The sequence below is a fragment of the Paenibacillus sp. 2TAB23 genome (assembly GCF_052115165.1).
Lineage (GTDB): Bacteria > Bacillota > Bacilli > Paenibacillales > Paenibacillaceae > Pristimantibacillus.
Genome location: NZ_JBFRGD010000009.1, coordinates 173,015 through 267,402 on the forward strand (window position 1 = coordinate 173,015; position 94,388 = coordinate 267,402).

Below are 94,388 nucleotides of genomic sequence, written 5' to 3' on the forward strand. Positions count from 1 at the left end.
GCTGGCGGCGTTCCATTCGAATTTAATACGATTGGCGTAGATGACGGGATCGCAATGGGCCATATCGGCATGCGCTACTCGCTCGCGAGCCGCGAGATCATTGCCGATTCCATCGAAACCGTAGTTAACGCGCACTGGTTCGACGGTATGGTCTGTATCCCGAACTGTGACAAAATCACACCGGGCATGATCATGGGCGCGCTGCGCGTCAACATCCCGACCATGCTCGTTAGTGGCGGTCCGATGAAAGCCGGCAAAACATCAGACGGTCGCTCCATCTCGCTTTCCAGCGTATTTGAAGGCGTAGGCGCTCACCAAGCCGGCAAAATCAACGATGACCAGCTCATGGAGCTGGAACAATTCGGCTGTCCGACTTGCGGCTCTTGCTCAGGTATGTTCACGGCTAACTCCATGAACTGCTTGGCGGAAGGCATGGGACTTGCTATGCCTGGTAACGGTACAATACTTGCCGTGGCTCCGGAACGCAAAGAATTCGTTAAAGAAGCGGCTCGTCAGCTGATGAAAATTATCGAGCTCGGCATTAAACCGCGTGATATTGTAACGAAAGATACCATTGACAACGCGTTTGCACTTGATATGGCAATGGGCGGTTCAACAAACACCGTTCTTCACACGCTAGCAATCGCGCATGAAGCTGGCATCGAATACCCGATTGAGCGTATTAACGAAGTAGCTGAACGCGTACCGCATCTTGCAAAAATCGCACCAGCATCGGATTACCACATCGAGGACGTTCATAATGCAGGCGGCGTAAGCGCAGTTCTAAATGAGCTGTTCAAAAAGGAAGGCGCTTTGCACGGTGATGTTATGACAGTAACAGGCAAAACGCTGCGCGAGAACGTTATTGGCTGTGAAATTCAGGATACCGATGTTATCCATACGATTGATAACCCGCACACCGCGCGTGGCGGACTAGCTGTATTGTTCGGTAACCTTGCTCCTAACGGCGCGATCATCAAAACCGGCGCAGTAGACAAATCGGTAGGCGGCTACCATAAAGGGCCTGCTATCTGCTTTGATTCCCAGGACGAGGCGCTGCACGGCATTGCGAACGGCAAGATCAAAGAAGGCCATGTTGTCATAATTCGTTACGAAGGACCGCGCGGCGGCCCTGGTATGCCGGAAATGCTAGCTCCTACCTCACAAATCGTTGGTATGGGTCTAGGCGCTAAAGTTGCTCTCGTAACAGACGGTCGTTTCTCAGGCGCATCACGCGGTATCAGCATCGGGCACGCTTCACCTGAAGCAGCCGAAGGCGGTCCAATCGCTTTCGTACAAGATGGTGATATCGTTGAGATCGACATGAACAACCGGACGATGGATCTTCTCATCAGCGACGAGGAATTCGAAAAACGCCGTTCCGAATGGAAAGGCTTCGAGCTCAAAATCAAACGCGGCTACTTGGCCCGTTACGCGCATCTTGTTACTTCCGCCAGCACTGGCGGCGTAATGAAAATGTAATAAGCCTATATGCAAAAAGGAATGCAAGCTGGAAACAGCCTGCATTCCTTTTTTATGTTCGCGGCGTGCCGATTCTAGCCGGTGACAAGCTTTCCTGCCAGCACGATATCACCGCGAGGCTGCAAGCCTTTTGCATCGGGCTCATGCGTAATTGCAATCTGATCGTATTCATCAGGCTTGAACGTATAATAGAGTGCTCCCGTGCCGTCATAAGTAAGGAACGTGCCTGCATTAACTGGCTTTCCTTCCTTAAGCAGCCAAACCTGAAACGCTTCGTCGTTCGCAAGCTTAGGAAGATTCTCCGCTTGTACGATCAGATGCATCCCATTGGAATCCATAACGATCGTAGCTAGTCCTTGCGCAACGATATCCGGTATGGTTGGTGTAAGCGACACGACATGATTGACTTGTATGCCTGAAGACGGCTGCTCTGCCACAGCCAGCTGCTGCTGCAGCTGCTGAACCTGAGCGGCAAGCTTATCAGAATCGCCGTGTAAGCGACCTACCTGTTGATAAAGTACTGCCGATACCACTAACAGAGCGGCAGCCGCCCCAGCAAACAAAGGTGTCGTCCAGCTTTTTGTTCTCTGCTTAGGCAACGATTGCGCTGGAGGCATATCTATGACTGGTTTTACTTCCGAGCGCATGATCTCTTTTTCTTTTTCTTTTTCTTTTTCTTTTTCCAATAAAGAGGACGATGCTTCCTGCGAGCTTGCACGATCCGCTTCTGCGACTGCGGCAAGAATGCGCGCCTTCATCCCAGAAGGAGGGGCTACAGGCTCCACCGTTAACGGCATGATGCCAAATAATGCGGTCAGTTCCTCCATTTTACTCCTGCAAGCTGCGCAGCTTGCCAAATGGGCTTCGAATGCCAGCTTGTCCTCGTCATCCATTCCGCCCAGCACATACATTTCAACGTCATCACAGCTAACATTATGCTTATTGCTCATGGACTTGCCCCCTCCTTCCACGTCGAATCAAATTTCTTTCTCAACTGAGTCAGTGCCAGCCTGACCCTGCTCTTCACCGTCCCAAGCGGGATATCATGCCTTTGACTAACCTCTTGCTGCGTATAACCCATAAAATAAATAAGTTCGACAACTTGTTTCTGATCCTCATTCAACTCACCGAGCGCTTCTTTCATCTGTTCGCCAAGCATTTTATGCTCAACCTCCTGCTCCGTCGAATAAGGAGCGGCCTCTCGTTCAAGCGCCCCTTCCTCCTTCGTCTCAAGCGGTTTTCTTCCATGCTTTCTAAGCCAGTCAATAGATAAGTTCCGTGCGATCGTAAAGATCCAGCTGCTGATTTTCCCAGCTGCTTCATCCGTTCGCAGTCTGCCTGCAGAATTCCATACCCGGATGAACAATTCTTGCACGACCTCTTCGGCTGCCATCGCGTCTCTAACGATTCGAAATACGAAAGCATACACCTGGCGCTCATAACGGTCATATAGCTGCTCCAAAGCGGCTGAATCTCGTTCCGCAATTAATCGGATGAGCCGTTCGTCTGATGCTGACTCCCCCATTAAGGGTTCCCCTCCTCCGATATTTCCTGCTATAATCATAACTTTTTCATACCAAAAGGCAAACCTAACGGATTTCTTCAATTGAAAGGGCTCTTTTCGCTTAAACCAATAAAAAACAGCCACCAAAGGTGAATGACCCTGGCGGCTGTTAGAAATTCGAAAATCAATTCCTCGTTGTCTTATATGGCTGTTGTTTTCGTACCAAGTTGCGCAGCTTCGTCGGCAGCTGCACTTAAAGAACGCTCTACAGCTTCAGTGATATCTTGCATTCGATTAAGCTGTTCTGTTGCGTAACGTCTAACGGTCGTGACGGGCATTAAAAGCATTCGCGGTGAAACTGCATCCTTTTTCTTATTGCTTTTGACTGTTTTCTTCGTATTGGTAAGCACCTTAATCAATATGCGAAGGTAAACGCGCGTGGATTTGGCGAACAATCCCTCCGGCAGTTGAAAGATCTCAAAGCCTAGGCGATCCGCACCGCGATGAATCATCGTCACGCCATATACCGCTTTAATATCCTTGGCATCCGAATCGGCGGCAAGCTGGTTGGCAAGCAATGGAAGCGCTTGTTCAACCTCTCTGAGCATACGAATGCCGGTTGCAACTGGCGATTTGGACGTTGCTGCGATACTCGAGAGCATTTTGTTATCGAAATGCAGCTCCGCTACTCGGTCTCCCTTGACGACATTCCCACCCTCGGCGAACGCGATATCCTCGCCATTGTAAGTAATAACCCGGTAGTGAAAAGCGGCATCCGCTTCATTGCCAACCGTCTTAAGCCGGAATAGGAAGTGGAAGAGTCTCTCCCACGTCAGCCAAAGCGAAACCAGCACCTTTTTCCATACAGACCTATGCATCGATTTGGCTGCTTCTGTCAGCTTGATCATTTCATCAATCGCTATGAATCGGTAGCCTCGCTTCACGCCTTCTTCCAAATAGCCTTCCAGTGCAATAAGCATGTTGAGGGGCGCTTCCTTGTCTGCTCCGAAGGTCATTCCGCAATCATGCAGCAGCAATACCTCACCTGGCTTAAGCTTCTTCATCATCCGTTTCTTAAGCCGCTCAGAGCCGAGCCGCATGCGCCAATCTCCAAACATGGCAGACCATAATATGATTTGGAGATGTCCGAATTTCGCATAGTCGAATACGTTTACGATTCCCCATGGCGGCCGATAATAAGCCGAACGCGATCCTGTCGCATGCTCGATAATGTCTAGCGTGCGTTCAATCTGGCGTTTCACTGTTCGTGGACGCATGAGCCAATTCGATTTGTGCACATAGTTGTGAACACCTAGATTATGCCCTTCATCCTTCATTCGACGCAGCAGATGCTCCTGGCCTTCAGCGTGCGACCCCACAATAAAAAACGTCGCCTTCGCATTGTAACGGGCAAGCAGGTCGAGAAGCTGAGCCGTGTAAACCGGGTCTGGACCGTCATCGAAGGTTAAGGCTATCTCTTTCTCTACAAGACCCTTCTTAAAAACTCGAAAGCCAAATGTACGGCTAATTAGTCCAGGAAGAAACGCATAGAAGGTTGCAACGTATAATCCCCATAACAGCAAATTTTCCATTTTGTTTTCCCCACCGTTATATGATTTAGTCGACGAATGAATAGCGGTACAAAACAACAACAGTAGCTTTAATTGTAGCATAATGCAATAAAAAATAGGCATCTTTTTAAAAACTATAGTACAATCTTTATGGAAATATGAATATGGAAAAAGAAGGAGTTCCCCTTATGTTGCCCTTTTACAAAAAGTATTGGCGAACCGCTTTCGACATCGCCCTCATCGCTCTCACTGTTTACTTAATTATGTACTCTTTCAGTTATTTGTACCGAATCGCCACACCCATTTTCTTCTCCTTCGTTATTTTCTTGTGCATTGAACCGCTGGCAAGGCGGCTGAACAAGCTGGGGATGAAGAAATCCATTGCCTCCGGCATATCTGTACTCGTGTTCACCCTGATCATTCTAGCCGCCTTCTCGGGCGCAGCATACCTGCTAACGAAGCAAGGCACCCAGCTTGTCAATGATTTTCCCAAATATCAAAAAGTTCTCGCTGGCCAAATCGCCAACATTACCGTTGAGCTTCAGCAGCGTTTCGGCACAACGACAGCAGATCTCGATCTGGTACAGCGGTCCAAAGATTTAATTGAAGGAGCGTCCTCTACCTTAGCGAAATTCGGACAAACCGTGCTCCGCAGCGTAGTCGGTTATGTCTCTTCATTCTCCACCTTCATATTCAATTTTGTGGTGGGGATTATATTAGCTTATTTCTTAAGCATCGAAATTACGACATGGAAGCAGACTGCCGAGGAAAAAACACCAAATACGTTTAAATCTGCTTTCTTTTTCCTTCGCAACAATGTATTCAAAGGCATTGCGCTCTACATCAAAGCGCAAGCCAAAATGATCGGCATCACGTTTGTCGTCATCTTGGCCGCACTGCTGCTGCTCCAAGTCGACAATGCATTCGTCATCGCAGTGGTATCCGCGATTTTCGATATTTTGCCGCTGCTTGGCGTTGGTACGATCTTCATTCCTTGGATCATCTATTTGATCATCGTCGGCAAAATTTCGCTGGCTATATGGCTATCGGCGCTATTCCTGGTCGTGGTGCTGACTCGCCAAATTCTTGAACCCAAAATTACGGGCGACTCCTTAGGCGTGTCCGCCTTCACGATGCTGGCTTTCATGATCGTATCCCTTTCGTTATTCGGTATTGCCGGCGTCATTCTTGCACCGATCCTCATGATCCTGATTAAAGCGCTGTATGACCAAGGCTATTTCCATCGCTGGATTCGTGCTCCGCTGGGGGAATTCGATACACCTCCGACAAATCCCGGTATCGACAAACTGGATAAACAAGAGGACCCGACAAAAAAGGTTTAGTCCGCTTTAATAATTGAAGTCATGCCTTAGCAGGATGAAGAGCTTTCTGCTGAAGCATGGCTTCGTTTTCATTTCTAACGAGATTGTTATCGTTATTTATTTATAAGGAGGAATATCAGATGAGCGTCATTGCAAAATTGCCAACGCCGCCTTATTATGCGGTGATCTTTGCTTCCGAGCGTACCGAGGGTGATAAAGGATATGGGCTTATGGCCGACAAAATGGTCGAGCTCGCTTCGCAGCAGACCGGTTACTTGGGTATCGAGTCCGCACGCGATGAAGCACTAGGCATTACCGTATCGTACTGGGCGTCACTTGATTCCATTAAAGCATGGAAGGACAACGCCGCACATCAGGTTGCCCAGCAAAGAGGAAAGAGCGAATGGTACCAAAGCTTTGCTCTGCGCATCAGCAGGGTGGAACGGGATTATTATTTCGATAGGTGAACATAAGGAAGGAGCTGTCCCATAAGACAGTCATTTGATGATGGAATATCCCCTTTGTCAAAATATAAGACTTTAGTTACACATGATAAAGTATTCTTCTATTTCTACGAGAAACGGATACCCTCCTCTTGCAGAGGACGTCGAAGCCGTTTATACTACTCAACCATGCAAGATAAACGATACTACTCAACAGTGGAAGATAAACGGGCGGCGATGTCCATAACGCCGCGAAACAGTCGTGTCGCCTGGTTCGAACTTCCAGGCGGCTGGTTTTCCACAAGCACAGCAATTGCGTAGCGCGGCTTCTTGACCGGGCCGTAGCCCGCAAACCACTGATGGTTGCGGTCGATTCCGGCCCGCGTTGTTTCGGCGGTGCCCGATTTGCCGGCAACCGCCCACAGCCCTTGGCGGATCGATCGACCGGTTCCATGGTCGACGACCGCCGCCATGCCGCGCAGCAGCGCATGCGCCGTGGCCGGTTTAATCCGGCCACGGGCTTGCGCCCGCTGTGCGGGCAGCTTAACCATCCGCTGGCCGTTGGCATAGCGGATTTCCGTGAGCAGGCGCGGCTCCATTACGCGCCCGTCGTTCAGCAGCGTTACAATCAGATTAGCCGCTTGTAGCGGCGACATCCTTACATCACGCTGCCCAAGCCCGCTTTGCGCGAGCGTACCGCCGTCTACGGCAGCAAGCATCGCAGCTTGCTCGGTAGCCGCATCGGAAGCGCTGCTGCTATGCTTCCCCGAATACTTCTCGCCATTCCCAGCTCTCAGCCCTCCACTTCCCTGCCCGACTTTCTTCGTTCTCAGCATCCCTCTTCCCTGCTCGACATTCTCCTTAGTTAGCTTTCCTCTTCTCCGCTCACTATTCTCTTCTCTCAGCTTCCCGCCCCCTTGCTCTCCATTCCCCTCACTTAGCTCCCCGCTTCTCCGCTCTCTATTCTCTTCTCTCAGCTTCCCGCCCCCCTGCTCTCCATTCCCCTCACTTAGCTCCCCGCTTCCCCGCTCTCCATTCTCCTCATTCAACTCTCCGCTCCCCTGCACTTCCCCACCACCTGTGCTTAAGCGCTTTGCAGCCGCAAACAGCTGCCCGCTTTCTTCTTCCTCCAGCAAACGCAGAGGCTCCGAGAATGGACCAAAAGCCTGCTCACGATGCCAGCCCGCCTGCTGCCCAATCCCCAGTGCATCTGCGGTGCGCTTCAACTGAGCCGGCGTCAGACGTTCAGCGATCGTCGCAAACACAATATTGCATGATTGGGCCAATCCCTCCTGCAACGTCACATGACCATGTCCGCCATCCTTCCAGCAGGATAAGCCGTATTTGCCATATTCTCCGCTGCAGTAGAAAGATTCATGCTGGTTGGCAACACCTGCTTCAAGTGCAGCAGCTTCCGTTACAAGCTTAAAAACGGAGCCAGGCGCAAAAGCTTTTACGGCATGATTCTCCCACTCGGTCCCATCCGCCGTTGCGAATCGTCCAGGCTTCAGCTGCGGTCTCGATACCATTGCCACAATATCGGCGTTCCGTGTATCCAGCACGACAACAGCCCCCTCCTTCAGGCCATGCGCATCCACATATTCCTCAATCTCGTTTTGAAGCCGCAAATCGATTGTCGTCATCGCCTTCAGCGGGTAATAACGGTTGTTCGGCTGCGTAATTCTCACATCCAAGCCATGCAAGGGAGCATTTCGTCCATCCATGAAATAAGAAACCGAGGTCGGTCCAAGCCCATGCAGAAGCTTATCCAGCGATTTCTCCAAGCCTGAGCCGCCGACCTGATCAGCCAGCTTGCGTTTGCCTTCTTCCAAATCCGCAGCCTGATGGGCCAACAGCCACTCCGGGTGCTCGCTCGTAAATCCAATGAGATGCTTGGGCTGAAAAGCAGACAAATACCGATTGCGATACGGCAGTACCCGAATGCCGTTCAACGTTAATTGCTCAATCTTGCTTACCTCCGCATGCGACAGCCTCAAGGGCTGCAGCTCCCCCGCCTTTTTCCAGAAAACGGGCTCCCGCACTTCGTCCCACATGTTCATCAGCTGTTCCTTTGAGATGTCCAAAATGCGGCTAAGTGCGATTAAATCTGCTTCTTCTCCCCTTATATCATTTCTTACCGGAAACATTGCGAGAGACGAATAGGTCTCGCCTGTTAACGGTGCCCCGTTTCGATCATAAAAGTCGCCGCGACCGGAATCCAGCACGAGATTGCGCTGCCGCTGCTGGACAGAAAGCCTTTGCCAGCCGCCTCTGCTTGTTTTGTTCGAGAGCGCGGCTGCGGGAGCGCTCCCAGGCATTAATTGCAGCCAAGCCAGTCTTCCGATATATACGAGCATAATCAGGCTGATAGCCAGTGCAGCGAGCGATATGCGTTTTAGTCTTCGGTTCCTCAAGCCGCAACCCCCCTTTAATTCTCGTCCTGATTTTTACTGCGATATGGTTTTTATTAGCTATTGTTTCCTTCAGCCACCCCGCTTCAAACCTTCCTATCCGTCTAAAAAACAAAAAAGAGCAATTCAGCAGTATTTGCCTGAAATGCTCTTTCTCAAAAACTCTTTCTTAAAAGCTTCAATTTTTGTAAGGCTCACATTTAATCAATCTTAAATTGTGACAGTGAATCCTTCAGCTCACGGGATACGGTATCAAGCTTCTCGGACAAGCGTACCATGCCGTCGCTTATGCTAAGCTGCTCGGAGCTCAGTGAGGCTACTTCCTCCGATGTAGCCGAGGACTCCTCCGCTACCGCGCTTACGTTAGTCATAGCATCAGCAAGCACCGCCTGCGACTGATCAAGCTGTCCGATGGAATCCGTCACGAGATCGAGTCTCTCGGCAAGCTGACCCATTTGACCGGACACCGTTAAGAAGATTTGGTTCGCTTCTTTCACAGAGCCGATCTGCTCTTGGAACAATGGATACGCGTCAGACAAAACATTTACCGTCTCGTCGATTTCCCCTCTAATCTTCTCCGTAATTTGACCGACTACATCAATCGATTGACGGCTTTGATCAGCAAGCTTGCGAATCTCATCGGCTACGACCATAAAGCCTTTTCCGGCTGCACCCGCACGGGCTGCCTCAATCGTCGCATTCAAGGAAAGAATATTCGTTTGCTTCGTTAGGTTATTCAGCACGTCCAAAATTTTCACAATGGAGCCCGTGCTTACCTTAAGCGCATCGACCTTCTCCACCATTGAACGCGTCATTTCTTCCGTCATGCCTGTTTTTTGGATGAGCACGCCCATGTAAGTCGTTCCTTGCTCACTCGCTTTTTCCACTTCTTGCGCGGAGCGGACCATTTCCTCGTTGGCAGCAATTACTTTTTTCATTTGAACATCGATATTACCTGTCAAATCTGTGCCCTTCTCAGCTTCAACAGCAAGGCTAGTTGCACCGCCAGCAATCTCTTCGGTTGCCACGGCAATTTCCTTAGCAGAAATCGCTGTTTTTCTCGAAGCCTCACTTAGCTCTGACGCTGTATGAAGTACATCCTCGGCGGAACGCGTTGTTTGTACGGCTAGCGCTTTTATTTGGGTCATCATCAGATTGAAGCTGTCGCTTAGCTCGCCGATTTCATCCCTGCGCTTCTTCATCTCCGAGCGAACCGTTAAATTGCCGCTTGCTCCTTCATTCATAAGGTTGCGGAGCTTAACAAGCGGCTGCGCAATCGTCATAATGACAAGAATGCCGATTGCAATGGCAATGATCGCAGCGATCAATACTGTGATCCAAGTCATATTCTGAATCGCTTTGGCATCCTTCACAAGCTCCTTCACCGGTACAGTACCTACCAGCTTCCAATTCATGGTTGCAAAGGTTTTGTATGCCGCAAGAACCTCTTCGTTGTTTTTAGTCTTCATCTTTACAGAATCCTGAATCGCCTTATCCCCTTCAGATGGTAAAGTGATGCTTGCTTCCTTGCCAATCATTGTTGGATCGCTATTCGTAATGTACGTGTTGTCAGCATTCAGAATCGCAATCTGGCTGCCTTCGCCTAAGTTAACATCTTTGTACCGCTCAGCAATCGAGTCAACCGATACTTCCATAAGCAGTACATAAGATGCCTCGCTTGAGGTCGTATCCTTGATAAGACGGCTTAGTCCGACCGTGCTCACACCTGTTGAGTTTGATAATCCCTCAGGCTGAGGAGGTATCCAATTGGTTTTCCCGGACAGCTCAACCGTCTCCAAGAACCACGCTGTTTTCAATAGGCGCTCTGCACTGCTGCTGCTTGCTGAGCCAGCTGTAACGACATCCAGTTTTGGATTTACGGGTAGAAGCATCAATGAAATAATCGTGTTATTGCCCATTACGTATGATTGCATTTTTTCGCTAAGGTTGCGCGAAGCTTCAAATTTATTGTAATCATCGGTGCTATCCAGCATTTTTCTTACGATTTCATGGAAGCTTTTATCGATTAGAATTTGCAGTGAAAGATCTTCATACGTCTTATAAATAACGTCCATGTTATTCGCGACTTGCTTGATCGTCTCAAAACTGGCATCAGAAACCTTGCTTTCAATAATTTTCTTCGACTGAGCATAAGCCAATAGTCCTACTGTCAATACGCATGCAATAATACCTACAAAAATAATCGTGAACAGCTTTGTTCCTACTGATTTTAACGGATTCGAAAGCTTCGTAGTCATTACAGACTCTCTTGCTGCCTTCGCTGATAGCTTCATAGCCTTTATTCCTGATTGCGCTTTCATGCTAAACTCTGATTTTCCGGCATTTGACTCGTTCACAGCTGATTGTTGCTTCGTTTTCTTCGACTTCTTCACTTTTTGTTCTTCTTCGTTTTTCATTGGGAAAGACACCGCCTTCAATATTGTAAGTCTGAAATAGTTCGTATGCTTCTAGCGAATCTTGCCGAAATATGTATTTATTATATATTATTTTATATCGACACTATCTTGTCAATCCATAATAAGAAAACAAAAAAAAGAGCCTTATTTTTTTTGGTAAAATAAGACTCCAGTCCTGCTATATAGGTTTATTTTCGTCCAAGCCTCTTTCTCATCATGTCCATTGGCTTAACCGGTTTAAGTGTACGGATCCGAATCTGCTGCAAAGGATGCCTTGCCGCTTCCAATACTGCACCATCTATGTCCGTCATCTCCGTAACAGTCTGCTTGAAGAACGTGCCCTCCGGGCCGACAAACTCCACTTCCTGGCCTACCTTGAAATGATTTCGCTGCTGAATGGTAGCAAAGCTTGTTTTCGGGTCATAATCCACAACGATACCCGCAAAGTCATACGGTGCCGCTTTCTCCTCCGGCTCGTAGATGTGATCCTCCGCACCAGGCTCATCCACGAAGAAGCCAGTGTTAAGCGGACGATTCGCAGCTTTGTTGATTTCCTCGATCCATTCCTGCTTCAGCTCGAAATGCTCTGGATCCTCAAAGTACGCATCGATCGCTTGCCTGTATACGTTCACTACCGTTGCCACATAATGAATGCTCTTCATTCTGCCTTCGATTTTGAAGCTGTCAACGCCTACCTCAATCAGCTCTGGCAAATACTCGATCATACAAAGATCCTTCGAGCCCATTGTAAACTTGTCTTCCTCTTCGGCATACATCGGCATATCATCCACAAACAGATCGTATTTCCATCGACAGGATTGACAGCATCCGCCACGATTGGAATCCCGGTCGGTGAAATGATTCGACAATACGCAACGGCCAGAAAACGAGGAGCACATCGCACCATGAATAAACGCTTCAATCTCAATATCAACGTGTTTTTTTATTTCGGCAATATCCTTAAAGCTGGTTTCACGTGCCAGCACCACTCGTGGCAAGCCCTCTTCCTTCCAAAACTGCACCGCTTGCCAGTTCAGCGTTGACTGCTGCGTGCTCAAATGCACCTCCAGCTTTGGAGCGACGCGCTGCGCTGTTTCGATAATGACTGGATCTGCTGCAATGATTGCAGAGATGCCTGCGTGCTCAAGAGCGCGCAAATAATCCTCAAGACCCTCAACATCCTCATTATGCGCATAAATATTAGTCGCAACAAAAACCTTTGCTCCGTATCGCTTGGCGAACTCAACGCCTTCCTTCATCTCCTCGAAGCTGAAGTTGTCGGCATTGGAGCGCAGGCCGTATTTCTGTCCGCCAATATAAACGGCGTCTGCACCGTAATGGACGGCGAACTTGAGCTTCTCCAGATTGCCTGCAGGAGCGAGCAGCTCTGGTTTAGCAAGACGATGCCGCTTGCCTTGATAGCGCGGAGTCGTTTTCTCTATAGTCGTCAATGTTGTGCACCTCCTGTAGTTTCGCCAAGCGTAAACGGCTGAAGCCATCCTCTGGCGGCTAAGCTTACGTTTCGCGTAGAAATATAGAGATAGTTGGCGAAATCATATACTTTCCAATATTTCAAGCGTAAACGGCTGTCGCCGTCCTCTGTGGCAAAAGCAGTCGTTTCGCAGAGATATAATCACATTTAGATGTGAAAACATATAAATGCTTATCTATTAAGCAAAACTTCCTCGCAAGCCTGTTTCCAACGTTCTACCTAGTAAAGGGAGCTCGGCCGAATCCCGCTCAATATACCTGTTCCTTATAAAAGAATCCGTAGCTTAGCTCCCGATTGGGATCCTGAATCTGTTGGATAGCTTCCAGCCATGCCTCGTTGAATACATAAGCCTGAGGATCGGACAAGTATGAATCAATAGCCTGCCGATAGGAGCGCACAACCGTTTCGTTATAGTCCATTGATTTCATTATGCCTTCAATCTTCAAGCTGCTGACGCCTGCTTCGAGCAGCTCATGAATATTCTCGACCATGCAAATGTCATCCGAGCTCATAATATGAGTCCCATTTATGTCTTCATAAATGGGATACCGCTCATCCTGCCGTTCTGCTTCCATCACATATAGACCGCGATCCTTATCCTTTTGCGGCAAACGCTCAGGCTCTGTTTGATGATCCAGATAGCTCCCGACAAGTGAGCGTTTGGAATGATAGATGTTCGTCATCCCGTGTACCTGTACTTGAACCTCGAGATCAGAAGCGGCTGCTGTATCAATGACTTGCTCCATGTTCAGCTCGCGTGCCAGCACATACCGGGTTGCCCCTCTGCGGCCCCAATAATTTGCTGTCACGTAATTCGTAGACGTCATTTCGGCATTCCAATGCAAAGCGATGCCCGGCGCATGTGACCTTGCAGCCATTAATACTGCCGGATCGCCAAAAACAAATGCATCGACACCAACATCAGCAAGCGCTGAAACATACTTATTCAAAGATTCAGCCGCTTCGTTATCCATTAAATTATTTAGCGCTGCATAAATGCGGACGCCTTGAGGCCTCGCAATCTTTACGGCCTCTGCGATCATTTTTATCGTAAATTCCCCTGCTAACCGTGTACCGTAGCGTGCTTCGCCGATAACGAAAGCATCCGCACCTGCTGCAATGAGCCTTTGAAGCTCCTCTAACGATGCGGCGGTAGCTAACAATTCTGGCTTGTACGCCATGCCTGCTCCTCCTTAAAGCTCTAAGCGAACGCACTTGCATATCCCATTATCAAGTGACGTCTTACCCAGCAGTCTGATTACTCTTTTCGATGTTTCTTAAATGCTCTTTATACGTTTTTGCAAACAAATGAGATTGGCTGCCGTCTTTTTTCGTCACATAGAAGAAAAATTCCGTTTCCTCCGGATACAACGCGGCTTGAATCGATGCCAGACTTGGGCTTGCGATAGGGCCGGGAGGCAATCCTTCGACTTTATACGTATTATATGGACTATCTACCAGCAGATCCTTCTCGTACAAGCGCTCCTTGGGCTTATCGAGCGAATACTGAACGGTAGCATCGATTTGCAGCTTCATGCCATCGGCAATTCGATTGTAGATGATGCCGGCGACGAGTGCTCTTTCTTCGTCGACAACGACTTCGCGCTCTACGAGCGAGGCGATCGTTAATAAATCATGGAAAGATATTTTTCTCTCATCGAGCACATCCATCCAGCCTTCTGGCAGCTCTGCCAGCTTCCTGTCAAGCTCAGACACCATCCGATTGATAATGTCCTCCTCGGTGCTGTCCTTCTTCATCTCATACGTTTCGGGAAACAGATAGCCTTCCAGGCGCTCATGAAGCTTATCGCTCTCTGGAATCGAGCGCACAGCCTCAGCGTCTCCCCAGTTTTTCTGCGCAGCAATCAATCCAATGAACTTTTCTCTGTCAATCAGCTTCTCTTCTGCCAGCTTGTCGGCGATTTGCAGAACGGTGAACCCTTCTGGTATCGTAAAACGAATCGTTTCAGCTGCAACAGTGGCGCCAGCGTTCAGCTTCTCGATAATCGTATCGTTGTCCATCCCCGGGTTAAGCTCATAGATACCGGCTTGAAACCGGCCGCCCTCATCCTTCAGCTTCAAGTAGTACTTAAATATAAATGCGTTTTTAATCATACCCTGCTGCTCTAATAAATCGGCTACCTTGTTGGCAGACGTCCCTTTAGGAATTTCTACCCTTTGCACTTCACCTGCCGCGGTAGGCTGCAGGCTGCTCCAGATATATAGGGCGACACTGCCTGTACCGATGATTATAATGCCAAGCAAACTCAAAATAACCCATAGCGTAATGCGGCTGCGCTTCGGACCGCGACGTGAATATTGGTCGCCTTGCTCAGCCTGCTGTGATGTCTTATCCAATCTTAGACCCCCCGGTTTATGATACTTAGAAATTCAATTCTCGAATTGCGCAGGCGAAATGGCTGATACCGCATATATGCAGCTCAGCTTCTGCTTGTATTCAACGACAATTGTACCATAACATGGAACAAAAGAGCGGTTAGAAACCGCTCTTTCGTTAACTGCATATGCGCTTACTGAACGTTAAGGGCGCTCGTCGGTCGAGAACAAAAGATCATCATAGGCTTCCGATGCCGCTTCCCATTCCTCGTCATCCTCAATGTTTTCAAGCTGCGGCTCTCCGCCTACTTGAACAACACGGAAAAGCTCGACATCTTCTTCACCGCGCATCGGATCAGATTGAAGTGCTGCATAAATACGGTCACCTAGCTGAAATTCAGCCTTAATGTCGTATACTTCTACGCTGCCGTCATCCGCTTCCAGCTCAATTTCATTGCCAAAAGCAGTTCTCAGGCTATTCAGCTTCTTAGGCGCTTCATGCTCATTGCCAGACATTAGTTTTCTTCCTCCATCTCGCCTAGAAGCGTGTTGAACGTCTCCTCGACCATGTTCCACTCTTCTTCGTCTTCAATCGTGTAAAGCTTCAGATCGTCGCCTTCTTCTTCGTAACGGAAAGCGTAAACCTCGTCTTCCTCTTCGTTCTCGCCCGTAAGCGGAACAACCATCATATATTTCTGATCGGAACCATCAACCTCAAATTTCATGATGACTTCGAATTCCTCTTCGTTTCCTTCTTCATCCGGGATATAAATAATTTCCGGCTCTTCAAATTCCATTTCTTCTTTTGTCATGTTTACCCTCACCTTTTCGCTTTAGAATCGAGATAATTTTGCAAAATGAGCGTTGCCGCCATTTTGTCTATTACGAGCTTTCGCTTCTTCCGGCTGACGTCCGCTTCAATGAGCGTACGTTCGGCAGCTACCGTTGTCAGCCTTTCATCCCAAAGGTGAACAGGTATGTTTAGTTTCTGCTTAATCAGTTCTGCAAATTCGATACAAATTTCCCCTCGCGGACCGATGGAACCGTTCATGTTCTTCGGCAGGCCTACTACGATTTCGCTAACCTCATGCTCCTTGACTAACGCAGCAATTTGGTCAAACTCACTGCCGTCTCTCCTGCGTTCGATAACTCCGGTCCCTTGCGCGGTCCAGCGAAAGGCGTCGCTGACAGCAACACCGATTTTGCGGTCGCCATAATCCAATCCCATTAATCTCATTTCAAGTCCGGCTCCTGCCTCATTTGTTTATTGTTTCTTATGGTTTAGGTAAAACCGGACAAGCTCTTCAATTAATTCGTCTCGTTCTTTTTTGCGAATTAAACTTCTGGCGTTGTTGTGCCGCGGAATATACGCGGGATCTCCGGACAGCAAATACCCAACGATCTGGTTAATCGGATTATACTCTTTCTCGAGAAGCGCTTCATGCACGGATAGCAGAATGTCTTGAGAAGATTCAACCCCCTCCGCCGTCACGTTAAATTTCATTGTTTTGTCCATGGAACTCATCGCCAGCACCTCGCTTTCCAAACCGCTTTTCAATGAGATATACAACTATATCATATCACATTTGTTTGATTAAGAACTAGTTCTTCCGCAAGTTTCAAAGCCTCATCCAGCTTTGATGTATCTTTTCCGCCCGCTTGCGCCATATCTGGGCGTCCTCCGCCGCTTCCGCCGCAATGAACAGCCGCTTCTTTTACAATTTTACCGGCATGGAAACCTTTCTTAATGAGATCCGCGGAAACCGCTGCCGCTAGGTTTACTTTTCCGTCTGCAATCGCGCCTAGCACGATGACGCTGGATTCCAGCTTCAGCTTCAATTCGTCAACAATTCCCCGAAGCGCATCCATGGAAGGCGCGTTTACTTGCGCACATAATACCGTGATTCCATCAACGGTTTTGGCGTTTTGCTCAAGCGAGCCTGCCTCGATCCGGCTAAGCTTCGCTTGCAGTGATTCATTATCGCGCGTAAGCTCCTTCACTTGGCCGAACAGCGCTTCAATCCGTTTCGGAACGTCATTGGCATTCGCTTTGAGAAGTGTAGCCGATTGCTTGAGCAGCTCGAACTGTCCTTCCAAGTAGTTATAAGCATGCTTGCCTGTTACGGCTTCAATCCTTCTGACCCCTGAACCAATACCGCTCTCGCTTAGCAGCTTGAACAGCCCGATTTGTGAGGTATTGCCTACATGGCATCCGCCACATAGCTCCAAGCTATAGCTGCCCACTTGAACGACCCGGACCTCATCGCCGTATTTCTCGCCAAACAGTGCCATTGCGCCCATTGCCTTCGCTTCATTCAATGATTTAATGTTGATCGAAACGGAGGTGCCAAGCCAGATTTGCTCGTTTACACGCCGTTCGATTTCGACAAGCTCCTCTGCTGTAATGCTGCCAAAGTGTGAGAAGTCAAAGCGCAGCCGCTCCGCTTCTACCAGCGAGCCTGCTTGATTAACATGATCGCCAAGCACCTCTTTTAGCGCCTTATGCAGCAGATGCGTTGCCGTATGGTTTTTAATGATATCGTCCCGAACGACTCTTGTTACGCTCGCTTGCGCAGCTTGGCCGCTTCTAGCGGTTCCCTCTGTAACAATGGCATGATGTACGCTTTGTCCATGAGGCGCCTTCGTGACATCGAGGATGTCGAGTGTAAAGCCATCGCCTTTGATGGTTCCCTTGTCTCCAATCTGTCCGCCGCTCTCCGCATAGAATGGCGTACGGTCCAAGATGACTAGAACCTTGCTGCCTTGCGCTGCGCTCTCGACTAGCAAATCATCTTGAACAATGGCAATGATTTTGGAGTCAGATACCAATTCATTATAGCCAACAAATTCGCTTTTAATCGTGAATTCGCCGAGCGGTCCGCCTTGAACCTTCATGCTGCCGGTATCTTGGCGGGCTGCGCGAGCACGAACGCGCTGCGCCTCCATTGCTGCATCAAATCCTGCGCGGTCAACGGTCATTCCGTTTTCCGAAGCGTAGTCTTCTGTCAGATCGAAAGGAAAACCATAGGTATCATAGAGACGGAACGCATCATCGCCGTTAATCTCTTTATTTCCTGCTTTCGAGGCAGCTGCCACTAGATCAGACAGCATAGCGAGCCCATCGGACAATGTTTCGTGGAATCTTTCTTCTTCCGTACGAATGACACGCTCTATAAACTCGCGTTTCTCGACAACCTCCGGATAGTACACCCCCATAACCTCACCTACTACAGAAGTAAGCTCATGCAGGAACGGACGGTCGATGCCGATCGTTTTACCGTAACGTACGGCACGGCGGAGCAAACGGCGGATAATGTAGCCGCGTCCTTCATTAGAAGGCATAACACCGTCACCAACTGCGAACGCAACCGTACGAATATGGTCAGCGATTACCTTGAGCGCTACGTCATGCTCTTCATTCGTTTTGTAGGTTACCTTTGCAATCGTGCAGGTACGGTCAATGATCGGACGGAACAAGTCCGTATCAAAGTTGGAATCCACATCCTGCAGAATGGAAGCAAAACGCTCAAGCCCTGCTCCCGTATCAATATTTTTAATTGGAAGCGGCGTATAGCTGCCGTCTTTATTGTGGTTAAACTGTGAGAAAACGACATTCCATACCTCTAGGAAACGCTCATTTTCCCCGCCTGGCCAGCATTCCGGATCCGTTAGGTCACCATATTTGTCGCCGCGATCGTAGAAAATTTCAGTACATGGTCCGCATGGGCCTTCACCGATATCCCAAAAGTTTTCTTCTAGCTTATAGATGCGCTCTTCCGGAAGACCGATCTTTTTGTTCCAGAATTCAAATGCTTCCTCATCCTCCGGATATACCGTGACGGATAGGCGGTTCGGATCAAATCCGATCCACTTTGGCTCAGTTAGAAATTCCCATGCCCATGTGATCGCTTCTTCCTTGAAGTAATCGCCGATTGAGAAATTGCCGAGCATTTCAAAAAACGTATGATGTCTGCGTGTTTTGCCGACATTCTCGATATCGTTAGTACGGATGCATTTCTGCGAGTTGGTAATCCGCGGGTTATCAGGTACGATACGTCCGTCAAAATAGGCTTTAAGCGGCGCCATGCCTGCATTAATCCATAGAAGTGAAGGATCGTTATGCGGGACAAGCGACGCGCTTGGTTCAATTTTATGACCCTTGCTTTCGAAAAAAGCAAGCCATTTGGACCGAATTTCACTAGCTTTCATGTTAATAAGCCCCCTTTTCATCATAAAACACAAAAAACGCCCCTGTCATTGACAGGGACGAAAACATTCGCGGTACCACCCTGGTTATTGCTCGCTGCATACAGCCTGCGCAATCGCCTTCATTAGACGTTAACGGGTCCACCCGGTGAAGTTCATTCACACTCCGAAAAGAGCTTTCAGCCACCCTTCGTCATAAAAGCTCTCTCAACCGACGCAATCGACTGGCGGGCAGTCACTGCGAAGAAGCTTTCTCTCTGGTTAACGGGCATTGGCCTACTTCAATTCGTCAACGCTTTATCACCTTATTTTTGACACTTGATTATTTTAAAATTATAGCTACACCCTCTCAGCCTGTCAAATAATCTTTCTCCGCACGTAATAAGCGAACATGTGCTGGATAATGACCTTGCAGGCTGCGAATATCGGGACCGCCAATATCATCCCGACGATGCCGGCTATTTCACCACCAACTAAGAGCGCGAATATGATGGACAAAGGGTGCATGTGCAGCGTTCGGCCAACAACCTGCGGAGAAATCACATTGCCCTCGAGTATTTGGCAAAGCGTATTAATAATGGCGACTAAAATAACCATTTTCAAGGATACCGTCGAGGCCATTAGCAATGCCGGTGCAGCCCCGAAAAAAGGACCCAAGTAAGGAATGACATTCGTGATGGCAACGATGCTCGCCAATAGAAGCGCATATGGCATTCCGATGAGCAAATAGCCAAAGTAAGCCAATACCCCGACGATAACGCAAACCAAAAACTGTCCTCTTATGTAGCTGCCTAATGCCGTATCAATATCCTTCAGAAGCCTCACTGTGTTTTTGCGATGCGACTTGGGCACATAAGTGATGACCGTTCGCTCGAATACGTCAAAGTCCTTCAATATGTAGAAGGCAAGGAACGGTATAATGAAGGTGATGAATATCGCATTTACCATGGATCCGATATTATTCACGAAATTAAATAGGCTTTCGGACAGCTTTTTCTCAATATGGACAAGCGATTTGTTAAGACCGCTGCGAATGCTTTCGGGCAAAAAGGATGTATTGTTAATGTCCGTCACGATATTTTGCGCACGCATGGACAACTCCGGCACGTGACGATTCAATTCTTGAACCTGGTTGATAAACATTGGAATCAGATTAACCAGAAGAACGGTAATGACTGCGCAAAAGACCGCATAAATGAGCAGCACCGCAATCGTCCGAGGCACCTTCCTCTCATGCAGGATCGTCACGATTGGATTAAGCACGTAGGAAATAATCATCGCTATAATAAAAGGTGCAAAAACAGCCTTCAAAAAGATGTATATGCTCACGATAAGCGGCTTGATCAGCAGCAATAAGTAAATGGATATCAAACCTAATATCAAATAAATCAGCCAAACAAACAGACGGTTCTTTGTAAAGCGTTCCACCGTCCTCACCCCCGAACCTTCGTTTTCCAGCTGCCTCCAGCAAGGCGAGCGGAACTAGTTCAGTATATGTACAAGCGGCTCGATTCATCCGTATGCAGCAAAAAAAGACGGCCAAAGACCGTCTCTTCAAAGTCATTGTTATGAAGAAGCACGTCAATTGACGTGAATCTGAGTCATTTCCTCTTCAAAGAATAAGTCGTCAAGCGAGCTTAACGTACCATCCTCTTCTACTTGGTAAACCGACATTTTCTCTCCGTTTACCGTCAGTTCTATAAAGCAGCCCCAACAATAAAACTGGTGGGAACCGATCTTTCCGATATCTTTCGAGTTACAATTCGGACATCTCATCATCTTTCATTTCTCCCTATCCTCTGAAATTGGAAGCTGCGACAGGCTCCAATTCCGCTTCACTGACAGCAGGAACAATAATCGCGTCTTCCCCGAGTAATACGCTATCCGGATCACTCGGCGCTCTCAGCCATTTGCGCCCTTCCATCAGATCCGAAACAAAACCGTCCGTAAGCTCGTAGCCTACTATTTGTGTACCCTCTTTTGGGTAAAAATAAACATCCGACACACGGCCAAGTTGAATACCGCTAACCGTTACGACGGGCAAATCCTTTAATTTCACTAATCCGGTGTAAAAGGAACGCAGCAATTGCTTCGACTTCATCCGAAAGATCGACGCTTCATCTGCTATAATGACGGTGTCCTCGCCGCACGTGAGCACGTGAGACCACTCCACGATTTTAGCAGTAGTAGCAAACCATTTGGGACAATCAAGAATGAGCCCCTTTAGCTGCCAGTGCTCATCAAACCAAGCATCCTTGACGGTGCCAACCAGCTTACCCGAATGAATGACGATTACGGGAAGTCCAATAAGCCGTTGAAGTTTAATCACGCTTAAGCGGAGTCCTCCTAGTAGTTATTACGAATACGCCTCACGATTAATCCGATCTTCTGTGCGGCATCTTCTAATTCCTCCAAAGTATTCCCCAATCCGAAGCTAAATCTTACGGCAGATTGAATTCGCTCCGCAGACAGCTCCATGGCTCTTAGTACATGTGATCGCTCAAGCGCGCCAGAAGTGCAAGCGGAGCCGCTTGCTGCAGCAATGCCTTCCATATCCAAATTCATCAGCATCGTCTCCGTATCGACTCCGATAAAGCTGACATTTACGATATGCGGCAAATAGTCCTCCCCGCTTCCATTAACCAAGACGGGTACGCCAGCATGCTCATGAAGCAGTTCTATCCATCTCTTACGAAGCTTGTCCATAAAAGGTTGCTTATTTTTTCTCTCGTTCACACAAATGTCAACTGCTGCTGCAAATCCAACGATTCCTGCAATGTTTTCGGTGCCAGCCCGGCGTTTTCTTTCTTGTGATCCACCATGCTGGAGAGGTTCAAGCGGAGTGCCTGAAGCGATATATAGTGCGCCAACGCCTTGAGGGCCGTTGATCTTATGGGAAGAGAAGCTCATGAGGTCGATCGGCAGCTCATCGAGCTGGTAATCGAACCAGCATAATGTCTGTACGGCATCCACATGGAAGATCACGCCCGCAGCTTTCGCCATTCGTCCGATTTCTTCTATGGGCTGAATCGTTCCTACTTCGTTGTTGCCATGCATAATGCTAATAAGGGCAGTCTCTGGTGTAATAGCCGCTTGAACGATCTCTGGTGATGTGCACCCTACCGAGTCGACAGGAAGCACCGTTAGAGTGAACCCTTCTTCCTTAGCCAGCCACTCGCACGTATGAAGTACGGCGTGATGCTCGCCTGCAGAAGTAATGAGATGTGTTCTCCCGCGTTTGCGCTGTGCTCTGGCTGCTCCGATAATCGCCGCATTATCGCTCTCCGTCCCGCCTGAGGTGAACAGCAGCTCTCCCGGCTTGCAGCCGATCGCTGCCGAGACTATATCGCGCGACCGGTTGAGATGGTGCTTGGCCGCTCTTCCAAACGCATGCATGCTAGACGAATTGCCGCCAGGACCCAGCATGACCTCAAGCATCGCTTTGGCGACGTCAGGATGCATAGGCGTAGTGGCGGCATGGTCAAAATAATGTTTTGTCATAGGTTCGCTTCCTTTAGATATAGAACATATAGCTGTCAGGTTTACCCGCGTCTTCGAAATTAATGAGATCCGCGAGCGTCGTTGAGTCAAGCACATCAGCGATACTGTCTCGTATTCTGAGCCAAAGCTGGCGTTTCGCAGGGTCATCCTCTTCCGTAAAGTCTACCGGTGAAATAGGGCCCTCAAGTATGCGAATGATATCGCCGGAAGTAATGGTTTCTGGATCCTTCGATAGGATATAGCCGCCGTATGCGCCGCGAATACTTTTCACAAGTCCTGCATTGCGAAGCGGTGCTACTAATTGCTCCAAATAGTGCTCGGAGAGCTGATTGCGCTCCGCTATGCTCTTGAGCGACGTTGGGCCTTCCCCAAATTTAACTGCAAGCTCCATCATAATCGTTAAGCCGTAACGGCCCTTTGTCGATATTTTCAAAGTGGCACCTCTTTAGTTGGTTTTATAGTGGTTCATCCGTGTGTCTGCATGCGCAGCTATTAATTCTCTGTATTCCCATTTCACTTATATGTTAACATATCACACACGCGCCGTGTGCAAAAAGCTTGACTACTTCATGAAAAAGTTTGCTTCCTATGTTACAATAATAATGGTTTGATTTGAGCAAGGTGGTGTTTATGATGGAAAAACCAATCGCATCGACAAGGGTTGTCGTCGGCATGTCTGGCGGCGTCGATTCCTCCGTCACTGCCCTGCTGCTGAAGCAGCAAGGGTACGACGTCGTCGGCATATTCATGAAAAACTGGGACGATACCGATGAATTCGGTCATTGCACGGCGGAAGAGGACTCGGAAGATGTCCGCCGCGTATGCGAGCAAATCGGAATCCCGTATTATACCGTCAATTTTGAACGGCAATATTTCGATAAGGTATTCAGCTATTTCCTAGATGAATACAAGCGCGGGCGCACGCCGAATCCGGACGTCATGTGCAATCGCGAAATCAAATTCGGCGATTTCCTTCAGCGCGCGATGGAACTTGGGGCAGACTATTTGGCTACTGGGCATTACGCTCAGGTCGAGCGCACGGAGGATGGCGTTACCAAGCTTCTGCGAGGCATTGATTCCAACAAGGATCAAACCTACTTCCTCAGCGCATTAAATCAGAAACAGCTTGCGAAAGCGATGTTTCCGATTGGGCATCTTCCGAAACCAGAGGTTCGCCGCATAGCTGAGGAAGCCGGTTTGTATACGGCGAAGAAGAAAGACAGCACAGGTGTATGCTTTATCGGAGAACGAAACTTCAAGACGTTTCTTAGCGGGTATTTGCCCGCTCAAGCAGGCGATATGATTGACGTTCAAAGCGGCGAGAAGAAGGGCCGGCATGACGGCCTTATGTATTACACTCTTGGTCAGCGCCAAGGACTTGGCATCGGAGGCTCGGGCTCGGGCGAGCCGTGGTTCGTCGCTGACAAGGATTTGGAGCGCAATATCTTGTACGTCGTACAAGGCGAGCAGCATCCGAGCCTCTATTCCGAGAGTTTAACCGCGAGCGGCATGAACTGGATTTCGCTGCCTTTGCAAGCAGGAGAAACCATCCGCTGCACAGCCAAATTCCGCTATCGCCAGCCGGATCAAGGCGTCAGCGTTACGGCGCTTCCAAACGGAGATGTCCGAATCGTTTTTGATAAACCTCAAAAAGCGATTACCCCTGGGCAAGCCGTCGTCCTGTACGACGAAGCCGTTTGTCTTGGGGGCGGAACGATCGAAACGGTCCAAAAAATCGATGCTTCTGCCATGCTATCTAAGCAAGCATAATCGATTCAATAGAGAAGGCTGCTTCATACATCCTCAGATGTGCAAAGCAGCCTTTTTTGTTTTTTAATCACACGCTGCACTTCACCCATGCTGTTGACCTACTTGTTTACCCATGTACTCGTTATCGTTGATAGCCCGAATACGCAAACGGGAAATTCGCAAATGATCAGTCTCTTCGATAATAAATTCAACGTCATTCCCGAATTGGATGAGTTGATTGCTTGCAGGCGGGAGATCAATTCTAGAATACATCCAACCACCGATTGTGTCATAATCGTCCGTATCGATGTCTAGCCCAAAGAAGCTGTTCACCTCCTCGATCAGCATGAGCCCGCTGACCGAATACGTACCGTCATCCATTCGCTCGAGCTGCTCGCGCTCTTCATCAAACTCGTCTTGTATTTCGCCGACGATTTCCTCCATAATATCCTCCAGCGTCACGAGGCCTGATGTTCCGCCATACTCATCGATGAGAATCGCGATTTGCGACCTGCGTTTCTGCATCAGCTTTAGCAGCGTGCTAATTTGCATCGATTCGGGAACCGTTGTAATGGGTCTCGTAATCTGTCTAATATCACTTAGACTTTGATGCGTATCCTTTAATAAATCCTTGATATGCACAAAGCCGATAATATTATCCTTATCATTCTCGCATACCGGATAACGTGTGAGCATTTGTTCTAGCGCAAGCTTTTTGTTCTCCGCTATCGTATGACTGGCATTCAAGCAAATCATCTCAGTTCGAGGTATCATGATTTCCCTGGCATTGGTTTCCGTAAAATCAAAAATATTATCAACGAGCGTCAGCTCGGTATTATCAATAAATCCATTTTTATGGCTTTCCTTCATCAGAATGCGTATTTCGTCCTCGGTATGCGCTGAATCCTTCTCGCTTGCTGGCTCGATTCCCATTCTGCGAAGGAGCTGGTTGGCCATTTCATTCAATATCCAAATAAAAGGGTACATGATTTTATACATAAAAACGAGCGGTGCAGCGGTTAGCAGTGTGATTGATTCAGCTTTGCGGATAGCAATCGTTTTGGGTGCAAGCTGGCCAAGCACAAGATGAAGCATCGCAATAAAGGTGAATGCGAGCAGGAAAGAGAAACTATGAAGAACCACTTCGCTACGTATCCCAAGTTGGATAAGGAGAGGCTCGATCACCCTTGCAACCGCAGGCTCCCCAATCCAGCCGAGACCAAGGGAAACAAGCGTAATGCCGAGCTTGCAAGCCGATAAATAGGCATCCAAATTTCCAGTCATGCGCGCAGCAGCCTTCGCGCGGGAATGGCCTTCCGAGGCAAGTAAATCCATTCGACTGCCCCTCGCTTTCACCATTGCGAATTCAGCAGCGACAAAAAAACCGTTCATAAAGACCAACAGAAAAATAAGAATCAGGGACAAACTAATCGGCATCGGGTCATTCAACGAGTTCCTGCCTTCGCGAACAGTCATGCCATTGCGAAAGCAGGTGCACCTCCTTTGGGAACAAAGATACGGCGATCTTTGTGTAATGTGAGAGCATCTCTTGTTGCTGAGCCGCCGTGTCATGCGGTATAACCGGAGGATAATCCAATCTCAAGACCGTAGTTATTTCTATTCGGCAGAGGCTATCCAATATACGCAGTTTTCTAGCTATTCTTCGGATATTTATGCGGTGCTTGGTTGGCCCTTCAACAAATGTTCATAAAGCCGTTACGAATTGATCATGAAGTGCCGGGCTGACGCTTGGCGAAATCTGTTATAATGCAATCAGTCTGTCAGTCAGACGTGTCATTAAATTATGTAGGAGGTTTACAAATGAAACGAATATTACTGATTTGCTTAGCCGCACTATGGCTTCTCCCGAGCGTTGCTTTGGCCCATTCAAAACTTGAGGAGGCTGTGCCTGCGCAGGATGCGACAGTCAACGTCCTTCCAGAGCGTATAGAACTGACCTATAATACAAAAATCGAGAAGCTTAGCAATTTCAAGCTGTTAAACGCAGCTGGCGAGGAAATAGAAAAGGACAAGGTAGAGGTTGACGGAATGAAGATGAGCGGAGGCTTGCCGGATACGCTTCCCAATGGCATTTACACGGTGAAATGGGTCATCATTGGCGCTGACGGACATTCGGTCGAAGGCGACTACGCCTTTACGCTTGATGCTCCTGTTGTGACAGAAGCTCCATCTCCCGAGCCTACGGCGACTGCTGAGACTGCCACGCCGTCACCTTCGCCGTCTAGCGAAACGGATCCAAGCACTAACGCAGGGAGCGATAATAATCCCTCAGGAGCAGCCAGCGATGATACGAACTATACGCCTGCCATCATCATTGGTGCGATTATAGTTGTTGCGGCACTCGTCTTGTTGATGCGGAGGCGGAAATAATGATTTACGTGAGCGAAGGCCTTCTTTATGTTTGCTTCGCCATTCTAACAGGATCATTGCTGCTTAAGCTTGTACCGGAGAATAAAAGGCCATCCATTCAAGTGCCGAATGGCTTGCTGCTTGCATGCGCGATAGCGATACCGATTCTATCGTATGTGCCTATTCACAACCTCGCCCTTGTTTTCGGCAAAGATTTCGACATGTCCTACGGCTCCATTCTCAAAAGCATCCTGCTAGATATCAATACAGGAAAAGCTTGGCTGTGGACGGCCATAGGTTCAGCAGGGCTAGCTTTGCTTCTTGGGCTAAAAGCATTTCGCAACGATAAGCATATGCCCAAGGTTGCTTTGTTTGTCACCTTTTTGCTGATCGTATGGCTAGGCTATGCGGGACATGCTTCGTCGCTATACGGCTTTAGAGGCTTGATTACTCACTCGTCCCATTTCCTAGCTGTAAGCGTGTGGATCGGCATCTTATTCGTTGTCAGCTGGTTTGCAAAGGATAACGCAAATTGGCCTGCTTTTCTGCGTTGGTTCTCTCCCGTAGCAATTGCAGCCGTAATCATGACTTTGCTAGCCGGAATTATTCTCATGACTTTCACGACACCTGAATATGTCAATGCGTGGATGCTGCCGTATGGTCAAATGCTATTGATTAAACATTTATTAATACTGCCGCTGCTTTTATTTGCGTACTCCAATGGCTTTGGCTACAAGAAGGCTGCTAAAAACAATGCAGATTTCAATCCAAAGCGCTGGTTGAGAGCGGAGAGCTTGATTGCCCTGCTCGTGCTTGCCGCTACAGGCGTGCTCGGTCAGCAAACTCCCCCTCATATTGTGAAGGAGACGCTGCAAACCGTCTCGCCATCGCCATTATTCACGACCATTTATAAAGGCAGCTTCAGCCCTGATCTCACGCTTCATTTCAACCTTCAGCTGGAAAGCCTGCTTATGTTTGCGGCTGCCCTGCTTATGGCAGGCGGGCTTCTTTGGATGTATCGTACAAATAAGCTGATTCCTGCTTTTCTAATGGGCATTCTAACCGCCGTTTTTGGTTATTATGGACTGATGTTCGCAATCGCATAAAACATTTGTCCTGCCTATATACGAAAGGCTGCCCGGGATTGAAAATCTCGGACAGCCTTTTTTTATTGTATGAGGCGATAGATGCTGGTTTATTTGCGCTTTTGCTGATTTTGCCGTATTTTGTCCTCCATGCCCTGCTCCGTCGCCTTATAAAAGGTCATGCTTCCAAGCGTATTAGGCAAATATTGCTGCTTCACGTAATGGTTTGGGAAATTATGCGGATATTGATAGCCTTCATGGCCAAGCTGCTGAGCGCCTTTGTAGTGCGTGTCGCGCAAATGCAAAGGCACTTCCGCACCGCCTGCCCTCTCCATCGCCGCCTCCGCATTGCCGATTGCAATGGTCGTTGCGTTCGACTTCGGGCTCTCTACCGCAAAAAGAATAGCCTGCGAGATGTTATACTTCGCTTCCGGCCAGCCGATCTTATGGTAAGCGTCCATTGCCGTAACAGCTTGAATCATCGCTTGGGGGTTAGCTAAGCCAATATCCTCGCTGCAAGCTACGATCAGCCTGCGAAGGAAGGTCATTGGGTCCATGCCAAGCTTCTCGACTGCATACAAAAACCAGAAAAGGGCCGCATCGCTTGAGCCTCTGACACTTTTGTGGAAAGCAGACAACACATCATACTGCGTGGAAAGGTCTGCTCGTATTGAGGGCTTGCGTATGGATTCCTGCGCCACCTCCAGCGTTAATCGCACGGAACCGTCCATCTCCGAAGGCGTCGTAACCGCAGCAAGCTCAAGCGCGTTCAGCGCTCTGCGAATATCGCCGCCTGCCATCGACGCAATGTGACGAAGCGCCTCCTCATCTGCTTGCAGATCCATAAAGCCAAGACCCCGGTCGCGATCACTGAGTGCCCTTCGCATCGCTTCATAGGCATGCTCCTCGCCAAGCGCCTCCAGCTGAAACAACGTGGAACGCGACAACAAGGCGCCATTGACATGATGAAACGGATTCTCCGTCGTTGCTCCAATAAATATAATGATTCCCTGCTCAACCGCAGGCAGCAGCGCATCCTGCCTTGCCGTATTGAAGCGGTGCACCTCATCCAGAAAAAGAATCGTCTTCTTGCCGTACATCGCTTTATTCGTACGAGCCTGATCGATAACCTCCCGCACATCCTTTACCGAAGCATCAACCGCGTTCAGCTTTACGAACTCGCCCGCTGTTCGCAGTGAAATAATGTGCGCTAGCGTCGTTTTGCCGCAGCCAGGCGGTCCGTACAGCAAGATGGAAGATACCTGGTCCCCTTCAATGGCTCTGCGCAGCAGCTTGCCTGTCCCAACTATATGTTCTTGCCCAATATACTCATCTAAGGTTTGCGGCCGCATACGGTCTGCTAGCAGCCTTGCACGCGGCATTTCCGTTTCCTGATAAGAGAATAAATCCATTCTGCTTCCCAACCTTCTGCCCTCTGTTACGTCGATCATAGCATACAAGCACATTTGTTCGCTACATTACCCGGTTTTCATCAAGAGTATGAGTATGCAAAAAAGCCATGCCAGAACTAGCGTTTCCGCTATTTTTGGCATGACTTTTAGTAGAAACTATAAGTATCTCATCGTTTGAGAGGCAGAAGCTTCGATCCTCGTAAGCGCTAATCTTGCTGTCGGCTCGCTATTAGGCCTCAATGCCGCCAGAGTCAAGCAAGTCTTTGACAACCACGCTGACCATGATGAGTCCCGCAACAGGCGGAACAAATGAATTGCTGGCGGGAGGCTGCTTCGCCTTGCGAATTTCCGGCGCATTCTCCGGTACGATTTGTTTCGTTACATCCTCACGCGGCTTAATCGGCGTTTCTGTTGAGAATACAACCTTTACGCCGCGTTTAATACCCTCCTTGCGAAGCTTCGTCCGGATAACCCGAGCAAGCGGGTCCGTATGGGTCTTCGAAATATCAACAACCTGAAATTTCGTCGGGTCCATTTTATTCGCTGCGCCCATGCTTGAAATAATAGGAATCTTCCGCTCCAAGCATTGCTTGATCAGATGAATCTTATACGAAATTGTATCGGAAGCATCTACGACGTAATCGAGTGGATACTCGAAAAACTGTTCAAACGTTTCCTCTGTATAAAACATCCGCAGCGCAATGACATCACACTCGGGGTTGATCAGCTTAATCCGGTCACGCATAAGCTCCGCTTTCGGTTGGCCAACCGTAGTAATAAGCGCATGAACCTGGCGGTTCACGTTCGTAATATCAACGACGTCCTTATCGACGAGAATAATCCGGCCTACGCCTGTACGCGCGAGCGCTTCAGCCGCAATGCCGCCTACTCCGCCAATGCCGAGCACGGCAACCGTGCTCCCCTTCATTAGCGCAAGTCCTTCTGGCCCAATAGCCAGCTCCGTACGTGAAAATTGATGAAGCATCAGGCTGCCGCCTCCTTTGCATGGATTGCTTATTTTTCAGTTGATTCGGCTGCAGGAGCTGCAGCTGCCGCTACGGGCTGTTTTGGCTTTAATACGGTGCGAATGTGCAGCTGCTCAAGCTGTGAAAGCTCTACTTCGGACGGCGCATCGCATAGCAAGTCGGTCGCGCTTGCCGTTTTCGGGAACGCAATCGTTTCACGCAGATTGGTACGGCCAGTTAGAAGCATCACTAGACGGTCGAAACCGAAAGCAATACCGCCGTGTGGAGGCGTGCCATATTCAAAGGCATCGAGCAGGAAGCCGAACTTTTCTTGTGCTTCGTCCATGCTGAAGCCCAGAGCTTTGAACATTTGCTCTTGCACTTCACGTTTGTAAATACGCATCGAACCGCCGCCGACTTCATACCCGTTCAGTACTAGATCGTAGGCTTGTGCCCGGATCTGGCCTGGGTCTGTATCGAAGAAATGAAGATCTTCTTCATTTGGACGAGTGAACGGGTGATGTTCAGCTACATAACGTTTAGCATCCTCATCCCATCCAAGCAATGGGAAATCCACAACCCAAGCGAATTTGAATTTGGATTCGTCGATCAAGCCAAGATCTTTGCCCAGTTTTGAACGAAGGTTGCCAAGAACATCTGATACCACTTTTTTCTTGTCAGCAGAGAAAGTGAGCAAGTCGCCGTCCTCTACTTGCAGACGCTCGGTTAGAGCAGCGATTTCTTCCGGCTTAAGGAATTTCACGATTGGACCACGCCATTCGCCGTCTTTCACTGTAATCCAGGCAAGGCCTTTGCCGCCATAGCGAGCAGCAAACGGCTGCAGGTCGTCAAGCTCCTTGCGGCTCCAGCTCGCACAGCCTTTGGCATTGAGCGCTTTAACAACGCCGCCGCCAGCTGCAACGCTTGCGAATACTTTTACTTCGCTGCCGGATACGATATCCGTAATATCTTCAATCTCAAGGCCAAAACGAAGATCTGGCTTATCCGAGCCGTATTTGTTCATCGCATCGGCATACGTAATGCGTTGGAACGGAAGCTCCAGCTCAACGCCAACGGTTTCCTTAAGAAGCTTAGCTGTCAGCTCTTCCATCATGGCAAGCAATTGATCTTGCGAAAGGAATGAAGTCTCGATGTCGACTTGCGTGAATTCCGGTTGACGGTCCGCACGAAGATCCTCATCGCGGAAGCAGCGGGCAATTTGGTAGTAACGCTCAATCCCACCTACCATGAGAAGCTGTTTGAAAATTTGCGGCGATTGCGGCAGAGCGAAAAATTCGCCTTCATGCACGCGGCTCGGCACCAAGTAATCACGCGCGCCTTCCGGCGTGCTTTTGGTCAGGATTGGCGTTTCTACGTCGATGAAGCCTTCACCGTCAAGGAAATCACGGAAAATCTTAGCTGCTTTCGAACGAAGGAACAGCGTTTTTTGCATTTCTGGACGACGAAGGTCCAGGTAGCGATATTTCAAGCGAAGCGATTCATCCACCTCTACGCCATCCTCGATTGGGAAAGGAGGGGTTTTAGCCGCATTCATAACTTCGATTTTGGTCACTCGCACTTCAATTTCACCTGTAGCAAGGTTCGCGTTATACGTTTCTGCGTCACGCTCAACGACCGTGCCTTGAATCGCAAGCACGAACTCGTTGCGCGCACGGTCAGCGATTGCTAGCGCATCGCCGGAGAAATCCGGGTTAAATACCGTTTGTACAATACCCGAGCGGTCGCGCAAATCGATAAAGAGTACGCCGCCAAGGTCGCGACGGCGCTGTACCCAGCCGTTTAGAATAACCGTTTGTCCAACGTCCGCTTTCGTTAAGCGTCCGCAATGATGTGTTTTTAACAACATAGTTTTCAAGCTCCTCATTTAGTTAGATTATATAGGGGTAGTTCATTAACCAATTATTTCATCGGCGAGCTTATCCAAGGCTACTACGCGCTGCTCGCCTTTTTCCATATCCTTAAGCGAAATCTCGCCTCTCTCCAGCTCGTCATCGCCAAGAATAGCTGTATAACGAGCTTGCAAACGGTCAGCGGACTTCATCTGAGCCTTCATCTTGCGACCCAAATAATCGCGTTCTGCTTTGATCCCTCGCTGTCTCAGCTGATAAACCAGCTTCGTAACCTCACGCTCAGCCGCTTCGCCAAGCGCGACGACGTACACGTCGATTTGGCTGGAGATAGGCAATTCGGTCTCTTGATGCTGAAGAAGCAGAATCGTTCTCTCCAGTCCTAGGCCAAGTCCAACGCCTGGCTGATCCGGACCGCCGATCTCCGAGACTAAACCATTATAGCGACCGCCTCCGCCAACGGTATCGATCGTACCGATCCCCTCAGCCTTGTATTCGAAAGCTGTATGGGTATAGTAGTCCAGACCGCGAACGAGACGATGGTTGATTTCGAAAGGGATGCCCATATCGGTCAAATATATTTTCACTTTATTAAAGTGAATCTCGCATTCCTCGTCCAAGCTGTCCAGTATGGAAGGCGCATCGGTGAAATGCTCTTGATCAACCTTGCAATCGAGTACGCGCAGCGGATTTCGGTCCATGCGTGACTGACAGTCCTTGCAAAGCAGTACGCGCTTCGGCTCAAGGAAAGCAAGCAAGCGTTCACGGAAAACAGCGCGCACGGCCGGCGTCCCAACCGAGTTGATTTCGACGCGTACGCCTTTTAAGCCAACCTCCGTATAGAAGGTGTAACCGAGTGCGATTACTTCAGCATCAATGGCAGGATCGACTGAACCTAGAGCCTCGACGCCGAATTGGTGCAGCTGGCGGTATCGTCCAGCCTGCGGACGCTCATACCTGAACATGGGACCGATATAATAGAGCTTAGACACGTCTGGCTCGCCGTACAGCTTGTTCTCGACATAAGAACGCACAACGCCAGCCGTGCCTTCTGGACGCAGCGTTAGGCTGCGATTACCGCGGTCAGTGAACGTGTACATTTCTTTCTCAACGATATCCGTTGTCTCTCCTACTCCGCGCTGAAATAGCTCCGTGGACTCAAAGATAGGTGTGCGAACTTCGCGAAAGTTGTAGCGCTGGCAAATATCACGTGCCTTTTGCTCTACATACTGCCATCTCTCTACGGCTCCGGGCAAAATATCCTGCGTGCCCGGCATTTTTTGAAATGCCATAACTAAAACCTCCTGACCCCATAATCAATTTCAAAGCCGTCGCAAGACGCAAAAAACTCCCGTTCCTAACAGCTTGCGCCGTAAGGGACGAGAGTGTATCTCCCGTGGTACCACCCACATTCCGAGCCTGCATCCTATGCAGCAGCCCGCTCCAAGACGGTTAACGTCCGTCATCCGCAGTCCAGCTAATGAGTGCCTATCACCAAGCCTGTTGCTTGCTTCATGCACACTGTTCACCGTCTGTTCTCCGGGAAGTCTGTTCATTCTGCCGATATAAGGACCCTTGCAGCCAACTGGCGTCCCTCTCTGGATACAGCGCGTAGAATTACTTTGTCCCATCCATGAATCACTTATCTATACTGAGGATTAATTTTACCTCCAGCAGCAGTTAAAGTCAAGATCGAGATGTATTACCGACAGGCTTTCCGTTAATGGGCAGAAAAAAACCTACAAAATGTGTTTGTAGGTCCAAAAGTAAAATATATTTTTAAAAAGGGGGTCGAGGTCTATTATAGGCCAATGATGTTAAAACAAAGTTAGAGATTGATTACAGAAATATTACAATTTCGAAAGCGTTTTATTGTGATTGCTTCCTTCAAACGTAGCAGCCGCCCGGTCATGTGATCCGGACGGCTATTGACGCTCGTTATAAATGATTGGGGTTATCACGGCGCGGCTGCTGTGGAAAGCCTGCCCATTCCTCCGCTGCTTCTATATCGTCCTCAAGTTCAGCGAAAATCTTAGCCTCTCTGCGGTCAGGATGTAGCAGCTTGCGTGATACCCTCTCAATGCCTTGCTCTTTGCGTGACTGATGCATGCGCGGATACCTCCAATATTACATTCGACTTCTGCCAGACAATCGAGCTGTCTACAGAGCTTATGGTCTATTGTTTCCCGCGAATGCCGTCTTACATACCGCTTTCCAAAATTATCGTGACAGGCCCTGAGTTAACAAGCTCCACGTCCATCATCGCTCCGAACCGCCCCGTTTCCACGGTTAATCCCATGGCACGCAGCGTTTCATTAAAGCTGTCATACAGCTTCTCTGCCTGATCCGGCTTTGCCGCTGCCATAAAATTTGGCCTTCTGCCTTTGCGGCAATCGCCGTAAAGTGTAAATTGAGAGACGGAAAGCAGCTGTCCTCCGATATTCGAAACCGAATGATTCATCTTCCCAGATTCATCCTCGAAGATTCTCAAATGAGCGACCTTATCCGCCATCCACTTCACATCTGCCTCCGTATCGTCATGCGTGATGCCAACTAGGAGCACTAAACCGAAGTCGATGGCCCCAACCATTTCGCCCTGAATGACAACTTTGGCTTTGTTACTGCGCTGAACGACGACTTTCACTGCCCGTTAACCTCCTATATGGCTTGCGCATGCTTACTACTATTTTCTCAAAATCATCATTGCATAATCCGTTGAACGGAATAAATATCCTGCACGCGTTTAATTTTTTCTACGACCGCGTTAAGATGCTCAATATTTCGGATGAGCACGGTAATATGAATAAGCGACATGTTCTTAACAGAACGTCCGGTTACAGCCGATATGTTCGTTTTACTCTCCGAAACAGCTTGAAGCACTTCGTTTAATAAGCCTCTGCGATCATTTCCGGTGATTTCGATATCCACGCTGTAATTGGCGTCAATCGTATCCTCCCATTCGACCTCGATAACGCGGTCGCCTTCCTCGCCCTCTTCGCCAAACGGAATGTTCTGACAGTCCATTCTGTGCACAGAAACTCCGCGGCCGCGAGTAATGTAACCAATAATGGTATCGCCCGGTACCGGATTGCAGCAGCGGGCAAAACGAACAAGCAAATTGTCGATGCCCTTTACCGTTACACCTTGGTTCATCCTAGGCTTCCGGTTTCCAGGCGATTTAATTTCCTTAACCTCGCTCGTTAGCTCCAATTGATTGGCAAGCTCGGCTTCCCTGCGCATTTTCTCCGTCAGCTTCGTGCAAATTTGCGCAGCCGTAATCCCTCCGAAGCCGATGGCAGACATCATGTCTTCAATGTCATGGAAAGCAAATTTCGATGCCGCCTCCAGCAGCTTGTCGTCCTGAAGCCATGCTGACGGTTCTAGACCTAGGCGTTTCAGCTCTCGTTCAAGCAAGTCCTTGCCCTTCGTGACGTTTTCCTCGCGTCGCTCCTTCTTGAACCATTGCCGAATTTTGCTGCGGGCATGCGAGGACTGTGCGATTTTGACCCAGTCCTGGCTTGGTCCGTATGAATGCTTCGACGTCAGAATCTCAACGATATCTCCCGTCTTCAGCTTATGGTCAAGCGGGACGATGCGGCCGTTCAGCTTCGCGCCAATTGTCCGGTTCCCAACCTCGGTATGGATACGATAAGCGAAGTCAAGCGGGACGGAGCCGGCAGGGAGCTCAATGACCTCACCGCTTGGCGTAAATACAAATACCAAATCGGCAAAAAAGTCCATTTTGAGCGATTCCATGAACTCGGATGCGTCGCGAGCCTCATGCTGCAGCTCCAAAATTTCGCGGAACCAGGACATTTTGTCCTCGAAGTTGCCGCCCGGAACGAGCGAGCCTTCCTTGTAGGCCCAATGCGCCGCGATCCCGTATTCCGATGTACGATGCATCTCCCATGTGCGAATCTGCACCTCGGTAGGCTCTCCATTAGGTCCGATAACGGTCGTGTGCAGCGATTGGTACATATTCGCCTTCGGCATGGCGATGTAATCCTTAAAGCGGCCAGGCATCGGCTTCCAAAGCGTATGAATAATGCCAAGCGTCGCATAACAATCTTTAATATTATCTACGATAATCCGAATCGCAAGCAGGTCGTATATTTCAGTAAACTGTTTGTTGCGGTCGGTCATTTTTTTGTAAATGCTATACAGATGCTTGGGCCTTCCAGAGATATCGCCTTCAATGCCCATCTCTTCAAGCTTCTCCGTAATGCGGCCGATAACGTCATCGATGAACTGCTCTCGCTCCGCGCGCTTCTTCTTCATGAGATTGGCAATGCGGTAATATTGCTGCGGATTCAAATAGCGGAGCGCAATGTCCTCCATCTCCCATTTGATCGCCGAAATACCCAAACGGTGGGCAATAGGACAAAAAATTTCAAGCGTCTCATAGGCAATCCGGCGCTGTGCTTCCTCTGACTGGAATTTAAGCGTGCGCATATTATGCAGGCGATCTGCTAGTTTTATAAGAATGACGCGGATGTCCTGCGCCATAGCGACAAACATTTTGCGATAATTTTCGTTCTGCTGTTCTTCCTTTGAACGAAATTGAATTTTTTCAAGCTTAGTCAGGCCGTCTACCAGCATCGCGCAGGTTTCGCCAAATTTCGCGCGAACCGTCTGCAAATCTACAGTCGTGTCCTCCACGACGTCATGAAGCAATGCCGCAATAATAGACAGCACGTCCATTTGCATATCAACAAGAATATCCGCAACCGCTACGGGATGCAGGATATAAGGCTCTCCCGACTTCCGCACTTGTCCGTGATGGGCTTGCTCCGCAAAGTCATAGGCTTCCTGGATGCGTATAAGGTCCTGCTCTTTCATATAGGCGGATGCCTTCTCGAGTAAATGCTCAATGCCCATGAAACGTCCCTTTCTGATTACACTCCTGGCGGATCCCATTCATGCGTTTTCCGAGTTTTTATAATATTATGCCTGTAATAGCAGCACCGCGTCAACTACCGAAGAGCTTCATTAATAAAATAAAACCGCCTGGGCTTACCGCAATAAGCGGTAGAAGCAACAGGCGGTGCAAGTATAGACTAGCTTCGCTATGTCATTTATTCGTAGGTCATGAGTGAGAAAACGTCAATCCCGTCTAGCTTTTCGCGCCCGGTTAGGTAAGCAAGCTCGATCAGGAACGCGGCCCCAATGACTTCCCCGCCAAGCTGCCGAACCAGATTGATCGAAGTCGCGATCGTTCCGCCTGTCGCAAGCAAATCATCCGCGATGAGAACGCGCTGTCCCGGTGAAATCGCGTCCTTGTGCATAGCAAGCTGATCATTGCCATATTCCAAGTCATAGCTTGCTGTAATGGTTTCGCCTGGCAGCTTGCCGCTCTTGCGGATAGGAGCAAAGCCCACGCCGAGCGCAACCGCTAGTGGAGCACCGACAACGAATCCGCGTGCTTCCGGACCGGCAATGACATCGATTTTCATATGTGCAATGGCAGCTCGCATTTCTTCAATCGCTGCGCGATAAGCCCCTCCGTCCTTCAGTAGCGTCGTAATATCTTTGAACCTAATGCCCGGCTGTGGGAAATCAGGAATTACCCGAATGTAATCTTTGAAGTTGTATGTTGTGTTGGACACGAGAGGTCAACCCTTTCCTTTTCAAACTATTCTTTAGTGTTAATGACCGGCTACGGACATTCGTGATGCTTCATACTGTTCTTTGGCCGAGCGATAACGCTCCGAGGTTGCCAGGTCCCGTTTCTGCGGTGAGCTTGCAGCGGTCATCATACCGTTGCTGCGCTCAATAAACGCCAGCTCCTCGAATACGTCAAGCATCAGCTCTATGGTAACCAATGATAATCCGCTTTGCTTAGCGATTCGTTCATTTAGACCCGATAGCTTGGCTTGGCCAAGCTGCTTCAACTGCTGATATACCTTGCCGAAATCCTCACGTTCAGGGAACATTGCCACAGTGGGGTCGAAATGCATATCATGCAATTGCAGCTGCGGCTTTCGCTGCCCGTTCCATTCATTGATCGACAGCTCGCCGATCACATCGACTTTGCTTCCGGGACGCAGTCCCTCTGCCAGCATACCCATGCTGAACCCGATTCCGTCGAGCAAGGGACGCCCGCTCCCAAGCGATAGCTTCAGATGTTTGGAATCCTTGCCAATCGTGCGCCGATCGGCAAGCTCAGCGCCTTGAAAGAGAAGTCTTGGTGAAGGGTTCCCCATCCCGAATGGCTCGAGCTGCGATAGCTCGGCAATCGTTTCGAGAGTTGCCTCGTTCACGGAGCACATCAGATCGACGGCTGTTTTGGGTATCCAATCATCCGCGCTGAGCCACTCCGACGCCAGCTTGCCTAGGCGCTGCTCGAGCTCTTGCAACCGATCGCGATGCAGGCTCATTCCGGCAGCGGCCTGATGGCCTCCGTAATGATCGAGCAGCTCGTCGCATGCTGTAAGGGCCGCATGGAGATCAAAGCCCTCTATTGAGCGTGCAGACCCCTTACACATCCCCGTCTGTTCATCTATCCCCAAAATAATAACGGGTTTATAATTACGTTCCAATAGCTTGGAGGCTACGATGCCGATTACACCAACATTCCAGCCTTCTCCTGCAAGCACGATGACTGGCGGTGAGGCAATGCCGGCAGCTTCAGCCTCCGCTGTTTTCATTTGCCAGAGCTGCTCCGCTTCCTTCACAATGCTCTCTACGACACGCTGCCGCTCTTTGTTCAAGCTATCCAAGCTGATAGCGGCAAGTATCGCATTGTCATACTCTTCTGTCGTAAGCAGCTCTACGGCCCGCTTCGCATGATCCAGCCTACCGGCTGCATTGATCCGCGGTGCCATGCCGAACGCGACACCCGTTGAGGTTATCGCTTCAAGCTCGATACCGCCCGCTTCCGCCAAGGCTCGGAAGCCCACGCTAGGCTGGCTCCTCAAACGCTCCAATCCATATCGGACCAATATTCGGTTCTCATCCTTCAGCGGCATCAAATCTGCTATCGTGCCTAAGCTGGCAATATCCGCCCATTCAAGCGGCGGCCGCTCCAGCAAAGCATGTGCCAGTTTAAACGCTACACCGACGCCGGCCAGCCCTTTGAACGGATACTCACAATTTTCTTGCTTCGGATTCACGACCGCGCAGGCGTTCGGAATTTGCTCCGGTGGCTCATGGTGGTCAGTCACCACGACATCGATGCCGAGCTCCGCCGCATAAGCGATTTCATCGACAGCACTGATGCCGGTATCGACGGTTACGATCAATCGGACGCCTTCATCCGCAGCAAGTTTAATAGCCTTTTTATTCAGACCGTATCCTTCTAATGCACGATGCGGAATGTAATAATCAAATTCATAATTCAAGGCACGGAACAAATGCACAAGCAAGGAAGTGCTCGACACGCCGTCAGCGTCATAATCGCCATAAATTCGTATTTTCTCGTTATGGGCTGCAGCCTGCCTGATTCTCTCGACTGCCTCTTTCATGCCCCTCAATAAATACGGATCATGAAAATGCTCGACACCTCCTCGAAGAAAACGCTCTGCCGTTCCTAATTCATCAAAGCCTCGCTTAACTAGTAGCTTGGCTACTAGCGGGGGCAAACTAAGATGCGAAGCCAGCTTTTTGGCATTTTCTTCGTCGGTTACAGACCATGGAGCAAGTGCCCACCTTGTTTTCCGCTGAATCATGCTGCTTTCCCCTCCTCTGCTGTTTGGTTTTGCTTATTGCAGCAGTGTCGGCATCTGCTCCTGATTCGGATCATGATTGGACTTGTATGGATAACCAGGATCATAAGGCTCAACATAAATCGATACGTCTGTCACATGAATAAAACGTTTCATGACAAGCTGCTTTACTCTTTTCGCAATTTCTTGGCCTTCAAGCACCGATATGCGCGGATTTACGCTAATAACCATATCGGCTATGACATAATGTCCATGTTCCTTAGCCCTCATGGACTGCACCGTAATGACGCCTTCTACCCGCTGCACCAGCTGCATAAGCTCATCCGGATTTTCGTCCAAATCCGCAGCTTCGCTGTCTTTGCGGATGAATACGGTCGCCATCTTATAACCGTTCATGACAACAATAACCGCAATAACAATCGCTGCGGCCGGATCAAAATAATAAAGGGCAGGTATCGAGAGCATTTTCCCAATAATCGCGCCGCTTGCCCCAAGCAAGGCCGCTGAGGAGCAATAAAGCCCCATCATCCGATCCTTTTCCGGTGAGAAAAGCTGCTGTACGATTAATGATATAACAATCGCTGCAGTTGCGCTCCAATGAGGCGCTGACGGCACGCCGTCAGCAATATCGCGAATTGCCGAAATGCCAATCTCGAGCCCTATGATGAGAAGGACGACTGACAACAGAATCGTTGTCGCCGCCTCTCCTCTTAAATCATCTATTTCCGCCGTGGAACTAGATTGAACCAGCTTCTGCTGTCTGCTTATTCGCAATCCGGATATTGCGGCAATGCCCGCTGCTACTTCGGCAGCCGACCGGAATGCATCTGCAAGCAACGCCTTGCTACCTGACAACCAACCTATCACGCCTTTAAATAGAGCCAGCAGCATGTTTCCCCATAAGCCGGCCCAGCTTGCGGACTCTGCTTTTGCATATCGCTGTGTGGTTGACATTTTTACCTCCTAAAAGGTTTTGCGGAGCAAAACCTGCTTCGTGAGCATATGCTTAGGTTTTGCGGAGCAAAACCTGCTTCGTGAGCATATGCTTAGGTTTTGCGGAGCAAAACCTGCTTCGTGAGCATGTGCGAACTTAGAATTAAGCCGTTGTCTTAGCGACTGTCTTCGGTTTTTGTTTACCTTTGAGCAGAAGCCAGAGCGGGCTTGCAATACAGATCGATGAATACGCACCGCTGGTAAGACCGATAATTTTTGCTAGCGCAAACAGCTTGATGGACTCGCTTCCGAAGATAAACAAACAAACGGCAACAACGAGAACGGCCAAAACCGTGTAAACATTTCTTGCCATCGTTTGCCAAATACTTGCGTTTACCATTTCAGAAAGCTGCTCACGGTTTTTGTATTGTCCGAACCGCAGGTTCTCCCGAATACGGTCAAAAATAACGATCTTATCATTAATGGAATACCCAATTGTCGTAAGAACGGCCGCGATGAACGGAAGGTCTACCTCCAGACGGAAGATAGAGAACAGGGCAACCACCACAAACGCGTCATACAGAATTGCGATATTCGCAGCAAGGGCAAAACGCCATTCGAATCGAATCATAACATAAATCATAATGGCGACACTCGCGATCAGAATCGCCCAGATTGTCTTAATGCCAAGTTCCTGCGCCATGTCTGGAGATACGACGTTAACCTCCGAAGAAACCTGATCGCCGTATTTGGCTTTAAAGCCTTCTTGAATTTCAACAATCTTGGCTTGTGTAAGAACTTCATCGAAACGGGCAGAAACGCGATCATTATCCGTACCGCCTACGGTAGGCATAATGCCTTCAATTCCAGCTTTCACTAGAATCTCTTTGGCATCCTGCTGGTTAGCCGCCTTGCCGACCAATATATCCATGTTTGTTCCCGCCTTGAAATCGACACCGAAATTCAGGCTAAAGAAAAGCAACGACAAGATCCCTACTATAGTCAACGTGATTGAGAACAGAAAGAACTTGTTGCGGTTCCCAATAAAATCGTATCGAATCTTTGTATTAAAGTTCACGGATTTCTGCCTCCTTCACACCATAATAGCTTGGTTTGGTAAATAGATTGCTCTTGATAAGCAGCATGATCAAAAACCGGGACAAGAAAATATTCGTCAGCATGCTGACAAGAATACTGAAGATCATCGTTAATGCAAAGCCGCGAATGGCGCCATTTCCGATGAAATAAAGCACTGCGCTTGAGATGATATTTGTGATATTCGCATCCATAATAGTACGGAACGAGTTTTTCGAGCCCGCTTTAAGCGAGGATAGCAAGCTTTTGCCGCTGCGGATTTCTTCCTTAATCCGCTCATACATAATGATATTGGCATCGACAGCCATCCCGATCCCCAGCACAAAGGCTGCGATACCTGGCAGCGTTAAAGTCGCATTCATTAAATTGAAAACAACGAGCAAGAGCCACGTATACGTAATGACCGTGATACCTGCAACAACACCAGGAATACGGAACAGAATAAGCAGGAATACCAATATGATAACCGTACCAATAATGCCTGCCTCAACGGTATCCTTCAAGGAAGCAAGTCCGAGCTTAGCGCCTACGCTTTGAGTATACTTTTCAGTAAGCTTGAGCGGAAGTGCGCCAAGGTTGATCATATCAGCCAATTCATTGGCTTCATCTACTGTGTAATTCCCTGAAATCTGCGCAGATCCGCCAGATATAGGAAAGTTAACGGAAGGTTTAGACAATTCTTTATCATCGAGATAAATAGCCAGATATTGGCCTGTCAAACGAGTGGTAATCTCTTCAAACTTTTTGCCGTCCTTAAGCTCAATGGTAACAAACGGCTTGCTTAGATTATCATAGCCGATACCTGCGCCGTTTGGCTTAAAATCACTGCCGTCTAGTTCAATTTTGCCGTCTGGACCGCGGAATGTCAGATTGATTGGTTTAGCGAGAATCTCGCGTACTTCATTCTCGTCCTCCACGCCTGCCAAACGCAAACGAATCCGGTTCGTGCCTTCAGTCGTAATCTCTGGCTCAACTATTCCGAGCTCATCGATCCTTTTCTCCAAGCTTCTTGCCGTTTCTTTCAAAGATTCCGGCGTTACAGCCTCTCCGCCCTCAAGAGGGGATGCTTCGTACAAAACTTCGAAACCGCCTTTTAAATCAAGGCCTAGCCTTACGTCTTTCACTAGCGATGGGCTTGTCCAAGCGATAACGCCAAACATAATGACTACGATCGCAAGGAAGGCAATAATTCTCTTCCCGAACATACGTCTAAATCCCCCTTATGATCTCAATATTCCTATTATACAGACGAGGCAAAATCGAGTCAAAAAAAAAGAAACCCAGTTGATCATAACGGGTTTCCCTTGTATGCGCTAATCGTCATGAAATTCATAAATTTCATCACTTTCAGAGATAGAATGTCGTTAACTAATTCGTGAAGCTCGGGGTGTCCCGTCTTCTTGTATTTCTCGCTGACACACTCCCACACCTCTTGACCCGTTACATGCTCATACCCTATGAGATGAAATTCTTCCGCTTTGCTTATGCATAGCTCTTCAATCATACGATTTAATTCTTCGTCTGCCATGCTGCGCCTCCTAAAGCCTTGTGACATCAACCATCGTTCATATAGCAAGGTAAGCAGCACACCTTGTCCGCCCCATATCTATACACAGAACGCTTAGTCTGTTTCAGTCACTTTAACTTTTCTAATCCAACTATTCGCTGTTGCACATCCGAATTCCTGCACCGTCTTCTGCAATATGCAAATTGAGTGACATGGAATCGGACATGCCGCGCATAAAGATGATAGTAAAAGCCTGTCTTAAAGCTTCGTCTGATTGCTCAGGCAGGAGCAGATCAGCTATTCCACAATAGAGAAGAGGGTAATCCAGTATGACGAAGCATAAAAACACTACCAAACAAACATTCATCAAAGGCGCTATGATATTGCTTGCCGCTGGCATCATTAACCGGCTGCTCGGTTTCGTGCCAAGAATCGCTCTGCCACGGATCATGGGCGCGGAAGGCGTCGGCTTATACCAGCTAAGCTACCCCTTTCTTACAGTGATGCTCACCATTATTACAGGTGGCATTCCACTGGCCGTTGCCAAATGGATTGCCGAAGCCGAATCGCAAGGAGATTCGGCGCGCGTGAAGTATATTTTCCGAACAGCGATGGGGTTAGTAGCCTTGCTTGGCGTAATCATGACCGGGGTCATGCTGCTAGGCGCCAAATGGATTACGACACATATCCTGCCTGATGCACGCGTTTATCAAACCTTCTTAGTGATGACACCTATGCTGATGATCATTGGATTATCCTCGGTTTATCGCGGTTACTTCCAAGGGAAACAAAATATGATTCCGACAGCGGTCTCGCAAATCGTCGAAACTGTGCTACGCATAATCGCATCGCTAACCTTTGCCTATTTATTCCTGCCCTACGGCCTGGAATGGGCTTCCGCCGGTGCGATGCTGGGCGCAGTAATTGGAGAAATCGGCGGTTTGGCCGTCCTGCTTTGGAAATATTACCGGGACCGTCCTTCGACGAAACAAACCGTTGAAAAACCCGGTCAAGTAAATTCAGAAAAAAACATTCCCGTATTGCGCAGGCTGCTTGGCTTATCCATTCCGGTCACCGGAAGCCGACTAATTGGTTCTTTTTCCTATTTACTCGAATCCATCCTTACCGCACGAAGCCTAGCAGCTGCCGGAATAGCTACCGGGCTCGCTACCGCTCAATACGGAGCGCTGCAGGGTATGATCGTACCTTTGCTGCTGCTGCCGACTGCCTTGACTTACTCGCTCGCGGTATCGCTTGTCCCCTCTTTGTCCGAGGCAGCAGCGCGAGGCGATCACGCCTTAATTCATAAAAGATTGCATCAGTCCATGCGGCTCGCTCTCGTATCCGGTGCCCCCTTTGTAGTCATTATGTTTTTGTTTGCCGAGCCGATCTGCCGCATGCTCTACAATCATGCCGATATCGCTCCTATGCTTCAACTTATTTCTACTGTTGGCATATTCATCTATCTGCAAGCGCCGCTGCAAGCAGCGCTTCAAGCACTGAACAAGCCAGGTACCGCTTTGATCAATACTTTAATCGGCGCCATAGTGAAGCTCGTTCTCATCGTTCAGCTAGCATCTGACCCCGAATACGGCATTAACGGCGCACTTATTGCAATTTGTGTGAATATTGTCCTCGTTACCCTTTTGCACGCGATAAGCGTATTGAAATTCATTGGGTTCCATATGAAGCTGCTCGATTTTGTCAAAGTGGGGGCAGCGATGGTCATCATGGGGGCTGCCGCCCAGTTTACAATGAACCAGCAACCATTGCCGGCTGAATGGATTAATCTGCTGCTTGCCTGTGCCGCAAGTGCAGTTATTTATTTATTATTGATGGTCATCATGAAAATTATTGATCGGCATGATATGGTACGCATTCCGCTGTTCGGAAATTGGTTTAAATAAATAAGGAATAGAAACCAATAGAAACGGCGATAAAAAGAGGGATCGCCCTCTCATTATCGCCGTTTCTTGTCATGCGTATCGACAAACAGCTTTCCTTTGTGGTCAATGGTGCAGAAAAAGACATCCTTAAAATCGGTGACCCCTTTTTCCTGCAGCACATTTTTCAGCCAAAATCTCGTCTTTTCGAGCTTCTCCAAATTCTCGTCCTGTACCTTGCCGTCCATAATGAGCGGTACCGGTAAAATTTCAAAGCGGTATTTGGACGGAATAATTTTGGATTGGTTAAAGATTTTAAGTCTTTCTCCATTCAAACTATTTCCGTCGTCCTGATCGCTACCCTCACCGCCTGTTGAATCGTTCGAATCCTCTTTCGGGATGACAGAAAGCTTTCCGCTCGTTTCCAGTATCGCGAATTCCACGTCCGACACCGCGCTGATTTTGTTTTCCCGCAGTTGAAGCATTAAGTCATCCAAATTGTAACGCTGCTTTCGCATTACATCGCTATTTAATTTTCCCTTGTCGATAATTACGCTAGGCTTTCCATCGAACAAGAGCCTTAGTTTTCGACTTTTCATCGTCATAAACGCACTACCAACTTGAATGAGCAGTAGAACGACCATAGGCATTATGCCGCTCCACATGGAACGATCCATATCCTCAATGACAATTACCGCAATCTCGGCAATCATTACGGAAATGACCAAATCGAATACAGACAACTTTCCGATTTCCCGCTTTCCCATAAAGCGCATAATCAGAAAAACAACGAAATAAATAATCACCGTCCGGATTAACAGGCTCCAGAATTCCAAGCGGAAACCTCCTCCTCGACTTATGTCATTTTGAGCTGTGAGCTGCAGTCAGCTCCTTTGTGCGTAAAGCTATTCTCACCTACGGTGCATAACCTCATACTCTGCCCGCTTATACGAATATATGGCAAGACATGCAAGTAGTTGTACTAATCCGGTTAGCTTGACCATATGGTTAAGTAATACGTTCCAATCGCTGGGGGGAATTTGATGAGCTCGGTAAAACAAGCTGTTAAACCGCCTTTAATTGCATCACCGCTGCTAGCTGGAGTCTTATTTTCGATCATTTGGCTGGCCGCTGGCGCCTTACTGCTATCATTGTTGTTGCATTTCACGGGTATGAAAGAAAGCAGCTTGGCTACGAATGCCCTGCTTGTTCATGGCTTCGCTGCACTTGCCGGAGGCTTTACTTCCGGGAGACGTTCCGAGAGCAAAGGATGGTACAACGGCGGATTGCTTGGTTTAATTTACGGAGCAATCGTCATAATCATCAGTTTCCTAGCCTCGGACGCATCCCTCACCCTGCACAGTGCTCTGCTGCTCGGAGCCTCTCTTCTCGCTGGTGCTTTCGGCGGAATGATCGGCGTCAACATGAAAAAACAATAAAAAAAAGCTGACATGCATGCATGTCAGCTTCTTTTTATTATTTTTCCAAATCAACCGTTGCTGATGGTGCAGAGTTGATGATTGTGTTGATTGCACTGCGCTCGAAAGTCATTTTAGTTGTATCGTTTACACGAAGCACAACTGTGTCATCGCTAAGCTCGACGACCGTTCCGTGCAAACCACCAATTGTTGAAATTTTATCGCCTTTTTTCAATTGGTTGAGCATCGAAGAACGTTGCTTCTGTTTCTTCTGCTGCGGACGAATAAGCAAGAAATAAAACACCGCGAACATAAGTACAAACGGCCAAATCATTCCTAAAATGTTACTTTGACCTGCTTCTGCTGCTAGCCACATCGAAATCCCCCCTTTCAAAATCCTTTCTCATTATCGAAAAGGCCGTAGCTTGTGAAGAAGGAATCCCGGAAATCAAGCAGTCGGTCATCCATTATCGCTTGCCGAACGTCCCTCATGAGTTGAAGCAAGAAATGCAAATTGTGGTAAGTCGTAAGCCTCATGCCAAATATCTCGTCGGCTTTGATGAGATGCCGTATGTACGCTCTCGAATAATTCGTACACGTGTAGCAGGAGCACTCAGGGTCCAAAGGACTGAAATCCTCGGCATACTTCGCGTTGCGAATAACGAGTCTGCCCTGACTTGTCATGGTTGTCCCGTTACGGGCAATCCGAGTCGGCAGTACGCAATCAAACATATCAATACCGCGGATAGCACCCTCAATCAATGCATCCGGCGATCCCACTCCCATTAGATAACGAGGTTTATTCGCAGGTAAAATGGGTACTGTATAATCAAGCACATCGTACATCAAATGCTTAGGCTCGCCTACGCTCAGTCCACCAATAGCATACCCCGGGAAATCCATGGAAGTCAAATCATTTGCACTCTGAATGCGAAGATCCTTGTACATTCCTCCCTGCACAATAGCAAAAAGTCCCTGGTCCTCCGGTCTCGCATGCGCTTTAAGACAGCGTTCTGCCCATCTTGTCGTACGCTCCAACGATTTCTTCACATATTCATGCTCGGCTGGGAATGGCGGACATTCATCGAAGGCCATCATAATATCCGAACCTAGCGCATTTTGGATTTCCATCGCAACCTCAGGTGATAGAAACTTTTTGTCACCGTTGAGATGGGAGCGGAAGTGTACGCCTTCTTCCGTAATTTTACGCATTTCGCTTAGACTGAAAACTTGAAAGCCTCCGCTGTCTGTCAGGATCGGACGATCCCAGTTCATGAACTTATGCAGGCCGCCTGCATTCCTTACCGTTTCATGCCCTGGTCTAAGAAACAGATGGTACGTATTGCTCAGTATAATTTGGGCATCCATCGTTTTCAGTTCTTCCGGGCTCATCGTTTTGACCGTAGCCTGCGTGCCTACCGGCATAAAGGTTGGTGTCTCGATTACGCCGTGAGGGGTATGCACGCGACCAAGGCGCGCTCCCGATTGCTTGCATTGTTTGATTAATTCATATTTTACAGCCACGATTCACGCTTCCTATTCCTAGTTAGTAAATAAACATTGCATCGCCGAAGCTAAAGAACCGATACTCTTGTGCAATCGCTTCTTTATAGGCATGCATAACCTCATCACGTCCAGCCAGCGCACTTACGAGCATGACCAGCGTAGATTTCGGCAAATGAAAATTAGTCAGTAGAGCATTAACGAGCTTAAACTCGTAACCTGGGAATATAAAAATCGATGTCCAGCCACTGCAAGCCTCAACTGGACTCCCTTCGAACCGGGCCGCAACCGTCTCCAGTGTTCTAGACGAAGTTGTCCCCACTGCAATAATACGGGCACCGCTCCGTTTGGCTTCATTTATTATGGCAGCATTCTGTTCATTCAGCTCATAATATTCCGAATGCATCTCGTGATCCTCTACCACATCCACCGACATCGGACGAAAGGTTCCAAGGCCAACATGGAGAGTGACATACGCGAGCTTGACGCCTTTTGCTTGAAGCTTGTCAAGAAATGCATCTGTGAAATGAAGTCCGGCTGTCGGCGCTGCAGCAGAGCCTGCATGCTTGGAGTAAACGGTCTGATAACGCTCTCGTTCCTCAAGCCTCTCCTTGATGTAAGGCGGCAGCGGCATCTCTCCTAATCGATCCAGCAGCTCTTGGAAGATCCCTTCGTATTCGAAGCGGATCGTTCTTCCACCCATCTCGCCCTCCTTCTCAATAACGGCACGCAGCAAAGGATTGCCCTGCCCGTCATCCCCAAAGGAAAGAGCGGTACCAACCTTGAGGCGTTTGGCAGGCTTGCCAAGCGCCTCCCAGCTGTCCCCTTCTAGCTGCTTCAGAAGCAGCAGCTCGATCTTTGCGCCCGTGTCGCTCTTGACGCCAGTCAGCCGCGCAGGAATTACTCTCGTATCATTGAGGACAAGCACATCCCCAGCTCCAACGTACTGTTCCAAATCTGTAAAGCTGTTATGCGTAATTTCGCCCGTCTGCTTATTGAGTGCCAGCAGCCTAGATGCTGTGCGATCAAGCAACGGGGTTTGGGCTATAAGGTTTTCCGGCAATTCAAAGTCAAACCATTCTACGTTCATATCGATTCAATCATTCCTTAGCGATGGTTACATCTTTGTAGTAGTATTTCAAAATATATTGATAGTCATACCCTTGCTGGGCAAGGCTAAGCGCGCCATACTGCGATAAGCCAACGCCATGCCCGTTACCGGTGCCGATGAAACGGAATGACGGTTCTTTGGTCGCAGCGCGCAAATGCTCGCTGCCATCCAGTATAAATAAATTCGATTGGCTGGCTTCTGTTACTTTGCCGCCTGCACTAATCATATAAACGGGAGCCGAGTCGCCCGGCTTCGTTCTTGTCGCAGATCCCGAACCTAGCAAAGCAACCTTTGCCGTTTCCTCGATCTGAAACAATGTACTTGGCAGCGAGCCTTGTACCCCTAGAGTACTTCGGAACATATCCGGGTAGCTCACCGTTAGCTTCTGGCCATTGGCTGTAATCTCGGTTGCACGACCGGAAGCACCCTTCTGACTAACTTCCAGCGTACGGAGAGGACCCGATATCGGCGTTTTCACTTTAGCATTTATAACGGTCAGCATCACTTGAGGCGTATAAGGACCTCTCACCCAAGACATAGAATTGGACTCCACTTTTTTCTCCAACACGATAACCTTCGTTCCGCTGTCTGCCGTTGCAACAACTGGAATCGTATCTTGAATCTGCGGATGCTTGCGAACCTTTGTCCCATTCGTATTCACTTGCATAATTGGACTTCCGGCCGCCGTAGCTTGTCCAGTCTCGTCTAACAAATCATCACGCACATATCCGATTTCCCCGCTAGGAAGAACAACGCGATACCAGCTGTGCAAGCCTGCTTCGCTTGAAGTGTCAGGACTTTTCACCGGCATCAAATAAGGTATGGCATTGCCCCATATCTCCTTGGCATCTGCCGTCATGCCTCCGCCGCTGGCTGCGAACAACGCCTCAATAACCTTTCCATCGTACATGGCCACTTCGCCTGCCGTATCATCGACGGCTGCGATTGTAGACGGCTTCTCAGAGCCAGTTCCGTAGTAGGCTTGACTAAGCGTGGTATCCACAACATGAGCGATTTGGAAACCAAAGCCTTTGTTCAATGCGTAAGAGCGCGCAGCAACGGCCTGTGCCTTTAGTGCCTCTGCAGGCCAAGAAGGATACATCTCTACGCCGACAACGGAATATAGGTATTGCTCAAAAGGCAATTCATTGATAACCGCCATCCGTCCATTCAGCATACTAAGCTCGAACTGCCCGCGATAGCTGCGATTGCTGCGCTCCGTTAGCTTGATCGGATCGGAGCCGACTGGCGAGATTGATATTTTGGTATCGCTCCCTGCAAACATGTAAAGCTCTATACTGTTTTCCGCTTTCGCGCTTACCGTATGGTCATTGCGAAGCATAAGATAAGGCAGCTTGGCATCTGCCGCTTTCAGCGCGCTGCCTCCGGCTGCTTTGGATGCAGCAGCCTGCACAATAAGCAGCTCTGCTTCTGTTACTGCAGCGCCAACCATTACGGAGTAGCTTGCCATTCCTGCTTGTGAGGAACGGACAGCTACATAAGCATCCAATCCGACCGCCCCAAAGCTGCTGGCAGCTGCTATCGCTTCCGTCTTCCCTGCAAGCGGAGCAGTCTCCAAATGCAATGGTCCTTGCTGCACGGCCTTATATCCGCCAACCAGCTTGGAGATCTCGCTGTCAGCCGCCCACTTGGTTTGAGCAGCAGCTGCTTCTGCCGCCGTCTTGTATGTACCTTCTATGACTTGATAGACGATCGAGCCATTTTTGGATATCGAAGTGAGAAAGGCAGCGCCCTTTAACGCTTGCAGCCTCTTCTGAACCGCCAGCGCAGACGCGAATGTTGACGATTCATACACTTTAACTTTAAAGCTGTCTGCGGCAAATCTCACGCTAGTGCCGCCTGACACATTGAACCAGCTGCTTACGCCGTCCGGCTGCCTAGACCCGATGCTCAAGCCTGTAGGCGAAGAAAAGGTAGCCGCAGCTGTTGTATCCTCATATTTCCCAGGCAATTGCATGAAAAGAGCAACGCGAATCTGTTCCAGCTTGGGAACTGCTGCATGTGACGGAGAGCCCGTCCACGATGTTGCAAGCAGCATAATTGCAACAACAATCATCAAATATTGCTTGAATGGCCGTTTGTTTGCCATGTTCGTCTCACTCCTCTCTGCTCTTCGGCAAATCACAGCCGTTAATGGAACAGCTTTGCTCAGTCGAGCCAAACCATTCGTATCTTCGGTTCGCAACAAAACGGTACATGCGATCGGCAATCCGGTTCAATCCCGGAATGCGATAGAAAGCGGACAGCCATCCAAAACCTTTAACCGTTCTTAGTATCCGAACAACGCCGTCTGCGCCCGCATACAGCTTCCCTTGTTCATCAATTACATGCATCTTCTCGTATAACGCTGCAAAATCAAGCTGCGGACTTCGCGGCAATAGCTCGTCCGAACCTCCCGCTGCTTCCAGCTGCTGGATTTGTATGAATTGCAAGTCTGCCTTTGAATGAAGCTCCTTCAGCTTAGCTACGGAAGCAAGGCATAGATTGCAATACCCGTCATAGATAACGTAGAGCTTCTCTGCGGACAAGCCGCGTGTCCTTCCCATTGCCTGTTACCTCCCCGGAATGGGAAGCCCCAAATGCCTATAGGCATTGTCTGTCGCGATTCTCCCGCGAGGCGTCCGCTGTAGGAATCCGATCTGCATCAAATAGGGCTCGTAGACATCCTCAATCGTTTGACTTTCTTCCCCGATGGTTGCCGCAATGGTATCGAGGCCAACCGGTCTTCCGGCAAACGTCGTCATCATGGCTTGGAGCATTTTGAAATCGATCAGATCTAGACCCATAGGGTCTACCTGCAGCAGCTCTAGCGCGGATCTCGCTAAATCATGCGTAATAACGCCGTCACCGCGAACCTGTGCAAAGTCTCGAACGCGCTTCAGCAGCCGATTAGCAATACGAGGTGTCCCTCGCGACCGCATGGCAATCTCCCCGGCAGCTTCCCCTACTATGCTTACATTCAGTATTTCAGCTGTCCTTGCCACAATGAAAGCTAATTCATCAATTGTATAAAATTCAAGTCTGCTGACGACTCCGAAACGGTCGCGAAGCGGTGCCGATAGCAAGCCAGCCCGAGTTGTTGCGCCGATAAGAGTGAATGGCGGCAAATCCAGCCTTACTGAACGGGCGCTAGGCCCTTTCCCAATCATGATATCAAGCGCGAAGTCTTCCATTGCTGGATACAAGACTTCCTCGACCGTCCGGTGCAGGCGATGAATTTCGTCAATAAACAGCACGTCACCCTCCTGCAAATTTGTCAGCAATGCTGCAAGATCGCCAGGGCGCTCGATCGCGGGCCCGGATGTTGTTCGCAGACTGACGCCAAGCTCATTTGCAATAATATTCGATAGCGTCGTTTTGCCAAGTCCCGGCGGCCCATACAATAATACATGATCCAGCGCTTCCTTGCGCAGCTTCGCAGCTTCGATGTACACCTTTAAATTTTCCTTGGCCTTCGATTGCCCGATATACTCGGCCAGATAGCGTGGACGCAGGCTGAGCTCAACCGCCTGGTCTTCCATCATCAGGTTGGCGGAAATGATTCGATCATCCATTTGCCTTCATCTCCTTCCGTTACCCTTTGAACAGCTGCTGAAGCGCCCGCTTCATTAAGGAATCAACCGATTCCTCCGCCGTTGCGCTATGCTGCAGGCCCAACCATGCTTTATCCAGCTCTGCTGCCGTATAGCCGAGAGCCGCAAGCCCCTCTCTAGCTTCCTGCCAAGCCGTGCCTGCTCCTTGACCAGAATGTCTGCTCGAAGTAAGATCGAGCGCTACGCCTGCCGCCGTAAGCAATCCTCCGTCCAGACCAGCGCCGATCAGCTTGTCCTTCAGATCCAGAATCATTCGCTGCGCGGTCTTCTTGCCAATTCCCGGAAGCTTCGTAAGGAAAGCGATGTTTTCCTGCTGAATGGCCGCAATAACGGCGTCCGGCCTTCCTCCTGACAGAATGCCAAGCGCAACGCGGGGACCGATGCCCGATACCTCAAGCAGCTTGCGAAACAGGTTTTGTTCTTCTCTTGTCTCGAATCCGAACAGAAGAATCGCATCTTCGCGAACACTATGGTGAATATATACGGTTACAGGTTCTTCCTTCTTTGCGAACGCATAGGGATTCGGTGTAAACACGCGATAGCCGGTGTCTCGAACATCCAATACGATATATTCGGTTTCCAGATGAACAACATTGCCTCTTAAAAAATCGATCACGAACGCTTCACCTCGTTTATTTTGTGATTCAGAACGAACGAATGCGCATGGCAAATGGCCACGGCAAGAGCATCGGCCACATCATCTGGCTTCGGTACTGCCGATAGCTTCAGAAACATCTTAACCATCTCCTGCACTTGCTTCTTCTCCGCTTTGCCGTATCCGACAACAGCCTGTTTGACCTGAAGCGGCGTATACTCTCCAATCGGCAGTCCTCGCTGGGCAGCGGCTAGAATAATCGCCCCCCTAGCCTGCGCGACGTCAAAGGCAGTGGTTACGTTTCGGTTAAAAAAAAGCTTCTCCACGCCAACAGTATCCGGCTTATATTTATCCATCAACGCGCCCGCGGACTCATACACCTGAAGCAATCGCTGCTCGGCTGGCGTATGAGCTTCCGTCTGGATCGCGCCATATTGAACAGGCGTAAGCTTGTGGCCGATCTTATCTATAAATCCAAATCCAACAATGGCATAACCAGGGTCAATCCCAAGAACGCGCAAACGCCCATCTCCTCAAATAACGTGCTGCTCAGCGCAAGCACTGAAAGTTGCTTCATCTATTATAGCAAAAGATAGGAGGAATGAGAACGCGCGTTTGATATTTCGGCTTTCAGCCCATACAAATAAGGCCGCACATCGCTGTGCAGCCTCTCTTTCCTTGCTGTTCATAGCCTAATAGGCAGGTTGCATAACCTTCTGGTTTTGCTCGATGGCATAATCGCTAAAAGTGGATAATACGCTGTTATACTCTTCGATATCACTGATACGTATGCCATTCGTAATCTGATCAAGCTTGTCCTGCGGAAGGCTGCTCTCCATGTAACGTACATCCAGCTGAAAAAAGGTGCGCACAACCTTTTCTTTTTTGGGGATCCCATCATAGAGATTCAAATTTCCCTGCTTGTCCACACCCATATAGGCGTTCGCCTTGCAATGCTCGGATAAATCCTCTACGCGCTGCTCAACTCGGACTAAGCTCTTCGATGCATCCAGCTCCGCTTTCCATTCTGGGTGACCCAGCAAAAGCTTAGCAACTTGCTTACTCATCATCCGGCCGAGGGGCTTCGTTTCCTCACCGCATACATAAACGCGATGCAGCTCCACCGTAAGCGGACTCTTTTCGTTCTCAAGCCTATGGATCATGCTTTCTTCTGCGGATATATCCGGCGCTGCCAGCACAAGCTCAGCTTCGGCAAGCAAAAGCCCTCCTGCCAGCAGGAAAGGGATGATTGCCCCTAAACTCCATGTCGGCCGGCGTTTTCTTCGGAGCTGCCTTTTTAAGTTTTTCCAAAGGCTGAATTCCATCATTGGGAAGACTCCTTCATTATATTTTTTGATAGTATGCGCCAGTATTACATAAATATACAAAAAACAAGAAAACCCCCAATGGTTGATGGCAACCATTGAAGGTATTCTCAGAATTAACGATTAAGCCAAGGCTGATTTCCACGATTTTTCGTTTTATTTGGCCTTGCTGATACTGTCCGAATAACTGCCTTCTTCGTGTTTTTCCGCTGTACAACAATTTTCGCTGGTTTATCAAGCTCGGGCTCTGCCTGCTTTGCCGCATGTTGATCCGAACGGTTTCCTTTGCATCCACAATCCGCTTGATTGGCATCATTAGCACCTGCCGTTTGCGGCCAGCCTGGATATGGCGGATAGGCCGGATAGCCGTATCCATAGCCATACCCTCCATCATGCTGAGCTTGCGCCGGCATGACCATACCATGGCCGCCATAGCCATAACCATAATCCGGTTGCATACTTGATGGCGATACAAAGCCTTGGTTTGGCTGCATAGCGAGCGGTGACACCATTTCCTGGTTCGGATGCATCGCGAGCGGCGACACCATTCCCTGGTTCGGATGCATCGCGAGCGGCGACACCATTCCTTGGTTCGGCTGCATTGCTAGCGGCGACACCATTCCTTGATTCGGCTGCATTGCTAGCGGTGACACCATTCCTTGATTCGGCTGCATTGCTAGCGGTGACACCATTCCTTGATTCGGCTGCATTGCTAGCGGTGACACCATTCCTTGGTTTGGCTGCATCGCTAGCGGCGACACCATTCCTTGGTTTGGCTGCATCGCTAGCGGCGACACCATTCCTTGGTTTGGCTGCATCGCTAGCGGCGACACCATTCCTTGGTTTGGCATTGCCGAAGCTCCCGCCACCATTTGGCTGTTCTCACTTGCATTCTGCTGGAGCGGATTCACGCCAGGATAACCATACCCCCAGCCAGGTCCTGCTGCCATCGGCATCGTTGAAGGAGACGGATAACTGCCAACAAATACGGTGCCAGGAGGGCAGTCGAACGGCGCTTCATTACTTTCCCCAAGCGGACTCACCGTGCTGCCGAAAGGAACCGGCTGCTGCCAGCCGCCATAGCCGTAACCATGGCCAGTTTGCGCGGGCATTGCCATAGAATGGCCATAACCATATCCGCCATGTGAAGGCTGCTGATGGATCGGGGACACAGCTTCAGGCGCTTTTGGAAGATCGTATAATGACAATGCTTCGGTTGCAGGTATCCCATACTGCTTGAACAAATCGACATTCGGCTTATACTCCGAATGAATAGGCTGCAGCTTCTTTTCAACAGGCTTTTGAATCGGAAGCGCTTTTTTGGCCGGTTCTACCGCAGCTGCTTTTGGTGTTGGCAGCGGAGCAGGTTTCACTGGCTTTACAATAGGCGCCACTGGCTTCTGCTGAACGGGAGCCACGGGGGCGACAGGCGCTGGCGCTTCTGGTGCAACAGGTACTGGCGCGATTGGCGCCGTAGGCGTTTTGCCCGCAATCGGTCCCGTAGGTATTTTGCCAGTGATCGGAGCTGTAGACAGCTTTCCTACCCAGCCCTGCACGTTTTGCATTATCGATGTTGGATGCAGTGAACCTGCACCGCCGGTTCCTTGGCCCATGCCGTGGCCGGCACCATGCCCGTCAGTTCCGCCATGACCCGAATCGCTTACCTTAGGAATGTTAACAATCTCGCCGGTAAGCAGCACATTCGGGTTTTTAAGCTGCGGATTAGCCTTGATCATGTCAGCAAGCGGCACGCCCCAAGCCTTCGACAGCTTCCAAAGGGTATCCCCCTGCTTCACGATATGCTGATGCATGATGTCCATTCCGCCGCCTGAACCGCCCGTATGGCTTGAAGGTATTTTCAGCTTCATTCCTACCTCGATGACGTCCGGGTTCGTAATACCCGGGTTCAGCTTTAAAATCTCTTCGAGCGATACATTATACTTCTGGCCGATGGAGTATAAGCTGTCGCCCTTTTTTACAATATGGATTTTCACTCGCTGTTGCCCTCCTGTCACGTTCTGAATAACATGGCACTGCTTATGCCTATTATCAATCCTTACATCCTATGCAGAATATGGGCGAGTGTCTCCACTTTCACAAAAAAATAGTAAAAAAGCCGAGCCCACTCCTAAGAGTGAACTCGGCTTGCTGCTTTCTATGGCTGTTTCATGCTCTTTCACGCGTTCTTACTATTTTTTGAACTCAATAAAGCTTGGATAGCTTCCCAGCACGCGAACCTGGCAGCCGATTGCTTCAATTTCCTGCAGCGCGGAGGGCAGCAGAACCGTGTCGAGCGCCATGTCGATATCGATAAAGAAATAATAATTGCCTAGCTGTTTCTTTGTCGGACGCGACTCAATACGGGATAAGTTGATTTTTCGCCATGCAAAAGCTGCAAGCACTTGATGAAGCGCGCCTGGAAAATCCTCAGGCAGCGTAACCAATATGCTCGTTTTGAACTTATCAGATTGCCTAGCCGTGTAAGGCTCCGAACCGACAAGCAAAAACCGGGTATAGTTGTTGTCATGATCGGTAATCTCGCTAGCGATAACATCCAGCTTCTCATTCGCTGCCGCTGTCTTGGTACCAATCGCCGCCCAGCCGGCATTCGGATTGTTCTGCACGATTCGAACACCCTCGGCCGTACTGCTGACATGCTCCGTCACCGCGTGAGGAAGATTGGTTCGCAAAAACTGCAAGCACTGCGCGATCGCAACAGGATGGCTGATGACCTTCGTAATTTTCGAATAATCTATAGCACCCTCAGCACCCTGCGCCTCGGCTTGGCGACCGATTAAATTCTGGATGGATGGATAGACCCATTCTGCTTGTATCGGAATATCGACTTCATGCACAAGCCAATCCATATGTAAGCTCACAGAACCCTCTATCGTATTCTCGATCGGAATAATGCTGTACTCGCTAATTCCGTTAACTGTGGATAAAAACACATCCGAGATGAGTCTATGATGCTTCCAATCGATCTGCTCGCCGCCAAAAAAGTGCCTAGCTGCCTCATCCGATACTGAACCGGCAGGTAAAACCGCGATCGTTTTCATACCTACACTTCTCCTTTAATTCGTTCAGGAAGAGGAACCGCAGGCTGCTTCGCTATATCCTCAACCGTAATACGTGGGCCTTGAACGGCAGGCGCTAGCCATAACGTTCTAGCCTCAATGCCTTCCTGATTGAGCGTCTCCAGCAGAAACGGCTCCAAAGCATCCGTACCCTCTGCCTTGTCGTCAACAAAAGCAATCAGCGTCGGCCCCGCTCCGCTTAGCGCAGCGCCCAGCGCGCCATATTCAACCGCGCGCTCCAGAATCGTCGCCATGCCGGGAATCAGTGCTGCACGGTAAGGCTGGTGCAGCCTGTCCTTCATCGCATGGCGGATCATCCCAAGCTCGCCGCTTGCAAGCGCGGCGACAAGCAAAGAGCTGCGGCCGACATTGTACACCGCGTCGGCCATCGATAGCTGCGACGGCAGCGCATGGCGCGCTTTCTCCGTCGACAGCTGGAAGGCCGGGATCGCTACAAGCGTCTTCAGCCGTGGATCCGGCTCCAGACGGATATAGTCCGCTCGCTCCCCGTCCCAAGCAGAGACAACGATACCTCCGAACATAGATGCGCCTACATTGTCAGGATGGCCTTCTAAAGCCGTTGCCATCTGGAACAGCTTGTCGTCCGTCAAAGGGCTTCCGATTAGCGCATTCGCCGCTACGAGAGCTCCTACAATCGCTGATGCGCTGCTGCCTAGTCCGCGAGTCAGCGGAATGTCGCTGTGCATCGAAATCGACAGCTCAGGCACATGGACGCCCGCTTCTTTAAATACAAGCTGCGCCACTTTATAGATCAAATTCGACTTGTCTTTCGGCAAGCCCCGCATTTGATCGCCATAGAATTGGTATTCGGTTTGTTCACTGACACGGAGCTCAATCCATGCATATAGCGAGAGCGCCATTCCCAGCGTATCGAAGCCAGGACCCAAATTAGCCGTGCTTGCCGGTACTCTTACAATAACTCTGCGATTTTCCATGATCTTACCCTTCTACGCGGTATACGCTTTTCACTTTATGAACCACTTCAAGCGATTCGAAGGTAGCCAGTACTTTCTGAATAGCTGCTTTATTCGCGTCATGAGTAATAATGATAATTTCCGCTTCAGGATTAGACGGGGTCGGCTGCTGCAGTACAGACTCCAAGCTTACTTCGAAATCAGCGAATACCTGTGTAATCCGTGCCAGTACGCCAGCGCGGTCTGCTACTTTCAGAAGCAAGAAATATTTGGACGAAATCTGATCATCTGTCTTAAGCTTCTTCTCTTTATAGGCTAGGCTGCCTTGCATCCCGTTAACGCCTAGCTTCAGGTTTTTCACGACAGCAACCAAATCCGACACGATCGAGGTTGCAGTTGGAAGCTCACCGGCGCCTGCGCCGTAGAACATCGTCTCGCCAACCGCTTCGCCATACACATAAACCGCATTGAACACGCCGTTAACCGATGCTATCGGATGAGATTGCTTAACCATTGTCGGCTGTACGCTAATGCTGATTAGATCATCCTGACGCTCTGCGATACCTAGCAGCTTCACTTCGTAGCCTAGGCGCTTTGCATACAAGATATCCTCTTTCGTAACGGAAGATATGCCTTGAACCGACACGTCCTCAAGCGCTACATTGGCGCGGAAGCCGATCGTTGCAAGAATCGTCATTTTCCGGGCTGCGTCAAGACCTTCGACATCCGAAGTCGGATCAGACTCCGCATAGCCGAGCTCCTGAGCTTCCTTCAGCACATCCAGATAGGACGCACCCTCTTGGCTCATTTTTGTCAGAATGAAGTTTGTTGTACCGTTAACGATACCCATGATTTTGTTGATACGATCGGAAGAAAAACCTTCAACGAGCGTACGGATGATCGGAATGCCTCCGGCAACGCTTGCCTCATACATGATATCACAGCGATTCTCCTGTGCTTTTGCAAGAATTTCCGGACCATGCAGCGCCATTAAATCCTTATTCGCCGTTACAACATGCTTGCCAAGCGCTAGCGCTTCTAGAATGAATTCCTTCGTAAGTCCAATTCCGCCCATAACCTCAACGATTACGTCGATGTCGGGATGTCTAATGATATCCCAAGGATCCTCTGTAAGCTTATCCTGATCGATTGCGATATTGCGTGCTTTGTTTTTGTTTTGTACGAGAATCTTTTCAATGACGATCGGCGAGCCTACTTGGCTTGCAAGATCCTCCTGATGGCCTTCCACGATGCGAACGACGCCTGTTCCTACAGTTCCAAGACCTAATAAACCTACTTTAACCGGCTTCATATATACCCTCCATTATTCATTCTGTTATCCTTGTCCGATGACCGAAGCTTTACGTACGCCCGGCAGGCCGCGCAGCATATCGACCAGCGATGACAGTTCCCCGGAAAGCTGCGAAATATCGACTGATATGACAACGTTAGCGAAGCCTTGGAGCGGAATGGTCTGATTCATCGTCAGCACATTGCCCTCCAGAGACGCCACCGTGCTGAGCACGTTCGAGAGCATGCCGGAACGATGTTCCAAATCCATGGATATCGTGGCAATTCGCTCCCTCTCCAGCTCATTGAGCGCATAAACGCCATCTTTATACTTATAAAAGGCGCTTCGGCTAAGACCAGCCCGTTCAACCGCTTCGTGCACGGTTGCCGCTTCTCCCCGCCCCAGCATTTCCTTTACTTGTATTGTTTTCATTATCGCTTCCGGTAAAATATCCTCTCGAACGACATAATAGCGTTTACTCACTATACGTCCTCCTCAAAAAGACAATTGTTCATCTATAGTGGACATTATATCGAAATATTCGGTTTGGAGCAATAGGCAAATAAGAAAAGACGGCTTTCGCCGTCTTCTCTTGTTATTTAGGTTTTCTTTATTAGCCGTTCGGATTGTAGTCGCTGCCCTCGAAGAATTCAAAAGCAAAATCGCCGATTTGCACCATGTCGCCGTCCTTGGCACCCATTTTGCGAAGCTCGGCATCGACGCCCATCTTACGCATGGTACGCGCAAAGCGCATCACTGCGTCATAGGAGGTCAAATTCATCCGCTTCATGTATTTATCGATGCCTTCGCTAACGATAACATACACTTCATCTTCCTTATGAATCGTGAAGGTTGTTTCCTCACGCTTCTCGTACGTGTATACCTTACGCTCTGCAACATCCTTGACGTCCTCGATCTCAACTTCCTCGGAGATCGTATCGAGCACGTCAGCCGCTTTGTACAGCAGCTCCTGAATGCCTTGCTTCGTCAGTGAGGATATAGGCAGAATTTCATAATGACGGTCACCACTTGCCTCCGCAAGCTGCTGCTTGAACAATTCAAGCTGCTCGGCAGAGTCCGGCATGTCCATTTTGTTAGCTGCAATAATCTGCGGGCGATCTGCTAGCTTCTCGTTATACAGCACGAGCTCCTCGTTGATCTTCAGCCAATCATCGAATGGGTCGCGACCTTCGGAAGCAGACATATCGATGACATGAATAATGACCCGAGTCCGCTCTACGTGGCGAAGGAACTCATGGCCAAGGCCTACGCCTTCATGGGCACCTTCAATTAAACCAGGCAAATCCGCCATGACGAAGCTGCGGCTGTCTCCGACATCCACTACGCCGAGATTCGGCGTAATCGTCGTGAAATGATAAGCACCGATTTTAGGCTTGGCGCCAGAAACGACAGACAGCAGCGTTGACTTGCCCACGCTCGGGAAGCCGACTAGACCTACGTCAGCCATAACCTTAAGCTCCAGCACGACCCAGCGCTCTTGCCCTTCCTCTCCGTTCTCCGAAATATAAGGAGCCGGATTGTTCTGGGTTGCGAAGCGGATATTGCCGCGCCCGCCTCTTCCGCCTTTGGCGATTACGATCTTCTGTCCATGACGCGTCATGTCCGCAATAATTTCCTGCGTATCGTCATCGACAATTACGGTTCCCGGCGGGATTCGGACGATTGTATCCTCAGCGCCTGCGCCGTGCATGCTTTTCACTTTGCCGCGCTCGCCGCGGTTTGCTTTGAAATGCTTCTGGTAACGGAAATCCATAAGCGTGCGAAGCCCTTCGTCAACTTGAAAAATCAAGTCGCCGCCGCGGCCTCCGTCGCCACCGGCAGGTCCGCCCTGCTCGACATACTTCTCACGGCGGAAAGAAACGATTCCATCGCCTCCGTCGCCGCCTTTTACAAATATTTTCGCTTTATCGACAAACATGTTGTGCCCCCGTTCATGCGCGCATTTCCGCTCTCAGCAGCACCTTTGCGTACGGCTGCTCGAAGTTGACCGGCTGCATTGGCGCGCCTTCCAACTGCTGTTGTATTTTTTGCTTCCATTGCTGTTCATTCATTAACTCGCCATCGTAGAAAAACGTTGCGCTTAGCGCATCATTCTCAAGCGACAGCTCCAGCGTAAGAACAGCAGCATTACCATAGCCAGGCTTAGCCGCAAACCGATATGCGTTAATCGTATGAATGAGCGTTTCGGCTATTTGATCGGCATCTGCCGTTAATTCGTTTAAATGAATATCGCCTTTAATGACGAGCTGCAGCTCCAGCGTATTCGAAATGGTGCGAAAGGATTGAATGTAGCTGATCAGAGCCGGAACGCCCAACTTGGATATTTGGCTCTCCACAGCCATTCGCTCACTTATTTTCTCCACATACTCCGCAGCTTTATCCAGCTTTTTGAGCCTGATATAGCCAAATACCACTTGAAGGTCATTCATCCAGTCATGACGATGATGATTGAGAGTTCGTATGGCGGATCCTTGCAATGACAAGATTGTCCGTGCGGTCCGCTCCGCATGCTCTTTCCGTTCCGTTCGTATCCAGTAAGTTGCAACAGCTAGTAGCCAAACGAGAAAGACAGCAGTTAACCACACTTTAGTGGGCCAAATAAGTACTGCGGCACAAGGCAATATGACAGTGCCTGCCGCGTAATATTTCGCCGTTGTTAAGCGTCCCATCGATTAAACCTACTTTCATCGTATTTCCCGAAAACATAAGAAAGCATACCTTTTCCATATCCTTATCTTATATTTCTCCGGCAAAGCTAATTCAGCATATAGAGTGCGCCGATGGCGTTTTTACTTACTTATCCAGTATATCATGCGGTCGTCCCACGGTCATCAGCCTTGAAACAAAAAAACCCGGCCTAGCGATGCAGGCCGGGGCTTGGTGCATATATAAGGTTGTATTAAGCTTCTACTGCAGCAGCTACCGGAGCTAGAACAGCTGGATACACGCTCACTTTTTTGCGGTCGCGTCCCCAACGTTCGAACTTCACTACGCCTTCTACTTTTGCATAAAGCGTATCGTCTTTCCCGATGCCTACGTTAGTTCCTGGGTGAATTTTTGTTCCGCGTTGGCGAAACAAAATGCTTCCAGCCGAAACGGTTTGACCGTCAGCACGTTTAGCGCCAAGGCGCTTCGACTGCGAGTCACGTCCGTTCTTCGTGGAACCTACACCTTTCTTCGAAGCGAAAAGCTGAAGATTCAGTTTCAACATAGTTATTCCCTCCTTCTTAAAGGTTTGTGGTGCAAACCTGTTTCGGAAGCATGGACATTAAGGCTTGCGGAGCAAACCTACTTCGAAAGCTTACGCATTAAGAAGTTCATGAATGACGACATGCTTGCCGTATGATTTTGCGATAGTGTCAAGCATAACCGCCATCGATTCCAGCAGCAGCTGCATCCGGCCATCCGAAGCCTCGTCCGCCAGCGTCGGAATATCCGACGACAGCCAGCCGTTCTTCATCTTGGCAGGCAGCTCTTCTCCTGCTAAAGCTTCGATCGCGTTGACGGTACCTACCGAAACGGCCGATACTCCCGCACAAACAATGTCTTTGCCGGGCTTCGCATATTTAGCATGTCCTTCGACTGCGAATGATACGATACGTCTGTCAGCGGCTCTTCGTACAAAAGTAATGGTTATCATGGAAATCCCGCTTACGCTTGGATTTTCTCGATTGTTACTTTTGTGAACGGTTGACGATGACCTTGCTTACGACGGTAGTTCTTTTTGGCTTTGTATTTGTAAACGATGATTTTTTTGGATTTGCCTTGTTTCTCGACTTTACCTGTTACTGTAGCGCCGGATACAACCGGAGTTCCAGTTACAAGACCGTCACCTTTAGAAACCGCCAAAACACGATCAAACGTTACGCTTTCGCCTGCTTCAGAATCCAGTTTCTCGATGTAGATAACATCGCCTTCCTGAACTTTGTATTGCTTTCCGCCTGTTACGATGATTGCGAACATTGTTGGTGCACCTCCTTATTTTCGAAGACTCGCCTAATTCAGGTGGTCTGCAGCTTGCGCCGCATACGCTTGTATACCCAATCGGAGCGGTACTTGTACATCTCATTCCACTGAGGCACGAGACACACACCCAAAGAGTGTACCACACTATGCAAGCTATATCAATTGATCCTGCAAGAAAAACGACGATTTATTTAAAACAATTGAACAATTATACCTTTACTTTACTAGACAAACTCACCGCCCAGCACCGCTTGCCGTTCAAAAAAAGAAAAACCCGCAGCAATCGCGGGCTTAGTCAGTATACTATTCATTGGCCATTCATTGGCCTTACATCTTTTTTATTTATAATCACGCCACAGGAAGAGCATCGTTCAGTCAGCAAGTGTACGGCTGTTTCACGCGCCTTCTTGCGAGTCATCTCCATCAGCCCAAGCTTGGTCCAGCCGAGAATTGTACATTTCGTTTGGTCGCTCCGAGTCTTCTCCATCAGCCTGTGCATCACTTGCTCACGATGGTTGTCCAGTCCCATATCAATAAAATCAACGATAATAATGCCGCCTACATCTCTCACTCTCAGCAATCTCGCGATTTCATCCGCAGCTTCCATATTGGTATGAAATACGGTATCCTCAAGGCCCGAGGACCCAATAAACTTCCCCGTGTTGACATCGATAACCGTCAGCGCTTCCGTCTCTTCCCATATGAGGTGACCACCGCATTCCAGTGATATTTTGCGATCAAAGGCTTTTCTGACTTGATCTGTTACACGGTAAGCATCGAATAAGGACTGACCTTTCTTATGCTCATACCGTTTCAACCGCTTGCGAAGCTGAGGCGTCATCTCCTCAAGCAACGCGGATACCTCAGCAAACCGCTCGCCGTCATCTATCCAAATTTCATCCATATCCATCGTCAGTGTGTCGCGGACCGCTCTTCTTAATAAGCCAGCTTCACGGTGCAGCTCTGAAGGTACGGCTGCTTCTACACCTCGATCAACAATTTCCTGCCACAGCTCTCTGAGCTGTACAATATCGATATGAAGAGACAGCTCGCTCTCGCCGCCTGCAGCCGTGCGCAGTATAATGCCTTCCTCGCCTTGCCTCAGCTTTTCTCCGATGGCACGCAATCGTGCGCGATCGCCTTCTATGCTGATTTTTTTGGATACGCCCACATAATCAGCGGTTGGCATATACACAAGCCATCGGCCAGGCAGTGAGAAATGGGTGGTGACACGCGCGCCCTTGCCTCCGAGAGGCTCCTTCATCACCTGCACGATCAGCTCTTGTCCCGGTTTGACTAAATCCTGGATCATCGGCTTTAAAGCGGGCTGTTTTTCCAAATGCGGGTGAAGCAGCTCATCAATATACAAAAATGCATTTTTGGCTAATCCAATATTTATGAAGGCAGCCTGCATGCCCGGCAGCACATTAACCACTCGTCCTTTATATACATTGCCGACCAAGCTGCTAGCTTTGGTCTTTTCCATAAAAAAATCGATTAGGCGGCCGTTCGCAAGCACTGCGGTTTGCAGCATCTCACCCTGTACATGCATCAACATTTGCTTCATACCCGAGTATCACCTGCCAGTACGCTTTTCATCTATTTTAACTGAAAAGTTCCGACACTGCACGATTGGGATTATTTTCCGACAAACAGCCTTCGACAATTTTTTGTTCCGGCAGCACTTTTACTTCCTTGCTGCCTGCTTCAAGCATATAAATTAAATGATACCTTTCCCGTTGAAACAGTCTAGCAACTGAAATAATAGATTGCCGTCCGTTTACGATAATCGGGCTCGCAATATGGCCCTTCGAGAGCGCATGCAGCGATATGCGTTCGCGGTACATCAGGAAACGATAAAATAAAAAAGGAACGTTCCGGTAATACGTCCAATTGGTCATAACAAGAAAGATGCCAACGATAAGCAGGTTGAGCTGAATACCGCTGGTGCGCAGCAGCCATGGAAGCAGCGACGCTGCAATCATTAGCAGACTGAATAGCAGGCTGATACGAGCAGACCATAGCAGCATTTTGTAATAATTTACGGTATAGCTCAAAGCTGCCTGCAGCAGCTTGCCCCCGTCTAGCGGGTGTATGGGGAGCAGATTAAACAAGCAGATCATCAGATTCGCCTTCCATACGTAAGTCGCCCATTCAAGGTCCCACAGGCCAAGCTGCCCGCATGTCCACGCAGCCAATCCCATCCAAACATTTTGCAGCGGTCCTGCTATCGCCACGATCGCTTCTTCCTTAGCCGGCAGCCCGCCTGCCTCCTCTACCTCAACCACGCCGCCGAACGGAAGCAGCTTTACTTCCCGTACCGTCCATCCGTAGCCGAGCGCTACGAATACATGACCAAGCTCATGCACCAGTACGAGTAAAAATAAGGTTATGAGCTCGGCGAAGTACCCCGTCATGACCGATCCAAGCATAATGATGACAAATAGCGGATGAACCGACCATACGATACCTCTCCATTTAATCAATCGGTATCACGCCCACTGGATCGATATACTGATCATTCTGCTTCACTGCAAAATAGAGTAAGCTCGGCTGCGAGCCCTCTGACTTTAACAGCCTGCCGATCGGATCGCCGGCCTCTACCCAATCATTGACGCTCACCTCTGCTTTGCCAAGCAGCCCATATACGGTAACGCGCTGATTCGCGTGCTGGATGAGCACCGTAGAGCCCTTGCTATCATCCTTATCCGTCAGCAGCAGAACGCGTCCTGTCTCAGCAGCGACAACCTGCTCTTCTGATCCCCCTGCCAGCTCAATGCCGTTCAGCAGCTCTGCAAAGGTTCTAACCAAGGAGCTTCCCTCAAGCGGTGCCACAATCGGCAGCTTGACGGTTCCATCCGCACCAATCGCTGACTCGCTATTATCCTTGAATATCGGAATAAACGATGGAGCTCCAGCAAACGTATCCTTGTACCATGCGGCTGCTGCCGCAAAATCGATTTCATCGGTGAGCGCCTCTTTGACAAGCGCTTGTCCCTTAAGCGTGTACGTCGTATCATAATGGAACATAGTCCAGACTGCTCCAAAAAGCATAATGGCAATGGCCAGCTTCCATTTCAGCTCTTTGCGGAAGGAATGCTTGTTCTTTCCGAAATTCGGGTCTTTTTTATTCGTCAGATCCGGAGGCTTTACAAAGCTTTTGTTATCCATAAACCCTTTGTCGCCGCTCCAGCCCGCCCATGGGTTCGGATTCGTTTTCCAGACAACCTCCGGATCAAGCTCTTCTGTCTCGTCTGCCAAAAAATACATATGCTCTTCGCTAACCTTTTTCCGCATATCGAATTCCTCCCCGCTTCCATCGTCCTTGCGACAGCTTGTTTCTTTATACATGGATATGTGGGGAGAGAGACAAGTATGCGAACCTCCAAACGATAAAAAACTGCCCCGATACGGATCAAATCCGTCTCAGAAGCAGCTTTATCTGTAGCAAAGCCTTAATCGGCCAGCTCGTATTTTTCTTGATGCGCCTTGATGCTGAAAACAAGCCCTATCGATAGCATATTAAGCAAAAGCGATGTCCCGCCATAGCTTACAAAGGGCAGCGTAATTCCCGTTATCGGCATAATCCCAATCATCATTCCTATATTCTGAAACACCTGGAATACATACATGGACACAATGCCGATTACAATAAACGAAGCACGCAAATCATAACATTTGAAAGCGATTATAATCATTCGGTAGATGAGCAGGAAATAGAGCAGCAGGAGAATAGCCGAGCCTTGGAAACCGAATTCCTCGCCGATTACGACAAATATCGAGTCCGAATACGGATACGGAACGAAGCCTCCATTTTTCATATCCCCTTGCAAATAACCATCGCCGCTCAAACCGCCCGATCCGATCGCGATTTGCGCATTCTCTGATTGATGCTTGTCATTTGCAGTCGCAGTCTCTGGATTGATAAACGTGTTGATCCGCTTGTGCCAATGTCCCATGTCGTTGTCATTCAGGTAATCGTAGATTTCCTGATTGAATGTATTAAATAAGGAAACAAACAGCACAAGTCCGGCAACGACGACAGCAAGGCCCGCAATGACATGCGTATACTTTACGTTCCCAATCCATAGCATGCCGAGCACGATAACCAAGTAAATGATCGCATTTCCTAGGTCAGGCTGAATCATAACGAGCAAAAAGGGCAGAAACGAAAAGGCTGCAATCGGTAGCAGGTCTTTCATGAAGGTAAGGCGCTCGCCCTGTCTGCGGCCCATAATGTAGGCAATCCCGATGATGAGCACAATCTTGACGATCTCGGCTGGTTGAAAGGACATAGTGCCGAGCTTGAACCATCCTCTTGCGCCATTGATGACCGCACCGAAGAAATAGACAAGAATGAGCATGGTAACGCCGATACCATAGAGCACATGCCAGCTCTTAAGCACAATGCGGTAATCGAACAATGTTGCTGCGATAGCAATAAAAAAACCCATGCCGTAAAAGATAAGCTGTTTAACGTCCGAACCGGCATATTTGGGGAAGTTGGCAGTAGCGCTATGAATAACAACCGTGCTGATCACCATGAGGAATACTAAAATAATCAAAATTCCCCAATCCAGCTTTTTTAGTTTGTTAAGCAAATCGTAATCATCCTATTCCAAGGAACTTACGGAAGCGCTTGAACGCTCCCGCCTTCTCATCAAGCAGCATGAGCGGAACCATATCGCCTAAGATGCGGCGCGCAATATTCCGGTAGGCGATAGCGGCACGCGAAGCCGGGTTCATAACCGTCGGCTCTCCGCTGTTTGCGGCAGAAATTACTTTTTCGTCATCGGGCACAATGCCCACAAGATCAACAGCCAGCACTTGACAGATTTCATCAATGTCTAGCATTTCGCCCGTTTTCATCATGTTTTGGCGAATGCGGTTAATAATCAGCTTGCTTGGTATTTTCTCTTGTTCGAGGAGTCCGATTACTCGGTCGGCGTCACGTACGGCAGCATTCTCCGGAGTTGTAATCACGATGGCGCGGTCTGCCCCTGCAATTGCGTTCCGAAAGCCATGCTCGATGCCGGCCGGACAATCGATGATAACGTAGTCATGGTCCTTCTTGAGTTCCAATATCATATTTCTAACCTGCTCTGGCGTAACGGAGTCCTTATCCTTCGTCTGTGCAGCAGGCAGCATATATAACTCATCAAAACGCTTGTCTTTGACGAGTGCTTGATTCAATCTGCAACGGCCCTCGGCAACGTCTACCAAGTCGTAAATAATCCGGTTCTCCAGCCCCATGACCACGTCTAGGTTGCGAAGTCCGATATCGGTATCCACCATGCATACTTTCTTGCCAAGCAAAGCTAGCGCGGTACCCAGGTTTGCCGAGGTCGTCGTCTTGCCGACGCCGCCTTTACCTGATGTTACAACAATCGCTTCTCCCATATTCTACACTCCCTTAAACATGATAGGATTATGCCGTATGCGGAATAATTGCGCTAGCTTATCGATTTGCATTCTGCCTTCGCTTAAGAAGGCGAACTCCATTGAAGCATCGCCGGTCATCCATTCCTCTGGCGGTCTGCTGATTATATCCGCAATGCGAAGCTGGGTCGGCTTCATGAGCGAAGTCGCGATAATGACGTCAGTTCTTCCTCCGATACCCGCATGCGCCGTGCCGCGTAAAGCGCCCAGCACATAAATGTCACCTGTGCACATCAAAGTGCCGCCTGGATTCAAATCGCCGATTAAAAGTAAATCCCCGTCATGCTCATAGGTTTGTCCCGAACGAATGATAGACGTAAGCACCTGAAGATTCGGCTGATCCCCTTGCAGTAAATCAACCTTCAGCGCATCTGACTCAACGGATTGGACCATCAAATTTCCTTGTGACCGAATCACGCTTTTGATTCGATCCTTGTCATCATCCGATATTTGCCTTGAGCCGAGCTTTACGTGTACATGTACGAGCGGGCCTGTGAGCAGCTGTTGATGCGTCTTCTCCAGCTTGTATTGCAATTCATCAAGTAGCGTCGCGAATTCACATTTATCGTCGAGAAGGAACACGAGACCTTCTTTTACACCTTTTATAATTATATGCTGCTTATCGGTCACGTTCGTCCCTCCCCAACCTAATGGATTCTTGATGCGACTAACAAAATCCTGCCTGCACCATTATTTTATTCATCATCCTTCTCCGCCTTTACGCCAGTCTGGCCTTCAAACAACTTTCTTGCCGGCACGTAGCAGGCAAGCGCGAACGCAAGCTGAAGAAACAGGCTTGGAAGAATATGATCGATAAGTGCCCATGCATAGCTTTCATTCGTAATTCGAAACACGCTGTATACAAAATAAATAACGCTGTCGTAAAGAAGGCATGCGAAGCCGATAATCGAAATCGCCATCATAATCGTGGAACGGCGGCGCTCAAGTAGAACGCCTGTGAAATATCCCATAAGACCCATAATAAAAGCGTTAATGCCGAGTAAATGACCAAAATAAACGATATCCTGCAGCATGCCGAAGCTGACGCCAAGCAGCAAGGCTAGATGACGGCGACTATAAAGTCCCGAAAAAATGACCATGACGAAAACGAAGTGAGGAATGATCCGATGTCCGAAGCCCGCTGGAACAATCCACGGAATTACCGCTCCCTCTATGACGAAAAGGAGAATCATTAGCAGGATGATTCGGTTCATGCTCATTGATCGGCAGCCTCCAGTTCAGGCACCTGAACGACAAACACCTCGGTCAAGTGGTCAAAGCTGGCTGCCAGTTCGACCGATGCCGTGTATGTAAGTCCGAAATCGCCTAGCTGCTTAGATTCCAACGTACCGACAACCAGCCCTCTTGGATACACACCGCCCAAACCCGAGGTGATTACGGTATCCTGAATGGTCATTTTATCCGTCTCTGCGATTTTGGTCATGAGAAGCCTCGACGTTTCCTTGTTATAGCTGCTCAATATGCCGAAAGATTCATCCTCGCGCCCCATGATCGTTACCGCAATCAGATTGAATGTCGGTGAAGATTCATCAAGCTCCGTAATCGGAGTCACAGCCGCAGTGTATGGCGTAACCGAACTTACCAAGCCGATCAGCCCTTTAATTGTCGTGACAGCCATATTCGGCTTAATGCCGTTTTTGGAGCCCAGATTGATGGTCAACGTCCGATTGTTAGCGTCATTGCTGACAGAGATAACCTGCGCGATTAAATAATTATATTTATTCATTTGCTTCTGGGCTTCTGTGAAATCTAGCTCTTCTTGTAGGCGCTTATTCTCTTTTTCTACGAAATTGTAATTGATCTTCTCGCGAGCGTAGGCAGCTGCCGTAAGACGAAGCCGCTCATTCTCCTCATAGATTGTACGGAGATTGCCGATATCCTCAAAGAAGCCCGCTATAGAACCAGCGGGCTTGTAAAACCATTGCTGCACGTATGCTGCCGTATCCTTCAAAAACTTCTCCGGCCATGATAATTCCTTACGGTCACTTAGCGAAAAACCGATGACCGCTATGCACAATATAAATCCGATCATAAGCATAGACATACGCTTATTTCGCATCAGCTTAAACAGCTCAATCACCTGCCCATTTCATATCCGTATCCCAGCGGACCTCATTTAGCGTCTCGAACGAGATGCTGAGCTTCTTGCTTTGAAGAGATGAATATTATCAAGCGAGCGGCCTGTGCCAATCGCTACGCAGTCCAGCGGATTGTCCGCAACGATAACCGGCATGCCTGTTTCCCGCTGCAGCAACTTGTCCAGGTTGCGCAGCAAGGCGCCGCCGCCCGTAAGCACGATTCCGCGATCCATAATATCGGCAGACAGCTCCGGCGGACACTTCTCAAGCGTAACTTTCACAGCGTCAACGATCGCATTAACCGTATCTGCCAATGCCTCTGTAATTTCATCGGATGTAATAGCCAGCGTCTTAGGCAAGCCCGATACAAGATCGCGTCCGCGAATCTCAATCGTCTCAGGCTTCTCAAACGGAAGCGCTGAGCCAATCTCCATCTTGAGCTGCTCCGCGGTGCGTTCGCCAATCATAAGATTGTATTGCCGCTTGATGTATTGCGTAACCGCCTCATCCATTTCATCGCCCGCCACGCGAATGGAACGCGCGGTAACGATGCCTCCCAAGGAAATGACCGCTACTTCTGTCGTACCGCCGCCAATATCGACAACCATACTGCCTGTCGGCTCCCATACCGGCAAATCAGCGCCGATTGCAGCTGCGAAAGGCTCCTCGATTGTATAAGCCTCACGAGCTCCCGCTTGCTTGGTTGCATCCTCTACGGCCCGTTTTTCTACCGCTGTAATGCCTGAAGGCACACAAACCATTACGTTTGGATGACGAGGGAATAAAGAGCGCTGCTTCTGTGCTTGACGAATAAAATATTTAATCATCGTTGCTGTCGTTTCGAAATCGGCGATTACGCCGTCTTTCATTGGACGAACAGCGCGGATGTTGCCTGGCGTTCTACCGATCATTTTTTTGGCTTGCTCGCCAACTGCTTCGATTGTTTTTGTATCCGTACGAAGGGCCACTACGGAAGGCTCCCTTACGACGATTCCCTTGCCTTTGACGAATACCAACGTATTTGCAGTACCTAAATCAATACCTAAATCTTTCGAAAAACCACCAAACATGTTGTTGCTCCCTTCTAATTGCCACATCACTTTATTATATTACATATGTCCTTGTTCCTTCAAACTTACGAATCTTCCGTCGCCGATTACGAGATGATCAAGTACTTCTATTCCAACTAGCTGGCCGGCCTCCGCCAAGCGCCGCGTTAATGCGATATCCTCCGGGCTAGGCGTCGGATCTCCGCTTGGGTGATTATGAATGCAAATAATAGATGCGCTGCTGCGAGAGATGGCTGCGCGAAATACTTCACGGGGATGAACAAGCGATGCATTGAGCGTACCAACAGACAAGGTTTCGCGTCCAATGATGTGATTTTTGGTATTTAAAAACAAGCATACGAAGTGCTCCTTCTTCAAATATCGAAGATCCTCCATCACATAATCCGCTGCATCCTTGGGGTTGCGAACGATAATCGCTTCGCCCATTTGACTCCGTGAAATTCTTTTGCCAAGCTCCATTCCCGCACGAAGCTGAATCGCTTTGGCTGGACCAATTCCGCGAATGGACGTCATCTCTTCCATGCTCATATCCATCAGGTTACGCAAGCTGCCGCATTGTTTTAATATCGTCCCCGCCAGATGCACGGCGGATTGACGCTGCGTACCTGTGCGGAGCAATATGGCTAACAATTCGGTATGGCTAAGTGCTTCTGCCCCATATTTCATCATGCGCTCTCTCGGACGTTCTTCATGGGGGACATCACGCAAAATCATCGGTTGCGGCAACATGTCCCAATCCCGCCTTCTCCATATTGGTTTGTTTATAGCCTGCCTAGATTTTGAAAAAAAATCCGAGCCACGTTACTAAAACATCCTTTAGATTACTGTGATATCAAAGGAGGCCAGCATGTCGGACAATAGCGACAACGGCAGCCCTACAACGTTGAAATAGCAGCCATCAATGTGGTCAACCATCGTAGCACCCAAGCCCTGAATTCCGTATGAGCCCGCCTTATCGAGCGGCTCGCCGGTTGCCACGTATCTTTTGATCTGATCCTCGGTAAGGGACTTCATCGTGACCTTCGTCATGCGATGCGCAACAACAGCATCAGAAGTAGAAGAAACGACGAGCGCGACACCTGTAAACACCTCATGGGTTCGCCCTTGAAGGCGCCGCAGCATCGACATGGCTTCTTCCTCATCGGCTGGCTTGCCGAGCACATCACCATCAAGGACCACAATGGTGTCGGCGCCAATAATTAAAGACGATAGAGCCTGTTGCTTTTGTTGCAGCATTGGAATCGCGGCTTTTGCTTTTCTAAGACTAAGCGCCTCCACGGCCTGCGCCGGAGACCAGCCTGCTTCGATCGTTTCATCCGTATCCGTAGACAAAATATAAACCGGCAAAGAAAGGTCCAGCGATGCGACCAGTTCTTTCCGGCGCGGTGACGAAGAGGCCAGGACGAGCTGGCTGAACGCTTCGTTGCGTAATTGGTTATGAGCCATCAAATTATTGCTTCTCCTTCATGCTTTCCTTAAGCGGTCAATGGCCGTCTCTCTACATTTTGCGGTACAACCATATTGCAATTACAGCCCCAATTAAGCTGAACAAACTGAATTGCAGATGAAGCGCTAGGTTGAAACTGAGCACATATAGATCAATGGCGGGTGACCATGAAGCCTCAATTGGTTTGGTTAGAAAAGATAGGCCTGGAACGGGGGCCAGCCACCGCGCGACTAATGCGCCGGCTAATAAGCCAAGAATGATAAAAATGAGAAGGATCCAGCCGTTTTTCTTCATCTTTCAACGCCTCTCGCCATGAAATGACACCTAAGACCATTATACGCATGAACCTATTCGTTTACAATGCGCTGATGGACTCAAACCATTCTTTCTGAGCGATGACTGCACGCATAATTCCAGTTTGCGAAGTCCATAAGTGAGCTTGTGAGGGCTTCTTATCATACTCTACCATCGATTTTGCAGCCGAATTAACAGCTTGAATGATCTGCTCCAGATAGGCCTTTCCATCCGCGTCACCTATACCTATTCGCATCGCTGCCGCATTTTCGGTCCATTCCTTATGCTCTGCCTGCCAGGAGCTTGCTGCCGTTTTACTCAAAGGACCCAGCGTAGGCTGCTCCAATTGAGCCAATGTCAATTCATCCAGCATTTGGACGAGTATGCCAGTCTGTTCAAAGAAGCGCTGTGCGACAGCGGAATCACCTGTGAATGGCAGCTTGCCAGGGGTAGCGATCGTTACTTCTTTGACGTACAATTCAATCTCCGGCAGCAATCCCTTGATTGCTTCTGCCTGCTTGCGGTCGCTCCCCAATCCTGCATAGACTCGGTAATCCTTAGCGCTCGTCATAGTCGCCGCCGCCAAACCTTTCTTAGCAAGCTGATCAAGCGCGGCATCCTTACCCTCTGTATTGCTGAAAACGCCGAACTGCAGCATGAAATAAGTTTGCTCCAGCCCTGTCAGGCTGACTGTGGCAGCCGTGCTGCCTTGCTGCTCCCCAGAGCCATCCACCGCTGCCGGTTTAGACGCATCATTATTTTTGTCGTTTGCCCCGATCTCCGATCCTTCATCACCGACTGCCGCACTGCCAGTGACCGGTTGAGCATCCGGCTTATTGCCTGCTTCGCTAGGAAAAAGGCTAGCCCCTGTAAATAAGGACAGCAGCAAATAACCAAATAACGCTCCCGTTGCAAGCGCTGCTGCTACCGACAAAAAGACATTAAACCATGAAGGTGCAGACGAACCTCTCTTCATTCTCGAGTATTGCGCTTTTCCTCTACGCGGCTCCTCGTATATTCGCTCTTCTTCATGAGACTGAATATTTTCCAGCTCCTCATAAATGGGGAAATCCACTTCTTCATCTATGGCTTTTTTTTCTTTTTTCACCAAATATAGCTCGTCTCTGTACGGGTCTTCTTTTTCTATTTTCTCGTTAGGCGGTATAACTGCTTGTTTGATTGGTTTCACATTGTTAGCTGCCGGCACGGTATCCGCGTTCCGAATTAGCTCCTCCAGAGCGGCGATATCCTCCTGAAAAGGGCTGTTCCAAGGGCTGACCTCGCTCATAGAATGCTGTTCCGTGGTTGGGTACAGGGGAATTACGTTCTTTTTAGGCAATCTATTAACCTGAGAAGCTGTGCTGCCTGCCTCATCGGGTTTGTTCACAGAGACATCCCGCTGCTTCTCGAGGCTGTTGCCATCTCCCATTACAGCTTGTCCATTGCGATCAAAACGATAGGTGATTCGATTTTTTTGCGTCATTCCATCCACTCCTTGTCCCTTTCATCTCGTATCATTCTATGAGAGTTTTACGAGATTTAGACCGAGCTGAGCATGGCAAGTAAATGGCTGCTGAACCGCGGGATTCAAAAAGCCCGATGACTCCTTTAAGGAATCATCGGGCTTTTATCGTTTATTGACTCGACTTCAAAGATTTGGCCAGCAAATCCGCTACTTTCCAAATATCGCCTGCTCCCATTGTAATAACGAGGTCACCAGGCACGACGCGTGCTGTCAAATATTCAAGCACTTCTTCCTTTGTCGGCAAATAAGTGGTGTTAGAGTTGCTGTTGCTTTTGATAAGCTCTACAAGCTTAAGCGAGGTCACACCCTCTATTTGAAGCTCGCCAGCCGGCGAGTAAATGTCGGTAATTATGACTTCATCCGCCTCCGGAAAAGCACGGCTAAACTGCTCAAACAAGAAGAAGGTACGGGTATATCGCTGTGGCTGAAATACAGCAATGATGCGTTTACCCGTTGCTTTTGCCGCGCTGATTGTCGCTTTGATTTCCGTAGGGTGATGGGCATAATCATCGATAACCAAAATATCGTTGATTTCGCCAAGCACCTGAAATCTGCGCTTAGCTCCTCTGAAGGATTGGATGGCCACTGCAATCTTGTCGAAAGAAAGGCCCGATTCCAAGCAAGTGATAACCGTTGCCATAGCATTATACACATTGTGCAAGCCTGGGACGGACAGCTCAACCTTGCCAAGCTCCGCTCCTTTGTACGTCATCGTGAAGGCTACCTTACGGTCTCCGAGCACAATGTTCTGGGCTTTATAATCCGCATCTCCGTCAATGCCGTAGGTAACAAGCTGCGCTTTGTCAATATCGCCTTTGTATACCTGCGGGATCAGTTCGTTAACCGTCTCGTCATCCGCGCATACAATCGCTTTTCCGTCCGTTTTCACCTGCTGCAAAAATTGCACGTAAGCCGCCTTAAGCTTGCCGAAGTCGCCGTCATAGTTTTCTAGATGATCGGGCTCGATATTCGTCACAATAGCGAGCGTCGGATGGTAGTGAAGGAAGGAGCCGTCACTCTCATCCGCTTCTGCTACGACATATTCGCCCTTTCCTGCTTTTGCGTTTGTGCCTACGTTGACGATTTCACCGCCAATAATGTAGGTTGGATCTGCATCGCAGGACTCCATCACGAGTGCGATCATCGAAGAAGTCGTTGTTTTCCCATGGGCGCCGGCTACCGCAATGCCTTTGCCTGCATTCATCAATCTAGCCAGCATCTGCGAGCGGTGCAGTACAGGAATGTTAAGCTCCTCGGCTGCCTTCCGTTCAACGTTGTCCTTCGACAACGCCGTGGAATACACAACCAAATCCGCACCCTTCACATGCTCAGGCTGATGACCGATATAGATGCTGGCACCACCAGCTGCAAGCTTCTCTGTTAATTCTTGCTTTGCGACATCGGACCCGGTCACCTTATAGCCCATTTCCAGCATAACGCGGGCAATGGCACTCATTCCGTAACCGCCGATTCCGATGAAATGAACGTGTTCTGCCGTATTCAAAGACGGTTCACCAACCTTTTTCAGAATCCGAGTTGTACAAAATGCGGGAGCGAACGTCGGCGATTAAATAGAGCGTGCCTGTTACGACCCCAAGGTCTGTTTCCCCGGTTAACTGTTGTAGTTTTTGTAATGCTGCTTGCCAGTTCTGTTCCACTACAAGCTCGAATGCATGCTCTTCTGGCAGTTGCTGGCGCATTTCCTGCACCAATTCAGCCAAAGCAGCCGCATCCTTTTTCATCCGAAAATCAGGCTCGGTCAAGATAAGCGTATCCACTATTGGTAGTATATGCTTAAGTACATCCTGATGATTCTTATTCTCCAGCATACCCATCATAAGATGTAAACGATCATATTGATAAGTGTTTTTGAGCGCCTCCACTAACGCTTGCGCGCCTTCTGGATTGTGCGCTCCGTCAATTAAGAGACGCGGCTGCTCCGAAAGCATTTCCAGTCGGCCTGGCCACGCTGCCGCTTTGAGCCCTTCACCAAGCACCTCGTCCTCTACCACCAGAGCGTTATATTGGCGGAGCACCTCAAGCGTCATTACAGCTACTGCCGCATTTGTGCGTTGATGTGCGCCGTTTAACGTAATCGTCAAAGGCTCGATGCTGCGGAAAAGATTATTGAAGCGGAAGGTTTGTTCGTTCTCACGCGCCGACAGCGTCTCAACGTGAAACTGCTCGCCCAGCAAATAAAGCGTGCTTTTTTTCTCGGCTGCCGTGCGTTTGATCACCTCAATCGCCTCAGGTTGCTCGACCGCGCTAATGACCGGTATGCCGGCTTTAATAATGCCAGCCTTCTCGCTCGCCACAGCCTCAATCGTATTCCCCAGACGGTCCATATGGTCATGTCCGATGTTTGTAATGACCGTAACGACAGGCTGAACGATATTGGTCACATCAAGGCGTCCGCCAAGGCCTGTTTCCCAGACAACGTAATCAGGATACGTAACCTTCGCGTAGTAGAGAATAGCAAGCGCAGTCGACACCTCGAACATCGTTGGCGAGCCAAGCTCCGTATCTGCAAGCTCCTCAACGATCGGCTTCAGCTCATTCGCAAGCCTAAGCAGCGTTTCTTCGTCGATATCGACGCCGTTGTACTGAAACCGATTCGTGAATTTGGTAATGTAAGGCGACGTGAACGTACCTACGTCATAACCCGCACGCAGCAGCACGTTAGTCAAAAAAGCACATGTCGAGCCTTTGCCGTTCGTGCCTGCGATATGGATGAACTTCAGCCTGCGATGCGGATTACCCAGCAGCTCCATCAGCTTTTCGATCCGTTCCAAGCCCGGACGTATGCCGAATGGTATTAGGCCATTAATCCAATCCACGGCTTCCTTATAGGATTGCAGCGGCTCTGAGAGCCGCTGCTCAAATGGTTGATTCGTCATTCCAATCGTTCCTTCTTCCGTTTCGCAGCGTTAACCGCGCAGCTCCGCAATTCTTGCCAGCACCTTGTCGCGTTTGTCTGCATAATCATTCATTTTGGCACGCTCTTCGTCAATGACCTTGGCTGGCGCCTTCGCGACAAAACCTTCGTTGCCAAGCTTCTTCTCAATACGCTCAACCTCAGCATTCAAATGCTGATGCTCCTTCTCAAGCCTTGCAATTTCCTGCTCGATATCGATCAGTCCTGCGAGCGGCAGGTAAAGCTCTGCGCCTGTCAGAATCGCAGTCATCGCTTTGTCCGGCGCACTGATATGCAAGCCCGTTTCAAGGCTTGACGTACCGCAGAAGCGCTTAATGAATTCTTCATTGCGGGTCATAATAGCAGCTTCCGCCTCGCTGGACGGCTTGATCAGCATCTCGATTTTTTTGCTCATCGGCACATTTACTTCAGCTCGGATGTTGCGGACTGCACGGATCATCTCCATCAGCAGTTCCATTTCCTTAACGGCATCCGGCGCTTCTAGGGCAGTGTCGTACACCGGCCATTCGGCCAATGTGATCGTATCGCCAATATGCGGAAGATGCTGCCAAATTTCTTCGCTGATATAAGGCATGAACGGGTGAATAAGGCGCTGCGTGCGATCCAGAACGTAAGCAAGTACCGACTGCGTCGCTTTTTTGGCAGCTTCATCCGTGCCGTAGAGGCTGAGCTTTGCGAATTCGATATACCAATCGCATAGATCATCCCAAATAAAGTTATATAGGATACGTCCGGTTTCGCCGAACTCATAGCTTTCAATTAAGCGGGTTACATCGCGAACGGTCTCATTCAAGCGATGCAGAATCCAGCGGTCCGCTGTGCCAAGACTTACCTTGATGTCGATGTCGGCCGCTTCCACGCCCTCCAGGTTCATTAAGGCGAAGCGCGATGCGTTCCATATTTTGTTCGCGAAATTACGAGCCTGTTCTACCTTCTCCCAGCGGAAGCGCAGATCCTGTCCCGGCGTGCTGCTTGTAGAGATCATGTACCGCATTGCATCTGCGCCGTACTTTTCGATAACCTCAAGCGGGTCAACGCCGTTGCCTTTCGACTTCGACATCTTCTGGCCATCCGAATCGCGAACGAGACCGTGGATCAATACGTCCTTAAACGGTGATTCCTCCGTAAATTCGAGCGCCGTAAAGATCATGCGCGCAACCCAGAAGTAGATAATATCATAGCCCGTTACGAGTACATCTGTTGGATAAAAGCGTTTCAGGTCCTCGGTTTGATCCGGCCAGCCGAGCGTAGAGAACGGCCAAAGCGCTGAACTGAACCATGTATCGAGCACGTCGTTGTCCTGGCTAAGATGCTCGCCTGCCATATCCTCGCGGGACACATGCATTTCGCCAGTCGACTCGTCATACCAGGCCGGGATGCGATGACCCCACCATAGCTGCCTCGATATACACCAATCGCGTACGTTTTCGATCCAGTGCAAATAAATTTTCTCGAACCGTTCCGGTACGAAGTTCACGCCTTTTCCAGCCTTCTGGGCAGCAATCGCTGCTTCAGCGAGCGGTTTCATCGCAACGAACCATTGCGTGGACAGATACGGCTCGACAACGGCGCCGCTGCGCTCGCTGTGTCCCACCTGATGCACATGGTCTTCGATATGGACGCATACGCCTTGCTCCTGCAGATCCTTAACGAGCTGCTTGCGGCAATCAGCCCGGTCAAGTCCTTGGTAAGGGCCAGCTTCGGCGTTCATCGTGCCAGTCTCATCCATTACGATAATCTGAGGAAGGTTGTGGCGCTCTCCCATCTCGAAGTCGTTCGGATCATGTGCCGGCGTAATTTTCACGGCACCTGAGCCGAATTCCTTATCCACGTACTCATCGGCAATAATTGGAATCTCGCGTCCGATGACCGGAAGCACGATCAATTGTCCAATCATATGCTTATAGCGTTCATCCTCGGGATGAACGGCTACTGCAGTATCGCCAAGCATCGTCTCTGGACGCGTCGTTGCTACCGTAATGAAGCCCGATCCGTCTTTGAGCGGGTACTTCAAATGGTACAGATGACCGTTTACTTCCTTATGCTCAACTTCAATATCGGAAAGCGCCGTGCGTGCGGCCGGGTCCCAGTTGATAATTTTTTTGCCGCGATAAATAAGCCCTTTCTCGTACAGCTTTACGAAAACTTCGCGTACAGCCTTGGACAAGCCTTCATCCAGCGTGAAACGTTCTCTCGAATAATCGAGGGAGAGTCCCATCTTCGCCCATTGGTCGCGAATGGTGTTCGCATACTCATCCTTCCACTCCCATACCTTCTCCAAGAACGCCTCTCGACCTAGATCATAACGAGACACGCCTTGCTCGCGCAGCTTCTGCTCTACTCTTGTCTGCGTGGCGATGCCTGCGTGATCCGTGCCTGGCAGCCATAGTGCATCGTAACCTTGCATCCGCTTCGTTCTAATCAAAATATCCTGCAGCGTGAAATCTAGCGCATGACCGATATGAAGCATGCCCGTTACGTTTGGAGGCGGGATAACAATTGTATACGTCTCCGCATCCGGGCGTTTGCCCGCCTCAAAAAATTTCCCCTGCATCCAGTAATCGTACCATTTCTGCTCAGCTGCCTTCGGATCATAGGTTGTTGGCATTGCAGTTGTCGTTTGATTTTCAGACATTCGTTCCATCCTCCATAAATCGATCTACAAAAACAAAAAAAACCTGTCGCCCTCAACATAAAGGACGAAAGGTTTAGCTTCCGTGGTACCACCTTTGTTCCACGCGAACGAAATCCGCATGGCACTCAAACAGATAACGGCTGTAGCCGGCCTGAATTCGGTAGGGCACAGGTTGCACCTACTTGGCTCAGGCAACTCCGGGGCGACTCGTAGCAGTCACTTCCTGCGGAACCTCTCAGCGTAACGGTTCCACTCTCTGAAGGCTTTGCTGTCTACTATTCCCCTTCAATGTCGTTATAACGCATATATAGCTTTAATCATACCTTTCTTACACAGCTGAGTCAACCAAACGAACGCAAGAAATGCCCTTATCGCTCATTTTTTTGAGCAACAAGGGCATTTCCGCCAAGCAACGCATTATGGAATATACAATAGCTGTCCTTCTGACACTCCTGAATCTTCCAATCGGTTGTAAATGACGATTTCTCTCGGGTTTAAGCTGTAGCGAGATGCAATGACGTCAAGCGTCTCGTCGCGCTGAACGATGCACATCCTGATTTTGCGGAATTCTGTATCCTCCGATCGTTTCCCGAGGAACAGGTTTTTCCATTCAATCTCGTCACCTGATGCTTGAACCCTTGCTTCCTCATCCGCCCGCTGCTGTGCAACCACCTGCTCGGCTGCCTCACGGGCCGCTTGCTCGCGCCTGCTTGTTTGCAGCAAGGTCAGTATTCCGACGTCCGGCGGCGCGCCAGTCCCGTCTTGAGGCTGCTTGCCATTGAAAGCGATTCGCAGCTCTTGCTTTTCAGCTTCGGGCTCGATTCGCTGCACAGGCAATACGGCTTCGATCGGCTCGGATGAAGCTTCCGGCTCTTCTGCTTCTTCCGCCTCTGCTTCTTCCGCTGCGTATGCGATGTGTTCTTGCTCCGATGCCTCTGCTTCTTCCGCTATGAATGCAATTCGTTCTTGCTCTGAGGCCTCGGCAGGTTCTTCAACCGGCTGAGCAAAGCCTGCGTTCGAATTCGCATACGTGGATGAAGTAGTAAGCCAGCCTTCGCTTGCGAATTGCTGCGAGGCTAACGTTATTTCCCGTTCATTCTCCGCCGGTCCGGCATCTTCTTCTGTCTGTTGCGTCACATCCGCAAACAGCTGCGAGGTGCTCCAGCCAGTATCTGAAGCAACGGAAGAAATGGTAACAATCGCCTCCGATTCATCCGCCAACTCTTCCTGCTGTTGATAGGCAATCTCCTCTTGCCTGCCATATGGATCTTCTGCTGGTATGTACGGCGTATCAATCGCCGCATTCTGTCCATCATACGCTTCTGGAACGCGCTCCTCGTACATTTCACGTTGATGCACAACGGTGAACGGTTCCTCGCGCCAGATTTCCTCCTGCTCCAACACAGGCTGGGCAGAGATGCCCCGCAGCGATAATACGCCTGTAATGTTCAGCGTTCGCGCTGACAATAAATCCACGTCGAAATTATCGATCTCGATTGAAATGTCATCCAGCCGCGATATCCGGTTCATTGGCAGCGTAATTTCAACCGGTATCAAGTGCTCAAGCGTGAGTGAATTCTCGGAATCGGTTTGACTCCGATATACTCCGCTCAGAAGAAGCTGTCCTCTAAGCACAGCATGATCCCCCTGGTCGATAACCTGTATGCGGGGAACTAGCTCAATTTCCTCCAGCTCGTCAATTGCCGCAACATCATCGGGCAAATGGACGCGCTCATACACGTCAAAGCGTAATCCGTTCGTTTGATCCGACACGCTAAAGTCCTCCCCTCTCCTACTGAATGCTTGGTCTAACTTTACATTCACTACTTATCTATATGGTAGGAGAAGCTGGAGCATGACTATCATTTTGATCGTGGCGACATCTTTCCCGACAGCTGAGCCAGCCACTGCGGCCATGGGGAAGCGATTTCCAAAGCCTTGTCCGTCCATGGGTGGGCGAATACCAGCTTTTCCCCATGAAGCGCTTGATGGTCCAGCAAACGGGAATCACCGCCGTACAAGCTGTCACCGACCAGAGGATGACCGATGTGGCTAAGATGGACACGTATTTGATGCGTGCGTCCCGTTTCCAGCTTCACGCGGATCATCGACATATCGGCATTCGCGGCAATCACCTCATAATGGCTAATCGCCGCATCACCTTGATCCGATACTCGCCTTCTTGAACGGTGATGCCTGTCTTTGCCAATCGGCGCGTCGATCTTTCCCTCGGCCTTGGTCATCTGCCCATGCACAACCGCTATATAATGCCTGTCAATCTGCTTTGCCCGCATGGCTTCGTCAAGTTTCCACTGTGCCAAATCGTTTTTGGCATATAGAACAGGACCGGATGTATCGTCATCAAGTCTGTGGATATGGCGAACATTTAACGGATCGCCTTGCGCCAGAAGATGCCTGGCCGCTGCATCATCCAATGTGCCAGCTTGTCCTGGAGACGAACCATGAACAGCCATTCCTACAGGCTTGTCAAAGACGATACAAAACTCATCCTCGTAAAGCACCATAGGCAATTTCTCGTCCGAATTCACACGGATATTTCGATAGACGGCATCACTTTGCGGATCTACCGGAGGAAACGCGAGCAGTTGAAGCACATCGCCCTCCCAGCGAATCCCGCCGACTGAAAACAACCGATTAACCCACTTCTGCGGAAAAAAGGAATGGGCCAGCAGCCACTGCCGCACGATGTGCGGATGACTGCCAGCCCGTGGCTGTGACAGCTCCGGCGTTGCCGCCGGACTCTTCTCCGAAGGGGAATCATTGGCTGGAGCAGCGGCTATGGCTTGAAGAGCCGCATCGTCCAGCTCAAGCCACTTGCCGTTTCTCTTAATATGACCACCGATCATTCCCGTTCCTCCTATTCATAAACCTTCATAAACCTATAAACGACCTAATGCGACATGATGCGCCTCGATCGTAGCGTCGATATCCTCATCGGTATGAACGGCGGATACAAACATCCCTTCGAATTGGGAAGGAGCCACGCTAACGCCCAGATCAAGCATCGAAGCAAAATAAGCCTTGAATCTTTCCAGATCCGATGTTTTGGCAGACTCGAAATTGATAACCGTCGTCTCGGTGAAGAACGGACATACCATGGAGCCCACACGATTAATTGTGCTTGGAATGCCATGCTTGCGAGCGTTCGATTCAAAGCCAAGCTGAAGTCTAACGGCTTGACGCTCCAGCAGCTCATAAACCTGCGGTGTCAGCAAGCTTAGCGTCGCATGGCCTGCAGCCATCGCAAGCGGGTTGCCCGACAGCGTACCTGCTTGATAGATGGGTCCGCTAGGCGCAATCAGTTCCATCAACTCACGTTTGCCGCCGTATGCGCCAACAGGCAAGCCACCGCCGATCACCTTGCCGAAGCAGGTCAAATCCGGCTTAATATCGTAAAGTCCCTGCGCACAGCTATAGCCTACGCGGAAACCGGTCATAACCTCGTCAAAAATGAGCACGGTGCCGTATTGGTTCGTAACGTCGCGCAGTCCCTGCAGAAAACCTGGCAATGGAGGGACAACTCCCATATTGCCGGCAACGGGTTCTACGATAACACAGGCGATCTCTTCACCGAATTTTTCAAAAGCCAGCTTTACTGATTCGATATCATTGTAGGGAACTGTAATCGTATGAGAAGCGACATGCTCCGGAACTCCCGGACTGTCAGGCAGACCGAGAGTCGCAACTCCCGACCCGGCTTTGATTAGCAAGCTGTCCGAATGACCGTGGTAGGAGCCCTCGAATTTCAAGATTTTGCTGCGCTTCGTGTAGCCCCGAGCAAGTCTAATTGCACTCATCGTAGCTTCCGTGCCGGAGTTAACCATACGGACGATATCAACGGAGGGCACCCGTTCGCAAACGAGCTCAGCCATGATCGTCTCCAGCTCGGTAGGAGCACCAAAGCTCGTCCCCTTCTCTGCTGTCCGCTTAATCGCTTCAATGACTTCAGGGTGAGCATGCCCCATAATGAGCGGCCCCCAAGAAGCCACATAGTCAATATAGCTGTTGCCATCGATATCATAAATGCGGCTTCCCTGTCCGCGCTCCATATAGACAGGATTTAAGCCTACCGACTTGAATGCCCGTACGGGGCTGTTCACTCCGCCGGGAATGACCTTCTTCGCTCTTGCGAAAGCCTCTACCGAGCGTGAGTCATTTCTTAGGTTCGACTTTTCACTCATCTGCTTATACCTCTCCCTTCAACCAGCGTGCCGCATCCTTTGCATGATACGTAATGATTAGATCCGCACCTGCTCGCTTCATCCCAAGCAGCGTCTCAAGCACGATCGATTTCTCGTCGATCCAGCCATTGGCTGCAGCTGCTTTGACCATTGAATATTCTGCGCTTACGTTATACGCGACAACAGGCAAATGATATTTATCCTTAAGCTGCCTCACGATGTCCAAATAAGCCAAAGCCGGCTTAACCATGAGCATGTCGGCACCTTCCGCAATATCGGTCTCCGCTTCACGCAGCGCCTCGCGCCCGTTCGCCGGATCCATTTGATACGTTTTGCGGTCTCCGAATTGAGGCGCAGAATGGGCAGCATCACGGAACGGTCCATAATACGCTGACGAAAACTTCACGGAATAGGACATTATCGGCACATCGCTGAAGCCGGCATCATCAAGACCTTGACGAATCGCCAGCACAAAGCCGTCCATCATATTCGATGGCGCAATAATATCGGCGCCAGCTTCCGCTTGAGATACTGCTGTCTGTACAAGCAGATCCAATGAGGAATCGTTATCGACCTCCGCAATGCCCGACTCTTCATGCACATGCACGATGCCGCAATGGCCATGATCGGTAAATTGGCACAAGCATGTATCGGCAACGACAACAAGCTCCGGCGCCCATTCTTTTACAGCACGGATCGCTTGTTGAACAATACCGTCTGAAGCATAAGCAGAGGTACCTAGAGCATCCTTATGCTCCGGCAGGCCAAACAGCAGTACGGATTGAATGCCAGTGGCAACGACATCGCGAATTTCATCCTCCAATAGATCCATGGAAAGATGATAAACACCGGGCATGGACGGAATCTCTTCCTTGATGTTCGTTCCGTGCGTTACAAAAATCGGATATATGAAATCATGAACGCTCAATGCCGTTTCTCTAACGAGATTTCTAAGCGCTTGCGATTTGCGCAATCTGCGGTTTCTTACTGTTGGAAAATGTAACATTTATATTTCCTCCCTTGCCTTTTCGGCTAGCTGGCTTTGCTGATAATCGACGATTGCTTGAAGCAAGCCGTCCAGCGTGGCCGCTTCGGGCTCAATTGTAACGACTAAACCAGCTTCCAGCGCGGTTTTGGTCGTGATCGGTCCTATGCTTGCAATGGGTATGCCCGCAAGCAAGGCCACCGGATCAGCAACGCCTTTACGTTTCAGAAGCTCCAGCAGATTCGTTACGGTCGATGAGCTCGTGAACGTAATCATATGAATTTCCTTCTCCAGAATCCACTCAAGTGCAAGCTCGTCCTGCTGTTCAGCAAGCACCGTCTCGTAAACGTCAATTTCTGTAGGAACAAGGCCCATTGCTTTCAGCTCCATTGGCAGCACTTCGCGAGCGAGATCGCCTCGCGGCAGCAGCACTCGTTCGCCCGCCTTGAGCTGCGGCTTTAGCTGCTCAAGCAGCCCCTCCGCGTAAAACTTCATTGGAAGCACCTCTGCGATAAGTCCATGCTCAGCGAGTGCTGCTGCCGTCTTCGGACCTACTGCTGCGATTTTGGCACCAAAAAACCTGCGTATGTCGATTCTGAATTTACGAAGCCAGCTTAAAAAATAGTTAACGCCGTTCACGCTTGTAAACATCAACCAATCATATTGCTCTGCCAGATCCAGCTTATCTCGTAAAACCTCAACCGCTTCGGGAGACGAAGGCTCAATTGTCTCAATAACGGGAAATTCGCAAGGCTCGCCGCCCAGCGTTTCAATCTGATCCGCAAGCTCGCTTGCCTGCGCTCTTGCCCTCGTGACGAGTACCCGCAAGCCAAACAACGGTTTGTTCTCATACCATTTAAGCTTCTCCCGCTGCAATACAACTTCGCCAACTACGATTACGGCTGGTGGCTGGAAGTTGGCCGCTTTGACGATCCCCTCGATCGTCTCAAGCGTTCCGACCACCGTTCGCTGCTCCACTCTCGTACCCCAGCGAACGAGCGCTACCGGCGTTTCAGGAGGCTTGCCGTGCTTAATAAGCTGATCAGCAATATATCCGATCTTGGCTACGCCCATCAAAAAAATAAGCGTACCGGTTGCATTAGTTACTTTATCCCAATGAATGGAGCGATCAAGCTTGTCCGGACTTTCATGCCCCGTAATGATGGAGAGGGAGGAAGCGAAATCCCGATGGGTAACCGGAATGCCCGCGTAAGCAGGGACGGCAATCGCAGAGGTGATGCCCGGGATGATTTCAAATTCGATTCCGTTATCATAAAGCAGCTCCGCTTCTTCTCCGACACGCCCGAATATGGTTGGGTCGCCGCCCTTAAGACGCGTTACGACCTTGCCCTGCAGCGCCAAGTCCACGAGCAGCTGATTGATTTCCTCTTGCTTCATGGTGTGGCGGTCAGGCAGCTTACCAACGTATATTCGCTCAGTGCCCGGCTTAACGTAGCGCAGCAATCTTGGGCTCGCCAAGCGGTCGTAAACGACCACGTCGCATTCCTTCAAGCATTGCAGTCCGCGCACTGTGATCAGCTTAGGATCTCCCGGTCCCGCACCAACCAAGTAAACCTTCCCCTTATCCAATTCCGTCATCCTCCGATTTCAGCTAATATACGATCTGCGCCGCGTGCAATGAGTGCGGCTGCGACGTCCTTGCCGAGCTGCTCAGGATCAGATCCTTGCATAACTTCCTTAAGCAAGACAGCGCCGTCAGGCGAGCCAACCATACCGGTCATGATCAAATTATAGGTCCCGGATTGGCCCTCCAGCTCTTCACCTCTCATGCAATATGCACCAATCGGAACTTGGCAGCCGCCGTTCAATGAGCCCAGAAAGCTGCGTTCCGCCCTGACAGTCAGCTCCGTTTCGCTATCATTGAGCAATGAAAGCAGCTCACGAATTTGCGCATCCGTCTCGCGGCATTCAATGCCTAGCGCACCTTGCCCAACTGCCGGCAGGCATACATCAACTGGGATATTCGCCGATATGCGGTCCTGCCAGCCCATTCGCGTCAGACCAGCGGAAGCAAGCACGACCGCGTCGAAGCCTTCCGTCTCCAGCTTGCGAATGCGGGAGTCGATATTGCCGCGAATGGACTCCAATTGCAAATCAGGTCTCGCATGCTTGAGCTGGCATGAGCGTCGCAAGCTGCTCGTACCAACGCGAGCGCCCAGCGGCAAAGCATCCAGACCTCCACCCTCTCGCGTTACCAAGCAATCTCTAGGATCTACCCGCTTAGGAATCGCGCCGTTCATCAAGCCTTCCGGCAGCTCATACGGCATATCCTTCATGCTGTGTACAGCCAAATCAATTTCCCCGTCAACAAGTGCTTGTTCAATTTCTTTCACAAACAAGCCTTTGCCGCCAACCTTCGATAGCGTTACATCTAGAATGCGATCACCCTTTGTTACGATCTTCTTCACTTCAAACGTATAATCAAAGCCGTGCTTCTCGCTGATCCGCGCCAGCTCGTCAATGACCTGCCCTGTTTGCGTCAATGCCAGCGCGCTTTGCCTTGTCCCTACGACGATGACACGTTTTCCCTGCTTGCCTGCTTCCATTATGTATGCCTCCTGTCTGTACGATGAAGAAGTCTAATCAGCCATTCATCGATGTTCCTATCGTATCTTTTGTGCCTGGCAGCATCTTCAGCCGCAAGCTTCAGTATATTCTGTCTTTTTTGTTCATCCTCAACTTCGCGGACTACTCGTTCCCGCAAGCGCCGCAGCGCGGCGCTTATTTCTTCGTACTCTGCTCCATAATGCGCCTCTAGCTCCTGTTTAATATGCTGAGACAAAGCGGGACTTGCCCCTGAGGCCGTAACCGCAAACAGCAAGTCCCCTCTTCGCAGTGTAGACGGAGATATAAAGGAGCCTTTGCCCGCCTCATCCGCCGTATTTACCCATATCCCCATGCGCTCGGCTGCAGCGGCAGCTTCCGTATTTAGACGCTTATCGTCGGTTGCCGCAAATAACAGCCGGGTTCCTTCGAGATCTCCCGCTTCATAGGCACGCAAGCAGCAATGAATGGTTCCATCGGCTGCTAGAGCAGCAATTCGCGGCGTTACGTCTGGACTAATGATCCAAACATCATCCGCTCCAGCATTTAATAAGCCTAGAAGCTTGCGTTCAGCAATCCTGCCGCCACCGATTATCAAGCAGCGGCGGCCTTTAAGCTGCAGGAACACCGGATAAAATCCATTCATCGAAGCCAGTCTCCTCCTTAACCGCTTGATTATAGGTTCGGTCAGTGGAATGAAGAGAAATAATTTGAAAATAAATTCAACAGCAGCAAGCCGAAGGAAAAAATATACAAACGGGCCAATTGAAGTCCCGGCCGCTTCAGCATCGCTCTCTGATAAACATAAATCCCATATACGATTAATGTTCCGAAGGAAGAAAGCACCTTCCAATCGAGCAATAGCGCTGCTCGTCCTTCGACGAGCAATGAGGTCACAGCGATAGCAAGCGACATGGCAAGCAACGGAACACCTATAATGACTGCACGATCGCCATAACGCTCCATTAGATCGAGACTGGGCAGCCTGCGCACAAAGTTCGTCCAACGCTTTCTTTTCAATTGGTTGTGAAGAAATAAATACATGCCTGCAAATAATGCACCGATCGTCAGAGCAGCATACGCGCACAATACTAAGCTGATATGAATATAGAGCAGCTCTCTCGTTGTTTTCCAAAGCTCAAGCGACTCTCCACTGCCTGGATTGCTGTAGAGATTTAATGCCAACACAGCAAAACCAACAACGTTGACGAAAAATACGATGAAATCAATTTTGAAAAACCGATTGATCACGATCGACGTCGTAACAAGAAGCCAAGAAAACCCCAGCCAATACTCAAACGCCGTGACCGCTGTCATTTGAAGATGCATGACAACCCGAGATATTAAATATCCCGTCTGTAATACCCAAACAAAAATAAGCAGCCCTGTACCCATCCGTTTCGCTCTCTGACTCGCATTCATAAAGTCGGAGAAGTAAAACAGCAGGCTCAGGGCGTAGATATAAAGTATCGCATCATATAAAAAGTTTTGCGTCACCATAGCTCCTCCACCTTGCAGCCCTCTACCTTGTAATAGGTGCTAATACTGCCGCAGCCGCATGGGGTTGAACCTTTTTCTTTTGTGCTGCAGCGACAGTATCTGTTGCCGCTTCAAGCTCGGCTTGACGCGTTTTTTCAAGTTCATTCTCTAGTGCAAACAATTTGACGAACATGTCCATCGCCTCATCAGCACGTTTCTCGCCGGCCATTTCCTTAATGCGCAGAATCGGATCCTGCATCATTTGGTTCACGATGCTCTTCGTAAGCTTGCGGATAACCTTCAGCTCATGCTCGCCTAGATCTGGCAGCTTGTTGGTCAGGCTGTTCATCGTTTCCTCGTGAATGCCAGCCGCCTTCGTTTGCAAGGAGCGGATTAACGGAACGACGCCTAACGTTTTGTACCATTGCTCGAACAATTCGATTTCCTCTGTTATCATGGCTTCGATCTTCGCCGCCTCCTGGCGCCGATGCTCCAGGTTGCTCTCCACGATTCCTTCCAGATCATCGATATCATACAAAAAGACGTTCTCTACTGCCGCTATCGAAGGATCGAGGTCGCGCGGAACCGCAATATCGATCATAAAGAGAGGCTTCGACTTCCTGCGCTGCATAGCAGCTGCAACCTGCTGCCGTGTCAGAACGTAACCGTCTGAGCCGGTTGAGCTGATAATAATATCCGCTTCATGCAGCCTATCGGCGGCTTCCTCCATCGACCAAGCAACGCCGTTGAACTTATCGGCTAGTTGTGTCGCTCTCTCATACGTCCGGTTTACAACTACGACTCGCTCGGCACCGTTCGCGTACAAATGCTTAGCCGTAAGCTCGCCCGTTTCGCCGGCACCGACAACCATAACCGTCTTTTTGTTGAATTGACCAAAGATCCGCTTGCCAAGCTCCACCGCTGCGTAGCTGACAGATACCGCCGATTCTCCGATTGACGTTTCGGAATGAGCCCGCTTAGCCATCGTCACCGCTTGCTTGAACAACATATTAAATACGGTTCCCGTCGTCTTCTGCTGCTGAGCAAGCAAGAATGCATTCTTTACTTGTCCCAGAATTTGAGTCTCTCCGATTACCATGGAATCCAGACCGCTTGTCACACGAAACAGGTGGTCGATCGCTTTCTCATCCTCGTACATATATAAATGGTTAGTGAAATGCTCCCGCGGGAGCTTGAACCACTTTTCCATAAAGCTGCGAATGTAATGCCCGCATAGATGATGCCTATCTACTACCGCATAAAGCTCCGTACGGTTGCAGGTCGCTACTATGACACATTCCATTATGCTTTGTGTCTGAATAAGCTGGGATACTGCTTCGGGTAAATCCCGTTCCGCAAATGCAAATTGCTCTCTTACTTCCACGGGAGCTGTTCTGTAATTCAGTCCTACTGCGATAATGTGCATGCGCGGTCTCCTGCCTCCTTCTCTTGTGCGTATAAGCCACTGATGTTATCGCTAATTATAGCATAGTTCGTTATTCAGATAATGTTCATTTATGAATAATATTTGAAAACTACAGACTCATTATTCCCTATTCATACAAAGAAATAACCATGGATATTCTCCATGGTTATCTCGCTATGATTAATAAGTTTTAAAGCTCTTAAACGAGCTCAGTTTGTTTCATTTGTGGCTCTTCCACTTGCAGTTCGCCCATACCGCGCACAAGCTTCTTAGCATAAGTCGCTTTTGGCTTCAATACAGCGAGCATGTAGTCGATCGCAAGCTGAGGATCTACAGTTTCACCGCAGGTATAACAGTCTAATGCAGCAAAGCCTCTCTCTGGATACGTATGAATCGAGAGGTGACTCTCCGACAACAGCACGAGTACAGTTGCGCCTTGAGGATCGAATTGTTTTGCTTGAACCGACAATACAGTAGCACCACATGCTTCAGCAGCCTCTACCATGTGTGATTGCAAAAATTCTGCGCTGTTAAGTAGATCAAAGTCTACACCCCAAGTATCAACAGCAACGTGTCTTCCGAAAGTTGAGTATTCCATCTTCCGGTTCCCCCTTCCTAGGAATAAAATGTTTGAAAAATTTCATCCGCTAGGACCTACGTCATTCACTTCTCGAGGGATTAATCTCTCGCAACATAACTATGTCCTGAGTGAATCCTGGTTCCTATTATTATCTTCAACAATCTTTTCAACGAGAATAAAAATAACATCTATCCGAGATAAATGCAATAGTTTTTTTCAGAAAGCTGCAAAGCGCCATTCTGCGTACCCCGTTCTCAATGTATGACATCGGAACTTGTCCCGCAACAGTATGCGGCTTACCCTGCCATATTATTTTTCGTGTCAGCTTCGCTGTAGACGGAAATGTGATCAACCTTGCCAGAAGACTTCGTAATGGCGAACTTCAATTGATATTGTTTATTGACCTCATACGTATAGATCGTATCTGAGCCGTTGACCGTCTTCTCTTCTGACGTGCCAAGCGCAACTTCAAGATCCTTAAGCGAGATGCGCTTCAGCTTAGGCGAGTATGATCTCACATCAAACACGACCATTCCTTTGTTATATCCGAACGTAACACCTTTGTCCTTATAGGTCGCATATATGCCTTTACCTGCTGATTCATTCGAATCAGGCTTTCCCCAAGCCTTCTCGATATCATCGAAAAGAGAATCATGAGCCGCATAATCGCTTCCCTCAACCTTGCCTTCCTTGGCAAGGTTATAGATTGTCTCGATTAATTCGCCAATCTCAGCGCTGCTATCTGCCGCTTCACCATGATTATCGCCAGACTGCTCAGGCTCCTTTGTAGGCTCTAAGGTAGGCTCTGTGCTTGGCTCAGTTGTAGCCTCGCTGTCAGGCTGCTTGCTTGGCATCTCCGATGCCGGCGGCGGCGTCGGGTCCATATTGTCATCGCTGCTGCATGCCGTCAATGATAAAGCAATCGCAAACGATATGCCGATTGCGAATTGTTTGAACCGCTTCGTTTGATTCATCGTTGTTCATCTCCTAAGTTATGTCTATTTATGCGGGCTTAGTTTCCCTTACCTTGCTACTAACTGCAAAAAAGGATAAAATGTTGCACCTCATGCAAACAAAAAGTTGGAAAACACACCTGCGTGCTTTCATCACACGCATTAGGGTTACCAGGCTGCTGTTAGAGCATATTGGTGCGTACAGCTCCCCTTCAACCTCACTCCTACGCCAATCTGACTCCATAAGAACGCATGTGTGCTTACAGATCACTCATTAGGGTTACTTGGCTGCTGTTAGAGCATATAGGTGCTTACAGCTTCCCTCCACTCTCACCCCTACGCCAATCTGCCTCCATAAGAACGCATGTGTGCTTACAGCTCACTCAATAGGGTTACTTGGCTGCTGTTAGAGCATATAGGTGCTTACAGCTTCCTTCACTCTCACCCCTACGCCAATCTGACTCCATAAGCACGCATGTGTGCTTACAGCTTCCCTTCACTCTCACCCCTACGCCAATCTGTCTTCATAAGCACGCATGTGTGCTTACAGATCACTCAATAGGGTTACTTGGCTGCTGTTAGAACATATAGGTGCTTACAGCTACCCTTCAACCTCACTCCTACGCCAATCTGACTCCATAAGAACGCATGTGTGCTTACAGCTCATTCAATAGGGTTACT

General features: G+C 49.4%; 87 protein-coding genes and 2 other annotated features (1 of these 89 cut by a window edge). Of the genes, 8 read left to right on the forward strand and 79 right to left on the reverse strand.

The window, feature by feature from the left end; all coding sequences use genetic code 11:
* Window positions 1-1,482 carry the 3' portion of a dihydroxy-acid dehydratase gene (ilvD, locus tag AB4Z29_RS15150; RefSeq protein ID WP_441943879.1) on the forward strand. It extends 204 nt beyond the left edge of the window, so the window shows 1,482 of its 1,686 coding nt (coding positions 205-1,686); the start codon falls outside the window, past its left edge; its stop codon occupies window positions 1,480-1,482.
* Window positions 1,483-1,556: 74 nt separating this feature from the next.
* On the opposite strand, the gene AB4Z29_RS15155 is transcribed toward ilvD, so the two are convergent.
* The 3 genes from AB4Z29_RS15155 to AB4Z29_RS15165 form a co-directional block, all read right to left on the reverse strand.
* Window positions 1,557-2,432, reverse strand: coding sequence for an anti-sigma factor domain-containing protein (locus tag AB4Z29_RS15155; RefSeq protein ID WP_441943880.1), 876 nt, complete (start codon window positions 2,430-2,432; stop codon window positions 1,557-1,559).
* On the reverse strand, window positions 2,429-3,007 hold the full coding sequence (locus AB4Z29_RS15160; protein WP_441943881.1) for an RNA polymerase sigma factor: 579 nt from the start codon (window positions 3,005-3,007) through the stop codon (window positions 2,429-2,431). The genes AB4Z29_RS15155 and AB4Z29_RS15160 overlap by 4 nt, the downstream gene beginning before the upstream one ends.
* Window positions 3,008-3,186: 179 nt before the next feature.
* The gene (locus AB4Z29_RS15165) at window positions 3,187-4,578 is read right to left on the reverse strand and encodes a polysaccharide deacetylase family protein (protein WP_441943882.1); all 1,392 of its coding nucleotides are present in this window, start codon (window positions 4,576-4,578) and stop codon (window positions 3,187-3,189) included.
* Between the two features lie 167 nt (window positions 4,579-4,745).
* On the opposite strand from AB4Z29_RS15165, the gene AB4Z29_RS15170 reads away from it, so the two are divergent.
* Both AB4Z29_RS15170 and AB4Z29_RS15175 read left to right on the forward strand, forming a co-directional pair.
* Window positions 4,746-5,900, forward strand: coding sequence for an AI-2E family transporter (locus AB4Z29_RS15170; protein ID WP_441943883.1), 1,155 nt, complete (start codon window positions 4,746-4,748; stop codon window positions 5,898-5,900).
* 119 nt (window positions 5,901-6,019) lie between these two features.
* Window positions 6,020-6,346, forward strand: coding sequence for an antibiotic biosynthesis monooxygenase family protein (locus tag AB4Z29_RS15175; RefSeq protein ID WP_441943884.1), 327 nt, complete (start codon window positions 6,020-6,022; stop codon window positions 6,344-6,346).
* A gap of 182 nt (window positions 6,347-6,528) precedes the next feature.
* Here the strand turns inward: AB4Z29_RS15175 and AB4Z29_RS15180 are convergent, their stop codons facing one another.
* The 15 genes from AB4Z29_RS15180 to cymR form a co-directional block, all read right to left on the reverse strand.
* Window positions 6,529-8,736, reverse strand: coding sequence for a penicillin-binding transpeptidase domain-containing protein (locus tag AB4Z29_RS15180; protein ID WP_441943885.1), 2,208 nt, complete (start codon window positions 8,734-8,736; stop codon window positions 6,529-6,531).
* Between the two features lie 197 nt (window positions 8,737-8,933).
* Complete coding sequence (locus tag AB4Z29_RS15185; protein WP_441943886.1) at window positions 8,934-11,150, reverse strand: methyl-accepting chemotaxis protein; 2,217 nt, start codon at window positions 11,148-11,150, stop codon at window positions 8,934-8,936.
* A gap of 188 nt (window positions 11,151-11,338) precedes the next feature.
* On the reverse strand, window positions 11,339-12,601 hold the full coding sequence (locus AB4Z29_RS15190) for a peptidase U32 family protein (RefSeq protein WP_441943887.1): 1,263 nt from the start codon (window positions 12,599-12,601) through the stop codon (window positions 11,339-11,341).
* A gap of 289 nt (window positions 12,602-12,890) precedes the next feature.
* On the reverse strand, window positions 12,891-13,823 hold the full coding sequence (locus tag AB4Z29_RS15195) for a peptidase U32 family protein (protein WP_441943888.1): 933 nt from the start codon (window positions 13,821-13,823) through the stop codon (window positions 12,891-12,893).
* 61 nt (window positions 13,824-13,884) lie between these two features.
* On the reverse strand, window positions 13,885-15,000 hold the full coding sequence (gene mltG, locus AB4Z29_RS15200; protein ID WP_441943889.1) for an endolytic transglycosylase MltG: 1,116 nt from the start codon (window positions 14,998-15,000) through the stop codon (window positions 13,885-13,887).
* Between the two features lie 183 nt (window positions 15,001-15,183).
* On the reverse strand, window positions 15,184-15,495 hold the full coding sequence (locus AB4Z29_RS15205) for a DUF1292 domain-containing protein (RefSeq protein WP_183557818.1): 312 nt from the start codon (window positions 15,493-15,495) through the stop codon (window positions 15,184-15,186).
* Window positions 15,495-15,791, reverse strand: coding sequence for a DUF1292 domain-containing protein (locus AB4Z29_RS15210; protein WP_183557815.1), 297 nt, complete (start codon window positions 15,789-15,791; stop codon window positions 15,495-15,497). Before AB4Z29_RS15210 ends, AB4Z29_RS15205 begins: the two co-directional genes overlap by 1 nt.
* Window positions 15,792-15,799: 8 nt before the next feature.
* Window positions 15,800-16,216, reverse strand: a complete 417-nt coding sequence (gene ruvX, locus AB4Z29_RS15215) for a Holliday junction resolvase RuvX (protein WP_183557812.1) — start codon at window positions 16,214-16,216, stop codon at window positions 15,800-15,802.
* Between the two features lie 27 nt (window positions 16,217-16,243).
* A complete protein-coding gene (locus tag AB4Z29_RS15220) occupies window positions 16,244-16,504 on the reverse strand; it encodes an IreB family regulatory phosphoprotein (protein WP_183557809.1) in 261 nt (86 codons plus the stop codon).
* A 50-nt stretch (window positions 16,505-16,554) separates the two neighbouring features.
* Window positions 16,555-19,188 (reverse strand): alanine--tRNA ligase, encoded by a 2,634-nt coding sequence (gene alaS, locus AB4Z29_RS15225; protein ID WP_441943890.1) that lies wholly within the window; start codon window positions 19,186-19,188, stop codon window positions 16,555-16,557.
* A 354-nt stretch (window positions 19,189-19,542) separates the two neighbouring features.
* Window positions 19,543-20,613, reverse strand: a complete 1,071-nt coding sequence (locus tag AB4Z29_RS15230) for an AI-2E family transporter (protein WP_441943891.1) — start codon at window positions 20,611-20,613, stop codon at window positions 19,543-19,545.
* Window positions 20,614-20,766: 153 nt separating this feature from the next.
* Window positions 20,767-20,964, reverse strand: coding sequence for a hypothetical protein (locus tag AB4Z29_RS15235; RefSeq protein WP_138752357.1), 198 nt, complete (start codon window positions 20,962-20,964; stop codon window positions 20,767-20,769).
* Window positions 20,965-20,977: 13 nt separating this feature from the next.
* Window positions 20,978-21,514 carry a PRC-barrel domain-containing protein gene (locus tag AB4Z29_RS15240; RefSeq protein WP_183557798.1) on the reverse strand — a complete coding sequence of 179 codons (537 nt, stop codon included), beginning with the start codon at window positions 21,512-21,514 and terminating at the stop codon, window positions 20,978-20,980.
* Between the two features lie 17 nt (window positions 21,515-21,531).
* The gene (locus AB4Z29_RS15245; protein WP_441943892.1) at window positions 21,532-22,686 is read right to left on the reverse strand and encodes a cysteine desulfurase family protein; all 1,155 of its coding nucleotides are present in this window, start codon (window positions 22,684-22,686) and stop codon (window positions 21,532-21,534) included.
* A gap of 13 nt (window positions 22,687-22,699) precedes the next feature.
* A complete protein-coding gene (gene cymR / locus AB4Z29_RS15250) occupies window positions 22,700-23,119 on the reverse strand; it encodes a cysteine metabolism transcriptional regulator CymR (RefSeq protein ID WP_183557792.1) in 420 nt (139 codons plus the stop codon).
* A gap of 200 nt (window positions 23,120-23,319) precedes the next feature.
* Between cymR and mnmA the strand changes: the two genes are divergently transcribed.
* Window positions 23,320-24,456: a tRNA 2-thiouridine(34) synthase MnmA gene (mnmA, locus tag AB4Z29_RS15255; protein ID WP_441943952.1), complete on the forward strand. Its 1,137-nt coding sequence runs from the start codon at window positions 23,320-23,322 to the stop codon at window positions 24,454-24,456.
* Between the two features lie 81 nt (window positions 24,457-24,537).
* On the opposite strand, the gene AB4Z29_RS15260 is transcribed toward mnmA, so the two are convergent.
* Window positions 24,538-25,884, reverse strand: a complete 1,347-nt coding sequence (locus AB4Z29_RS15260) for a hemolysin family protein (protein WP_441943893.1) — start codon at window positions 25,882-25,884, stop codon at window positions 24,538-24,540.
* A gap of 372 nt (window positions 25,885-26,256) precedes the next feature.
* On the opposite strand from AB4Z29_RS15260, the gene AB4Z29_RS15265 reads away from it, so the two are divergent.
* Window positions 26,257-26,826: a copper resistance protein CopC gene (locus tag AB4Z29_RS15265; RefSeq protein WP_441943894.1), complete on the forward strand. Its 570-nt coding sequence runs from the start codon at window positions 26,257-26,259 to the stop codon at window positions 26,824-26,826.
* The gene (locus AB4Z29_RS15270; protein WP_441943895.1) at window positions 26,826-27,911 is read left to right on the forward strand and encodes a copper resistance D family protein; all 1,086 of its coding nucleotides are present in this window, start codon (window positions 26,826-26,828) and stop codon (window positions 27,909-27,911) included. The genes AB4Z29_RS15265 and AB4Z29_RS15270 overlap by 1 nt, the downstream gene beginning before the upstream one ends.
* 89 nt (window positions 27,912-28,000) lie before the next feature.
* Here AB4Z29_RS15270 and AB4Z29_RS15275 read toward each other — a convergent pair whose 3' ends face one another.
* From AB4Z29_RS15275 to AB4Z29_RS15335, 13 genes are all read right to left on the reverse strand, one after another.
* Window positions 28,001-29,302: a replication-associated recombination protein A gene (locus tag AB4Z29_RS15275; protein ID WP_441943953.1), complete on the reverse strand. Its 1,302-nt coding sequence runs from the start codon at window positions 29,300-29,302 to the stop codon at window positions 28,001-28,003.
* Window positions 29,303-29,531: 229 nt separating this feature from the next.
* Window positions 29,532-30,287: a tRNA threonylcarbamoyladenosine dehydratase gene (locus tag AB4Z29_RS15280; RefSeq protein WP_441943896.1), complete on the reverse strand. Its 756-nt coding sequence runs from the start codon at window positions 30,285-30,287 to the stop codon at window positions 29,532-29,534.
* A 29-nt stretch (window positions 30,288-30,316) separates the two neighbouring features.
* Window positions 30,317-32,134, reverse strand: coding sequence for an aspartate--tRNA ligase (gene aspS, locus AB4Z29_RS15285; RefSeq protein WP_441943897.1), 1,818 nt, complete (start codon window positions 32,132-32,134; stop codon window positions 30,317-30,319).
* Between the two features lie 45 nt (window positions 32,135-32,179).
* A complete protein-coding gene (gene hisS, locus AB4Z29_RS15290; RefSeq protein ID WP_441943898.1) occupies window positions 32,180-33,427 on the reverse strand; it encodes a histidine--tRNA ligase in 1,248 nt (415 codons plus the stop codon).
* A gap of 646 nt (window positions 33,428-34,073) precedes the next feature.
* Complete coding sequence (locus AB4Z29_RS15295; RefSeq protein ID WP_441943899.1) at window positions 34,074-34,244, reverse strand: hypothetical protein; 171 nt, start codon at window positions 34,242-34,244, stop codon at window positions 34,074-34,076.
* Window positions 34,245-34,335: 91 nt separating this feature from the next.
* The gene (gene dtd / locus AB4Z29_RS15300; protein ID WP_441943900.1) at window positions 34,336-34,779 is read right to left on the reverse strand and encodes a D-aminoacyl-tRNA deacylase; all 444 of its coding nucleotides are present in this window, start codon (window positions 34,777-34,779) and stop codon (window positions 34,336-34,338) included.
* Window positions 34,780-34,835: 56 nt separating this feature from the next.
* A complete protein-coding gene (locus AB4Z29_RS15305) occupies window positions 34,836-37,013 on the reverse strand; it encodes a RelA/SpoT family protein (protein ID WP_441943901.1) in 2,178 nt (725 codons plus the stop codon).
* A 197-nt stretch (window positions 37,014-37,210) separates the two neighbouring features.
* Entirely contained in the window at window positions 37,211-37,741 is a 531-nt protein-coding gene (locus AB4Z29_RS15310; RefSeq protein WP_183557758.1) for an adenine phosphoribosyltransferase, read from the reverse strand.
* A 39-nt stretch (window positions 37,742-37,780) separates the two neighbouring features.
* Window positions 37,781-39,802 (reverse strand): single-stranded-DNA-specific exonuclease RecJ, encoded by a 2,022-nt coding sequence (gene recJ, locus AB4Z29_RS15315; protein ID WP_441943902.1) that lies wholly within the window; start codon window positions 39,800-39,802, stop codon window positions 37,781-37,783.
* A 33-nt stretch (window positions 39,803-39,835) separates the two neighbouring features.
* Window positions 39,836-40,753, reverse strand: coding sequence for a cation diffusion facilitator family transporter (locus AB4Z29_RS15320; RefSeq protein WP_441943903.1), 918 nt, complete (start codon window positions 40,751-40,753; stop codon window positions 39,836-39,838).
* A gap of 142 nt (window positions 40,754-40,895) precedes the next feature.
* A complete protein-coding gene (gene secF / locus AB4Z29_RS15325; protein ID WP_441943904.1) occupies window positions 40,896-41,810 on the reverse strand; it encodes a protein translocase subunit SecF in 915 nt (304 codons plus the stop codon).
* On the reverse strand, window positions 41,800-43,032 hold the full coding sequence (gene secD, locus AB4Z29_RS15330; RefSeq protein ID WP_441943905.1) for a protein translocase subunit SecD: 1,233 nt from the start codon (window positions 43,030-43,032) through the stop codon (window positions 41,800-41,802). Before secD ends, secF begins: the two co-directional genes overlap by 11 nt.
* Window positions 43,033-43,115: 83 nt before the next feature.
* Window positions 43,116-43,355: a post-transcriptional regulator gene (locus AB4Z29_RS15335; protein WP_441943906.1), complete on the reverse strand. Its 240-nt coding sequence runs from the start codon at window positions 43,353-43,355 to the stop codon at window positions 43,116-43,118.
* Window positions 43,356-43,663: 308 nt separating this feature from the next.
* On the opposite strand from AB4Z29_RS15335, the gene spoVB reads away from it, so the two are divergent.
* A complete protein-coding gene (gene spoVB, locus AB4Z29_RS15340) occupies window positions 43,664-45,241 on the forward strand; it encodes a stage V sporulation protein B (protein ID WP_441943907.1) in 1,578 nt (525 codons plus the stop codon).
* Between the two features lie 53 nt (window positions 45,242-45,294).
* Here spoVB and AB4Z29_RS15345 read toward each other — a convergent pair whose 3' ends face one another.
* Complete coding sequence (locus AB4Z29_RS15345) at window positions 45,295-46,053, reverse strand: YetF domain-containing protein (protein ID WP_441943908.1); 759 nt, start codon at window positions 46,051-46,053, stop codon at window positions 45,295-45,297.
* Between the two features lie 207 nt (window positions 46,054-46,260).
* Here AB4Z29_RS15345 and AB4Z29_RS15350 point away from each other — a divergent pair, with 207 nt between their 5' ends.
* On the forward strand, window positions 46,261-46,656 hold the full coding sequence (locus AB4Z29_RS15350; protein WP_441943909.1) for a TIGR04086 family membrane protein: 396 nt from the start codon (window positions 46,261-46,263) through the stop codon (window positions 46,654-46,656).
* 37 nt (window positions 46,657-46,693) lie between these two features.
* Here the strand turns inward: AB4Z29_RS15350 and yajC are convergent, their stop codons facing one another.
* From yajC to AB4Z29_RS15580, 46 genes are all read right to left on the reverse strand, one after another.
* Entirely contained in the window at window positions 46,694-47,011 is a 318-nt protein-coding gene (yajC, locus tag AB4Z29_RS15355; RefSeq protein WP_441943910.1) for a preprotein translocase subunit YajC, read from the reverse strand.
* Window positions 47,012-47,025: 14 nt separating this feature from the next.
* On the reverse strand, window positions 47,026-48,159 hold the full coding sequence (tgt, locus tag AB4Z29_RS15360; RefSeq protein WP_441943911.1) for a tRNA guanosine(34) transglycosylase Tgt: 1,134 nt from the start codon (window positions 48,157-48,159) through the stop codon (window positions 47,026-47,028).
* A 22-nt stretch (window positions 48,160-48,181) separates the two neighbouring features.
* Window positions 48,182-49,228 (reverse strand): tRNA preQ1(34) S-adenosylmethionine ribosyltransferase-isomerase QueA, encoded by a 1,047-nt coding sequence (gene queA / locus AB4Z29_RS15365; protein ID WP_441943912.1) that lies wholly within the window; start codon window positions 49,226-49,228, stop codon window positions 48,182-48,184.
* Window positions 49,229-49,238: 10 nt separating this feature from the next.
* The gene (locus AB4Z29_RS15370) at window positions 49,239-51,359 is read right to left on the reverse strand and encodes a SpoIID/LytB domain-containing protein (protein WP_441943913.1); all 2,121 of its coding nucleotides are present in this window, start codon (window positions 51,357-51,359) and stop codon (window positions 49,239-49,241) included.
* 7 nt (window positions 51,360-51,366) lie between these two features.
* Window positions 51,367-51,816, reverse strand: coding sequence for a thiol-disulfide oxidoreductase DCC family protein (locus tag AB4Z29_RS15375; protein WP_441943914.1), 450 nt, complete (start codon window positions 51,814-51,816; stop codon window positions 51,367-51,369).
* A 6-nt stretch (window positions 51,817-51,822) separates the two neighbouring features.
* Window positions 51,823-52,824 (reverse strand): Holliday junction branch migration DNA helicase RuvB, encoded by a 1,002-nt coding sequence (gene ruvB, locus AB4Z29_RS15380; protein ID WP_441943915.1) that lies wholly within the window; start codon window positions 52,822-52,824, stop codon window positions 51,823-51,825.
* Window positions 52,825-52,843: 19 nt separating this feature from the next.
* A complete protein-coding gene (gene ruvA, locus AB4Z29_RS15385) occupies window positions 52,844-53,479 on the reverse strand; it encodes a Holliday junction branch migration protein RuvA (protein ID WP_441943916.1) in 636 nt (211 codons plus the stop codon).
* Window positions 53,476-53,979, reverse strand: coding sequence for a crossover junction endodeoxyribonuclease RuvC (gene ruvC / locus AB4Z29_RS15390; RefSeq protein WP_441943917.1), 504 nt, complete (start codon window positions 53,977-53,979; stop codon window positions 53,476-53,478). The genes ruvA and ruvC overlap by 4 nt, the downstream gene beginning before the upstream one ends.
* A gap of 171 nt (window positions 53,980-54,150) precedes the next feature.
* On the reverse strand, window positions 54,151-54,786 hold the full coding sequence (locus AB4Z29_RS15395) for a BofC C-terminal domain-containing protein (protein WP_441943918.1): 636 nt from the start codon (window positions 54,784-54,786) through the stop codon (window positions 54,151-54,153).
* Window positions 54,787-54,899: 113 nt separating this feature from the next.
* Window positions 54,900-56,777: a LysM peptidoglycan-binding domain-containing protein gene (locus AB4Z29_RS15400; protein ID WP_441943919.1), complete on the reverse strand. Its 1,878-nt coding sequence runs from the start codon at window positions 56,775-56,777 to the stop codon at window positions 54,900-54,902.
* A gap of 195 nt (window positions 56,778-56,972) precedes the next feature.
* Entirely contained in the window at window positions 56,973-57,842 is an 870-nt protein-coding gene (gene pheA, locus AB4Z29_RS15405; protein WP_441943920.1) for a prephenate dehydratase, read from the reverse strand.
* A gap of 2 nt (window positions 57,843-57,844) precedes the next feature.
* Complete coding sequence (gene thrB, locus AB4Z29_RS15410; RefSeq protein ID WP_441943921.1) at window positions 57,845-58,816, reverse strand: homoserine kinase; 972 nt, start codon at window positions 58,814-58,816, stop codon at window positions 57,845-57,847.
* A 4-nt stretch (window positions 58,817-58,820) separates the two neighbouring features.
* On the reverse strand, window positions 58,821-60,107 hold the full coding sequence (locus tag AB4Z29_RS15415; RefSeq protein ID WP_441943922.1) for a homoserine dehydrogenase: 1,287 nt from the start codon (window positions 60,105-60,107) through the stop codon (window positions 58,821-58,823).
* A gap of 24 nt (window positions 60,108-60,131) precedes the next feature.
* The gene (locus AB4Z29_RS15420) at window positions 60,132-60,569 is read right to left on the reverse strand and encodes an ACT domain-containing protein (protein ID WP_441943923.1); all 438 of its coding nucleotides are present in this window, start codon (window positions 60,567-60,569) and stop codon (window positions 60,132-60,134) included.
* Between the two features lie 130 nt (window positions 60,570-60,699).
* Window positions 60,700-62,025, reverse strand: coding sequence for a GTPase ObgE (gene obgE / locus AB4Z29_RS15425; RefSeq protein WP_441943924.1), 1,326 nt, complete (start codon window positions 62,023-62,025; stop codon window positions 60,700-60,702).
* A gap of 13 nt (window positions 62,026-62,038) precedes the next feature.
* Complete coding sequence (locus AB4Z29_RS15430; RefSeq protein WP_441943925.1) at window positions 62,039-62,776, reverse strand: Spo0B domain-containing protein; 738 nt, start codon at window positions 62,774-62,776, stop codon at window positions 62,039-62,041.
* A 230-nt stretch (window positions 62,777-63,006) separates the two neighbouring features.
* A complete protein-coding gene (gene rpmA / locus AB4Z29_RS15435; protein WP_053374800.1) occupies window positions 63,007-63,318 on the reverse strand; it encodes a 50S ribosomal protein L27 in 312 nt (103 codons plus the stop codon).
* A 90-nt stretch (window positions 63,319-63,408) separates the two neighbouring features.
* The gene (locus tag AB4Z29_RS15440; RefSeq protein ID WP_183557684.1) at window positions 63,409-63,747 is read right to left on the reverse strand and encodes a ribosomal-processing cysteine protease Prp; all 339 of its coding nucleotides are present in this window, start codon (window positions 63,745-63,747) and stop codon (window positions 63,409-63,411) included.
* Between the two features lie 11 nt (window positions 63,748-63,758).
* Window positions 63,759-64,070: a 50S ribosomal protein L21 gene (gene rplU / locus AB4Z29_RS15445; protein ID WP_138752392.1), complete on the reverse strand. Its 312-nt coding sequence runs from the start codon at window positions 64,068-64,070 to the stop codon at window positions 63,759-63,761.
* A gap of 15 nt (window positions 64,071-64,085) precedes the next feature.
* Window positions 64,086-64,175, reverse strand: a sequence feature (ribosomal protein L21 leader region).
* Window positions 64,176-64,380: 205 nt separating this feature from the next.
* On the reverse strand, window positions 64,381-65,640 hold the full coding sequence (locus tag AB4Z29_RS15450) for an Rne/Rng family ribonuclease (protein ID WP_441943926.1): 1,260 nt from the start codon (window positions 65,638-65,640) through the stop codon (window positions 64,381-64,383).
* 37 nt (window positions 65,641-65,677) lie between these two features.
* A complete protein-coding gene (locus AB4Z29_RS15455; protein ID WP_441943927.1) occupies window positions 65,678-66,559 on the reverse strand; it encodes a M50 family metallopeptidase in 882 nt (293 codons plus the stop codon).
* On the reverse strand, window positions 66,552-67,370 hold the full coding sequence (locus AB4Z29_RS15460; protein WP_441943928.1) for a peptidoglycan DD-metalloendopeptidase family protein: 819 nt from the start codon (window positions 67,368-67,370) through the stop codon (window positions 66,552-66,554). Before AB4Z29_RS15460 ends, AB4Z29_RS15455 begins: the two co-directional genes overlap by 8 nt.
* A 158-nt stretch (window positions 67,371-67,528) precedes the next feature.
* Window positions 67,529-68,674: an FtsW/RodA/SpoVE family cell cycle protein gene (locus AB4Z29_RS15465; RefSeq protein WP_441943929.1), complete on the reverse strand. Its 1,146-nt coding sequence runs from the start codon at window positions 68,672-68,674 to the stop codon at window positions 67,529-67,531.
* Window positions 68,675-68,681: 7 nt separating this feature from the next.
* Window positions 68,682-69,473 carry a septum site-determining protein MinD gene (gene minD, locus AB4Z29_RS15470; RefSeq protein ID WP_183557669.1) on the reverse strand — a complete coding sequence of 264 codons (792 nt, stop codon included), beginning with the start codon at window positions 69,471-69,473 and terminating at the stop codon, window positions 68,682-68,684.
* A gap of 3 nt (window positions 69,474-69,476) precedes the next feature.
* On the reverse strand, window positions 69,477-70,142 hold the full coding sequence (locus AB4Z29_RS15475; protein ID WP_441943930.1) for a septum site-determining protein MinC: 666 nt from the start codon (window positions 70,140-70,142) through the stop codon (window positions 69,477-69,479).
* Between the two features lie 65 nt (window positions 70,143-70,207).
* Window positions 70,208-70,732, reverse strand: coding sequence for a rod shape-determining protein MreD (gene mreD / locus AB4Z29_RS15480; protein WP_441943931.1), 525 nt, complete (start codon window positions 70,730-70,732; stop codon window positions 70,208-70,210).
* The gene (gene mreC, locus AB4Z29_RS15485; protein WP_441943932.1) at window positions 70,729-71,592 is read right to left on the reverse strand and encodes a rod shape-determining protein MreC; all 864 of its coding nucleotides are present in this window, start codon (window positions 71,590-71,592) and stop codon (window positions 70,729-70,731) included. The genes mreD and mreC overlap by 4 nt, the downstream gene beginning before the upstream one ends.
* A 57-nt stretch (window positions 71,593-71,649) precedes the next feature.
* Complete coding sequence (locus AB4Z29_RS15490; protein ID WP_183557656.1) at window positions 71,650-72,681, reverse strand: rod shape-determining protein; 1,032 nt, start codon at window positions 72,679-72,681, stop codon at window positions 71,650-71,652.
* Between the two features lie 39 nt (window positions 72,682-72,720).
* Window positions 72,721-73,410, reverse strand: a complete 690-nt coding sequence (radC, locus tag AB4Z29_RS15495; RefSeq protein WP_441943933.1) for a RadC family protein — start codon at window positions 73,408-73,410, stop codon at window positions 72,721-72,723.
* Between the two features lie 87 nt (window positions 73,411-73,497).
* A complete protein-coding gene (locus AB4Z29_RS15500) occupies window positions 73,498-74,127 on the reverse strand; it encodes a Maf family protein (RefSeq protein WP_441943954.1) in 630 nt (209 codons plus the stop codon).
* A gap of 52 nt (window positions 74,128-74,179) precedes the next feature.
* Window positions 74,180-74,422: a DUF4321 domain-containing protein gene (locus tag AB4Z29_RS15505; RefSeq protein WP_441943934.1), complete on the reverse strand. Its 243-nt coding sequence runs from the start codon at window positions 74,420-74,422 to the stop codon at window positions 74,180-74,182.
* 61 nt (window positions 74,423-74,483) lie between these two features.
* Window positions 74,484-75,905 (reverse strand): SPOR domain-containing protein, encoded by a 1,422-nt coding sequence (locus AB4Z29_RS15510; RefSeq protein ID WP_441943935.1) that lies wholly within the window; start codon window positions 75,903-75,905, stop codon window positions 74,484-74,486.
* A gap of 151 nt (window positions 75,906-76,056) precedes the next feature.
* Window positions 76,057-77,451: a UDP-N-acetylmuramate--L-alanine ligase gene (murC, locus tag AB4Z29_RS15515; RefSeq protein WP_441943936.1), complete on the reverse strand. Its 1,395-nt coding sequence runs from the start codon at window positions 77,449-77,451 to the stop codon at window positions 76,057-76,059.
* Window positions 77,452-77,458: 7 nt separating this feature from the next.
* Window positions 77,459-78,844, reverse strand: coding sequence for a bifunctional folylpolyglutamate synthase/dihydrofolate synthase (locus AB4Z29_RS15520; protein WP_441943937.1), 1,386 nt, complete (start codon window positions 78,842-78,844; stop codon window positions 77,459-77,461).
* Between the two features lie 30 nt (window positions 78,845-78,874).
* Complete coding sequence (locus AB4Z29_RS15525; RefSeq protein ID WP_441943938.1) at window positions 78,875-81,517, reverse strand: valine--tRNA ligase; 2,643 nt, start codon at window positions 81,515-81,517, stop codon at window positions 78,875-78,877.
* Between the two features lie 57 nt (window positions 81,518-81,574).
* Window positions 81,575-81,815 (reverse strand) — a binding site (T-box leader).
* 119 nt (window positions 81,816-81,934) lie between these two features.
* A complete protein-coding gene (locus tag AB4Z29_RS15530; protein WP_441943939.1) occupies window positions 81,935-83,290 on the reverse strand; it encodes a LysM peptidoglycan-binding domain-containing protein in 1,356 nt (451 codons plus the stop codon).
* A gap of 89 nt (window positions 83,291-83,379) precedes the next feature.
* Complete coding sequence (locus AB4Z29_RS15535) at window positions 83,380-84,384, reverse strand: RluA family pseudouridine synthase (protein WP_441943940.1); 1,005 nt, start codon at window positions 84,382-84,384, stop codon at window positions 83,380-83,382.
* A 33-nt stretch (window positions 84,385-84,417) separates the two neighbouring features.
* Window positions 84,418-85,719 carry a glutamate-1-semialdehyde 2,1-aminomutase gene (hemL, locus tag AB4Z29_RS15540; protein WP_441943941.1) on the reverse strand — a complete coding sequence of 434 codons (1,302 nt, stop codon included), beginning with the start codon at window positions 85,717-85,719 and terminating at the stop codon, window positions 84,418-84,420.
* A gap of 4 nt (window positions 85,720-85,723) precedes the next feature.
* A complete protein-coding gene (hemB, locus tag AB4Z29_RS15545; protein WP_441943942.1) occupies window positions 85,724-86,725 on the reverse strand; it encodes a porphobilinogen synthase in 1,002 nt (333 codons plus the stop codon).
* Window positions 86,726-88,303, reverse strand: coding sequence for a uroporphyrinogen-III C-methyltransferase (cobA, locus tag AB4Z29_RS15550; protein ID WP_441943943.1), 1,578 nt, complete (start codon window positions 88,301-88,303; stop codon window positions 86,726-86,728).
* On the reverse strand, window positions 88,300-89,271 hold the full coding sequence (gene hemC / locus AB4Z29_RS15555; RefSeq protein WP_441943944.1) for a hydroxymethylbilane synthase: 972 nt from the start codon (window positions 89,269-89,271) through the stop codon (window positions 88,300-88,302). The genes cobA and hemC overlap by 4 nt, the downstream gene beginning before the upstream one ends.
* Entirely contained in the window at window positions 89,271-89,915 is a 645-nt protein-coding gene (locus tag AB4Z29_RS15560) for a precorrin-2 dehydrogenase/sirohydrochlorin ferrochelatase family protein (protein WP_441943945.1), read from the reverse strand. Before AB4Z29_RS15560 ends, hemC begins: the two co-directional genes overlap by 1 nt.
* A 41-nt stretch (window positions 89,916-89,956) precedes the next feature.
* Entirely contained in the window at window positions 89,957-90,769 is an 813-nt protein-coding gene (locus AB4Z29_RS15565) for a cytochrome C assembly family protein (protein WP_441943946.1), read from the reverse strand.
* A 22-nt stretch (window positions 90,770-90,791) separates the two neighbouring features.
* Window positions 90,792-92,174, reverse strand: a complete 1,383-nt coding sequence (gene hemA / locus AB4Z29_RS15570; RefSeq protein ID WP_441943947.1) for a glutamyl-tRNA reductase — start codon at window positions 92,172-92,174, stop codon at window positions 90,792-90,794.
* 199 nt (window positions 92,175-92,373) lie between these two features.
* On the reverse strand, window positions 92,374-92,772 hold the full coding sequence (speD, locus tag AB4Z29_RS15575; RefSeq protein WP_138752416.1) for an adenosylmethionine decarboxylase: 399 nt from the start codon (window positions 92,770-92,772) through the stop codon (window positions 92,374-92,376).
* Window positions 92,773-93,050: 278 nt separating this feature from the next.
* Window positions 93,051-93,728, reverse strand: a complete 678-nt coding sequence (locus tag AB4Z29_RS15580; protein WP_441943948.1) for a DUF4309 domain-containing protein — start codon at window positions 93,726-93,728, stop codon at window positions 93,051-93,053.
* Between the last annotated feature and the right edge of the window lie 660 nt (window positions 93,729-94,388).

Bases quoted from the DNA above. Each gene is read 5' to 3' on its own strand.
- AB4Z29_RS15295 (WP_441943899.1), bottom strand. From the start codon at position 34,244: ATGCATCAGTCACGCAAAGAGCAAGGCATTGAGAGGGTATCACGCAAG.
- AB4Z29_RS15505 (WP_441943934.1), bottom strand. From the start codon at position 74,422: ATGAAGAAAAACGGCTGGATCCTTCTCATTTTTATCATTCTTGGCTTA.
- thrB (WP_441943921.1), bottom strand. From the start codon at position 58,816: ATGGAAAATCGCAGAGTTATTGTAAGAGTACCGGCAAGCACGGCTAAT.
- AB4Z29_RS15430 (WP_441943925.1), bottom strand. From the start codon at position 62,776: ATGGGACGCTTAACAACGGCGAAATATTACGCGGCAGGCACTGTCATA.
- AB4Z29_RS15440 (WP_183557684.1), bottom strand. From the start codon at position 63,747: ATGATAACCATTACTTTTGTACGAAGAGCCGCTGACAGACGTATCGTA.
- AB4Z29_RS15370 (WP_441943913.1), bottom strand. From the start codon at position 51,359: ATGGCAAACAAACGGCCATTCAAGCAATATTTGATGATTGTTGTTGCA.
- AB4Z29_RS15165 (WP_441943882.1), bottom strand. From the start codon at position 4,578: ATGGAAAATTTGCTGTTATGGGGATTATACGTTGCAACCTTCTATGCG.
- aspS (WP_441943897.1), bottom strand. From the start codon at position 32,134: ATGTTGTTAAAAACACATCATTGCGGACGCTTAACGAAAGCGGACGTT.
- queA (WP_441943912.1), bottom strand. From the start codon at position 49,228: ATGAACGTAGAATGGTTTGACTTTGAATTGCCGGAAAACCTTATAGCC.
- rpmA (WP_053374800.1), bottom strand. From the start codon at position 63,318: ATGTTGAAACTGAATCTTCAGCTTTTCGCTTCGAAGAAAGGTGTAGGT.
- AB4Z29_RS15560 (WP_441943945.1), bottom strand. From the start codon at position 89,915: ATGAATGGATTTTATCCGGTGTTCCTGCAGCTTAAAGGCCGCCGCTGC.
- radC (WP_441943933.1), bottom strand. From the start codon at position 73,410: ATGTTGCCGCAACCGATGATTTTGCGTGATGTCCCCCATGAAGAACGT.
- AB4Z29_RS15510 (WP_441943935.1), bottom strand. From the start codon at position 75,905: ATGACGCAAAAAAATCGAATCACCTATCGTTTTGATCGCAATGGACAA.
- minD (WP_183557669.1), bottom strand. From the start codon at position 69,473: ATGGGAGAAGCGATTGTTGTAACATCAGGTAAAGGCGGCGTCGGCAAG.
- AB4Z29_RS15525 (WP_441943938.1), bottom strand. From the start codon at position 81,517: ATGTCTGAAAATCAAACGACAACTGCAATGCCAACAACCTATGATCCG.
- AB4Z29_RS15160 (WP_441943881.1), bottom strand. From the start codon at position 3,007: ATGGGGGAGTCAGCATCAGACGAACGGCTCATCCGATTAATTGCGGAA.
- AB4Z29_RS15170 (WP_441943883.1), top strand. From the start codon at position 4,746: ATGTTGCCCTTTTACAAAAAGTATTGGCGAACCGCTTTCGACATCGCC.
- speD (WP_138752416.1), bottom strand. From the start codon at position 92,772: ATGGAATACTCAACTTTCGGAAGACACGTTGCTGTTGATACTTGGGGT.
- AB4Z29_RS15265 (WP_441943894.1), top strand. From the start codon at position 26,257: ATGAAACGAATATTACTGATTTGCTTAGCCGCACTATGGCTTCTCCCG.
- ruvX (WP_183557812.1), bottom strand. From the start codon at position 16,216: ATGAGATTAATGGGATTGGATTATGGCGACCGCAAAATCGGTGTTGCT.
- AB4Z29_RS15245 (WP_441943892.1), bottom strand. From the start codon at position 22,686: ATGACAAAACATTATTTTGACCATGCCGCCACTACGCCTATGCATCCT.
- recJ (WP_441943902.1), bottom strand. From the start codon at position 39,802: ATGATTCAGCGGAAAACAAGGTGGGCACTTGCTCCATGGTCTGTAACC.
- AB4Z29_RS15275 (WP_441943953.1), bottom strand. From the start codon at position 29,302: ATGGATTTATTCTCTTATCAGGAAACGGAAATGCCGCGTGCAAGGCTG.
- hemC (WP_441943944.1), bottom strand. From the start codon at position 89,271: ATGGAAGCAGGCAAGCAGGGAAAACGTGTCATCGTCGTAGGGACAAGG.
- mnmA (WP_441943952.1), top strand. From the start codon at position 23,320: ATGGAAAAACCAATCGCATCGACAAGGGTTGTCGTCGGCATGTCTGGC.
- AB4Z29_RS15280 (WP_441943896.1), bottom strand. From the start codon at position 30,287: ATGCTTCATCAATTTTCACGTACGGAGCTGGCTATTGGGCCAGAAGGA.
- mreD (WP_441943931.1), bottom strand. From the start codon at position 70,732: ATGAGCATGAACCGAATCATCCTGCTAATGATTCTCCTTTTCGTCATA.
- hemA (WP_441943947.1), bottom strand. From the start codon at position 92,174: ATGCACATTATCGCAGTAGGACTGAATTACAGAACAGCTCCCGTGGAA.
- AB4Z29_RS15335 (WP_441943906.1), bottom strand. From the start codon at position 43,355: ATGGCAGACGAAGAATTAAATCGTATGATTGAAGAGCTATGCATAAGC.
- yajC (WP_441943910.1), bottom strand. From the start codon at position 47,011: ATGTGGCTAGCAGCAGAAGCAGGTCAAAGTAACATTTTAGGAATGATT.
- AB4Z29_RS15350 (WP_441943909.1), top strand. From the start codon at position 46,261: ATGAGCTCGGTAAAACAAGCTGTTAAACCGCCTTTAATTGCATCACCG.
- hemL (WP_441943941.1), bottom strand. From the start codon at position 85,719: ATGAGTGAAAAGTCGAACCTAAGAAATGACTCACGCTCGGTAGAGGCT.
- hemB (WP_441943942.1), bottom strand. From the start codon at position 86,725: ATGTTACATTTTCCAACAGTAAGAAACCGCAGATTGCGCAAATCGCAA.
- obgE (WP_441943924.1), bottom strand. From the start codon at position 62,025: ATGTTTGTCGATAAAGCGAAAATATTTGTAAAAGGCGGCGACGGAGGC.
- AB4Z29_RS15580 (WP_441943948.1), bottom strand. From the start codon at position 93,728: ATGAATCAAACGAAGCGGTTCAAACAATTCGCAATCGGCATATCGTTT.
- cobA (WP_441943943.1), bottom strand. From the start codon at position 88,303: ATGACGGAATTGGATAAGGGGAAGGTTTACTTGGTTGGTGCGGGACCG.
- secD (WP_441943905.1), bottom strand. From the start codon at position 43,032: ATGTTCGGGAAGAGAATTATTGCCTTCCTTGCGATCGTAGTCATTATG.
- AB4Z29_RS15520 (WP_441943937.1), bottom strand. From the start codon at position 78,844: ATGACGAATCAACCATTTGAGCAGCGGCTCTCAGAGCCGCTGCAATCC.
- mreC (WP_441943932.1), bottom strand. From the start codon at position 71,592: ATGCGAAATAAGCGTATGTCTATGCTTATGATCGGATTTATATTGTGC.
- AB4Z29_RS15460 (WP_441943928.1), bottom strand. From the start codon at position 67,370: ATGCGGAAAAAGGTTAGCGAAGAGCATATGTATTTTTTGGCAGACGAG.
- AB4Z29_RS15175 (WP_441943884.1), top strand. From the start codon at position 6,020: ATGAGCGTCATTGCAAAATTGCCAACGCCGCCTTATTATGCGGTGATC.
- AB4Z29_RS15565 (WP_441943946.1), bottom strand. From the start codon at position 90,769: ATGGTGACGCAAAACTTTTTATATGATGCGATACTTTATATCTACGCC.
- rplU (WP_138752392.1), bottom strand. From the start codon at position 64,070: ATGTTCGCAATCATCGTAACAGGCGGAAAGCAATACAAAGTTCAGGAA.
- AB4Z29_RS15320 (WP_441943903.1), bottom strand. From the start codon at position 40,753: ATGTCAACCACACAGCGATATGCAAAAGCAGAGTCCGCAAGCTGGGCC.
- AB4Z29_RS15270 (WP_441943895.1), top strand. From the start codon at position 26,826: ATGATTTACGTGAGCGAAGGCCTTCTTTATGTTTGCTTCGCCATTCTA.
- AB4Z29_RS15235 (WP_138752357.1), bottom strand. From the start codon at position 20,964: ATGATGAGATGTCCGAATTGTAACTCGAAAGATATCGGAAAGATCGGT.
- AB4Z29_RS15220 (WP_183557809.1), bottom strand. From the start codon at position 16,504: ATGAGTTCCATGGACAAAACAATGAAATTTAACGTGACGGCGGAGGGG.
- AB4Z29_RS15415 (WP_441943922.1), bottom strand. From the start codon at position 60,107: ATGAAGCCGGTTAAAGTAGGTTTATTAGGTCTTGGAACTGTAGGAACA.
- hisS (WP_441943898.1), bottom strand. From the start codon at position 33,427: ATGGCATTTCAAAAAATGCCGGGCACGCAGGATATTTTGCCCGGAGCC.
- alaS (WP_441943890.1), bottom strand. From the start codon at position 19,188: ATGAAAGCTAGTGAAATTCGGTCCAAATGGCTTGCTTTTTTCGAAAGC.
- AB4Z29_RS15450 (WP_441943926.1), bottom strand. From the start codon at position 65,640: ATGAAGCAAATGTTGATGCATGTACAGGGTGAGATGCTGCAAACCGCA.
- AB4Z29_RS15490 (WP_183557656.1), bottom strand. From the start codon at position 72,681: ATGTTTGGTGGTTTTTCGAAAGATTTAGGTATTGATTTAGGTACTGCA.
- AB4Z29_RS15205 (WP_183557818.1), bottom strand. From the start codon at position 15,495: ATGTCTGGCAATGAGCATGAAGCGCCTAAGAAGCTGAATAGCCTGAGA.
- AB4Z29_RS15375 (WP_441943914.1), bottom strand. From the start codon at position 51,816: ATGGGAAGGACACGCGGCTTGTCCGCAGAGAAGCTCTACGTTATCTAT.
- AB4Z29_RS15500 (WP_441943954.1), bottom strand. From the start codon at position 74,127: ATGGCTCATAACCAATTACGCAACGAAGCGTTCAGCCAGCTCGTCCTG.
- AB4Z29_RS15305 (WP_441943901.1), bottom strand. From the start codon at position 37,013: ATGGGCATTGAGCATTTACTCGAGAAGGCATCCGCCTATATGAAAGAG.
- AB4Z29_RS15535 (WP_441943940.1), bottom strand. From the start codon at position 84,384: ATGATCGGTGGTCATATTAAGAGAAACGGCAAGTGGCTTGAGCTGGAC.
- ruvB (WP_441943915.1), bottom strand. From the start codon at position 52,824: ATGGATGATCGAATCATTTCCGCCAACCTGATGATGGAAGACCAGGCG.
- AB4Z29_RS15395 (WP_441943918.1), bottom strand. From the start codon at position 54,786: ATGATGGAATTCAGCCTTTGGAAAAACTTAAAAAGGCAGCTCCGAAGA.
- AB4Z29_RS15185 (WP_441943886.1), bottom strand. From the start codon at position 11,150: ATGAAAAACGAAGAAGAACAAAAAGTGAAGAAGTCGAAGAAAACGAAG.
- AB4Z29_RS15210 (WP_183557815.1), bottom strand. From the start codon at position 15,791: ATGACAAAAGAAGAAATGGAATTTGAAGAGCCGGAAATTATTTATATC.
- AB4Z29_RS15195 (WP_441943888.1), bottom strand. From the start codon at position 13,823: ATGGCGTACAAGCCAGAATTGTTAGCTACCGCCGCATCGTTAGAGGAG.
- AB4Z29_RS15155 (WP_441943880.1), bottom strand. From the start codon at position 2,432: ATGAGCAATAAGCATAATGTTAGCTGTGATGACGTTGAAATGTATGTG.
- pheA (WP_441943920.1), bottom strand. From the start codon at position 57,842: ATGAAAACGATCGCGGTTTTACCTGCCGGTTCAGTATCGGATGAGGCA.
- spoVB (WP_441943907.1), top strand. From the start codon at position 43,664: ATGACGAAGCATAAAAACACTACCAAACAAACATTCATCAAAGGCGCT.